The 115,343-nt window shown below is 72.3% G+C and carries 94 protein-coding genes, 3 pseudogenes and 1 riboswitch (1 of these 98 only partly in view); of the genes and pseudogenes, 53 read left to right on the top strand and 44 right to left on the bottom strand.

Annotated elements, in window-relative coordinates:
- The 10 genes from OG344_RS31105 to OG344_RS31060 form a co-directional block, all read left to right on the top strand.
- On the top strand, positions 1-896 hold the 3' portion of the coding sequence (locus OG344_RS31105; protein WP_405086143.1) for an aldo/keto reductase. The gene continues 25 nt to the left of window position 1, outside the view; the window shows 896 of its 921 coding nt (coding positions 26-921); its start codon lies beyond the left edge, outside the window; the stop codon is at positions 894-896.
- The gene (larA, locus tag OG344_RS31100) at positions 886-2,142 is read left to right on the top strand and encodes a nickel-dependent lactate racemase (protein ID WP_405086142.1); all 1,257 of its coding nucleotides are present in this window, start codon (positions 886-888) and stop codon (positions 2,140-2,142) included. The genes OG344_RS31105 and larA overlap by 11 nt, the downstream gene beginning before the upstream one ends.
- Before the next feature lie 2 nt (positions 2,143-2,144).
- On the top strand, positions 2,145-2,567 hold the full coding sequence (locus tag OG344_RS31095; protein ID WP_327046768.1) for an RbsD/FucU family protein: 423 nt from the start codon (positions 2,145-2,147) through the stop codon (positions 2,565-2,567).
- Positions 2,568-2,583: 16 nt separating this feature from the next.
- Positions 2,584-3,279 (top strand): nickel pincer cofactor biosynthesis protein LarB, encoded by a 696-nt coding sequence (larB, locus tag OG344_RS31090; RefSeq protein WP_327046767.1) that lies wholly within the window; start codon positions 2,584-2,586, stop codon positions 3,277-3,279.
- The gene (larC, locus tag OG344_RS31085) at positions 3,279-4,412 is read left to right on the top strand and encodes a nickel pincer cofactor biosynthesis protein LarC (protein WP_405086141.1); all 1,134 of its coding nucleotides are present in this window, start codon (positions 3,279-3,281) and stop codon (positions 4,410-4,412) included. The genes larB and larC overlap by 1 nt, the downstream gene beginning before the upstream one ends.
- Positions 4,409-5,341: an amidohydrolase family protein gene (locus OG344_RS31080; RefSeq protein WP_405086140.1), complete on the top strand. Its 933-nt coding sequence runs from the start codon at positions 4,409-4,411 to the stop codon at positions 5,339-5,341. The genes larC and OG344_RS31080 overlap by 4 nt, the downstream gene beginning before the upstream one ends.
- A gap of 388 nt (positions 5,342-5,729) precedes the next feature.
- A complete protein-coding gene (locus OG344_RS31075) occupies positions 5,730-6,854 on the top strand; it encodes a sugar ABC transporter substrate-binding protein (protein WP_405086139.1) in 1,125 nt (374 codons plus the stop codon).
- Between the two features lie 178 nt (positions 6,855-7,032).
- On the top strand, positions 7,033-7,809 hold the full coding sequence (locus OG344_RS31070; protein WP_327046763.1) for an ATP-binding cassette domain-containing protein: 777 nt from the start codon (positions 7,033-7,035) through the stop codon (positions 7,807-7,809).
- Complete coding sequence (locus OG344_RS31065) at positions 7,806-9,050, top strand: sugar ABC transporter permease (protein ID WP_405086138.1); 1,245 nt, start codon at positions 7,806-7,808, stop codon at positions 9,048-9,050. Before OG344_RS31070 ends, OG344_RS31065 begins: the two co-directional genes overlap by 4 nt.
- 84 nt (positions 9,051-9,134) lie before the next feature.
- Complete coding sequence (locus OG344_RS31060) at positions 9,135-10,340, top strand: ROK family protein (RefSeq protein WP_405089207.1); 1,206 nt, start codon at positions 9,135-9,137, stop codon at positions 10,338-10,340.
- A gap of 40 nt (positions 10,341-10,380) precedes the next feature.
- Here OG344_RS31060 and OG344_RS31055 read toward each other — a convergent pair whose 3' ends face one another.
- Positions 10,381-11,187, bottom strand: coding sequence for a neutral zinc metallopeptidase (locus OG344_RS31055; RefSeq protein ID WP_405086137.1), 807 nt, complete (start codon positions 11,185-11,187; stop codon positions 10,381-10,383).
- A gap of 236 nt (positions 11,188-11,423) precedes the next feature.
- Between OG344_RS31055 and dxs the strand changes: the two genes are divergently transcribed.
- Both dxs and OG344_RS31045 read left to right on the top strand, forming a co-directional pair.
- Positions 11,424-13,337 (top strand): 1-deoxy-D-xylulose-5-phosphate synthase, encoded by a 1,914-nt coding sequence (gene dxs / locus OG344_RS31050; protein ID WP_405086136.1) that lies wholly within the window; start codon positions 11,424-11,426, stop codon positions 13,335-13,337.
- A 63-nt stretch (positions 13,338-13,400) separates the two neighbouring features.
- Positions 13,401-14,888: an amino acid permease gene (locus OG344_RS31045; RefSeq protein WP_405086135.1), complete on the top strand. Its 1,488-nt coding sequence runs from the start codon at positions 13,401-13,403 to the stop codon at positions 14,886-14,888.
- On the opposite strand, the gene OG344_RS31040 is transcribed toward OG344_RS31045, so the two are convergent.
- Positions 14,851-15,474, bottom strand: coding sequence for a LysE family translocator (locus OG344_RS31040; RefSeq protein ID WP_327046758.1), 624 nt, complete (start codon positions 15,472-15,474; stop codon positions 14,851-14,853). The two genes, OG344_RS31045 and OG344_RS31040, sit on opposite strands and share 38 nt — an antisense overlap.
- A 79-nt stretch (positions 15,475-15,553) precedes the next feature.
- Entirely contained in the window at positions 15,554-18,253 is a 2,700-nt protein-coding gene (locus OG344_RS31035; RefSeq protein WP_405086134.1) for an RICIN domain-containing protein, read from the bottom strand.
- A 621-nt stretch (positions 18,254-18,874) separates the two neighbouring features.
- Here OG344_RS31035 and OG344_RS31030 point away from each other — a divergent pair.
- The 8 genes and pseudogenes from OG344_RS31030 (at position 18,875) to OG344_RS30995 (ending at position 30,696) form a co-directional block, all read left to right on the top strand.
- Positions 18,875-21,094: an alpha/beta hydrolase gene (locus OG344_RS31030; protein WP_405086133.1), complete on the top strand. Its 2,220-nt coding sequence runs from the start codon at positions 18,875-18,877 to the stop codon at positions 21,092-21,094.
- A gap of 147 nt (positions 21,095-21,241) precedes the next feature.
- On the top strand, positions 21,242-22,189 hold the full coding sequence (gene speB, locus OG344_RS31025; RefSeq protein WP_327046756.1) for an agmatinase: 948 nt from the start codon (positions 21,242-21,244) through the stop codon (positions 22,187-22,189).
- Positions 22,190-22,202: 13 nt separating this feature from the next.
- A pseudogene (locus tag OG344_RS31020) lies at positions 22,203-23,075 on the top strand (N,N-dimethylformamidase beta subunit family domain-containing protein); the annotation flags it as partial.
- Positions 23,036-23,650: a N,N-dimethylformamidase beta subunit family domain-containing protein gene (locus OG344_RS31015; protein ID WP_405086132.1), complete on the top strand. Its 615-nt coding sequence runs from the start codon at positions 23,036-23,038 to the stop codon at positions 23,648-23,650. The pseudogene OG344_RS31020 and the gene OG344_RS31015, both read left to right, overlap by 40 nt.
- Positions 23,536-23,928: pseudogene (locus OG344_RS31010) on the top strand (cupin domain-containing protein); the annotation flags it as partial. The gene OG344_RS31015 and the pseudogene OG344_RS31010, both read left to right, overlap by 115 nt.
- Positions 23,882-25,237 (top strand): annotated as a pseudogene (locus tag OG344_RS31005) (APC family permease); the annotation flags it as partial. The pseudogenes OG344_RS31010 and OG344_RS31005, both read left to right, overlap by 47 nt.
- Positions 25,230-27,794: a CehA/McbA family metallohydrolase gene (locus tag OG344_RS31000; RefSeq protein WP_405086131.1), complete on the top strand. Its 2,565-nt coding sequence runs from the start codon at positions 25,230-25,232 to the stop codon at positions 27,792-27,794. The pseudogene OG344_RS31005 and the gene OG344_RS31000, both read left to right, overlap by 8 nt.
- 598 nt (positions 27,795-28,392) lie before the next feature.
- Positions 28,393-30,696, top strand: a complete 2,304-nt coding sequence (locus OG344_RS30995; protein WP_405086130.1) for a DUF222 domain-containing protein — start codon at positions 28,393-28,395, stop codon at positions 30,694-30,696.
- An 18-nt stretch (positions 30,697-30,714) separates the two neighbouring features.
- Here OG344_RS30995 and OG344_RS30990 read toward each other — a convergent pair whose 3' ends face one another.
- The 4 genes from OG344_RS30990 to OG344_RS30975 form a co-directional block, all read right to left on the bottom strand.
- Positions 30,715-32,871: a 3-hydroxyacyl-CoA dehydrogenase NAD-binding domain-containing protein gene (locus OG344_RS30990; protein ID WP_405086129.1), complete on the bottom strand. Its 2,157-nt coding sequence runs from the start codon at positions 32,869-32,871 to the stop codon at positions 30,715-30,717.
- Positions 32,868-34,091: a thiolase family protein gene (locus OG344_RS30985; protein WP_405086128.1), complete on the bottom strand. Its 1,224-nt coding sequence runs from the start codon at positions 34,089-34,091 to the stop codon at positions 32,868-32,870. Before OG344_RS30985 ends, OG344_RS30990 begins: the two co-directional genes overlap by 4 nt.
- Positions 34,092-34,179: 88 nt before the next feature.
- Positions 34,180-35,403 (bottom strand): HRDC domain-containing protein, encoded by a 1,224-nt coding sequence (locus OG344_RS30980; RefSeq protein WP_405086127.1) that lies wholly within the window; start codon positions 35,401-35,403, stop codon positions 34,180-34,182.
- Positions 35,404-35,406: 3 nt separating this feature from the next.
- On the bottom strand, positions 35,407-36,033 hold the full coding sequence (locus tag OG344_RS30975; RefSeq protein WP_405086126.1) for a DUF3000 domain-containing protein: 627 nt from the start codon (positions 36,031-36,033) through the stop codon (positions 35,407-35,409).
- Positions 36,034-36,501: 468 nt separating this feature from the next.
- Here OG344_RS30975 and hemE point away from each other — a divergent pair, with 468 nt between their 5' ends.
- Complete coding sequence (hemE, locus tag OG344_RS30970; RefSeq protein WP_405086125.1) at positions 36,502-37,539, top strand: uroporphyrinogen decarboxylase; 1,038 nt, start codon at positions 36,502-36,504, stop codon at positions 37,537-37,539.
- A gap of 3 nt (positions 37,540-37,542) precedes the next feature.
- On the opposite strand, the gene OG344_RS30965 is transcribed toward hemE, so the two are convergent.
- From OG344_RS30965 to OG344_RS30950, 4 genes are all read right to left on the bottom strand, one after another.
- Positions 37,543-38,583, bottom strand: coding sequence for a DUF4349 domain-containing protein (locus OG344_RS30965; RefSeq protein ID WP_405086124.1), 1,041 nt, complete (start codon positions 38,581-38,583; stop codon positions 37,543-37,545).
- Positions 38,584-38,679: 96 nt separating this feature from the next.
- Positions 38,680-39,315, bottom strand: a complete 636-nt coding sequence (locus OG344_RS30960) for a hypothetical protein (protein WP_405086123.1) — start codon at positions 39,313-39,315, stop codon at positions 38,680-38,682.
- A gap of 110 nt (positions 39,316-39,425) precedes the next feature.
- Positions 39,426-42,803, bottom strand: a complete 3,378-nt coding sequence (locus tag OG344_RS30955; RefSeq protein ID WP_405086122.1) for an OmpL47-type beta-barrel domain-containing protein — start codon at positions 42,801-42,803, stop codon at positions 39,426-39,428.
- Positions 42,804-42,918: 115 nt separating this feature from the next.
- The gene (locus tag OG344_RS30950) at positions 42,919-43,080 is read right to left on the bottom strand and encodes a hypothetical protein (protein ID WP_405086121.1); all 162 of its coding nucleotides are present in this window, start codon (positions 43,078-43,080) and stop codon (positions 42,919-42,921) included.
- A gap of 405 nt (positions 43,081-43,485) precedes the next feature.
- Here OG344_RS30950 and OG344_RS30945 point away from each other — a divergent pair, with 405 nt between their 5' ends.
- The 7 genes from OG344_RS30945 to OG344_RS30915 are packed head-to-tail and all read left to right on the top strand — an operon-like array spanning position 43,486 to position 50,192.
- Entirely contained in the window at positions 43,486-44,688 is a 1,203-nt protein-coding gene (locus OG344_RS30945; protein ID WP_405086120.1) for an inositol-3-phosphate synthase, read from the top strand.
- On the top strand, positions 44,685-45,554 hold the full coding sequence (locus tag OG344_RS30940; RefSeq protein ID WP_405086119.1) for an SCO3242 family prenyltransferase: 870 nt from the start codon (positions 44,685-44,687) through the stop codon (positions 45,552-45,554). The genes OG344_RS30945 and OG344_RS30940 overlap by 4 nt, the downstream gene beginning before the upstream one ends.
- On the top strand, positions 45,551-46,417 hold the full coding sequence (locus OG344_RS30935) for a sugar phosphate isomerase/epimerase family protein (RefSeq protein ID WP_405086118.1): 867 nt from the start codon (positions 45,551-45,553) through the stop codon (positions 46,415-46,417). The genes OG344_RS30940 and OG344_RS30935 overlap by 4 nt, the downstream gene beginning before the upstream one ends.
- Positions 46,383-46,886 carry an EboA domain-containing protein gene (locus OG344_RS30930; protein WP_405086117.1) on the top strand — a complete coding sequence of 168 codons (504 nt, stop codon included), beginning with the start codon at positions 46,383-46,385 and terminating at the stop codon, positions 46,884-46,886. Before OG344_RS30935 ends, OG344_RS30930 begins: the two co-directional genes overlap by 35 nt.
- A gap of 5 nt (positions 46,887-46,891) precedes the next feature.
- Positions 46,892-47,734: a TatD family hydrolase gene (locus OG344_RS30925; RefSeq protein ID WP_405086116.1), complete on the top strand. Its 843-nt coding sequence runs from the start codon at positions 46,892-46,894 to the stop codon at positions 47,732-47,734.
- A 2-nt stretch (positions 47,735-47,736) separates the two neighbouring features.
- Positions 47,737-48,867, top strand: coding sequence for a metabolite traffic protein EboE (gene eboE / locus OG344_RS30920; protein ID WP_405086115.1), 1,131 nt, complete (start codon positions 47,737-47,739; stop codon positions 48,865-48,867).
- Positions 48,867-50,192 carry an alkaline phosphatase family protein gene (locus OG344_RS30915; protein ID WP_327046735.1) on the top strand — a complete coding sequence of 442 codons (1,326 nt, stop codon included), beginning with the start codon at positions 48,867-48,869 and terminating at the stop codon, positions 50,190-50,192. Before eboE ends, OG344_RS30915 begins: the two co-directional genes overlap by 1 nt.
- An 86-nt stretch (positions 50,193-50,278) precedes the next feature.
- On the opposite strand, the gene OG344_RS30910 is transcribed toward OG344_RS30915, so the two are convergent.
- Positions 50,279-51,469: an ROK family protein gene (locus OG344_RS30910; RefSeq protein ID WP_405086114.1), complete on the bottom strand. Its 1,191-nt coding sequence runs from the start codon at positions 51,467-51,469 to the stop codon at positions 50,279-50,281.
- A gap of 230 nt (positions 51,470-51,699) precedes the next feature.
- Here OG344_RS30910 and hemG point away from each other — a divergent pair, with 230 nt between their 5' ends.
- The 3 genes from hemG (at position 51,700) to OG344_RS30895 (ending at position 54,612) form a co-directional block, all read left to right on the top strand.
- The gene (gene hemG / locus OG344_RS30905; RefSeq protein ID WP_405086113.1) at positions 51,700-53,148 is read left to right on the top strand and encodes a protoporphyrinogen oxidase; all 1,449 of its coding nucleotides are present in this window, start codon (positions 51,700-51,702) and stop codon (positions 53,146-53,148) included.
- A 29-nt stretch (positions 53,149-53,177) separates the two neighbouring features.
- Positions 53,178-53,879, top strand: a complete 702-nt coding sequence (gene hemQ / locus OG344_RS30900) for a hydrogen peroxide-dependent heme synthase (RefSeq protein WP_327046732.1) — start codon at positions 53,178-53,180, stop codon at positions 53,877-53,879.
- 139 nt (positions 53,880-54,018) lie between these two features.
- Positions 54,019-54,612, top strand: coding sequence for a hypothetical protein (locus OG344_RS30895; protein ID WP_405086112.1), 594 nt, complete (start codon positions 54,019-54,021; stop codon positions 54,610-54,612).
- A 47-nt stretch (positions 54,613-54,659) separates the two neighbouring features.
- On the opposite strand, the gene msrB is transcribed toward OG344_RS30895, so the two are convergent.
- Complete coding sequence (gene msrB, locus OG344_RS30890) at positions 54,660-55,061, bottom strand: peptide-methionine (R)-S-oxide reductase MsrB (RefSeq protein ID WP_327046730.1); 402 nt, start codon at positions 55,059-55,061, stop codon at positions 54,660-54,662.
- A gap of 95 nt (positions 55,062-55,156) precedes the next feature.
- Between msrB and ligD the strand changes: the two genes are divergently transcribed.
- Entirely contained in the window at positions 55,157-56,167 is a 1,011-nt protein-coding gene (ligD, locus tag OG344_RS30885) for a non-homologous end-joining DNA ligase (protein ID WP_405086111.1), read from the top strand.
- A 16-nt stretch (positions 56,168-56,183) separates the two neighbouring features.
- Here ligD and OG344_RS30880 read toward each other — a convergent pair whose 3' ends face one another.
- Both OG344_RS30880 and OG344_RS30875 read right to left on the bottom strand, forming a co-directional pair.
- Positions 56,184-57,587 (bottom strand): glutamate decarboxylase, encoded by a 1,404-nt coding sequence (locus tag OG344_RS30880; protein ID WP_405086110.1) that lies wholly within the window; start codon positions 57,585-57,587, stop codon positions 56,184-56,186.
- 96 nt (positions 57,588-57,683) lie between these two features.
- Complete coding sequence (locus OG344_RS30875; RefSeq protein WP_405086109.1) at positions 57,684-58,571, bottom strand: class II glutamine amidotransferase; 888 nt, start codon at positions 58,569-58,571, stop codon at positions 57,684-57,686.
- Between the two features lie 164 nt (positions 58,572-58,735).
- Between OG344_RS30875 and OG344_RS30870 the strand changes: the two genes are divergently transcribed.
- Both OG344_RS30870 and OG344_RS30865 read left to right on the top strand, forming a co-directional pair.
- Positions 58,736-59,473, top strand: a complete 738-nt coding sequence (locus OG344_RS30870; protein WP_405086108.1) for a pyrimidine reductase family protein — start codon at positions 58,736-58,738, stop codon at positions 59,471-59,473.
- 16 nt (positions 59,474-59,489) lie between these two features.
- Positions 59,490-60,578, top strand: coding sequence for an ATP-dependent DNA ligase (locus tag OG344_RS30865; protein ID WP_405089206.1), 1,089 nt, complete (start codon positions 59,490-59,492; stop codon positions 60,576-60,578).
- Between the two features lie 93 nt (positions 60,579-60,671).
- Here the strand turns inward: OG344_RS30865 and OG344_RS30860 are convergent, their stop codons facing one another.
- The 10 genes from OG344_RS30860 to OG344_RS30815 all read right to left on the bottom strand — a co-directional run bounded on the left by OG344_RS30860 (position 60,672) and on the right by OG344_RS30815 (position 72,056).
- Positions 60,672-60,980, bottom strand: coding sequence for an AzlD domain-containing protein (locus OG344_RS30860; protein WP_327046725.1), 309 nt, complete (start codon positions 60,978-60,980; stop codon positions 60,672-60,674).
- Entirely contained in the window at positions 60,980-61,891 is a 912-nt protein-coding gene (locus OG344_RS30855; protein ID WP_405086107.1) for an AzlC family ABC transporter permease, read from the bottom strand. Before OG344_RS30855 ends, OG344_RS30860 begins: the two co-directional genes overlap by 1 nt.
- Positions 61,888-64,035: a glycogen debranching protein GlgX gene (glgX, locus tag OG344_RS30850; RefSeq protein WP_405086106.1), complete on the bottom strand. Its 2,148-nt coding sequence runs from the start codon at positions 64,033-64,035 to the stop codon at positions 61,888-61,890. The genes OG344_RS30855 and glgX overlap by 4 nt, the downstream gene beginning before the upstream one ends.
- Before the next feature lie 116 nt (positions 64,036-64,151).
- On the bottom strand, positions 64,152-64,580 hold the full coding sequence (locus OG344_RS30845) for an OsmC family protein (RefSeq protein WP_327046722.1): 429 nt from the start codon (positions 64,578-64,580) through the stop codon (positions 64,152-64,154).
- 87 nt (positions 64,581-64,667) lie between these two features.
- On the bottom strand, positions 64,668-65,468 hold the full coding sequence (locus OG344_RS30840; RefSeq protein WP_405086105.1) for an ABC transporter ATP-binding protein: 801 nt from the start codon (positions 65,466-65,468) through the stop codon (positions 64,668-64,670).
- Positions 65,465-66,310, bottom strand: a complete 846-nt coding sequence (locus OG344_RS30835) for an ABC transporter permease (RefSeq protein WP_405086104.1) — start codon at positions 66,308-66,310, stop codon at positions 65,465-65,467. Before OG344_RS30835 ends, OG344_RS30840 begins: the two co-directional genes overlap by 4 nt.
- A gap of 29 nt (positions 66,311-66,339) precedes the next feature.
- Positions 66,340-67,350, bottom strand: coding sequence for an ABC transporter substrate-binding protein (locus tag OG344_RS30830; RefSeq protein WP_405086103.1), 1,011 nt, complete (start codon positions 67,348-67,350; stop codon positions 66,340-66,342).
- Positions 67,347-68,474: an agmatinase family protein gene (locus OG344_RS30825; RefSeq protein WP_405086102.1), complete on the bottom strand. Its 1,128-nt coding sequence runs from the start codon at positions 68,472-68,474 to the stop codon at positions 67,347-67,349. The genes OG344_RS30830 and OG344_RS30825 overlap by 4 nt, the downstream gene beginning before the upstream one ends.
- Before the next feature lie 115 nt (positions 68,475-68,589).
- A riboswitch (guanidine-I (ykkC/yxkD leader) is annotated at positions 68,590-68,682 on the bottom strand.
- 86 nt (positions 68,683-68,768) lie between these two features.
- Positions 68,769-70,391: an isovaleryl-CoA dehydrogenase gene (locus tag OG344_RS30820; RefSeq protein WP_405086101.1), complete on the bottom strand. Its 1,623-nt coding sequence runs from the start codon at positions 70,389-70,391 to the stop codon at positions 68,769-68,771.
- Between the two features lie 105 nt (positions 70,392-70,496).
- The gene (locus tag OG344_RS30815; protein WP_405086100.1) at positions 70,497-72,056 is read right to left on the bottom strand and encodes an ankyrin repeat domain-containing protein; all 1,560 of its coding nucleotides are present in this window, start codon (positions 72,054-72,056) and stop codon (positions 70,497-70,499) included.
- A 95-nt stretch (positions 72,057-72,151) separates the two neighbouring features.
- On the opposite strand from OG344_RS30815, the gene OG344_RS30810 reads away from it, so the two are divergent.
- Positions 72,152-72,919, top strand: coding sequence for a DUF1707 domain-containing protein (locus OG344_RS30810; protein WP_405086099.1), 768 nt, complete (start codon positions 72,152-72,154; stop codon positions 72,917-72,919).
- Positions 72,920-73,079: 160 nt separating this feature from the next.
- On the opposite strand, the gene OG344_RS30805 is transcribed toward OG344_RS30810, so the two are convergent.
- The 6 genes from OG344_RS30805 to OG344_RS30780 all read right to left on the bottom strand — a co-directional run bounded on the left by OG344_RS30805 (position 73,080) and on the right by OG344_RS30780 (position 76,902).
- Complete coding sequence (locus tag OG344_RS30805) at positions 73,080-73,826, bottom strand: sirohydrochlorin chelatase (RefSeq protein ID WP_405086098.1); 747 nt, start codon at positions 73,824-73,826, stop codon at positions 73,080-73,082.
- On the bottom strand, positions 73,823-74,551 hold the full coding sequence (locus OG344_RS30800) for a phosphoadenylyl-sulfate reductase (protein WP_405086097.1): 729 nt from the start codon (positions 74,549-74,551) through the stop codon (positions 73,823-73,825). Before OG344_RS30800 ends, OG344_RS30805 begins: the two co-directional genes overlap by 4 nt.
- Before the next feature lie 62 nt (positions 74,552-74,613).
- Positions 74,614-74,766: an Insertion element protein gene (locus OG344_RS30795; RefSeq protein ID WP_327046712.1), complete on the bottom strand. Its 153-nt coding sequence runs from the start codon at positions 74,764-74,766 to the stop codon at positions 74,614-74,616.
- Positions 74,763-76,445, bottom strand: coding sequence for a nitrite/sulfite reductase (locus OG344_RS30790; RefSeq protein WP_405086096.1), 1,683 nt, complete (start codon positions 76,443-76,445; stop codon positions 74,763-74,765). Before OG344_RS30790 ends, OG344_RS30795 begins: the two co-directional genes overlap by 4 nt.
- A gap of 154 nt (positions 76,446-76,599) precedes the next feature.
- Entirely contained in the window at positions 76,600-76,683 is an 84-nt protein-coding gene (locus OG344_RS30785; RefSeq protein WP_357054749.1) for a putative leader peptide, read from the bottom strand.
- 84 nt (positions 76,684-76,767) lie between these two features.
- Positions 76,768-76,902, bottom strand: coding sequence for a hypothetical protein (locus OG344_RS30780; protein ID WP_405086095.1), 135 nt, complete (start codon positions 76,900-76,902; stop codon positions 76,768-76,770).
- A gap of 190 nt (positions 76,903-77,092) precedes the next feature.
- Between OG344_RS30780 and OG344_RS30775 the strand changes: the two genes are divergently transcribed.
- The 3 genes from OG344_RS30775 to rsgA all read left to right on the top strand — a co-directional run bounded on the left by OG344_RS30775 (position 77,093) and on the right by rsgA (position 80,907).
- Complete coding sequence (locus OG344_RS30775; protein WP_405086094.1) at positions 77,093-78,061, top strand: YihY/virulence factor BrkB family protein; 969 nt, start codon at positions 77,093-77,095, stop codon at positions 78,059-78,061.
- Positions 78,062-78,267: 206 nt separating this feature from the next.
- Complete coding sequence (glyA, locus tag OG344_RS30770; RefSeq protein ID WP_405086093.1) at positions 78,268-79,527, top strand: serine hydroxymethyltransferase; 1,260 nt, start codon at positions 78,268-78,270, stop codon at positions 79,525-79,527.
- A 252-nt stretch (positions 79,528-79,779) separates the two neighbouring features.
- Complete coding sequence (rsgA, locus tag OG344_RS30765) at positions 79,780-80,907, top strand: ribosome small subunit-dependent GTPase A (protein WP_405086092.1); 1,128 nt, start codon at positions 79,780-79,782, stop codon at positions 80,905-80,907.
- A 187-nt stretch (positions 80,908-81,094) separates the two neighbouring features.
- Here the strand turns inward: rsgA and OG344_RS30760 are convergent, their stop codons facing one another.
- From OG344_RS30760 to OG344_RS30750, 3 genes are all read right to left on the bottom strand, one after another.
- Positions 81,095-81,409 carry a WhiB family transcriptional regulator gene (locus tag OG344_RS30760; RefSeq protein WP_076434697.1) on the bottom strand — a complete coding sequence of 105 codons (315 nt, stop codon included), beginning with the start codon at positions 81,407-81,409 and terminating at the stop codon, positions 81,095-81,097.
- A 115-nt stretch (positions 81,410-81,524) separates the two neighbouring features.
- Positions 81,525-82,430, bottom strand: a complete 906-nt coding sequence (locus OG344_RS30755; RefSeq protein ID WP_327046707.1) for a sucrase ferredoxin — start codon at positions 82,428-82,430, stop codon at positions 81,525-81,527.
- A 121-nt stretch (positions 82,431-82,551) separates the two neighbouring features.
- Complete coding sequence (locus tag OG344_RS30750) at positions 82,552-84,060, bottom strand: glycerol-3-phosphate dehydrogenase/oxidase (RefSeq protein WP_405086091.1); 1,509 nt, start codon at positions 84,058-84,060, stop codon at positions 82,552-82,554.
- 57 nt (positions 84,061-84,117) lie between these two features.
- Here OG344_RS30750 and OG344_RS30745 point away from each other — a divergent pair, with 57 nt between their 5' ends.
- From OG344_RS30745 to OG344_RS30735, 3 genes are read left to right on the top strand one after another with little or no spacing between them, the layout of a single operon-like run.
- Positions 84,118-85,746 (top strand): FAD-binding oxidoreductase, encoded by a 1,629-nt coding sequence (locus OG344_RS30745; protein WP_405086090.1) that lies wholly within the window; start codon positions 84,118-84,120, stop codon positions 85,744-85,746.
- A gap of 27 nt (positions 85,747-85,773) precedes the next feature.
- Positions 85,774-87,273, top strand: coding sequence for a metallophosphoesterase family protein (locus OG344_RS30740; RefSeq protein ID WP_405086089.1), 1,500 nt, complete (start codon positions 85,774-85,776; stop codon positions 87,271-87,273).
- A gap of 34 nt (positions 87,274-87,307) precedes the next feature.
- Positions 87,308-88,933 (top strand): bifunctional 3'-5' exonuclease/DNA polymerase, encoded by a 1,626-nt coding sequence (locus tag OG344_RS30735; RefSeq protein ID WP_405086088.1) that lies wholly within the window; start codon positions 87,308-87,310, stop codon positions 88,931-88,933.
- Positions 88,934-88,997: 64 nt separating this feature from the next.
- Here the strand turns inward: OG344_RS30735 and OG344_RS30730 are convergent, their stop codons facing one another.
- The 4 genes from OG344_RS30730 to OG344_RS30715 form a co-directional block, all read right to left on the bottom strand.
- On the bottom strand, positions 88,998-91,118 hold the full coding sequence (locus OG344_RS30730; protein WP_405086087.1) for a protein kinase domain-containing protein: 2,121 nt from the start codon (positions 91,116-91,118) through the stop codon (positions 88,998-89,000).
- A gap of 152 nt (positions 91,119-91,270) precedes the next feature.
- Entirely contained in the window at positions 91,271-92,656 is a 1,386-nt protein-coding gene (locus tag OG344_RS30725; protein WP_405086086.1) for a DUF1116 domain-containing protein, read from the bottom strand.
- Positions 92,657-92,714: 58 nt separating this feature from the next.
- Positions 92,715-94,121 carry an FdrA family protein gene (locus OG344_RS30720; RefSeq protein ID WP_405086085.1) on the bottom strand — a complete coding sequence of 469 codons (1,407 nt, stop codon included), beginning with the start codon at positions 94,119-94,121 and terminating at the stop codon, positions 92,715-92,717.
- Positions 94,118-95,062, bottom strand: a complete 945-nt coding sequence (locus OG344_RS30715; protein ID WP_405086084.1) for a DUF2877 domain-containing protein — start codon at positions 95,060-95,062, stop codon at positions 94,118-94,120. Before OG344_RS30715 ends, OG344_RS30720 begins: the two co-directional genes overlap by 4 nt.
- Before the next feature lie 196 nt (positions 95,063-95,258).
- Between OG344_RS30715 and OG344_RS30710 the strand changes: the two genes are divergently transcribed.
- The 6 genes from OG344_RS30710 to cutA all read left to right on the top strand — a co-directional run bounded on the left by OG344_RS30710 (position 95,259) and on the right by cutA (position 102,435).
- Positions 95,259-96,851: a PucR family transcriptional regulator gene (locus OG344_RS30710; RefSeq protein WP_405089205.1), complete on the top strand. Its 1,593-nt coding sequence runs from the start codon at positions 95,259-95,261 to the stop codon at positions 96,849-96,851.
- A gap of 17 nt (positions 96,852-96,868) precedes the next feature.
- Positions 96,869-97,084 (top strand): RNA-binding S4 domain-containing protein, encoded by a 216-nt coding sequence (locus OG344_RS30705; protein ID WP_405086083.1) that lies wholly within the window; start codon positions 96,869-96,871, stop codon positions 97,082-97,084.
- 169 nt (positions 97,085-97,253) lie between these two features.
- Positions 97,254-98,636 carry a uracil-xanthine permease family protein gene (locus tag OG344_RS30700; RefSeq protein WP_405086082.1) on the top strand — a complete coding sequence of 461 codons (1,383 nt, stop codon included), beginning with the start codon at positions 97,254-97,256 and terminating at the stop codon, positions 98,634-98,636.
- Between the two features lie 24 nt (positions 98,637-98,660).
- Positions 98,661-99,536 carry an FAD binding domain-containing protein gene (locus OG344_RS30695; RefSeq protein ID WP_405086081.1) on the top strand — a complete coding sequence of 292 codons (876 nt, stop codon included), beginning with the start codon at positions 98,661-98,663 and terminating at the stop codon, positions 99,534-99,536.
- Complete coding sequence (locus tag OG344_RS30690) at positions 99,533-100,054, top strand: (2Fe-2S)-binding protein (protein WP_405086080.1); 522 nt, start codon at positions 99,533-99,535, stop codon at positions 100,052-100,054. Before OG344_RS30695 ends, OG344_RS30690 begins: the two co-directional genes overlap by 4 nt.
- Positions 100,051-102,435: an aerobic carbon-monoxide dehydrogenase large subunit gene (gene cutA, locus OG344_RS30685; protein WP_405086079.1), complete on the top strand. Its 2,385-nt coding sequence runs from the start codon at positions 100,051-100,053 to the stop codon at positions 102,433-102,435. The genes OG344_RS30690 and cutA overlap by 4 nt, the downstream gene beginning before the upstream one ends.
- A gap of 6 nt (positions 102,436-102,441) precedes the next feature.
- Here cutA and OG344_RS30680 read toward each other — a convergent pair whose 3' ends face one another.
- The 5 genes from OG344_RS30680 to OG344_RS30660 form a co-directional block, all read right to left on the bottom strand.
- On the bottom strand, positions 102,442-102,834 hold the full coding sequence (locus tag OG344_RS30680; RefSeq protein WP_405086078.1) for a type II toxin-antitoxin system VapC family toxin: 393 nt from the start codon (positions 102,832-102,834) through the stop codon (positions 102,442-102,444).
- On the bottom strand, positions 102,831-103,091 hold the full coding sequence (locus OG344_RS30675; RefSeq protein ID WP_405086077.1) for a type II toxin-antitoxin system VapB family antitoxin: 261 nt from the start codon (positions 103,089-103,091) through the stop codon (positions 102,831-102,833). Before OG344_RS30675 ends, OG344_RS30680 begins: the two co-directional genes overlap by 4 nt.
- Before the next feature lie 58 nt (positions 103,092-103,149).
- Complete coding sequence (gene cydB, locus OG344_RS30670) at positions 103,150-104,061, bottom strand: cytochrome d ubiquinol oxidase subunit II (protein ID WP_405086076.1); 912 nt, start codon at positions 104,059-104,061, stop codon at positions 103,150-103,152.
- Positions 104,062-104,072: 11 nt separating this feature from the next.
- Complete coding sequence (locus OG344_RS30665) at positions 104,073-105,596, bottom strand: cytochrome ubiquinol oxidase subunit I (protein ID WP_405086075.1); 1,524 nt, start codon at positions 105,594-105,596, stop codon at positions 104,073-104,075.
- 421 nt (positions 105,597-106,017) lie between these two features.
- A complete protein-coding gene (locus tag OG344_RS30660) occupies positions 106,018-107,082 on the bottom strand; it encodes an alkene reductase (RefSeq protein ID WP_405086074.1) in 1,065 nt (354 codons plus the stop codon).
- 113 nt (positions 107,083-107,195) lie between these two features.
- On the opposite strand from OG344_RS30660, the gene OG344_RS30655 reads away from it, so the two are divergent.
- The 5 genes from OG344_RS30655 to OG344_RS30635 all read left to right on the top strand — a co-directional run bounded on the left by OG344_RS30655 (position 107,196) and on the right by OG344_RS30635 (position 113,309).
- The gene (locus OG344_RS30655; RefSeq protein WP_405086073.1) at positions 107,196-107,786 is read left to right on the top strand and encodes a MarR family winged helix-turn-helix transcriptional regulator; all 591 of its coding nucleotides are present in this window, start codon (positions 107,196-107,198) and stop codon (positions 107,784-107,786) included.
- Between the two features lie 65 nt (positions 107,787-107,851).
- Positions 107,852-108,598: a carbon monoxide dehydrogenase subunit G gene (locus tag OG344_RS30650; protein ID WP_405086072.1), complete on the top strand. Its 747-nt coding sequence runs from the start codon at positions 107,852-107,854 to the stop codon at positions 108,596-108,598.
- Positions 108,599-108,650: 52 nt separating this feature from the next.
- Positions 108,651-109,328 (top strand): DsbA family protein, encoded by a 678-nt coding sequence (locus tag OG344_RS30645; protein WP_405086071.1) that lies wholly within the window; start codon positions 108,651-108,653, stop codon positions 109,326-109,328.
- 116 nt (positions 109,329-109,444) lie between these two features.
- Positions 109,445-111,487, top strand: coding sequence for a hydantoinase/oxoprolinase family protein (locus tag OG344_RS30640; protein WP_405086070.1), 2,043 nt, complete (start codon positions 109,445-109,447; stop codon positions 111,485-111,487).
- Positions 111,477-113,309: a hydantoinase B/oxoprolinase family protein gene (locus OG344_RS30635; RefSeq protein WP_405086069.1), complete on the top strand. Its 1,833-nt coding sequence runs from the start codon at positions 111,477-111,479 to the stop codon at positions 113,307-113,309. Before OG344_RS30640 ends, OG344_RS30635 begins: the two co-directional genes overlap by 11 nt.
- Here the strand turns inward: OG344_RS30635 and OG344_RS30630 are convergent.
- On the bottom strand, positions 113,258-113,719 hold the full coding sequence (locus OG344_RS30630) for an ATP-binding protein (protein WP_405086068.1): 462 nt from the start codon (positions 113,717-113,719) through the stop codon (positions 113,258-113,260). The two genes, OG344_RS30635 and OG344_RS30630, sit on opposite strands and share 52 nt — an antisense overlap.
- Before the next feature lie 252 nt (positions 113,720-113,971).
- On the opposite strand from OG344_RS30630, the gene OG344_RS30625 reads away from it, so the two are divergent.
- Positions 113,972-115,324, top strand: a complete 1,353-nt coding sequence (locus OG344_RS30625) for a hypothetical protein (protein ID WP_405086067.1) — start codon at positions 113,972-113,974, stop codon at positions 115,322-115,324.
- The last annotated feature ends 19 nt before the right edge of the window (positions 115,325-115,343 follow it).

Raw genomic sequence — 115,343 nt, 5'->3', positions numbered from 1 at the left:
GGCTCGGCACCGCGCCGCTGGGCGGCCTGTTCGCGCAGGTGGACGAGGAGCAGGCCGAGCGGACGCTGGCCGCCGCGTGGGAGGCGGGCGTCCGCTACTTCGACACCGCGCCGCACTACGGCACCGGCCTCGCCGAGGAGCGCCTCGGGCGCTTCCTGCGCGGCCTTCCCGGCGGGGCGGGGGAGGCGGTCGTCTCCACCAAGGTCGGCCGCGTCCTGGTGCCCGGCGAGGGCGAGGAGGACGGCTTCCCCGGCCGCACGCAGTACGTGCGGGTGCGGGACTACAGCCGCGACGGCGTGCTGCGCTCGCTGGAGGACAGTATGCGGCGCACCGGGCTCGCCCACTTCGGCATGGTGTTCATTCACGACCCCGACGAGCACTGGGAGCAGGCCGCGGGGGAGGCGTTCCCGGCCCTGGCCGAGCTGCGCGACCAGGGCGTCGTCGGGGCGATCGGCGCCGGGATGAACCAGACCGCGATGCTGACCCGGTTCGTCCGGGAGACCGGCGTCGACGTGGTCCTCGTGGCCGGGCGCCACACCCTGCTCGACCGGTCGGCGGAGGAGGAGCTGCTGCCCGAGTGCGCGCGGCGCGGTGTCTCCGTCGTCGTGGGCGGGGTGTTCAACAGCGGTGTCCTGGCCGGCGGCGGCACCTACGACTACGCCGCCGCCCCGCCCGAGGTGCTCGACCGGGCGCGCGAGATGGCCCGCGTCTGCGCGTCGTACGGCGTGCCGCTGCCCGCGGCGGCGCTGCGGTTCCCGCACCGGCATCCGGCGGTGACCAACGTCCTGATCGGCGCGCGCACCGCGGAGGAGATCACCGAGGACCTGGAGCTGGCGGCGGCGGACATCCCCGACGCGCTCTGGGACGATCTCGAAGGCCTGGGCCATGCGGGTTGACCTCGCCTACGGCGCCGACGGCCTGACCGTCGACCTTCCCGACGACCGGACCACCGTGATCACGCCGGTGGCCCGGCCGGTCGTCCCGGACGAGGCCGCCGAGCTGCGGCGGGCCCTGCGCGAACCCGTCGCGGGACCACCGCTGCGCGAGCGGGTGCGCCCCGGCCAGACGGTGGCGATCTCCGCCTGCGACGGGACCCGGCCCCAGCCCAGGCACCTGATGATCCCCGCGATCCTGGACGAGCTGGACGGGATCGCCGACCCCGGCGACGTGGTGATCCTGGTCGCCACCGGCACGCACCGCGGCAACACCCCCGCAGAACTGCGCGCGATGTTCGGCGACGAGGTCGTGGACGCCGTACGGATCGTCAACCACGACGCGCGCGACGCGTCGTCGCTGCGGTGGATGGGCCGGCACGGCAAGGACGTGCCGGTCTGGCTGAACCGCGAGTGGACCGACGCCGACGTGCGGATCACGACGGGGTTCGTGGAGCCGCACTTCTTCGCCGGGTTCTCCGGCGGCCCCAAGCTGGTCGCGCCGGGCCTCGCCGCCCTGGAGACCGTGCTCACCCTGCACGACGCGGCCCGCATCGGCGACCCCCGCGCGACCTGGGGGGTCATCGAGGGCAACCCCGTCCACGACGACGTCCGCGCGATCGCCGCGGCGACCGGCGTCACCTTCGCCCTCGACGTCGTGCTGAACCGGGAGCAGAGGATCGTCCGGGCGTTCGGCGGCGACCTCGCCCCGATGCACGCCGCCGCCACGGCCGCGGCCCGCGCCGCCGCGATGCGGCCGGTCGCCGAGCCGTTCGACGTGGTGGTCACCACCAACGCCGGCTTCCCGCTGGACCAGAACCTCTACCAGTCGGTGAAGGGCATGAGCGCCGCCGCCCAGGTCGTCCGCCCCGGCGGGACGATCATCTGCGCGGCCGAGTGCCGGGACGGGTTCCCCGACCACGGCTCCTACCGCGAGGTGCTCACCTCGGCGGCCTCGCCCGACGCCTTGTTCGAGGAGATCTCCCGCCGCACCGAGACCATCCCCGACCAGTGGCAGGTGCAGATCCAGGCGCGCATCCAGCGGCGGGCCCGGGTGATCATGCACACGGCATATCTCGGTGACGCCGACCTGGCCGCCGCCCATCTGGAGCGGACCGAGGACGTCGCCGCCACCGTGCGGGCCCTGCCGGGGCGGGTGTGCGTGCTGCCGGAGGGGCCGATGACCATCCCCTACCTCGCGGGAGAGTGAGCGTGCTCCGCTATCCCCTGATCCACCCGCCGCTGCTGGCCGCGCTCGCGGCGACCGGGCACGGCTCGCGCGTGCTGCTCGCCGACGCGAACTACGCGCACGCCACCAACGTGCGGGCCGGCGCCCCGGTGATCCACCTCAACCTGCGGCCCGGGCTGGTCCGCGTGGACGACGTCCTGGAACTCCTGGTGGACGCCGTACCGCTGGAGGCCGTGCACGCGATGCGGCCCGACGAGGGCGGCGAGCCCGGCGTGTTCGCCCGCTACCGCGAACTGCTCGGCCCGGGCCTGCCGCTCCAGGTCCTGCCCAGGTTCGGCTTCTACGAGGCCGCGAAGGAGCCCGACGTCGCGTTCGCGGTGGCGACCGGCGACGACCGGCTCTACGCCAACCTCCTGCTGACCATCGGGTACGTCGTACCGGCATGAGCGAGGCGTACCAGGCATGAGTGAGGCACTCGACCTCGGCTACGCCCGCGTGGACCTCGGCCGCGAGGCGCGGCAGGGGCTGCCCGAGATCGTGTACGGCCCGGGCAAGCGGGTGGGCGAGATCGCCGGTATCGTCACCGCGCTGCTCGCCCGGAACACCGGCCCGGTCCTGGTGACGCGGGTCGAGCCCGGCCCGGCCGCCGAGGTGCGCGAGCGCGTCCCCGGCGGCGCGTACGACACCGGCGCCCGGCTGCTGGTCTGGCGGCCCGCGCCGCCGGACCGGCAGCCGGTCGCGCACACCGTGGCCGTCGTCACGGCGGGCACGGCGGACGGCCCGGTCGCGGCCGAGGCGGCGGCCGTCGCCGCCGCGCTGGGCCTGCGCACGACTCTGATCAGGGACGTCGGGGTGGCCGGGCTGCACCGGGTGCTCGCCGCGGCCGGCGACCTGCGCGCGGCCGACAGCGTGATCGTCGTCGCCGGCATGGAGGGCGCGCTCGCCAGCGTCGTCGGCGGGCTCGTCGAGACGCCGGTGATCGCGGTGCCCACCTCGACCGGGTACGGCGCCGCGCTGGAGGGCGTGACGGCCCTGCTGGCCATGCTCACCTCCTGCGCCGCCGGGCTGACCGTGGTGAACATCGACTCCGGCTTCGGCGCCGCCCTCGCCGCCTACCGCCTCACCCGGAGGGCGTCCCGGGCGGGGGAGGAGGCCTGATGATCCTCTACCTGAACCCGTTCACCGGGCTCGCGGGCGACATGCTGCTCGGCGCGCTGCTCGACGCCGGAGCCTCGCTCGACGCCGTACGGCGGGCGGTCGCCGCGACCGGCCTGACCGGCTGGCGGCTCGACGCCGAGCGGGTGCGCACCGGCGCGCTGACCGCCACCCGGGCGCTGGTGACGGTGGACGACGACGCCACCGAGCGCCGCGCCGCCGAACTGCTCGCGATGGCGGCCCGCTGCGGGCTGCCGGTCGCGGAGGCCGCGCTGACCGCGATCGCCGAGGTCGAGGCCGGGCTGCACGGCGAGCCGGTCGCCGAGGTGCACCTGCACGAGCTCGGCGGGCACGACACGCTGGTCGACATCGTCGGCTGCGCGGCGGCGCTGCGCGACCTCGGCGTGACGCGCGTGCACTGCGCGCCGCTGCCCCTGGGCGCCGGAGTCGTCCACACGCGGCACGGCGTGCTGCCCGTCCCGGCCCCCGCCACGCTCGCCCTGCTGAAGGGGGCGCGGGTGCGGGGCGGGGAGGCGGCGGAGGCGGTCACCCCGACCGGGGCGGCCCTGCTGCGCGCCGCGGGCACGACGTACGGCCCGGCTCCGGAGATGGCGCTGCGCGCCACGGGGTACGGCGCGGGCGGGCGCGTGCTGCCCGACCGGCCCAACGTCACGGTCGCCATGCTCGGTGCGCCCGTGGCCGAGCCGGAACCGGTGGCCGGGCCCGACCGCCAGGTCGTCCTGTCGACGAACCTCGACGACGTGACGGGCGAGGTGCTCGGGCACGTCGTCGAGCGCGCCCTGGCGGCGGGCGCGGCCGACGCGTGGGTCACCCCCGCCGTGATGAAGAAGGGCCGCCCCGCGCACGTCCTGCACGTGCTGACGCCCCCCGAACTGGCCGGCGAGCTGCAGGATCTGGTCTTCGCCGAGACCGGCAGCCTGGGCCTGCGGCGCAGCGTGGTCGAGAAGGTCGCGCTGCCCCGGCACTTCGCGACCGTGCGCCTGCACGGCCGGGACGTGCGGATGAAGCACGGGCCGTGGGGGGTCAAGCCCGAGTACGACGACCTCGCCGCGCTGGCCGAGGCCACCGGCAAACCGCTGAGAGAACTGGCACGAGAGGCCTACGACGCACTGTGACCGCTTCTGAGACAGCTCCTGAGACAGCTCCTGAGACAACTGCGACCGCTTCCGGGACCGCCTCCGGGACGTCCGCCGTACGGATCGACGCCCACCACCACCTGTGGGACCTGTCCCGGCGCCCGCAGACGTGGCTGGAGCCCCCGCAGGTGGCCCCGATCCACCGCGACTTCACCGTCGCCGACTACGAATCGGCCGCGGCCGGGGCGGGCGTCGGCCGGTCCGTGCTCGTCCAGGTCCTGCCCGACGCCGAGGAGACGCGCGAGTTCCTGGCGCTGGCGGCGGGGTCGCGGACCATCGCCGGGGTGGTGGGATGGGCCGACCTGACCCGGCCCGATCTCGCCGCCGAACTCGCCGCCCTGGCCGCCTCGCCCGGCGGCGGCCTGCTGCGCGGGATCCGCCACCTGGTGCAGGGCGAAGCCGACCCGCGCTGGCTCGCCAGGGACGACGTGCGCGCGGGGCTGCGGGAGGTGGCGGCGGCCGGGCTCGTCTACGACCTGCTCGTCGTGCCGCACCAGCTGCCCGCCGCGATCGAGACCGTGCGCGCCCTGCCGGAGCTGAGCTTCGTCCTGGACCACCTGGCGAAACCGCCGGTCGCGACCGGAGAGATCGAGCCCTGGGCGGGGCTCGTCCGCGAGCTCGCCGCCGAGCCCAACGTGACGGCCAAGCTCTCCGGCCTCATCACCGAGGCGGTCTGGGACGACTGGGACGCCGCCGCCCTGCGGCCGTACGTCGGCGTGGCGCTCGACGCGTTCGGCCCGGGCCGCCTGATGTTCGGCTCGGACTGGCCGGTCTGCCTGCTCGCGGGCTCCCTTTCCCGCTGGTCCGACACCGTTTCGGCGCTGCTCGCGGACGCCGGTCTGCCGGCCGCCGAGCGCGAGGCCGTCTTCCGGGGTACGGCGACCCGGGTCTACGGGCTGAAGGACTGATCACCTCCCTGCCCTTCCGGCCGGTCGGCGGCGGCCCCGCCATCGCCCCGAAGGTCCTCGGCATCCGCTGACCTGGCGTACGCCGAAAACCGGCGTCCGTCCGCCCGGCATCGGCCGGGCGGACGGACGCCTTCGTGTGTTGATCCCACGTTTCTTGATTGTTACCGCGGGCAACAAACGTTACCGTCCTGTGTCTTTCACCACCTGTGCTTTGGGCTTACGTTGTCTCAAACAACATTCCCTGGAGCGGTGAACGCCGTGACCCGGCCACTGCCGTACCGGGTGGCCGGAGCGCCTCGACCCCGAAGGATCTGCGAAGACGTCGGGACGGCGCGGGCTCGGCCACACCCCCTCATAGACCCCCAGTCAGAGAAAGGACCCACGCATCATGCGCAAGGGGATCCTCAGCATCGGCGCCGCGGCCGCGGCGCTCACCCTCGGTCTCACCGCCTGCGGGGGCGAGAACGGTGACACCTCCGCCGACAGCGGCTCCAGCGCCGCGCCCTCCGCCGCGGGCGACGCCAAGGCCGGCAAGATCGGCGTCATCCTCCCGGACAGCAAGTCCTCCGCCCGGTGGGAGACCGCCGACCGCAAGTACCTGGAGGAGGCGTTCAAGACGGCGGGTGTCGAGTACGACATCCAGAACGCGCAGGGCGACAAGTCCGCCTTCCAGACGATCGCCGACCAGATGATCACCAACGGCGCGACCGTCCTGATGATCGTCAACCTCGACAGCGGCACCGGCAAGGCCGTGCTCGACAAGGCCAAGTCGCAGGGCGTCGCCACGATCGACTACGACCGCCTCACGCTGGGCGGCAGCGCGGCCTACTACGTGTCGTTCGACAACAACAAGGTCGGCCAGCTGCAGGGCGAGGGCCTGGTCAAGTGCCTGACCGACAAGAAGGCCGACAAGCCGATCATCGCGGAGCTGAACGGCTCGCCGACCGACAACAACGCCACGCTGTTCAAGGAGGGCTACGACAGCGTCCTCAAGCCGAAGTACGACTCGGGCGACTACAAGAAGGGCCCGGACCAGTCGGTTCCGGACTGGGACAACACCCAGGCCGGCACGATCTTCGAGCAGATGCTGACCCAGGAGCCGAAGATCGCGGGTGTCCTCTCCGCCAACGACGGCCTCGGCAACGCCGCGATCTCGGTGCTGAAGAAGCAGAACCTGAACGGCAAGGTCCCGGTCACCGGCCAGGACGCGACCGTGCAGGGCCTGCAGAACATCCTCGCCGGCGACCAGTGCATGACGGTCTACAAGGCCATCAAGAAGGAGGCCGACGCCGCCTCCGAGCTGGCCATCGGCCTCGCCAAGGGTGAGCAGCCCTCGGTGAGCGGCTCCGTCAAGGACCCGGAGGGCAACCGGGACGTCCCGTCGGTGCTGCTGGACCCGCAGGCCATCTACTTCGACAACGTCAAGGACGTCGTCAACGACGGCTTCGTGACCAAGGACGAGCTGTGCACCGGCGACTTCGCCGACAAGTGCAAAGAGGCCGGCATCAGCTAATCGACCCCACCCACCGGGTGCGTACGGCGACGCGAACCCCTGAGGGGTGACCAGCTGAGCCGCGACGAGCACCGTGCGGGGCGCCCCCACTCCGGGGCGCCCCGCACCGCCCGGAGCGACGAGAGGCGGCCCGGGGGACGGCGCCGTACCGGCCCATCGATCTACGGAGAAGCCCATCGTGTCCCAGGGACCGATCCTGGAACTGCGCGGCATCAACAAGAGCTTCGGCCCCGTGCAGGTCCTTCACGACGTCGCCTTCTCGGTCCATCCGGGAGAGGTGACCGCACTGGTCGGCGACAACGGCGCCGGCAAGTCCACGCTGGTCAAGTGCATCGGCGGAATCTACCCGATCGACTCGGGCGAGTACCTCTTCGAGGGCGAGCGGGTCCAGGTGAGCGGGCCCAGGGACGCCGCCGATCTCGGCGTCGAGATCGTCTACCAGGACCTCGCCCTCTGCGACAACCTCGACATCGTGCAGAACATGTTCCTGGGCCGCGAGCGCAAGAGCGGGCTGGTCCTGGACGAGGACACGATGGAGGAGATGGCGGCCAAGACCCTGGCCGGGCTCTCCGTGCGCACCGTGAAGTCGCTGCGCCAGCACGTCTCCAGCCTCTCCGGCGGCCAGCGGCAGACGGTGGCGATCGCCAAGGCCGTGCTGTGGAACAGCAAGGTCGTCATCCTCGACGAGCCGACGGCCGCCCTCGGCGTGGCGCAGACCGCCCAGGTGCTGGAGCTGGTCCGCCGCCTGGCCGACAGGGGCCTCGCCGTGGTGCTCATCTCGCACAACATGAACGACGTCTTCGCCGTGTCCGACCGGATCGCGGCGCTCTACTTGGGACGGATGGCGGCCCAGGTGAAGGCCTCCGAGGTGACCCACTCGCAGGTCGTGGAACTCATCACCTCCGGGCGCAGCGGGGAGCTCGGCATCGGGAACGGCATCGGAGCGGCATCATGACAACCGAAACGCTCCCCAAGCAGGAGAACGCCGACTCCGCGCTCGGCTCGCACGTCAGGGGCTACATCGAGCGGGTGCGCGGCGGTGAGCTGGGCGCGCTCCCCGCCGTCTTCGGTCTCATCATCCTGTGCGTGGTCTTCGCGGTCCTGCGGCCGTCGTTCCTGTCCGCGCTGAACTTCGCCAACCTGTTCACCCAGGGCGCGGCGGTCGCCGTCATCGCCATGGGCCTGATCTTCGTGCTGCTCCTCGGCGAGATCGACCTGTCCGCCGGCTTCGCGAGCGGCGTCTGCGCGGCGGTGCTCGCCGTGCTGCTGACCTTCCAGGGCTGGCCCTGGTACCTCGCGGTCCTCACCGCGATGGTCACCGGCGCGGTCATCGGCCTGGTCCTTGGGTCGCTGGTGGCCAAGCTCGGCATCCCGTCCTTCGTGGTCACCCTGGCCGCGTTCCTCGCCTTCCAGGGCGTCGTGCTGCTGCTGGTGAAGAACGGCACCAACATCTCGATCCGGGACGAGACGATCCTCGCCGTCGCCAACAAGAACGTGCCGCCGGCCGCCGGCTGGATCGCCACCGCCGTGGGCGTCGCCGCCTATGCCGCCGTCCAGTTCGTGCAGGCGCGCCGCCGGGCCGCGCGCGGCCTGGTCGCCGCGCCCATGGCGGTGATCGCCGCCCGCGTCGCGGCGCTCGCCGTCATCGCGGGCGCCGCGGTGTACATGCTGAACCTGGAGCGCAGCCGTACGGCCATCGTGTCGCTCAAGGGCGTGCCGATCGTCGTGCCGCTGATCGTGATCCTGCTGATCGTCTGGACCTTCGTGCTGCGGCGCACGGCGTACGGCCGGCACATCTACGCCGTCGGCGGCAACGCCGAGGCCGCCCGCCGGGCCGGCATCAACGTGGACCGCATCCGCATCTCCGCCTTCGTCATCTGCTCCTTCATGGCGTCGATCGGCGGCATCATCGCGGCGTCCCGGGCCAACTCGGTCGATCCCAACACGGGCGGCAGCAACGTGCTGCTGTTCGCGGTGGGCGCGGCCGTCATCGGCGGCACCAGCCTCTTCGGCGGCAAGGGCCGGGCGCTCGACGCGGTGCTCGGCGGCGCGGTGGTCGCGGTCATCGAGAACGGCATGGGCCTCATGGGCTACAGCGCGGGCGTCAAGTTCGTCGTGACCGGCTCGGTGCTCCTGCTGGCCGCGGGCGTGGACGCGCTGTCGCGCAAGCGCTCGGCGGCGACCGGCCGCGGTTAGGGCGGGCTCCGCTCTCCGATCCATCCCCAGAGGCCTTCCGGGCCTCTAACCACCCCCCCACGGAAGTCCGAGGCCGTTCCGATGATGCGCGCAGGTCCCTCACAGGAGGAGATCCGCAAGCACAACCTCGGGACGCTGCTGCGGCACGTCCACGTGGGAGGGCCGACCTCGCGGGCCGAGCTGACCTCGCTGATGGGGCTCAACCGCAGCACCATCATGGCGCTGACGGCCGACCTCACGGCGGCCGGGCTCGTCCGGGAGGAGCTGCCCAGGGACACCGGAAGGGCGGGGCGGCCGTCCCTGGTCGTCCGCCCGGAGACGGCCCGCGTCTACGTGCTCGCCTTCGACGTGGGCGTGGACCGGCTGGCCGCCGCCCGCATCGGCCTCGGCGGCGTGGTCCTCGACCGGCGGGAGACCAGGCGGGAGCGCGGGCCGTTCGACCTGGCGCAGGTCGCGGGCACCCTGGCGGGCTTCGCCCGGCAGATGCGGCGCAGGACGCGGGAGGACACGGTCTGCGTCGGCGCGGCGGCGGGGGTCTCCGGCGTCGTCCGCCGTTCCGACGGCGTGGTCAGGCTCGGGCCGAACATCGGCGCGGAGGAGACACCGCTGCGGGAGGAGCTGACCCGGCGCCTCGCGATCGGCATGCCGGTGGCGGTGGGCAACGAGGCGAACCTCGGCGCGCTCGCCGAGCACACCCGCGGGATCGGGACCGGCTGCCGCGACCTGGTCTACCTGCACGGCGACGTGGGCATCGGCGGCGGCATCATCGTGAACGGCCAGCTTCTCGGCGGGCACGACGGGTACGGCGGCGAGGTGGGCCACATGGTGGTCAACCCCGACGGCCGCCGGTGCGGCTGCGGCTCCCGCGGCTGCCTGGAGGCCGAGGTGGGGGAGCCCGCCCTGATGGAGCACGCCGGCCGGTACGGCGAGATGATCGGCAGGGACGCGGTCCGGGCCGTGGTCGACGCGGCCGACCGGGGCGACGTGCGGGCCCAGGAGGCCCTCGCCCACGTGGGCACCTGGCTCGGCATCGGCGTCGCCAACCTCGTGAACGTCTTCAATCCCGAGATGGTCGTCTTCGGCGGCATCCTCAGGGAGATCTATCTCGGCTCGGCGGCCCAGGTGCGCAGCCGGATCGCCACCGGGACGCTGTCGGCGGCACGGGAGCGGCTGCGGCTGCGCACCACGGCGCTGGGCGACGACGCGACGCTGATGGGGGCCGCCGAGCTGGCCTTCACGCAGGTGCTCGCCGACCCCCTTGAGGCGCTGTCCCGCCTCGGCCCCGCCTGAGGCGGGGGCCGTCGGGCGGGGACTGGTCGGGCGGGGACTGTCAGGCGGTCGTGCGGGCGGGGGCGCTGAAGGTGTCGCACGCCTTCGGGCCGTTGCCGTACCAGCCGCGCTTGAGCCAGTAGCGGATGCTGCGGGCCTTGCCGTGCGCGGCGTCGCCGGTGATCCAGTCGAGCTGCTCCTCGAAGTCGAACTCCTCACGGCCGAGGGAGTGCCACACGCTGCCGATGAAGGCGCCGGAGAAGCACTCGGCCTGGAGTTCGACGCGGCGGGTGAGGTCGTAGGCCCGCTTCTTGCTCACCGTGCGGTAGCGCCGGTAGACCTCCGGCAGGATGCCGGCGCGGTCCTGCGCGTAGTGGCCGTACTCGTGGGCGATGACCGTGAACAGGTTGAACTCGCTGGGGTCGGACAGCTGCGACTTGTACAGCAGGATCCACATGGTGTCGTTCTTGGGGCAGTACATGCCCGCGGCGTAGCCCGCCGGGTACTTGCCGCAGCCCGTCGGCACGCTCTTGGTGATGTAGCGCACCTTCGGCGGGGAGAACCTCAGCCCGGCCTGCCGGAACTCCTCGGTCCACGACTGGTTGAGGCAGTCGAGCAGGTGGTCGAGGTAGACCCGGTAGGTGTCCAGGTCGTCGGGGCGGCGGGACAGCTCCGAGCACTCGGGGAAGTCGAACTCGCCCGTCTTGTACAGGGGATTGGCCGTCAGCGCGGCCTGGCCCCTCGGCATGGGCCGGGCGGCCCTGCCCGGAGACGCGCCCGCCGGGCCGGCGAGGGAGAGGACGGTGGCCGCCGCCGTGGCCACCGTCGTGGCGGCGACGGCGGCAGCGCGGAGGCTTATGCGAATCATGAGTGGGCATCCCCAGCGGACAGAGAAACAGGGTCACAGAAGGTGGCGAGGGGCTCGAACGCCTCAAAGCGGACCCCCCGCGAGATCATGAGAGTAGGGCAGGAGGCGGCGACGGGTAAAGCGGAATAGATGTCGTTACGGAGAAGGTCTGTGGAGGTTCAGTGCGACCCCTGGTAACACCCGGCCTCCGTCGAACTAGACTCGATCCGTTCGATGGTGAGCGGGAAGGATGTACGGTGGGGATTCTGGAGACGATCAAGGACCCGCTCGATGTGAAGCACCTCGAGGCCGGGCAGTTGCCCGCGCTGGCGGAGGAGATTCGCGACGTGCTGGTCTCCACGGTCGCGAAGACCGCCGGCCACCTCGGCCCCAACCTCGGGGTGGTCGAGCTGACCATCGCCCTCCACCGGGTCTTCGACTCGCCCCGCGACCCCATCCTGTTCGACACCGGCCACCAGTCGTACGTGCACAAGCTGCTGACCGGCCGGGCCGGGCGGTTCGGCACCCTGCGTCAGGAGGGCGGCCTGTCGGGGTATCCCAGCCGGGCCGAGTCCGAGCACGACTTCATCGAGAACTCCCACGCCTCCACCGTCCTGTCGTACGCCGACGGGCTCGCCAAGGCGTTCGTGCTGGGCGGCGAGACCGACCGCACGGTGGTGGCGCTGATCGGCGACGGCGCGCTGACCGGCGGGATGGCCTGGGAGGCGCTGAACAACATCGCCGGGCGCAGGGACCTGCCGCTGATCATCGTGGTCAACGACAACGGCCGCTCCTACTCGCCGACGATCGGCGGCCTCGCCTCGCACCTGTCGTCCCTGCGGATGACCCAGGGGTACGAGCACCTGCTGGAGCTCGTGAAGAACAACCTCGGCCGGGTCCCGGTGGTCGGCACGCCGCTGTACGACACGCTGCACGGCATGAAGAAGGGCCTGAAGGACATCCTGACCCCGCAGGTCATGTTCGAGGACCTCGGGCTGAAATACGTCGGCCCGATCGACGGCCACGACGAGGGCGCCGTGGAGGCGGCCCTGCGCCGCGCCCGGGCCTTCCGCGGGCCCGTCATCGTGCACGTGCTCACCCGCAAGGGGAACGGCTACGCGCACGCGGAGAACCACGACGAGGACTGCTTCCATTCGCCGCAGCCGTTCGACGTGGAGACCGGCGAGGAGCGGCCCCGGCCGCACAGCTGGACGAACGTGTTCGGCGACGAGATGGTGAAGATCGGCGCGGAGCGCAAGGACGTCGTCGCGATCACCGCGGCGATGCTTCACCCCACCGGCCTGGCGGCGTTCGCCGAGGCGTACCCGGACCGGATCTACGACGTGGGCATCGCCGAGCAGCACGCCCTGACCAGCGCCGCCGGGCTCGCGTTCGGCGGTCTCCACCCGGTGGTCGCGGTCTACGCGACCTTCCTCAACCGGGCCTTCGACCAGCTTCTGATGGACGTGGCGCTGCACCGGCAGCCGGTCACGGTCGTGCTCGACCGGGCCGGGGTGACCGGCGACGACGGGCCGAGCCACAACGGCATGTGGGACCTGTCGATCCTCCAGCTCGTCCCCGGGCTGTCGGTCGCCGCCCCCCGCGACGGCGCGCGGCTGCGCGAACTGCTCGCCGAGGCGGTCAGGATCGAGGACGGCCCGACGGTGGTCCGCTTCCCCAAGGGCGCGCTGCCCGCCGACGTCGACGCGGTCGGCAAGCTCGGCGAGATGGACGTGCTGCGCGCCGGGGACGCCGACGTGCTGCTCGTCGCGGTCGGCTCCATGGCGGAGATCTGCCTGGAGGCCGCGACCCTGCTCGACGCGCAGGGCATCTCGGCCGCGGTGGTCGACCCGCGCTGGGTGAAGCCGCTCGACAAGGCCCTCGTGCTGGCCGCCTCCGCCCACCGGCTGGTCGCGGTGGTGGAGGACAACGGCCGCGTCGGCGGCGTGGGCGACGCGGTGGCGCGCCTGCTGCGCGACGCCGACGTGGACGTGCCGGTGCGGACCTACGGCATCCCGCAGCGGTTCCTCGACCACGCCAAGCGGGCCAAGATCCTTTCCGACGTCGGCCTGACCGGGCAGGACCTCGCCCGCCAGATCACCGAGGCCGTCGCGCGGCGCTCGCAGGTGATGGAGAGCCGCCCGGCGCGGCTGGTACATCCGACTGACTGATCACCATGCGTAATACCGGTTCGACCGGGAAGTCTGCAGGTCATCGACGTGAGGAGCCTGCGGATGAACGTTTTCCGGACGAAACCGGTAGAACAGTCCATCGAGGATGCCGAAGGCGGCGAGCACCGGCTGAGGCGCACGCTGAGCGCCCTCGACCTGACGGTCTTCGGCGTCGGCGTCATCGTGGGCACCGGGATCTTCGTGCTGACCGGCGTCGCGGCACGCAACACGGCCGGCCCGGCCGTCGCGATCTCCTTCGTGGTCGCCGGGGTCGTGTGCGCGCTCGCGGCCCTGTGCTACGCCGAGTTCGCCGCCACGGTCCCGGTCGCCGGATCGGCCTACACGTACGCGTACGCCACGATCGGCGAGTTCCCGGCCTGGATCATCGGCTGGGACCTGATGCTGGAGCTCGCGCTCGGCGCGGCGGTGGTCGCCTCGGGCTGGTCGGGCTACTTCGCCTCGCTGCTGAAGAACTTCGGCGTCGCCCTGCCGCCGTCCATCGCCGGTGACCACGCCGTCTTCAACATCCCGGCGGCCGTGATCGTGCTCCTGCTGACCGGGGTGCTGGTGGCCGGGATCAAGACGTCGATCAGGTTCAACGGCGCCATGGTGGCGATCAAGCTGGCCGTGGTGCTGCTCGTGATCATCGCCGGTCTCTTCTCGGTCAAGGGAGGCAACTACCAGCCGTTCGTCCCGCCGTCGCACCAGCTCCCTCCCGGCAGCGGGCTGAAGGCGCCCCTCATCCAGGTGCTGTTCGGCGTGCAGCCGGTCGCCTACGGAGTCTTCGGCGTCTTCACCGCCGCGGCGCTGGTGTTCTTCGCCTACATCGGCTTCGACGTCGTGGCGACCGCCGCCGAGGAGACCCGCCGCCCGCAGCGCGACCTGCCGATCGGGATCATCGTCTCCCTCGTCGTCTGCACGATCCTCTACGTGGTGGTCTCGCTCGTGGTCGTCGGCATGCAGCGCTACTCCGAGCTCAGCGAGTCGGCCCCGCTCGCCGACGCGTTCCGGTCGGTGGGCCGGCCCTGGGTGGCGACCGTGATCAGCGTCGGGGCCATCGCCGGGCTCACCACGGTCGTGATGACCCTCATGCTCGGCCAGAGCCGGGTGCTGTTCGCGATGTGCCGCGACAGCCTGCTGCCCCGCTCCCTCGCCCGGGTCCACCCGAGGTTCCGCACGCCGTACCGGATCACCGTCGTCATCGGCGTGGTGACCGCGCTGCTCGCGGCGCTGATCCCGCTCAGCGCGATCGCCGAGCTGGTGAACATCGGCACGCTGTTCGCGTTCGTGATCGTCGCGGTGGCGGTGGTGATCCTGCGCAGGACCCGGCCCGACCTGTCGCGCTCCTTCCGCACGCCGCTGGTGCCGCTGGTGCCGATCGTCTCGGTGCTGGCCTCGGCCTACCTGATGCTCAACCTGCCGGTGGAGACCTGGATCCGCTTCTTCGTCTGGATGGTGGTGGGCGCGGTGGTCTACTTCCTGTACGGATACCGGCGGAGCCGGGTGGCGAAGCTCAGGAGTAAGCCCGGGGAGCCAGCCCTCGGGCGATGAGCACGACGCCGACGGCGGCGAGCAGCGCGCCGCTCGCGCCGAGCAGCAGGCGGTAGCCGCGGGGGGTCAGCCGGTGCCTGCCGGCCCCCACGGCCCCCGCCAGCGCCACCTTGGAACCCACCAGGACCAGGTAGAAGGCCCCGGTGAAGCCCAGCGCGTACGCCGGGGCCCGGTCCCAGGCCGCGACGAACACCGGCGAGCCCACCGCGATCCAGAACAGCCAGGGGTGCGGGTTGAGCAGGTTCACCACCACCCCGCGCAGGATCTCCCGCGCCGAGGACGGCGCGTCCTCGCCGGGCCGCGGCGGCAGCGCCGTACGGGCCTCGCGCAGCGTCTGCACGCCCAGATAGACCACGTAGAGGCCGCCGCACACCGACAGCACGCGCAGCAGCGCCTCCGGCAGCGCCCCGACGGCCGTCACGGCGAGCAGCACCACGGGCAGGTCCGACAGCAGCGGCACGCAGGCCAGGCGCACGCCCGCGCGGAACCCGCCGCGCAGGCTGGCCGTGATGACGAGCGTCAGCAGCGCTCCGGGCATGACGCCCGCCCCCAGCCCCAGGCTGAGCCCCATGAGCAGTTCCGGCACCGGACCTCCCGTTTCGTCCGCACGAGAGGCTATCGCCGCGCCGCACCCGCCTTCGTCGGCCGGGCCGCCCCAGGTGGTCTCAGGCCGGGACCAACTGCCATTGCTGGTTGGCGCCGCCGTTGGCGCTCCACTGCACGACCTGGGCGCCGTCGGAGGTCGACGCGCCGTACACGTCCGCCAGCAGCCCGCTGCTGTAGCTGACGATCGTGTAGTAGCCGTCGCCGGTGGACCGCAGGTACCACAGCTGGTTGGCGCCGCCGTTGGCGGTCCACTGCTGCAGTTGCAGCCCTTCGGTCGTGCTGCTGCCGTTGACGTCGAGGACCTTGCCGGTGGGGACGTAGCGCAGGGTGTACGCGCCGCCCTGACCGCTGGTGACGGTCCACGCGGCGGAGCCGGACTGCTGCACGGCCTTGGCGCCGTCCGCGGACGAGTTACCGGCCACGGCGAGCGGCTTGCCGCTGTTGCGGTTGACGATGCGGTAGGTCGCGCCCGACACCGGGCCGCTCGAACCGGACCCGAGATTGAAGTACTCGACCGCGTCGCTGAACGTCGTGGCACCCGACTTGGTGGTCGTCAGCACCAGGTACACCCGCGAGCCGCTCGCCGGTGTGGTGAAGGTGACCGGCTGGGTGACCCGCGAGCCGAGCGGGATGTTCAGCGTGGTCTGCCCCGACGCGATCACAGTGCCGTCGGGCCGGTCGAGCCGTGCAGACCAGGAGAATCCGACGGAGGTGCCGCGCAGGTCGTCGTTGAAGACGGTGATGTTGCGGGTCACGGAGGCGTTGGAGGCGTAGGTGTTCACGGCCTGCGGCAGCGGGAAGGTGCCGTTGCCGTCGGAGGCTCCGGACGCCGACCAGTAGGGCAGGTCGATCGCCGCGACCGGATTGAACGCCGCTTGGACGCGCTGGATCTGGGGGTTGCTCCAAGGATCGGACAGGTTGTCCGCACCGTAGAGCGGATGACCGCCCTCCTCCGGCACGAAGTCCGTGGAACGCACCCCGGGCACGAAACCGGCCCACGCGGACAGCAGCGTGTACGGACGCAGGTCGGCGGCGTCCTTGCCACGTTTGGCGGCCGTCGCCGTGGCGAACCACATGAAGCCCTGCTTGGTGTTGCACTTGTTCCAGACGTACTCGCCCTCACCATCGGGACGGCCGGTCACGGTGGCCACCCGTTCCCCGTACTGCCCGACGCCGTCGAGGTAGTGGGCGAAGACCGCGAAGTTGCCGTACCTCATGTTCGGGTACCGGCTGGGTGCGTCGGCACCGGGCGCGGCGTCGAGGCTGACCGGGCGGGTGCCGTCGTTGCCGTTCATCGCCGCGTAGAGATCCTGCTCGAACTGCTCGGAATCATTGCCGAAGGTCGGTTCGTTGGCCTGGCTCCAGCGGATGACGGCGGGATGATTGCGGTCCCGCAATGTGAGTGCGCGGGCGTGGGCCACCATGTTGTCGTGCCCGGCGGCGAAGTCCTGCGCGCTGCCGCGGATGCCGGTCTCGTCGATGACCATCAGGCCCATCTCGTCGGCCACGTCGAGCATGTACGGGCTGGCCGGCTCCTGGTGGATGCGCACCACGTTGTAGTTGAGCCGCTGGTAGTTGTCCACGGCCTGCGGCCAGCCGCCGTTGCTCGCCGAAGGCGGGAGGAAGCCGGGCAGCGTGTCGTAGGCGTCGCCCTTGCCTCCGTTGTCGACCCGGTCGTAGTCCGCACCCTGCAGATTGTCACCGCGGAAGTTCACCCGGACGCCGTTGACGTAGTAGTACTCGCCGTTCTGGGTGGTCTCCCGGAACCCGAACCGGTACGTCGCGTCACTGGTGCGGCCGTCGTCGGTCGCCGCGCGAACCTTCAGCCGGTGGAGCTGGGCTCGATACCCCGACTGGTAGGGGACGTTCGGCCACCAGTAAGAGGTGCTGCCGAGGTTCCACGCGACGGAATCGACCGTGACCTTGGCCGTCGACCTCGCCCCCACGGTCACGGTACGGGACGGCAGCGCCGGATAACTGAACGTCCCGCCGCCCTCCGACGACAGCTCGCCGGTCACCGTCACCGTCCGGGCGCTGCTCGAGGTGTTGGTCACCCACACGTCGTAGCCGAGGGTCTGATTCGCCACCGACGTGCGGATGAACGTGTCACTGACGTACACGGCCGGGTACACCCGCAGGAACGCGGAGCGGAAGATGCCCTGCGGGACCGCCTCGGACCAGTCGGCGGCCACGGGCACGATGTACTTGCCGTTCGCCGGGTTCTTCAGCGCGCCGCGGCCCTTCACGTCAACGGTGATCGTATGAGTGGTGCCCGGGGCGGCGTAGGCGCTGATGTCGAACTTCGACGGAGTGAAGGCCGTGGTCTGCGTCGCGACCACGCGGCCGTCCACCGACAGGGTCGCCTGGTGGTTCACGGCGCCGAACTCGATCCACGTCGACTGCGGCTGCCCCGAGTCCGGCACCGTCACCGTACGCGAGTACACCGCTTGGGACACATCGGTGAAACCCTGCTTGTACCAGCCGCCTCCGGGCACCTTGATCGACGTCGTCGACCGGCCCGCCGGAGTGAAACTCCACGTCCCGGCCAGATCGACCGAGGCGACCGCGGCATTGCCCGCGGTGAAGCCGTCGACGTCCCCAGCGGCGGCGGCAACCGTCGCGGTGGACTCCGACGATGCGGACCGCTGTGCCGCCACAGCCGGCTGGGCCCCGATCAACGCGACCAGCAAGGCGGCCACCACAGCCGGCCATTTGCTCATCGGCCGCCGGGCGCGATGAGGAAGATCGCTCCGATTCATGCGTAATCCTTTCGGGTGCATCTCTTGTGCGATACGCGTCTCTCAGAACCGGCGGTTCGATGGGGGCACGCTGTCTCCCGGCAATGGGCGCGTATCGGTTCGACGACAGGGCCGGACATCAGGCGTAAGCCCCGGGGTCCCTCCTGTCAAGACTCACGGGTTCCGCGGAGATGGGATGACTTCGGTCGTCTGGTCCCCTCCAGCCCGATTGGCCTCAGATGACCTCGACCCCGTCATGTAACTTTCAGGCCGCTTCAGATGACTCGCACATAGGATGTATCAGTGGTTCCGAGACTCGAGAACCGGAAGCGCATGCGGCGGGAATACCCAGACAGCGTCGGGCTTCGCGCAGTTGAGCGAATCGATTCGATGCCATCGGGTGGCGAAGCCTGGCCGAACGTGCGGAACCCGGCCTGCTGAGGGGCCGAAACGGTCTTGTGCCCCCATGACTTATCAATTACCTTGACTCGGTGGAATGGCAATCAGTAACGCTTGTGGCCAAAAGAGCGTGAATGCGCTCGTGGCGACGGAGGTCCAGGCGCGGTATCCATGGTGCTTTCCACCGACCTGTCAGGTCGGTTGGTCAGACCGGCCGCTGCCGACCATCAGGGGAGTTTCGGTATGACGTTATTCCATCACGGCAGCGTGCTCCCCAGGGGGCCGCGCCGGCTCTCGGCGGCGATCGCCGCCGGAGTCATGGCGATCGCGGCGGTTCTGGTCGCGCCCCTTCTCGCGCCGGGGCCGGCGGTGGCGGACACGCCGTGGCTGAACGTTTCGGATGACGGCTACCTGTCGATCAGCATCCCGGCGGTCTCCATCGAGGCCAAGGTGGGCCAGGTGTCGGAGGTGGCCGTCGAGGGGAACTTCGGCCCCTCCTCGGCGTGGGCGGAGTACGGCCTGACCCGCCGGGGCGACGTCTGGTGGGGGGCCCTCGGCCCGCTCAAGCCGGGGCTGTACTACTACCAGGTCACGGGTGACATCACCAAGGGTCTCAAGGATCCGACGAACGTCACCAGGGTGGCTTCTCATCCGCTGTGGAGCACCTTCATCGTTCCGGGCGACTCGGCGCGCCTACTGGCGGACGCGCCGCAGGGACGGGGCGGCGAGGTCGGGACCCTGACCTACCAGGCCGGGAAGCAGAAGCGGTCGGCGCTGGTGTGGACCCCGCCCGGCTACTCGGCCAAGGGCCGTACGCCGTATCCGGTGCTGTACCTGCGGTCCGGCGACGGGCAGAGCGCCACCGACTGGCTCGACCTCGGCCGTGCCCGGCAGATCCTCGACAACCTGTCGGCCCGGGGCTCCATCGAGCCGATGGTCGTCGTGATCACCGATGGGTCGGATGGCGACAAAGAATTGAAGGACCTGCGGAAGGCGGTCGCGGACGGCTACCGCGTCCAGCACGGCCGGGAGCACCAGGCGATCGCCGGTGTGGCCGAGGGCGGGACGCGGGCGCTGCGTGCCGCTCTGACCAAGCCGGTCGACTTCGCCTACGCGGGCTCCTTCTCCGGTCTTCTGCCGGATCTTCAGGCGGATCTTCAGGCGGAGCTTCTGCCAGGCGGCGGACGGCCGGACGCGAAGGCGATCAACCGCGACCTCAGGCTGCTGCGTCTGTACACCGGGAACCTGACCGATCCCGCCTACAACGCCACCGTCCGCCTCACGAAGGCGCTGGACCGCGCCGGTGTCAGGTACGAGTTCGACGGGGTCGGTCCCGACGCCGGAGCCAACTGGACCGCCTGGCAGGGGAACCTGATCGACTTCCTGCCGCGGCTGTTCCGCACGGTGAAGGATCACGGCCCGAGCGCCGGTCACGGGCGGTTGAAGGGCGAGTTCCACCCGCCCGCGCCCGGCACGACGCCGACGCCGTTCCTGAGCGAGGGCGGCTTCGTCACCTTCGAGACCACGACGGGCTTCACGGACGCCAAGCACGTCACGGTGTGGGCGAACGACGCTCCGGGCGGAAGCTGGCTGCGCGTTCCGATGTCCCGTGACGGCGACCGGTGGCGGGTGACCGTGGGCCCGCTGGACCCCTGGTTCTACTACTACCAGTGGATCGTGGACGGGGTCTCGGCCAAGGACACGTCGAACCCGGCGAAGGTGACCTCCGAGCCCAACTGGAGCCACTTCCTCATCCCGGGCGAGAGGTCACGTCTCCTGTCGGACGTGCCCGCCGGCCGGGGCGGAAAGGTCGAGAGCCTGACCTACCCGAGCACCGTGGCGAACCAGGACCGGACCGCGCTGGTGTGGACCCCACCCGGATACGACCCCGGCCGGGGGGAGCCGTATCCCGTCCTCTATCTCCAGCACGGCAGCGGCCAGAGCTACACGGACTGGATCGAGATGGGACGCGCCAAGCAGATCCTCGACCACGAGTTCCAGGACGGGAAACTGGTGCCGATGGTGGTCGTGATGGGCAACGGCAACGTGCCCGACTTCACCAAGGAGCTTCTCGACAACATCGTCCCGGCGGCCCGCGCCCGCTACAACGTCTCCGGCGACCCGTCGCGGCAGGCCCTCGCCGGTCTCTCGATGGGCGGCGTGCAGACGCTCGGGGTGCTCAAGGCGTACCCGGGCCGGTTCGCCTACGTCGCGGCGTTCTCGGCCTGGTTCGGCAGCGGCGACGGCGTCGACGCGGAGGCGGTCAACAGGGGAACGAAGATGCTGCGCCTGTACGTCGGCGACCAGACCGACTTCGTGCAGCCGTTCTTCCTGTCGTCCCTGCCCGTCCTGGACGGCCTCGGCATCCGCTACGAGTACGACGGGGTGACCCCCGGGCCGCATGGCTGGGACGTGTGGCAGAAGAACCTCATCGACCTGGCGCCGCGTCTGTTCAAACGCTGATCCTTGGCGACGATGGTTTGTGGCCGTCCACAAACCATCGTCAATCTTCCGTCGCCACACCAATTGCCGGTCCTTTCGCTCCTGCTGCAGACTTGCCGATCCATAGCCCCTGACCTGGGGCTTCGCAGCGGAGTGAAAGGATCGGGTATGACCGTGCCCCGGGGGCCCGCCGACTCGTCCAGGGTCCCGCGATTCGCCGGACCGGCCACCTTCGCGCGGCTGCCGCGCCTGGACGAGGTCGGGCACGCCGACGTCGCGGTGGTGGGCGTGCCGTTCGACAGCGGGGTCTCCTACCGCCCCGGTGCCCGGTTCGGCCCCTCGGCCGTCCGCGAGGCCAGCCGGCTGCTCCGGCCGTACCACCCGGGCCTGGACGTCTCGCCGTTCGCGGCGATGCAGGTGGCCGACGCGGGGGACATCGCGTGCAACCCGTTCGACATCCGCGAGGCCGTCGAGACGATCGACGAGGCGGCGTCCGGGCTCATGGAGGGCGGCACCCGGCTCGTCACGGTCGGCGGCGACCACACGATCGCGCTGCCGCTGCTGCGCGCCGCCGCCCGGCGGCACGGCCCGGTCGCGCTGCTGCACTTCGACGCCCACCTCGACACCTGGGACACCTATTTCGGGGCCGAGTACACGCACGGCACGCCGTTCCGGCGGGCGGTCGAGGAGGGCATCCTCGACACCGAGGCGGTCTGCCACGTCGGCACCCGCGGCCCGCTGTACGGCAAGAAGGACCTGGAGGACGACCGGCGCCTCGGCTTCGGCATCGTGACCAGCGCCGACGTGATGCGCCGGGGCGTGGACGAGGTGGCCGGCGCGCTGCGGGAGCGCATCGGCGGCCGCCCGCTCTACGTCTCGGTCGACATCGACGTGCTCGACCCGGCGCACGCCCCCGGCACCGGCACCCCGGAGGCCGGGGGTCTGACCAGCCGGGAACTGCTGGAGATCCTGCGCGGCCTGACCGGGTGCGACATCGTCGGCGCGGACGTGGTCGAGGTCTCCCCGGCCTACGACCACGCCGAGATCACCTCGGTCGCGGCCTCCCATGTGGCGTACGACCTGATCAGCCTGCTCGCACTCAAGGAGGAGCGGTGAGGTACGCGACGGGCTGGAGCCCCAGGTGGTGTGGTCGCGGCGCGGGCTGTCGGCCGGCCGGTACGAGGCGCCCGCCGACGCACACGCCGCCGGCTGCGACTGGCCGGTGGCGCTGGAGCTGGAGATCACCGGCGACTGGCGGAGCGGCTTCCACATCGTCACCGTGCGCGCGGTCACGCCGTCCGGCGAGCTGTGGGAGCGCGAGCACTTCTTCGTCGTCAAGGCCCCGGCCGAGCGGCGTGCCCGCGCCGCGCTCGTGCTGACCACAAGCACGATGCTGGCCTACAACGACTGGGGCGGCGCCAACCACTACCGCGGCCTGGGCGACGACCCGCGTTCCGACAACGGCTCGCCCCTGGCCTCGACGCGGCGTCCGATCGCCCGGGGGATGATCCGCAAGCCCGCGGGCGCGCCGCGGGAGGCCAACCCGGGCACGCTGCCGATGCACGGCGCTCCCCGCTATCCGTCGTACGAGTGGGCGCGCCTGTTCGGCTACAGCCGCCACCACGCCGACTCCTTCTGGGCGACGTACGAGCGGCACTTCGCGGTGTGGGCCGAGCGCCACGGGTACGAGATCGACTACCTGACCCAGCACGACCTGCACTTTGACCCCCACGCGCTGGACGGATACTCCTGCGTCGTCGTGGTGGGACACGACGAGTACTGGTCGTGGCGGATGCGCGACACGGTCGACGCGTTCGTCGACGCGGGCGGCAACCTGGCCAGGTTGGGTGGCAACTACCAGTGGCAGGTGCGGCTCAGCGACGACGGGAGCACGCAGTACTGCTACCGGCTGCCGTCGCTGGACCCCGAGGCCGCCGCGACACCGCACCTCGCCACCACGGTGTGGGAGGCGAAGTCCGTCGGCCGGCCGGGCGCCACCACCATCGGGCTCAACGGCCTCGGCGGGATCTACAACCGCTACGGGGTCGCCACCCCCCCCGCTCGTCCGGAGGCTTCACGGTCTACCGGCCGCACCACTGGGCCCTGGAGGGGACCGACCTCTACTACGGCGACCTGCTCGGCGGGCCCCCGTCGTTCCTCGCGGCCTTCGAGCTCGACTCGGTCGAGTACACGTTCCGGCGCGGGCTGCCGTACCCGACGTTCGAGGACGGCGCCCCGGAGACGCTGGAGATCCTGGCCCTCGCGCCGGCCGTACGCGGGGAGGAGGACCGCTTCGGCGGCCGGGTGCCGATCGGCGGGCCGGAGGAGGAGGTCTACAACTACAACGCGGACCTCGGCGACGACCTGCCCGGCTACGTGCACGAGGGGGAGATGCGGGGCGCCGGGATGATCGCCGCGTTCACCCGCGGGGACGGCGAGGTCTTCAACGGCGGCACCACCGAGTGGTCACACGTGCTCAGCTTCGGCGAACCCTTCGTCGAGCGCATCACGCACAACGTTCTGCGCCGCTTCGGCCTGCGCAGCCATTTCGAGAACCCCGAGGGAGTCGCATCGTGAACGACCGGCAGATTCAGGCGGGCATCGACGCCGTCCGGGTCATATCCGCCGGGAACGGCGAGCGTTTCGTGCCCCCGCTGAGCGACTACCATGTGCTGTCCGCCGAGTGGACGGAGGCGGAGTTCCGCGTCTTCGGCGGCACCGCGAGCGCGTTCACCGGCGGTTACTGGACGGGCGAGCCCGGCTCCGTACGGTTCGACTCCTGGCCCTACGACGAGATCTGCTTCATCCTCAAGGGCCGCGTCGCCGTACAGGACGACTCCGGCCGGCGCAGGGAGTTCCGGGGTGGTCATGACGCTGTTCGCCGTCGGTTTCATGACCATGAGCCGGTACGTCCGCAACGCCGGGGCCTTCTACGCCACCGTCTCGCGCGGCCTGGGCAAGCCGGCGGGGTCGGGCGCGGCCATGCTCGCCGTCGTCGCCTACAACGCCCTGCAGATCAGCACGTACGGCGCGCTCGGCGTCTACGCGACCGAGACGTTCGCGAACTACTTCCACCGCGACGTGCCGTGGTGGGTGTTCGCGATCGTCGGCCTGGTCTTCGTGGGATGGCTCGGATACCGGGGCATCCACACCAGCGCCCGGATCCTCGGGGCGCTGCTGGTGCTGGAGACCGTCGTGCTCGTCGTGCTGGCGGTCTACGTCCTGGTGAAGGGCGGCGCCGGGGACTGGTCCGCCGAGTCGTTCGCCCCCACGAGGGTGTTCGATCCGGGCAACGGGGCGATGTTCGCCCTGGTCGCCGGGGCCTTCATGGGCTTCGAGGCCACCGCGATCTTCAGCGAGGAGGCGCGGGGCGGCATCCGGACGGTCCGCCGGGCGACCTACATCGCGGTCGGGTTCATCGCCGTCTTCTACGCCTTCATCACCTGGGTCGTCGTGATGGCGTACGGCGTCGACAAGATCGCGGCCGCGGCCGAGGCCGACCCGGTCAACCTCGTCGTCGCCGTCTTCGACAGGTATGTGCCCGCCCCGATCACCGAGGTGATGCACATCCTGCTGCTGACCAGCGCCTTCGCCGCGCTGCTCGCGCTGCACAACGCGGCGAACCGCTACTTCTACGCGATGGGACGGGAGGGGCTGCTGCCCCGCCCGCTGGGCCGTACCCACCCGCGGACCAAGGCCCCGTGGACGGCCGGGGTCGTGCAGACCGTGCTGGCGGCCGCGGCGATCGTCGTGTTCGCGGTCTTCGGGATCGACCCCTACCTGGGGCTGCTGCTGTGGGGCAGTGCCCTCGGGTTCCTCGGGATCATCTGCCTGTGGGCGCTGTGCTCCCTGGCGATCACCCGCTTCCTGCGCCGGGAGGCGCCCGAGGCCGGGATCTTCCGTACCACGATCGCGCCCGGGCTCAGCTTCGCCGCCCTGGCCGTGGTGCTCTTCCTCGTCCTGAGCAACCTGCCGCTGCTGACCGGCGCCGGTACGGCCACGAACGTCCTGATCGTCGGTCTGGGCGTGGCCGCCGTCGTGGCCGGCGTGGCCAGGGCGCTCTACCTGCGGGCCCGCGCGCCCCGGCTCTACGCCGGGCTGGCCCAGACGTCCGTCGACGAGCCGCCCGCCGGGCGGAGGGAGCCTGTCACCGGAAATGCCTGATCACGACACCTCACCCGCGGGCCGGGACTACCGCCCGCTCGATCTCGCCGGTGTGTTCAACGTGCCCCGTTCGGTCCTCGACGACGGCGACTCCTATCCGCTCGGGGCACGCACGCTCTACGGCCTGCCGTTCCTCTTCGGCGACGACCTCTCCAGTGACGACCTCTCCGGCGGCGAACGGGACGCCGAGGCGGCCCTGCTCCGTGTGGGCGGCCCGGATCCGGCGACCGTCACCATCCCGGTCGGCCGCGCGTTCACCTGGATGGTGGTCGCCCACGCCCTGGAGTCCCCGGACCTGTTCGACGGGCAGGCGGTCGGCGAGACCTGCGGGCACTACACCCTCGTCTACGACGACGGGAGCACCGAGCGGCTGCCGGTGCGCCGGCGCTTCGAGATCGGGCCCACGCCGCGACTGTGGAGCGACCGCGCGATCCCGCTCGACTGGGGACAGACCCCGTTCCTGGCCGTCCCCGACGCCCAGCACCGGCTGATGCCGCGCACCCACGGGCGCTTCGACGCCGCCGGGGCCCGGTTCGTCGACATCGACGACCCGCAGGCGCGATCGCCGTACGTCCTGCCCTATCGGTTCTACCTGTGGCCCTGCCGCAACCCCCGGCCCGGCCGGACGGTCCGCGCCCTGGAGATCCGGTCGGCGGGCCCGGCCATCCTCGTCGGCGCGGTGACCATCAGCGACCTCGACGAGGACCCCTTCGGGCGTACGGTCTGGCGCGACGTCCTGCTCGACCTGGACCCCTCGGCGGGACCGATCGCGGAGGACCTCGCGGTGACCGTCGACCGGGGCTCGGCGACCTACGTCTACTCCCGTACGGCCGGTGCCGCCGAAGGCACACCGGCCTGGGGGACGCCCGTGGAGGAGCACCACCAGGGCTACGTACGCGTCGCGGCCACTCCCTCGGCGCGGCTGACGCTCACCCGCGGGGAGAATGTGATCAGCACCTGCGGGTGGGGCGAACTGCTCGCCGCCGGGCGGCGCGGCGACGGAGGGGTCACCTGGCGGGTCCCCGACGCGGGGCGGGCCTGGGTGCGCACCACGGTCAGGGACGCGGCCACGGGCGAGCCGATCCCGTGCCGGATCCACTTCCGGTCCGCCGACGGCGTGCCCTACCCGCCCCACGGTCATCATGGGCACATCAACGCCGACGGCAACACCTGGAACCTCGACATCGGCGGGGACGTCCGCCTCGGCACCACGACGTACTCCTACGTCGACGGCACCTGCGAGGGCTGGCTGCCTCTGGGGGAGGTCACGGTCGAGGCGGCTCGCGGGTTCGAGTACGAGCCGCTGCACACCACGGTCACCATCCGGCCGGACCAGGCCGAACTCGATCTGACGCTGACCAGGGTGACCGACCTGGCCGCCGAGGGCTGGTACAGCGGCGACACCCACGTGCACTTCGTCTCGACCCTCGGCGCGGAGCTGGAGGCCCGCGGCGAGGACGTACGGGTGACCAACCTGCTGCTCAGCCAGTGGGGGCACCTGTTCACCGGCACCGAGGAGTTCACCGGCCGCCCGCACACCTCCCACGACGGGCACACGCACGTGTTCGCCGGCCAGGAGAACCGCAGCGGCATGCTCGGCCACATCAACCTGCTCGGCCTGCGCCGCCCGATCATGCCGTGGTGCACCGGCGGAGCCGAGGAGTCGGAACTCGGCGGCGGCCTGGAGACCACGCTGTCCCACTGGGCCGACGAATGCCACGAGCAGGGCGGCACCGTCGTGCTGGCGCACTTCCCCGTGCCCAACGGCGAGGCCGCCGCGCTGCTCGCCACCGGCCGGCTCGACGCCGTCGAGATGATCGCGTACGACCCGTACAACATCCAGGAGTACTACCGCTACCTCAACGCGGGTTACCGGATCACCCTGGTGGGCGGCACCGACAAGATGAGCAGCGAGGTGCCGATCGGCCTCATCCGCACGTACGCGCAGGTGCCCGCCGAGGAGGAGTTCGACTACTGGAGCTGGTGCCGGGCCGTCCGGCGGGGAGCCGCCTTCGCGACCAGCGGCCCGCTCCTGTGGCTCGGCGTCGACGGCCGTCAGCCGGGCGAGGAGACCCGCGTGCCCGCGAACGGCGCCGTCCGCGTCGACGCCCGCGTCGAGTCGATCTTCGACGTCGACCGGCTGGAGATCGTGGTCAACGGCCACGTCGTCGCCGAGCGCAGGACCGAGACCCCCGGCCGCACGCTGGACCTGACCGCGGACGTGCCCCTGACCTGGGACAGCTGGATCGCCGCCCGATGCTACGGGCCGGGCGCCGGAGTCGCCCGCCACCACGACGTGTGGGCCAGGCCGATCATGGCGCACACGTCGCCGGTCTACGTGCGCACGGGCGAGGAGTACGCCCGGTCCGACGCGGCCACGATCGACCACATGCTGAACCTCGTCGACGGCTCGCTCGCGTACATCGACGAGCGCAGCAGGCGCCTGTGGCCCGGCCGGGTCTGCCATCGGCACGGGCAGGAGGACCACCTGGCCTTCCTGCGGGCCCCCTTCCTGCAGGCACGTGACCTGCTGCTGGAGCGCCAGGCGGCCATCTGAGAGCGCGCGCCGTCTCGCCCGGGAACCGCCAGGGAGCGGATCTTGGGCGAGCGGTCACCTCACGGTCCCCGGGGCGGACGACTGCGGGCCGTCGTCCGACTTGAGGGGTGGGTCACCCCACCCCCGGAAACGGTAGAGCGGCTTCTCCCGCAGCAGTTCCAACGCCAAGGCCCGCCGAGGGCACTTGAGAGGTGTCCTCTTGATCTGGTTGACGGAAGCCTGAAGAACTCCCATCAACCCAGGTCGGAGGGCACCTCATCCTCATTTCAGGGCATTTGGCTCAGATTCGGCTCGGTGGATCCAGGCGCTGAGTATGGATGGTCGCTATATCGCCATAAGAGGTGACGTTCTGGGAGCCTCACAGACCCGCCGCGTCCGGTGACGGGAAATCCCGTGGCCGGAGAGGTGAGCCGCCCGTTTGTCCACTGATCATGGCATCTCGCGCGAACAGATGCGGTTCGAGCAGATACGGCATGCGTCGCATTCTGGGCAATCAGGAATCCGCCTGTGGCTCCAACAAATCCCGGCGCATGGGTGTTCATGCCTGGCGAGTGTGGAATGATTCATACAAGATTTCGAATTCGTTGGGGGAGGCGTGATGGATCTTTTCGACACCGGCTCCAGTCACCTGCCTCATTCGAACGATGATAGCGATGGCGACTGGTGGGAGCGGCTCACTGCCAACTCGCCCCTCTGGTCTTCTGAGGGTGCGCTTGCCCGTGAATATGTGCCGATCGTCGAGCCCCGGGCGCGGGAGCATGCGAGCCGGTTCGATGCCTCGGCGGAATCGCCTGACTCTGCCCGTGCATTCACGACTCGTGGTGATACCGCGTCCGGTGCCGAATCCACCCACGATGAGACCGCGAGTGATGCTTCCTGTGGCGCCGGAGGTGCCGACAGCAGTGATCCCGTCGGCGCTTCCAGCGGTGCTGTCGGTGCTTCCGGTGGTGCTTCTGCTGGTGGTGCGTGTGGTGCGGGGTCGTCGTCGTGGGTGGTGGTGGCGGCGGTTGTCGAGGCGGCTCGGGTGGTGGCGTTGGTGCCGGTACCCGGGGACGCGGGTGTGTGTCTGGCCGAGGCGGAGGAGTTGCTTGCGGTCCGTGATCGGATCACGTCGGCGTTGGCGGCCCGGGTGGGTCGTGTCCATCGGGCGGGGGAGGCGAAGAGCCATGGGCATGCGTCCACGAAGTTGTGGTTGCGGTCCGCTGGGGGGATGACGCCTGCGGGGGCGGGCCGGTTGGTGACGATGGGCACGGAGCTGCACCGTCTTGCTGAGGCGCGTCGCCTGTTCGCGGAGGGTGGCCTGGCCGAGGGGGTCGTGGAGGCGATCTGCACGGCCACCGCGGGGTTGACCGATGAGCAGGCGGCGACGGCTGAGCGGATTCTGTTGGAGTTGGCGAACTCGGCGGGTGCGGCGGAGGTGGCGAAGGCGGGGCGGTATCTGCGGGCGGTGCTGGATCCCGACGGGCATGAGAAGGACGAGCAGGCGGATTTCGATCGCCGGTTCTTTAGGGTGCGCCGGCGGAGGGGCGGCGGTGTGGAGGGGGAGTTCTACCTGCCGGTGGAGGCGGCCGCGCGGTTGCAGCACATGCTGGAGGTCTACGCCAAGCCGAAGGCCGAAGGTGATGACCGCCCATTGAGTGTGCGGAACGCGGATGCGTTGATTGCGTTCCTGGAGAACAAGATCGCGACTGAGCTTCTGGTGCTGGTCAACGCCGAGTCCCTTCCCGACGATCCCCCAGGCGCCGGCCCCGCGGACGACCCCACCACGGACGACCCCACCACAGACGTCGACCTCGCAGGGGTCGGCACCACAGCCGACCAGCCGTCCGGCACGGTCCCCTCAGGCGACAGTGATCGCCCCAACAACCCGGACACCGCCGCGAGCGATCCCGGCAGCGAGCACTTCGCCAGCGACACGCCCGTCACTCATGGCGAGCACCTGGACACTTTCCACTCTCCGGCCGCTCCCTGCGGCGAACCCCGGGCCGAAGATGGGCCGGTGGGTGAGAGCGCGCACCGCGAGAGCGACACGGCGAAATGTGATGGTGAGCGGTTCGGGAGCGATGCGCCGATGGGCGGCGATGAGCACCGGGCCAGCGGCTTCGCCGGCGAGAACCCCGCCACGGAGGCTCCTGCTTCCGACGGGGAGCGCGCCGCTCCCAGCCGCTCTGCCGCCACCGCTGCCGGGTCCGACGATCCCTACGTGCCCGACATGCCAAGACCCCCAGCGCAGGGAGGCGACACCCGGCCGGGAGACGACCCCTCGCCGGAAGCTGACGCCTGGCCGGCGATGGGAGCCGACGCTCCGCCGGGTGCGGAATACGACGGCGACTCCCCGCTGGGAGGCGGTGCCTGGCGGGGAGGCGACGCTTGGCCTGGCGGTGGCGCCTGGCCGGGAGATGATGCCTGGGCGGGGGTGGGAGCCGACGCGCCGCCGGGAAGCAGTCCGCCGGGAGCGGGCGGCAATGCGCCGCCCGGGGTGTGGATGCGGAGGTTGCCGGGGCTGATCCTGGCGACCGGGCACCTGCTGCCCGTCTCCAGCGTGCAGCGGCTGGCCCGCACCAGCAGCCTGGTGAGGATCGTGATGAACGCCGCCGGGCAGGTCCTGGACATGGGCCGCAAGGTCAGGTTGGCCACCCCGGCCCAGCGCCGGGCCGTCTTCGCCCGGTACGCCACCTGCTGGGTCGACGGCTGCCCCCTGCCCGCCACCATGTGCCAGATCGATCATTGCGACAACTGGTGCAGCGGCGGGCTGACCGACCTCAAGCTGCTCGGGCCGGCCTGCCAGTTCCACAACCGCGACCGCTACCGCCACCCCACCCGCTACACCCCCCGGAAGATCGGAGACGACCGCTGGGCCTTCACCTACCGCAACCCCCGCACCCCCCGGCGACGCGTGTAGAGGCGAAGGCCGGCAGGGTCAGGCCGGCCCGGTCACTTTGGCACTGAGGCGACGCCGGGTTGGCACTGAGGCGACGCCCGGCTCCAGGAAGCGGGAGCCGGTGACCTCCTCGGAGATGCCCGTACGGTCCAGGTACGGCGTGATCCCGCCTATGTGGAACGGCCAGCCGGCGCCGAGGAGCATGCACAGGTCGATGTCCTGCGGCGCGGCGACCACGCCCTCGTCGAGCATCAGCCCGATCTCCTGGGCGAGGGCCCGCAGCGCGCGCAGCCGCACGTCGTCCGTGGTCGAGGGGGACGTGGTCGAGGGGGACGTGCCGCCCTCGAACAGCGCCCGCACCTCCGGGTCGACCTGGAAGTCGGGGCCGTAGAGGCCCGGCTTGCCCGCGGCGACCAGCTTGGCGAGGTTCTCCGACACGCCGAAGCGGTCCGGGAACGCCCCGTGCATGGTCTCGGCCACGTGCAGCGCGACGGCCGGGCCGACGAGCTGGAGCAGTGTGAACGGCGTCATCGGCAGGCCGAGCGAGTCGAGCGCGTGGTCGGCGACCTCAAGCGGGGTGCCCTCGTCGGCCGCCGCCGTGACCTCGCCCATGAAGCGGGTCAGCAGCCGGTTGACGACGAACGCGGGCGCGTCCTTGACCAGCACGCACGACTTTTTCAGCGCCTTGCCGACCGCGAAGGCCGTCGCGAGCGTCGCGTCGTCGGTGGAGGCGCCCCGGACGATCTCCAGTAGCGGCAGCACGGCGACCGGGTTGAAGAAGTGGAAGCCCACCACCCGTTCGGGATGGCGCAGATTCGCCGCCATGGCGGTGACCGACAGCGAGGAGGTGTTGGTCGCGAGCACGCAGGTCTCCGAGACGACCTCCTCCACCTCGGCGAACACCTTCTGCTTCACGGCGAGGTCCTCGAACACCGCCTCGATCACGAAGTCGGCGTCGGCGAAGGCGTCCTTGGTCAGCGACCCGGTCACCAGGCCCTTGAGCCGGTTGGCCCGGTCGGCGGAGACCCGGCCCTTGGCCAGCAGTTTGTCCACCTCGCCGTGTACGTACCCGACGCCCTTGTCGAGGCGGGCCTGGTCCAGGTCGGTCAGCACGACCGGGACCTCCAGGCGGCGGGCGAACAGCAGCGCGAGCTGCGAGGCCATCAGCCCGGCGCCGACCACGCCGACCTTGGTCACCGGGCGGGCGAGCGACCTGTCGGGCGCGCCGGCCGGGCGCTTGGCCCGCCGCTGCACCAGGTCGAAGGCGTACAGCCCGGCGCGGAGTTCGTCGCTCATGAGCAGGTCGGCGAGGGCCTCGTCCTCGGCGGCGAACCCCTCGTCGCGCGACGCCGTGCGGGCCAGGGCGACCAGGTCGAGCGCCCGGTACGGCGCGGGGGAGGCACCCCGCAGCTTGAGATCGACGAGGGTCCTGGCCTGGTCGATCACCGGCGCCCAGTCGCCGGCGGTATGGTCGGGGCGCTCCACGGTCACCTCGCCGCGCAGCACCTGGGCCGCCCATCGCAGCGACTCCTCCAGGAAGTCGGCGGGCTCGAACATCGCGTCGGCGATCCCGAGGGCGTACGCGTCGGGGCCCTTGATCATGCGGTTCTGCGACAGCGGGTTCTCGATGATCAGCTTGAGCGCCTTCTCCGGGCCGATCAGCCGGGGGAGGAGCTGGGTGCCGCCCCATCCGGGCACCAGGCCGAGGAAGCACTCCGGCAGCGCGATCGCCGGAACCCCCGACGACACGGTGCGATAGGCGCAGTGCAGGGCGATCTCCAGCCCGCCGCCCATCGCCGCGCCGTTGACGAACGCGAACGACGGCACGCCCAGCTCGCCCAGGCGGCGGAACACGTGGTGGCCGAGCGCCCCGATCGCGACGGCCTCCTCCCGGGAGGAGACCTCCGCCGCGCCCTTGAGGTCGGCGCCGACCGCGAAGATGAACGGCTTGCCCACGAGGCCGACCGCCGCGACGTCGGTGCGCGCGGCGATGGCGTCGAGCGCGTCGTCCAGGGCGAGCAGGCCGTGCGGGCCGAAAGTGTTCGGCTTGGTGTGGTCGTGCCCGTTGTCGAGGGTGACCAGCGCCATCGTGCCCGCGCCGTACGGAAGCTCGACGTCGCGCACGAGGGCCTTGGTCACGACCTCGTCGGCGTTCCCGCCCTCCAGGAGGGCCTTCCAGTTCTCGATCGTGCTCATGCGAGGTTCTCCCAGATGACCGTGCCGCCCATGCCCATGCCGACGCACATCGTGGTGATCCCGTACCGGACGTCGGGACGCTCGGCGAACTCGCGCGAGAGCTGGATCATCAGCCGCACGCCCGACGACGCGAGCGGGTGGCCGAACGCGATCGCGCCGCCGTACGGGTTGACCCGCGGGTCGTCGTCGGCGATGCCGAAGTGCTCCAGGAAGGCCAGCACCTGCACGGCGAACGCCTCGTTGATCTCGAACAGCCCGATGTCATCGATGGACAGCCCGGCCAGGCGCAGCGCGCGCTCCGTGGAGGGGATCGGCCCGACGCCCATCACCTCGGGGTCGACGCCGGCGAAGGCGTACGACACGAGGCGCATGCGCGGGGTCAGGCCCAGTTCCTCGGCCACCTCCTGGGCGGCCACGACGCAGCCGGTCGCGCCGTCGTTGAGACCGGAGGAGTTGCCCGCGGTGACCCTCCCATGCGAGCGGAAGGGCGTCTTCAGGCCGCGGATGCCCTCCAGTGTGGTGCCGGGGCGCGGTCCCTCGTCCACCGTGGCGAGCCCCCAGCCCTCGGCGGCCCTGCGGGTGGCCACCGGCACCAGGTCGCGCTGGATCCAGCCGTCGGCGTACGCCTTGGCGACCTTCTCCTGGGAGGCGACGGCGAAGGCGTCGGCGCGCTCCTTGCCGATCGACGGATAGCGGTCGTGCAGGTTCTCCGCGGTCATGCCCATGACCAGCGCCGATCCGTCGACCAGCCGCTCGGACAGGAACCGGGGGTTGGGGTCGACGCCCTCGCCCATGGGATGGTGGCCCATGTGCTCGACGCCGCCCGCGATGGCCACGTCGTACGCGCCGAAGGAGATGCCGCCCGCGACCGTGGTCACGGCGGTCATCGCACCGGCGCACATGCGGTCGACAGCGTAGCCGGGGACCGACTTCGGCAGCCCGGCGAGCACCGCCGCGGACCTGCCGATGGTCAGGCCCTGGTCGCCGATCTGGGTGGTGGCCGCGATGGCGACCTCGTCCACTCGCTCCGGCGGGAGGCCGGGGTTGCGCCGCATCAGCTCACGGATGACGCGGACTACCAGGTCGTCGGCACGCGTCTCGGCGTACAGGCCCTTCGGGCCCGCCTTGCCGAAAGGCGTCCGAACGCCGTCGACGAAGACGACTTCACGGGACGCAGGCACGGGTTCGCTCCTACTTGTCGGTAGCTGCCGGAGTCCCATGCTACTCGCGAGTAACCCAAAAGGGGATCAGCGGGGCCCACCTCGCCGGCGAGCCCCGCCGGGAGGCGGATTCCGCAGGTGGCGTCCGTCAGACCTCGCCCCTGATCTCCAGTCGTTCGAGCGCCTTGGTCAGCGGGTGGACGGTCAGGCCGATCTGCCACTCCCGGGCGCCCAGCGCGCGCAGCCGCTCGGCCACCGACTCCTCCGTGACCGGAGCGGGCGGCTCCCACGTGAGGCGGCGTACGGCGTCGGGCTGGAGCAGGTTCTCTGTCGGCATGCGGTGCTCGTCGGCCAGCGCGGCGACGACGGCCCGCGCCGCCGCGAGCCGCTTGGCCGCGGCGGGGTCGCGGTCGGCCCAGCGGTTGGCCGGGGGAGGGCCGTCCCCGGGCCCCACGGGCTGCGGCAGCGCCGGCTCGGGCATCGTGCGGGCCCGGTTCACCGCGGCGAGCCAGTCGTTCAGGTGGCGCCGGGCGCTGCGCCCGACGAAGGGCGTGATCTCGGTGAGCGACTTGGTCGTCCGCGGCTGGTCGAGCGCGGCCTGCACGATCGCCGAGTCGGGCAGCACCCGGCCCGGGGCGAGGTCGGCCTCCCGCGCGATCTCGTCGCGCAGCGTCCACAGCTCCCGCACCACGGCGAGCCCGCGCAGCGAGCGGACCCGGTGGATGCCGGAGGTGCGCCGCCACGGATCGGTGCGCGGCGGATGGGCGGGGGCGGCGAGGATCGTGGCGAACTCCTCCAGCGCCCACTCCAGCTTGCCCGACCCGGTCAGCTCGTCGTGCAGGAAGTCGCGCAGTTCGACCAGCACCTCCACGTCGAGCGCGGCGTACCGCAGCCAGTCCTCCGGCAGCGGGCGGGTCGACCAGTCCGCGGCCGAGTGCCCCTTCTCCAGCCGAAGCCCGAGGACCAGCTCGACCATGGTGCCGAGGCCCACCCGCTCGTAGCCGAGCAGCCGTCCGGCCAGCTCGGTGTCGAACAGCCGCCGCGGCCGGAAGCCGAGCTCCGCGAGGCAGGGCAGGTCCTGGTTCGCGGCGTGCAGGACGATCTCGGCCTCCCGCAGCGCCTCGTCCAGCGCCGACAGGTCGGGGCAGGCGACGGGGTCGATCAACGCGCTGCCCGCGCCGGCCCGGCGCAGCTGCACCAGGTAGGCGCGGCCGCTGTAGCGGTAGCCGGAGGCGCGTTCGGCGTCGACGGCCACGGGTCCCGTGCCCCGCGCGAAGGCCTCCACGGCGGCCCTCAGCGCGGCGGGGTCCTCGATGACGGCCGGGATTCCCTCGCGCGGCTCCAACAGCGGCTGGATTACGGGTTCTGACACTGGCTACGGGACCTTCGGGTCATCTCTGCGGGGGTCTTCTCGGCGGGGGTCTTCTCGGCGGGCGGGACGCGGGTGCAGCGTCGCGACGTCGGGGGGCAACGGGGGGATGCCCGCCGCCAGGCACATCAGATCGCACCATGCGGCAGCGTGGGGCGACATGTCCTCGTCGAGCGGCGACCACGAGGCCCGCAGCTCGATCTCGGTGGTGACGGGGTCGTCCGCCTTGCCGCCGAACCCCTCCGAGACCGCCCGGGTGACAGTGCCGCTGACCGCCGCGTACCGCGCGCCGTGCGCGTCGAGCGCCTCGGTGAGCCAGCTCCAGGCCACCGGCCCGAGCAGCGGGTCCGTGGTCATCTCGGGCTCCACGTCGGCGCGTACGTAGGCGACCAGGCGGAACTGCCCCTCCCAGCCGCGCTGGCCCTCGGGGTCGAACAACAGGATCAGGCGGCCGACGGCGAGTTCGTCGTCGTCGCGGTAGACGGAGGCCCCGACGGCCCCGGAGTACGGCGCGAGCCGCTGGGGCGCCGGGATGTCCTCCAGCTCGATCTCCGGCCGGACCCCGGCGGGGCGCAGCGTCTCCAGCGCGCGCCGGAAGGCGGCGGGAGGCGCCGGCGGCTCACCGAGGGTCATGACGGAAGAGTAGGTCGGATTCGGGAGAGCGCGAAGCAGGGGGGTGGCTGTGGGGGACATGAGAAGTCGTCAAGCCGTCGCCGCCGCTCGCGTCCTCGGGCGCCCGCCTCCCCGGCGGCAGGCAGGTCGCTCGGCACCGTGATCAGTGCGGTGTTCGGGGGAACTCCACATCGAAGTCATCGCTCCGGGGCCTCTCGTCGGATCCACGGTCGTGGCGGTCGCTCGGGACTGATCCGACGTTGGCACGTCCCGCCGACATTTCCCCGCATCGCACTCGGCGTGTCTCGAAAGTGGTATTGGAATCGATGCCGGATGGCCGATTGACGAACACATTGCCGAGCGGTGAGGCGACTCACAGGAGGGGTTGGGGTTCACCTTACGGGATCGGCGGAGTTTTACGCGTCCTCCGGGAACTCCAGGTGGTGGGTCCCGGCCCTGGGCGGCCCCCGGGCATGGCAGGCTGGTGCCGTGAAACCCCAGCTCGCCGAATCCGTCTTCGTCCGCGCCTGCCGGCGCGAGGCCGTCCCGCACACGCCCGTCTGGTACATGCGACAGGCCGGGCGCTCACTGCCCGAGTACCGGAGGGTGCGCGCGGGCGTCGAGATGCTCACCGCCTGCGCGACGCCCGACCTGGTGGTGGAGATCACCATGCAGCCGGTCCGCAGGTACGGCACCGACGCGGCGATCTTCTTCAGCGACATCGTGGTCCCGCTCAAGGCGATCGGCGTCGACCTGGACATCAAGCCGGGCGTCGGCCCGGTGGTCGAGACCCCCATCCGCGACAAGGCGGGCATCGACACCCTCCGGCCGCTGGAGCCGGACGACGTGCCGTACGTCACGGAGGCGGTCGGCGCGCTGACCGGAGAGCTGGGCGGAATCCCGCTGATCGGCTTCGCCGGCGGGCCGTTCACGCTCGCGTCGTACCTCATCGAGGGCGGCCCGTCCAAGAACCACGACCGCACCAAGGCCATGATGTACGGCGAGCCCGAGCTGTGGCACTCCCTGATGGAGCGGCTCGGCGCGATCACGCTCGCCTTCCTGCGCGTGCAGGCCCTGGCCGGGGCGTCGGCCGTCCAGCTCTTCGACTCGTGGGTGGGCGCGGTCGCGCCGCAGGACTACCGCACGTACGTGCTGCCGCACACCAGCCGGATCTTCGCCGGGCTCGCGGACCTCGGGCTGCCGCGCATCCACTTCGGCGTCGGCACCGGCGAGCTGCTCGGCCTGATGGGCGAGGCCGGCGCCGACGTGGTGGGCGTCGACTGGCGGGTGCCGCTCGACGAGGCCGCGCTCCGGGTGGGCGCGGGTAAGGCGCTGCAGGGCAACCTCGACCCGGCGATCCTGCTGGCTCCGTGGGAGGTCGCCGAGAGCCGGGCCAGGGACGTGCTCGAACGCGGGCGGGTGGCCGAGGGGCACGTGTTCAACCTCGGCCACGGCGTGCTCCCCTCGACCGATCCCGACCAGCTCGCCCGGCTCACCGACCTCGTCCACGAGGAGTCGGCCCGCTGACCGCTACTCCGGCTCGTCGCCGGGCGCCTGCCCGGGTCCGGGGGCGTACACCGGTGTCCGGACCGGCGGGCCCGGCGCGGCGGGTGCGGGCGGCCTCCGGCGGCGGGTCCGGCGCGCGATCTCCCGGCCGGCCAGCCACAGCGCGGCGGCCACGGCGAGCCAGGGCAGCAGCACGCCCACCACGGTCAGCGTCACCCCGGTCGCCGTGGACAGGGCGTTCCATCCGGCCCGCAGCCCGGCGAGGAAGCCCGGCGCGTCCTCGTTCTTCTTCGCCGGCGGGGAGGGGGAGGCGCCCGGCCGCGGGAACAGGGTGAGCGTCACCGTGCCCATGCCGGTCTGCCCCTGCAGGGCCTTCTGCCTGGCCTGCAGCGACTCCAGTTCGGCCTCGCGGCCGGAGATCTCCCGTTCGATCTCCATGATCTCGCCGATCTTGTCGGCCTTCGACAGCAGCGTGCGGAACTGGCCGAGCGCGGCCTCGGCCGACTTCACCCGGCTGGCGACGTCGGCGACCTCCTCGGTCACGTCCTCGGTGTTCTGCCGCATCGACTTGCGGACGCCGAGATCACGGCCGAGCTGTGCCAGCACGCCGGCGTAGCGGTCCGGGGGCACCTTGAACACGATCACCCACTGGCCGCCGCCGGAGGAGCGCTCGTCGCCGGCGTAGAAGTCGCTGCGTTCCTGGGCGACGTATCCGCCCGCGCCGCTCACGACCTCCTTGGCGTGGTCGGCCGCCACCGTGACGTCCTTGGCCTCGACGACGAGCTCCGACGTGTAGACGATGGAGCGGTCGGCCTGGCCCAGCTTGAGGTCGCCCTGCTTGCCGTTCCCGCCGGCCGCGGCCTTCGCGTCCTGTGCCGGCCCCTCTGCCGAGCTCTCCGCCGATCCACCCGCCGATCCCGCGCCGGGGGCCTGCTCCTGCATGGCGGGCGCCGGTGCGGCGGCGTCGTTCGCCGCGCCGCTCGACGAGTCGTCGCCGCCGGAACACCCAGTCAACAGAAAGGCGACGGCCGCCAGGGCCGCCGCACCGTACCGGATTCGACTCATGCTAGGTACATCGGTTCACCCGTACGGACAGTTCGACGCCGGCGATCACGATGGCATCACGATGCCTCTGGTCATCGCCGGCGTCTCACCGCTGGTTCAGGACTGGTTGAACAGTGACAGGGTCAGGGTGGAGTGGTACTCGCCGGCGGCGACGTCGACCGGGGTGCGCAGGGCGAGCTCGGCGTTGACCTGGGAGGTGCCGATCTCGTCGGTGGAGTTCGCGATCGACGCGAGCAGTTCCTGGCCCGCCAGACCCACGGCGGGCGCTTCGGTGCCGTCGGAGATGACACTGGAGACGGGCTCACCGGCCGAGACCGCCCCGGTGGAGGAGTCGCTCAGCAGGCGCGGCTTCCATCCCAGGTACTCCGGGCCGATGGGCGGTGCGGAGTCGCCGGTCGCGGTGAACTTGCTGGACTGGCCGACGACCGCCCAGAACTCGCCCGCGGGGATCTCCTCGGGCAGGCGGGTGTCGGTCACCGTGACCGTCGGCAGGGTGCCGGTGAACTGACGGGCGGACGCGTCGGAGCCGTCCTCGGTGAGGGACACTCCGTTGTTGTCGGCCACGGTCATCGACAGCTGACCGGGAGTGCGGATGGGCTCGATGTTCACCGACACGTCGATGCCGTCGCCGTCGCCGGTGCCGGGGTCCGCCAGCGCGGGACCGGCCACACCGGCCAGCGACAGGCCGAGCACCGACGTGGCGATTATCCGGGTGGTCCTGTTGATCTTCATGTGATCGCTCCGTTTATGGGGGGCGGGGCCGGCCGGCTGGCTGGCCGGCCGGCCCCGGTTGTGCTGTGGCGGCGTCCTCGTCGTGTGGACCGTGGTCACCGCCGGTGCGGTCAGCCGCAGGTGATCGCGTTGTAGGAGGCGTCGTAGGACGAGGTGACCTGCTTGCCGCCGATCGTCGCGGTTCCCCTCACGGTCACCTTGCCCGCGTCGATCTGCCCGGCCCGGGTGTTGAAGGACTGGTAGGCCTGCTTGCCCGGAGCCACGTCGGCCACCGTCTTGGAACCGTACGGAGTGGTCAGCGCCACGGTCGCCGGCACGTCACCGTTGTTGACGGCCGTGACCGCCAGATACGCGGAGGTGCCGATGCAGCGGGACGTGGCGGTGATGGTCAGCTCGACCTGCGGCGAGGACGGCATGGAGATCGTCAGCGTGAGCGTCTTGGCCTCCTCGACGTTCCCGGCCTTGTCGGTCGAGCGGTAGGCCAGCGTGTGCGAGCCGTCGCCCGTGACGTTCAGCGGCTCGGTGTAGGCGGTCCAGTCGCCGCCGTCGAGGCGGTACTCGGTCTTGTCGACCTCGCTGCCCTTGTCCTTGTCGACGGCCTTCAGCGTGACCGAGACCGGACCGGTGAACGAGCCGCCCTCCGGCTGCGCCGGGTCGGTCGTCGCGGTCGTCACCGGCGCGGTCTTGTCGATCTTCACTGTGACGGTGCCGATCTGGGAGACGTTGCCGGCGCTGTCGGTCGCGCGGTAGCGGACCTCCGTGACGCCCTCGGTGCTCAGGGTCACCGCGTTGTTCGCGTTCTGCCAGGTGGCGCCGCCGTTGACCGAGTACTGCCGGCTCGCGACCGTGCCGTTGTCGGTCGCGGTGACCGTCAGCGTCACGTTGCCCTTGTACCAGCCGTTGCCACCGGTCGGCTGGGCCGGGTTGAGCGTGGCCGTCACGGTCGGCGGGGTCTTGTCGGCGACGCCGTCGCCCACGAAGGTGAACGCGTCCACGTCCACGCCGCCGGTGGAGGTGACGTAGAGCTTTCCGCTGCCCGAGGGGGCGTTCTTCAGGTCGGTGGTCACCGTCTGCCAGCCGGACCCGGCCGGGATGCCGACCGTCGCGAACGGGTTCGCCGTCGGCGAGTTCCAGCGCAGCGACAGGGTGCCCGCGCCGCTGGCCACGGTCTTCATCGAGGTGATGCCGGCGAAGTTGACCGGGTCGTAGGCGATGTGGTCACCGGCGTCGAACGAGGTGATCTTCGAGAGGCCGGAGGCCGTCGCGTCCTGGGTCCTGGTCACGCCCTGGAGTTCGTCCGCGTGCTCGGCCTGCATGAGCTTGGGGTTGAGGATGAGCGCCGCGTCACTCGTCGCGGGCGGGATGTCGCCGTGGCCGTTGTCCTTGTAGCTCACCACGACCACGCCGAAGATGTTCTCGGTCACGCCGTGCTCGGGCGCGTCCGCCGGGGTCGCCCAGGTCACGGTGCAGCCTGTGCCGGTGGTGATCGGGTGGGCGTGCGTGTCGTGGCCGAGGCCGAACGTCCACTGGACCCGGCTGCAGGTCGGGTTGTCGCCGTCCTCCTTGTCGGTGACCTTGACCGTGAGCGGCACGCCGTCGCCCCAGTCGATGAAGCCGCCGTCGCCGGGGGTGGTGATGCTCACCTGGGGCGCGGTGTTGCCCACGGTGATCTCGATGCTCGTCAGCCCGAACTTGCCCTGCGCGTCGGTGACCCGGAGCCTGGCGATGTACTGGCCGGGCTTGTCGTAGGTGTGGGTCGCCGTCACGCCCTGGGCGTCGAAGGTGCCGTCGCCGTCGAAGTCCCACTCGTAGGTCAGTTCGCCGGGCTCGGTGTCGGTGGACTTGGCGCCGCTGAACTGGACGGTGAGCGGCGCGTCGCTGCTCGAGTTCCGGTCGACGGTGATCTTCGCCTGAGGAGCCTTGTTGCCGGGCGAGTAGTCGATGCGGTACAGCCCCGCCTCGGGGTTCTCCCGGAAGAAGCTGCTGCCGTACTCGAGCACGTACAGCGAGCCGTCGGGGCCGAACTCCAGGTCCATCGGGCCGTCGGTGATGGGCTGCGCCGCCGCCTTGAGTTCGCTGTTCGGCAGGAAGTGCTCGATGTTGGTGACCGGGCCGTCCGGTCCCGCGGCGGTGAAGGCCGCGAGGTAGTCCTGGGAGAACTCACCGAAGAAGTACTTCTTGTCCCAGTAGGCCGGGAGCTTGGTCTGCGAGGGGTTGTCCGGGTCGTAGTGGTAGACCGGTCCGCCCATCGGGCCCTGGCCGTTCTGCTTCGGGTCGAACTCGGTCAGCCCGGACCACTCCGCCGGCTGGTCGCCGGCGCGGTCGCCGTAGTAGAGGGTCGAGGGGAATCCGGGCGGAAGCTGCTCCAGGCCGGTGTTCCACCGGGAGGTGTTCTTCGGCCCCCCGGCGCAGTCGAACCACTCGCGCGGCTTGGAGGTCGCGTAGTCCCAGTTGTTGTAGTTGAAGTTGTGGCCCGTGCAGTACGGCCAGCCCGCGTTCACCGGCTTGTTGAGCGGGACCATGTTCCACTCGACGTAGCCCATCGGCCCGCGGTTGGGGTCGGCGGCGCCGGCGTCCGGTCCGTAGTCGCCCCACGCCACCGTGCCGTTGATCGAGTCGACGTCCATGCGGAACGGGTTCCGCACGCCCATGATGAAGATCTCGGGCCTGGTCTTGGCCGTGCCCTTAGGGAACAGGTTGCCGTCGGGGACCGTGTAGGAGCCGTCCTCCTGCACCTTGATCCGCAGGATCTTGCCCCGCAGGTCGTTGCTGTTGCCCGCGCCGCGGCGGGAGTCGAAGCCCGGGTTCATGCCGGGGGCGTCGTTGTTGGGCGCCATGCCGTTGGCGCCGGGGGCGCTGGCCGGGGTGTTGTCACCGGTAGCCAGGTAGAAATTGCCCTGTGCGTCCCAGTCGAAGTCTCCCGCGACGTGGCAGCACTGCCCGCGGTTGGTCTCGACCTTGATGACGACCTGCTCGGTGGACAGGTCGAGCTTGTCGCCGGTCCACTTGAACCGGGAGATCTGGTTGTAGCCCTTCCACTGGTTCCAGTAGGACTCGTCCGCGCCCGCGGGCAGGGAGTTGGGCGACGAGCCGGCCGGGGTCTCCGCCGGGTACGGCGCGGTCATCTTCCGGGGCGCGTAGTAGACGTAGACCCACTTGTTGAGCTCGAAGTCTGGGTCGACGCCGATCGTCTGGAGCCCGTCTTCGGAGTTGTTGTAGACGTCGATCGTGTTGACGATCCTGGTGACGCCGGTGGCGGGGTCGGTCAGCCGGACGGCGCCGTTGCGGGCGGTGTGCAGGACACGGCCGTCCGGCAGGACCGCCATGTCGATCGGCTCGCCGACGTTCTTGGTGAGGGTGACCTTCTCGTAGTTCTCCCAGTGCAGGGCGGGTTCGTCCTGCGCCTGGGCGGGTGCGGCGGTGAACGCCGCGAACGGGAGTGTCAGTGCTGCGGCGAGACCACCGAGCAGGATGCGAGTACGCTTCAAATCCGCTGCGCCTCTTCTCTTCTTGGGGGGTGGCAAGGCAACGGCGGGCCGCCACGAGTGCCGCTGCGAACGAACACGTGGCGGTCCGCCGATACTCGTCGGCTGATGAGGATCGTCAGCCGCGAAGCTTGGCGATGTCGTTGTGGCCGAGCGCCGCGTGCTGGAGCGGCTGGCCCGGGTTGCCGTCGGGCGCGGCGTAGTTCTTGGCGAACTCCACCTGCGCGTAGCCGATCAGGAAGTTGCCGGCGGTCTCCAGCTCTTCTTCGCCCGCACTCATCTGTCTTACCGACTCCATCTGCGTGAGACCACCTGGACCCGCGATCTGTGCGCCGCTCCTCGTGGAGCGGATCGGAGGTCAGGTGGTGCGGAGCACTTGACGATCAAGTTACGCCTCTTTTGCTCGCCGTGGAAGAAGTTTCGTCATGATCCTTTTAACTTTCTTCCGTCGGAGGACAAAGTCTGTCGGGGGTGGTCGTGCGACCAGGGATTTCGGGGTGGAGCGCGAGGGGCGGCCGGGGTGGCGGACGATCTTCCGCACGATCTTCCGCACATCGCCGCATCGCAGGTAGATGAACTTTGTGTAGCAAGGTGGAAACTTTTGCTTGTGCGTGGCAAAAGATCCCAATTAGTATCCGAATGTTCCGGGGTCATCCTTCATACCCGAGTTGACGGGAGAGTCATAGTGCCCATCGGTGTCTGGCTGGTCGGCGCCCGGGGGTCCGTCGCGACCACGGCAGTGGTCGGAGCGGCGGCGGTACGGGCGGGAGCCGCCCTGCCCACGGGTTGCGTCATCGAGGCCGCCGGCTTCCCCGGCGACTTCCCGCCCCTGGCCGACCTGGTGTTCGGCGGCCACGACGTGGTCGGTACGCCGCTGCGTAAGAGGGCCGAACTGCTCGCCCAGGCGGGCGTGCTTCCTCCCGCCCTGACGACTCTGCTCTCGGCGGACATCGACGCCGCCGAGGCCGAGATCCGGCACGGCTACGTGCCCGGCGTGGAGACCCAGGCGGAGGCCGCGCGCCGCCTCGCCGGCGACATCGCGGACTTCCGCGAGCGGCACGGCCTCTCCCGCGTGGTCGTGGTGGACGTGTCCTCCACCGAGCCGCCGGCCGAGGTGCCGTACGCCCGGCTCGCCGACCTGGAGGAGGCCCTCGAGTCCGGGGCGGACGCGCTGCCGCCCAGCTCCCTCTACGCCTACGCGGCCTTCCTGACCGGCAGCGGTTACGTGGCGTTCACGCCGTCCGCCGGCCCGACGCCGCCCGCGCTGGACGAGCTGGCGCGGCGCAACGGCGCGCCGTACGCGGGACGCGACGGCAAGACGGGGGAGACGCTGATCAAGAGCGCGCTCGCGCCGATGTTCGCCGGCCGCGCGCTGCGGGTCCGCTCGTGGTCGGGGCTCAACCTGCTCGGCGGCGGCGACGGCGCCACGCTGGCCGACCCCGCGGCCCGGGCGAGCAAGTCGGCGAGCAAGGCGCGCGCCGTCCCCGCGATCGTGGGCGAGGACGTCGAGGGCCTGACGCACATCGACTACGTCTCCGACCTGGGGGAGTGGAAGACCGCCTGGGACCACATCACGTTCGAGGGGTTCCTCGGCGTGCGGATGACCATGCAGTTCACCTGGCAGGGGTGCGACTCGACGCTGGCCGCCCCGCTCATCCTCGACCTCGTCCGCCTCGTCGCGCGGGCGCAGGAGGCCGGGCACAGCGGCGTGCTGCCCGAGCTCGGCTACTTCTTCAAGGACCCGCTGGGCGGCGCCGGGCACGACCTGCCCGCCCAGTACGCCCGGCTGGTCGAGTTCGCCCGGTCACTCGCGGGTGAGGCCGTGACGGACGAGGCTGTGACGGACGAGGCTGTGACGGACGAGACACCGACGGGCGACCGGCCATGAGGGCCTGGCTGGAGCTGGTCCGCGCGCCCGCCGCGCTGTCCGTCCCCGGCGACACGCTCGCGGGGGCGGCCGCGGCGGGGCGGGCCGCCCGGCCCGGCCTCGCCGCCGCCTCGGTGCTGCTCTACTGGGCCGGCATGGCGCTGAACGACTGGTCCGACCGCGAGCTCGACGCGGTGGAGCGGCCGGAGCGGCCGATCCCCTCCGGCCGGATCAGCCCGGCGGGGGCGCTCGGGGTCGCCGCCGCGCTGACCGGCGCCGGGGTGGCCGCCGCCGGGATCTTCGGCGGCCGACGCGGGCTGGTGATCGCGGGCCTGCTCGCGGGCTCCGTGTGGGCCTACGACCTCAAGCTCAAGCACACGCCGGCGGGCCCGGCAGCGATGGCGGCCTGCCGCGTGTTCGACGTCCTGCTCGGCGCGGGCCCCGGCACCCGGGCCGCGGCCCCCATGGCCCTGGCCGTCGGCGCGCACACGTACGGGATCACCCTGCTGGGCACCGCCGAGGTCGACGGCGCCGCCCCGTCGACGATCGTCGGCGCGATGGCCGCCACCGGCGCGACCGCCGCGCTGGCCGCCGTCGCCTGCCTCGGCGGCGAGAGCGGCGGCAAGAGCGGCGGCGGGACCGCGGAACGCCTCGCCGCCGCCGGGCTGATCGCCGGGTATCTCGCCACGGCCGGGCGCGCCCAGGTGGCGCTGTGCACCGACCCCGACCCCCAGCACGTACGGCAGGCCGTGCGGATGAGCATCCTCGGCCTGATCCCGCTGCAGGCGGCGGCCGTCGCCGGGCGGGGCAGGCTCGCCCAGGCGGCCGCGCTGCTCGCGGCGCTGCCCGCCGGCCGGTGGCTGTCGGCGAAGGTGGCCACGTCGTGAGCGTCCCCCTGAACAGCGTCCCCGTGAATTGGGCGTACTGCACCAACGGCTTCCGCGACCACCCGCTCGATGAGGCGCTGCGCGTCCTCGCGGGCCTCGGCTACAGCGGCGCGGCGATCACTCTCGACCACGGGCACCTCACCCCCGACGCGCCGCCCGCCGAGGTGGACCGGATCGCGGCGCTGGCGCGGCGGCTCGGCCTCGCCCTGACCGTCGAGACCGGGGGCAGGTACACGCTCGACTCCCGGCGCAAGCACTTCCCGACGTTGCTGCACAGCGAGGGGGAGGCGCGGGCGGACCTGATCCGCCGCGCCATGCGGATCGCGGCCGACCTCGGCGCCCCGGTGGTGCACTTCTGGAGCGGCATCCGGCCGCCGGAGGTGCCCGAGGCGGAGGCGTGGGACCGGCTCGCCCGGCACTGCGAGCGCCTGCTCTCCGAGGCGGACCGGGTGGGCGTCACGCTCGGGTTCGAGCCGGAGCCGGGGATGCTCGTGCAGGACCTCGCCGGGTACGAACGGCTGCGCGGCCTGCTCGGCGGGCACCCCCGCTTCGGCCTCACCCTCGACATCGGGCACTGCCGCTGCCTGGAGCCGTACGACGTGCCCGAGTGCGTCGAGCGGGCCAGGCCCTATCTGGTCCACGTGCAGATCGAGGACATGCGGCGGGGCGTGCACGAACACCTCGAGTTCGGCGAGGGCGAGATCGACTTCCCGCCCGCGCTCGCCGCCCTCGACGGCTTCGGCGGCCTCGTGGCCGTCGAGCTCGCGCGGCACAGCCACGCGGCGCCCGATGTGGCGAGAAGGTCGATCGAATTCCTGAGGAGGGCACATGACCTGGCTGGCGCGGGCCGTAGCCGACGTTGAGCGCGACCCGGAGACCGTCCGCGCGCTGTTCCCGAGGGCCGCGCGGGACGGCGGCCCCGGCGCCCGCGCCGAGCTGCTGAGAGCGCTCGCGAAGGCCGGGCAGGAGCCGGCGGAGGCCGTCACGAGGCTCTACTGGCAGGGTGACGCCGCCGAGCGGCTGGACATCCTGCGGGCGCTCCCGGACCTCGATCTGGGCCCGGCCGCCCTGCCGCTCGTGCACGACGCCCTGCGTACCAACGACACCCGGCTGGTCGCCGCCGCGCTCGGCCCGTACGGCTCGGCCTGGCTGGACGACCACGCCTTCCGGCAGGGTGTGCTCAAGTGCGTCTTCATGTCCGTTCCGCTCGCGTCGGTCGAGGGCCTCGACCGGCGCTTCGACGAGGAGCTGCGGCGGATGCTCGCGGACTTCGCCGCCGAGCGCCGCGCGGCCGGACGTCCCGTTCCCCCCGACGTTCTCGAGAGGCTCTGATTCTGATGCGGATCTTCGATCCCCACGTCCACATGACGTCCCGCACGACCGACGACTACGAGCGCATGTACGCCGCCGGGGTCCGGGCGATCGTGGAGCCGGCCTTCTGGCTGGGCCAGCCGCGCACCAACGTCGGGAGCTTCCTCGACTACTTCGACGCGCTGCTGGGCTGGGAGCCCTACCGGGCCGCGCAGTACGGCATCCGCCACTACTGCACGCTCGCGCTCAACCCCAAGGAGGCCAACGACCCGCGGTGCCTCGGCGTGCTGGACGAGCTGTCCCGCTACCTGCTGAAGGACTCGGTCGTCGCGGTCGGCGAGACGGGCTACGACTCCATGACGCAGGAGGAGGAGCGCGTCTTCGAGGCCCAGCTCGCGCTGGCCGAGGAGCACGGCCTGCCGGTGCTCGTGCACACGCCGCACCGCGACAAGGCCGCGGGCACCCGCCGCACGCTCGACGTGGTCAAGGCGGTCGACCCGGGGAAGGTGCTCGTCGACCACCTCAACGAGCTGACCGTCGGCATGGTCCACGAGGCCGGCTGCTGGATGGGCTTCTCGATCTACCCCGACACCAAGATGGACCCGGACCGCATGGTCGCGATCCTCAAGGAGTACGGCACCGAGCGGATGATCGTGAACTCGGCCGCCGACTGGGGGCGCAGCGACGTGCTGAAGACCCGCGAAGTCGGCGAGGCCATGCTGGCCGCCGGGTTCACCGACGACGACGTGGACCAGGTGCTGTGGCGCAACCCGGTGGCCTTCTACGGCCAGAGCGGGCGCCTGGTTCTGGACGACGTCGAGTCCGGCGGCGACTACGAGGGCAACACGATCCTGCGCGGGACGCGCTGACCATGCGCCTGCGTCATCCCGCCGGTCCCGTCGTCCACCTGGCCTACTGCACCAACGTCCACCCCGCCGAGGACCTCGCGGGGATCCACGAGCAGCTCACCGGGGTCGCCGCGCGGGTGCGCGCGCTGACCGGCGCCGGGCGGCTCGGCCTCGGCCTGTGGCTGTCGCGGCGCGCCGCCCGCGCGCTCCGCGACGACCCCGCCGAGCTCGCCCGGCTGCGCGCCCGGCTGGACGAGCAGGGGTTGGAGGTCGTCACTCTCAACGGCTTCCCGTACGGAGGCTTCCACGACGAGGTCGTGAAGCTCCGGGTCTACCGGCCCGACTGGGCGGAGCCGGAGCGGCTCGCCTACACCCTCGACCTCGCCGAGATCCTCACCGCGCTGCTGCCGGACGACGTGACCGAGGGCTCGATCTCGACCCTGCCCCTCGCCTGGCGCACCGGCTGGACGCCGGCCAAGGCCGCGGCCGTCAACGCCAACCTGGCCGTGCTCGCCCGGGGCCTGCGGGCCCTGGCGGAGCGCACCGGCAAGACGATCCGGGTCGGCTTCGAGCCCGAGCCGGGCTGCGTCGTGGAGACCACCCCCCAGGCGGTGGCGCTGCTCGCCGGCGCCGACCTCGACTACCTCGGCGTCTGCCTGGACGCCTGCCATCTGGCCGTCGGCCTGGAGGAGGCCGCCGACGCGGCGGCTCTGGGGCTCCCGGTCGTCAAGCTCCAGGTCTCGTCCGCGGTGGAGACGCCGCCGGGCGGTCAGCACGCGCTGGCGGCGTACGTGGAGGAGCGCTACCTCCACCAGACCAGGTGCGCGGCGGGCTACACCGACGACCTGCCCGAGGCGCTGGCCGGGGAGCTTCCCGCGGACCTGCCGTGGCGGACGCACTTCCACATGCCCCTGCACGCCGCGCCCCCGCCGCCGCTCACCACCACCTCCTCCTATCTGGAGGACCTGCTGCGGCTGCTGGTGACCCCCACGTCCCCCCAGGGGGACCTCGCCGCCCCCCTCACCCGGCACCTCGAGGTCGAGACCTACACCTGGAGCGTGCTGCCCGGACAGGTGGACATCGCCGAGGGCATCGCCGCCGAGCTGGACTGGACCCGGCGGCGGCTCGCCGCCCTCGGACTTAAGGAGATCTGATGGCGCCCGTCGTCGTCGTCAACGTCGTCGGCCTGACCCCGCGCCTGCTCGCGCACATGCCGAACGTCGCCAAGGTGGGGGCCGCGGCCACCCTGAAGCCCGTGCTGCCCGCGGTGACCTGCACGATGCAGGCCACCCTGCTGACCGGGGCCATGCCGCGCGACCACGGCATCGTGGCCAACGGCTGGTACTTCCGCGACCTCGGCGAGGTCTTCCTGTGGCGGCAGCACAACCGGCTGATCCAGAGCGAGCAGCTGTGGGACGCGGTGCCCGGGATGCGTACGGCCAACGTCTGCTGGTGGTACGCCATGGGCGGCTCCAGCGACTTCATCGTCACCCCCCGGCCCGTCTACTACGCGGACGGCAAGAAGGACCAGGACTGCTACACCCGTCCGCCGTCGCTGCACGACGACCTCGTGGCCGAGCTCGGGGACTTCCCGCTCTTCTCTTATTGGGGGGCGAACGCCAACATCGCCTCGTCCAAGTGGATCATCGCGGCGGCCCGCCGCATCCTCACCCGGGAACGGCCGGACCTGCTGATGGTCTACGTGCCGCACCTCGACTACGACCTGCAGCGGTTCGGCCCGGACGCGCCGCAGGCCGTCGCGGCGGCCCGTGAGGTCGACGCCGCCCTCGCGCCCCTGCTGGCGGAGGACGCCACCTTCGTCGTGGTGTCGGAGTACGGCATCACCAACGCGTCCCGGCCGGTGGACGTGAACCGCGCGCTGCGCCGGGCCGGGCTGCTGGAGGTCTACACCCAGGACGGGATGGAGTATCTCGACCCCTGGGCCTCCCGGGCCTTCGCCGTGTCCGACCACCAGATCGCGCACCTCTACGTGCGCGACCCCGCCGACCTGCCCCGCGTCCGCGACATCGTGGCCGAGCTGCCCGGCGTGGACGAGGTCCTCGGCCAGGAGGGCAAGGCGAGGTACGGCCTCGACCACGACCGGGCCGGCGATCTCGTCGCCGTGGCCGACCCGGACGCCTGGTTCACGTACTACTACTGGCTGTCCGACGACCGCGCGCCGGACTTCGCGAAGCTCGTGGAGATCCACCGCAAGCCCGGATACGATCCGGCCGAGCTGTTCATGGACCCGGACGACCCGTTCGTGAAGCTCCGCGCCGGCGCGGCGCTGGCCCGCAAGAAGCTGGGCTTCCGCTACATGATGTCGGTGGTGCCCCTCGACCCGGCGCCGGTGCGGGGCAGTCACGGCCGCCTGCCCGACACGGCGGCGGACGGGCCGGTGCTGCTGGGCCCGTTCGAGGGCGACTCCTACGCCGCGACGGAGTTCAAGGGCCTGCTGACGCAGCTCCTCAAGGGCTGAGAAACGCCTGTGGTGTGACTGTGGTGGAGTGACCGCGGTACGGCCGCCGCCCCGGAACCGGGGCGGCGGTCTCCGCTGGGGGAGGCTCACTCCGCCGTGAACAGGTGATCGCTGATCAGGCGGGCCGCCCCGACGATTCCGGCGGTCCCGCCGAGCTCCGACAGGACGATGGGCAGGTTGCCGGTCGCCAGCGGCAGGGAGCGCTGGTAGACGACGCTGCGGACCTCCGCGAGCAACGCGTGGCCGAGGCCCGCCACCCCGCCTCCGATGATCACCAGGCCGGGGTTGAAGAAGCTCACCAGTGAGGCGAGCACGAGCCCCACGTGCCGGCCGCCCTCGCGGACCATCCGCACGGCGGCGGCGTCGCCCGAGCCGGCCGCCGCGCCCACGTCCTCGGCGGTGAGCGCGCCCTCGTGCGCGAGCCGGTCGGCGAGGAAGGCGGACTCGCCGGAGCGGGCGGCGGCCAGGGCGTCGCGGGCCAGCGCCGCGCCGCCGAAGTACGCCTCCAGACAGCCGGTGTTGCCGCAGGTGCACAGGGGGCCGTCCTCGTCCACCCGGATGTGGCCGATGTCGCCCGCGCTGCCGGTCACCCCGCGGTAGATCTCGCCGTCCACCACGATGCCGCAGCCGATGCCCGTCCCGATCTTGACGAGCAGGAAGTCGTCGACGGACCTCGCGAGACCCGCGTGCAGCTCGCCGAGCGCCATGATGTTCACGTCGTTGTCCACCAGCACCGGACAGCCGAACTCGCGGGTCAGCGACTCCCGTACGGGGAAGCGGTCCCACCCGGGCATGATCGGGGGCGAGACCGGCGTCCTGTCGCGGAAGCTGACCGGGCCGGGCACGCCGAGGCCGATGCCGTGGATCGCTCCGTGCGTCTCGGCCGTCTCGCCGGTCAGCAGCTTGCCGACGAGCTCCATCGTCTGGTCGAGCACCGCCTCGGGGCCCTCCCGCACGTCGGCCGGCTTCGACAGGTGGCCGAGCACCTCCAGCTCGCCGTTGGTCAAGCCGACGTCGATGGAGGTGGCGCCGATGTCGACGCCGACGAAACGCAGATCCGAGGAGAGGCGGACGATGCCCGAGCGCCGTCCGCCCCGGGACGCCGCGAGGCCTCCGGACTCCACGAGGCCCAGTTGCGTGAGCCGGTCGAGTTCGAGGGCGAGCTTCGACGCGGACAGACGCACCACCTCCCCGAGCTCGGCGCGCGAGCGCGCGCCGTCCTGACGCAGGAGGCGCAGGAGCCGGGCCTGGTGCGGATTCTCGGGGCGAACCGTCATTCGCTTCACGCCGCTCTTCGGGGTCGGGGAAATTTCGGACCGGGCAAACTTCGGAGCCGGGGAAATCGGTTGCAGGGGCTGACTGACTCTACTTCTGCTCTGGCCCTCTCAACTTTATTACAGGACTGTCTGACTTTTAGCCTTGTATGTGAAAAGTTTCTATGAATCTTGCCCATGTGGCGGCCAGGCCAGTGCGGGCTCGGGGCGTACGGGCCGGTAGCTTTGCCCCCATGGGCAGGACGATGGGCAGGACAGCTGACGGGACAGCGGGTCGTCATGTGGTCGTCGTGGGCGCCGGCATCGCGGGCCTGGCCGCGGCGCTGCACCTGAACCGGGCCGAGGCGGGGCTGCGGATCACCGTGCTGGAGGCCGCGCCGAGGATCGGCGGCAAGCTGCACTCCTCGCCCGTCGCGGGAGTGGAGGTCGACGCCGGCGCCGAGTCGATGTTGGCGCGGCGGCCCGAGGGCCGGGAACTGGCCCGGCTCGCCGGCCTCGGCGACGACCTGGCAGGCCCGGGCACGACCCGGGCGGCGGTCCTGTCGCGAGGGTCCCTGCGCCCGCTGCCCAGGCAGCAGGTCATGGGCGTGCCGGCCGACGTGGTCGCGCTCGCCCGCTCGGGCATCCTGTCGCCCGCCGGGCTCGCCCGGGTGCCGCTCGACCAGTTCCTGCCGCCCACGCTCGTGACCGGCGACGTCTCCGTCGCGGCGTACGTGCGCGCCCGGATGGGGAGCGAGGTCGTCGAGCGGCTGGTCGAGCCGCTGCTCGGCGGCGTCTACGCCGGGCGGGCCGAGTCGCTGTCGCTCGACGCGACCATGCCGCGCGTCGCCGCCGCCGCCCGCACCGAGCGGTCCCTGCTGCAGGCCGCGAGGAGCATGCTCGCCGAGGCCCCGGCGGACGCCGGGCCGGTCTTCACGACGCTCAAGAGCGGCATGGGCGCGTTGCCGGCCGCCGTGGCCAAGGAGTCCGGCGCGCAGGTCCGGACCGGCGTCACCGTACGCGACCTTCTCCGCACGCCGGACGGCTGGCGGCTGGTCACCGGCCCCACCCGCGACGAGGAGACGATCGACGCCGACGCCGTCGTCCTCGCGGTCCCGGCGCGGCCCGCCTCCCGGCTGCTGCGGCGCGAGGTGCCGGGGGCGGCGGCGGAGCTGGCCGCGATCGAGTACGCCGGGATGGCGATCGTCACCCTCGCCTATCCTCTGACGGCCTTCCCCGAGCCGCCGGCCGGCAGCGGTTACCTGGTCCCGCCGGTGGAGGGCCGGCCGGTCAAGGCCGCGACGTTCAGCAGCGTCAAGTGGCCCCACCTCGCCGAGGCCGCCCCGGACGTGGTGATCGTCCGGTGCTCGCTCGGCCGGCTGGGGGAGGAGGCCGTGCTCCAGCGCGACGACGCCGAGCTGACGGCCCTGGCGGCGGACGAGATGGCCGAGGTGACGGGCGTGCGCGGGCTGCCGCTCGACACCCGGGTGACCCGCTGGGGCGGCGCGCTCCCGCAGTACGAGGTCGGCCACCTCGACCGGGTGGCCCGGGTGCGGGCCGCGATCGCCGGGCAGCCCGGCCTGGCCGTGTGCGGCGCCGCGTACGACGGCGTCGGCGTCCCGGCCTGCGTCGCCACCGCCCGCACGGCCGCCCGGCTCGTGCTCGACCACCTGCGGGCGGAGCGGGCGGCCCCGGGGGCCTGACCACCTCGCCGTACGGGCAGAATGGAGCCATGACGGAGCCCGCCCCGCGCCCCAAGGCACGCGATCTCAACCTGGTCATCCGCTACACGATGTGGTCGGTCTTCCGGCTGCGCGACCGGCTCCCCGACGCCCGTGAGGGCGTCGCCGAGGAGGTCGACGAGCTGCTCGCCCAGGCGGCGGGCAAGGACGTGACGACGCGCGGCTGCTACGACGTGGCGGGGTTCCGCGCCGACGCGGACTTCATGTTCTGGTGGCACGCCCCCTCCCCGGAGGACCTCCAGGAGACCTACGCCCGCTTCCGCCGTACGGCGCTCGGCCGCGCGAGCGAGCCGGTCTGGTCGGCGATGGCCCTGCACCGGCCCGCGGAGTTCAACAAGTCCCACGTCCCGGCGTTCCTCGCCGACGAGGAGCCCCGCGGCTTCGTCTGCGTCTACCCCTTCGTCCGGTCCCTGGAGTGGTACCTGCTGGAGGACGCCGAGCGCCGCGGGATGCTCGCCGAGCACGGGAAGATGGCCCGCGACTACCCGGACGTGCGGGCCAACACGGTCGCCTGCTTCGCGCTCAACGACTACGAGTGGATGCTGGCCTTCGAAGCCGACGAACTGCACCGCATCGTCGACCTGATGCGCCACCTGCGGGGAGCCGAGGCGAGGCGGCACACCAGGATCGAGATCCCCTTCTACACCGGCACCCGCAAGCCGGTGGGCGAACTCGTCGCCGCGTTGCCCTGAGACATCCGGGCGGGCCCTTTCGGGATGGCACTTCGGGCGAGCACTTCGGGCGAGCACTGGGCGAAACGCCCGAAAGGGACTTGGCGGCGGCTGGACTTTGCCATACTGTGACGAGGGATCTACGTCTAGGTGAGGCAGAGTGTCAAGCGGGCTGGCACGTTCCAGGGGGCGCCGCCGTAAGAGGCGGACCCGTTCACACGTCGTCGAACTGTCGCTCGGAGCGGCCGCCTTCGCCGTCGGGGCGTTCGCGATCGCCGGGCCGCTGTCGCACCCGGACGCGGCTCCGGCGAACCCGGCCGCCGCGCCCGCGCCGCACGCCTCCCCGGCCGGTGAGCTGACCGTCGCCAGCGTCGACACCGGGAAGAAGGCGGACGGCGCGCAGAAGAAGAAGGCGTCGGCGAAGAAGGCGTCGGGACCGTCCAAGTACACCGACGAGAAGGCGGACGCCTACTTCCGCAGCCGGTGGAACGACAAGACGGCCAAGAAGGTCAAGGACATCCGCACCACCGGCCGCTACCTGCGCATCTACACGAGCCTCCCGGAGAACGCCGACAACTCCAAGGCCGCGATCACCCTGTGCAAGCGAGGCCTGGAGTACCTGGCCGAGCGCGGGGAGGTCAACCCCGTGGTGTTCGTCCAGTCCAGGTTCGGCGAGAACGGCAATCCCGTCCTCGCCAACATCCTCGGCCCGGACGACGACGACTGCCGGGTCACCTACCCGAAGCCGCACTGAGCCCCACTGAGCCCCACTGAGCCGCACTGAGCCCCGCTGAGCCGGCCTTATCCGGCCGGTCGCAGGGTCAGGCTGACGGAGTTGATGCAGTACCGGTCGTCGGTCGGCGTGGGATAACCCTCGCCGTGGAACACGTGCCCGAGGTGCGAGTCGCACCGCGCGCAGCGCACCTCGACCCGGCGCGTCCCGAGGGAGTCGTCCTCGTGCAGCGTCACGGCCTCCGACTCCGACGGCTCGAAGAACGACGGCCAGCCGCAGTGCGACTCGAACTTGGCCTCCGACCGGAACAGCTCCGCCCCGCAGGCGCGGCAGGAGTAGACGCCGACGGTCTTGGTGCCGACGTACTCGCCGGTGTAGGGGCGCTCGGTCCCCGCCTGCCGGAGGACGCGGAACTCCTCCGGGGAAAGTCGCGCCCGCCACTCGGCGTCGCTCTTGACGACCTTTTCCATGCTCACCACCCTGTGTCCGGTGGCCCCTCGCGGGGATTACGAAGTGAGGAACCATCAGACCGTCCAGGATCTTCCCCGGGGGTAGGGTCGCCTACATGGCTTCGCCGTACATCGAGATCGAGGTGGGTGACCGGGTCGTCAAGGTCACGAACCCCGACAAGGTCTACTTCCCGGCGATCGGCGCGACCAAGCGCGATCTGGTGGCGTACTACGTCAGCGTCGGTGAGGGCGCGCTGCGCGCCCTGCGGGAGCGGCCGACCTACCTCAAGCGGCACCCGGACGGCGTCGGCTCCGAGGCGATCTACCAGAAGCGGATGCCCCGGCACCCCGACTGGATCGAGACCGTCACCGTGCGCTTCCCCAGCGGGCGCACGGCCGACGCCTTCTGCCCGACCGAGGTGGCGGCCATCGCCTGGTGCGCCAACCTCGGCACGATCGACTTCCACCCGTGGCACGCCCGCCGCGCCGACCTCGACCATCCCGACGAGCTGCGCGTCGACATCGACCCGCAGCCCGGCACGTCGTTCGAGCAGGCCCGTACGGTCGCCTTCACGGTGAAGGAGGTCCTCGACGAGCTCGGCATGCGAGGGTTCCCGAAGACCTCCGGCAGCCGCGGCGTCCACGTCAACGTGCGCATAGAGCCGCGCTGGACCTTCACGGAGGTGCGGCACGCCGCCATCGCCTTCGCCCGGGAGGTGGAGCGGCGCACGGATCTCGCGACGACCGCCTGGTGGAAGGAGGAGCGGGGGGAGAAGGTCTTCATCGACTACAACCAGAACGCCCGCGACCGGACGGTGGCGTCCGCCTACTCGGTGCGCGCCCGGCCCGACGGCCGGGTCTCCGCCCCGGTGACCTGGGCCGAACTGGAGGACTGCGATCCGGGCGCCTTCGACCTGAGGACGATGCCGGAGCGCTTCGCCGCGCTGGGCGACGTGCAGCGGGAGATCGACGACCATGCCTTCGGCATCGGCACGCTCCTGGAGTGGTATGAGGCCGACGAGCGGGGCGACCTGCCGTATCCGCCGAACTATCCGAAGATGCCCGGCGAGCCCAAGCGGGTGCAGCCGTCCAAGGCCCGGCCGTCCGGTGACGCCGCCGGTGACTGAGCCCGCCGCCGGCGGATCAGTGGTGGAAGCTCGTCGCGTCGTCCGGGCCGAATATGGGCGCGGACTGCCGTTGCAGCCAGGGCAGCAGGCCGCGAAGGTCGTCCACCAGCCGGTCGGCCAGATCGAGCGAGAACCCGTTGCGGCACACCACCCTCAGCACGTGCAGGTCCTCCCGGTCGGGCGGGAAGGCGTAGGCCGGCACCAGCCAGCCCCACTCCCGCAACCGCCGGGAGACGTCGTAGACGTTGAACCGGGTGACGTCGTGGCCGGTGGTGAAGGCGAACACCGGTAGCTGGTCGCCCCGGGTGAGGAGCCGGAAACAGCCGAGATCCTCGATCCGCCCGGCGAGATGGGTCGCCACCCGCCGGAGCGCCCCCTGCACCTCGCTGAAGCCCGCGTGACCGAGCCGGAGGAAGTTGTAGTACTGCGCGACGACCTGCGATCCGGACCGGGAGAAGTTGAGGGTGAACGTCGCCACGTCTCCGCCGAGATAGTCCACGTGCTCCACCAGGTCGCCGGGGAGCGCGTCCCGGTCCCGCCACAGGATCCACCCGAGTCCCGGGTAGACCATCCCGTACTTGTGGCCCGAGACGTTGATGGACGCGACCCGCGGCAGGCGGAAGTCCCACACCAGGTCCGGATCGAGGAAGGGGGCGATCATCCCGCCCGACGCGGCGTCCACGTGCACGAGCACGGACCACCCCGTGCGTTCCTCCAGCGCGTCGAGCGCCGCGCAGACGTCGGCGACCGGCTCGTAGCTTCCGTCCATCGTGGAGCCCAGGACGGTGACGACGCCGATGGTGTTCTCGTCGCACCGTTCGGCGGCCTCCTCCGCGCCCAGGTGGAACCGGTCGCCCCTCATGGGGACCAGGCGGGGCTCCACCTCCCAGTAGTTGCAGAACTTCTTCCAGCACACCTGGACGTTGACGCCCATGACCAGGTTGGGCCGCGCCCCGGCGGCGCGGCGGCCGGCGTCGCGCCGCGTCCAGCGGCGCTTGAGCGCCATCCCGCCGAGCATGCAGGCCTCGCTGGAGCCGACGGTGGAGGTTCCGACCGAGGCGTCGGGGTCGGGGGCGTTCCACAGGTGGCCGAGCATCGGAACGCAGCGCCGCTCAAGCTCCGCGGTCGCGGGATACTCGTCCCTGTCGACGAGGTTCCTGTCGGAGATGCCGGCCATGAGCGCGTGCGCCTCCGGCTCCATCCAGGTGGTCACGAACGTCGCGAGGTTCAGCCGCGGGTTGCCGTCCAGCATCAGCTCGTCGCGGATGAGCCGGGACACGGTGGCGGGCGCCGCGGGCCCGTCCGGCAGCCGGTGCCGGGGAGGAACCGTCGTGATCCCGGAGGCGGGGTCGGCCGCCCCGAACAACGGATTGACCCATACCGGCCGTCGCCCGGCCTGTCCGCCGTCGCGTGAAGCCACCGTCCGCTCCTCTCCGCCGACCCCCGGAACGAGTCTGGCAGCCGGCGGCTACAGACCGGGCAGACGGTGGTCAAAGCCGCGGTACATGCGTCTCCGTCACTCCGGTGTCACCGGGTTGAAGGGGTGCATCTCGAAGAAATCCGGTTTGACGATCGTGTACGTCGACTCCGGAACCTCCAGCCACAGCCCCGGCAGATCGCGCAGGGGCTCGGACACGACGACCCGCGCGTCGTCCGAGAGCTCCACGGACTCGAAGACCTCCGGATGCAGGCGCCGGAGAGTCTGCGTGTCCGCGCTGTGGAACAGCGATCGCGAACGATGGTCGCTGGAGTAGCGGAAGGACCACACGTGCTCGCCGTTCGACGTGGCCAGCGACATCTGGAGCGGGTGCTCCACGCCGTGCCCGCGCGCCGTCCGCTCCACGAGACCGGCCATCCGCGCCACCGCCCCCGGCGGGTCCTCCCGCAGCCCCAGCGTGAGCGCCAGGAAGAACAGGACCTCCGAGTCCGTGGACCCCTCGATGGACGCGAACAGATCCGGGGCGACGGCCATGACGAGATCCCGTTTCATGCGGCCGAACTCGCAGATCGCGCCGTTGTGCATCCACAGCCACGGGCCGTACCTGAACGGATGGCAGTTCGTCTGCTGTATCGCCGTTCCCGAGGACGCCCGCACGTGCGCCATGAAGAGCGGCGACCGGACATGCCGGGCGAGTTCGCGCAGGTTGCGGTCGCCCCACGCGGGCTTGGTGTCCTTGAACACCGCGGGTGCCGCGCCACCGTCCCCGTCCCCGTGGTGGCCGTCCCCGTGGTGCCCGTCCCCGTGGTGGCCGGCACTGTAGTAACCGACGCCGAACCCGTCGCCGTTCACCGTCTCCTGGCCGTACCTGGAATGGAGACTCTGGTCGATCAGTGAGTTCTCCGGCTCGTAGAGCAGTTTGTCCAGAGTGATCGGCGAGCCGGAGTAGGCCAGCCAGCGGCACATGTCCCCTGTCCCTCCCGTCGCATCGGCTCGTCCGGCGTCCCGGGTCCCGCCCGGCACCGGCGACGACGCCTCCCCCGATGTGCCGTTCCCGCGCTGCCGGTCCGTACGCGTGGCGAGGCCGGGCCGGTGCGGTGTTGTCGGTGCGGTGTGCGAGTGTGGGAACCGTGCGCCGCATCCATCCCCACGCCGAGGACGATCCCGACATCGCCGCGGCCTACGCCTACCCGCGTGACCACTGGCTGCGCCTCAACATGGTGGCGAGCGCCGACGGCGCGGCCTGGGTCGAGGGCCACTCGGAGGGCCTGTCCGGCCGGGCCGACAAACGGATCTTCGGGCTGCTGCGCGGCCTGGCCGACGTGGTGCTCGCCGGCGCCGCCACCGTCCGCACGGAGGGCTACCGTCCGGCCCGTCCGCGCGAGTCGTGGCGGGCGCCGCGCGCGGGCCGCCCGCCCGTGCCGCCGATCGCCGTCGTCACCCGTCTGCTCGACCTCGATCTCGGCGGCCCGCTGTTCACCGAGGCCGAGCCGTACGCCCGGACCATCGTGATCACGACCGAGGCGGCGCCCAAGGAGCGCCGGGAGGAGGCCGCGGACAAGGCCGTCCTGATCGTCGCCGGCGACGACCGGGTCGATCTCGCGACCGCGGTGGACGAGCTGCGCGGTCTCGGGCTCGGCCGGATCCTGTGCGAGGGCGGGCCGCGGATCAACGCGCAGCTCGCCGCCGCCGGGCTCGTCGACGAGCTGGCGCTGACGGTGAGCCCGCTGCTCGCCGGGGGCGACGCCGCGCGCATACTGGACGGCGTCGCCTCGCGCACGCCGCTGACCCTCGCCCAGGTGCTGGAGGAGGACGGCTTCCTCTTCTGCCGATACCTCAGGGAGGCGCATGATGAAGCCGCCGGTTGAGCCGCGGATCCCCGACCTGGACCTGCCGGTGGTGCCGCCGGTCGCGCCGATGCTCGCCAAGGCCGTCAAGAAGCTGCCCGAGCAGGACGGCACGCTCTACTACGAGCCCAAGTGGGACGGCTTCCGCTGCATCGTCTTCCGCGACGGCGACGAGGTCTTCCTGGGCAGCAGGAACGAGCGGCCCTTCACGCGCTACTTCCCGGAGCTGGTCGAGGCCGTCAGGAAGGAGCTGCCGCCCCGGTGCGTGGTGGACGGCGAGATCGTGCTCATCAGGGGCCAGTCGCTCGACTTCGACGCGCTCCAGCAGCGCATCCACCCGGCGCAGTCCCGGGTGCGGCTGCTGGCCGAGAGCACGCCCGCCTCCTTCTTCGCCTTCGACCTGCTCGCCGTCGGCGGGGAGGACCTGATGGAGACGCCGTTCTCGGCGCGGCGGGCCCGGCTGGAGGAGGCGCTGGCGGGGGCGGGCCGGTCGGTGCGGCTCACCCCGGTCACCCGGGACGAGGGCCGGGCCGCCGAGTGGTTCGACGCGTTCGAGGGCGCCGGGCTCGACGGCATCGTGGTCAAGCCGGGAGACCAGCCGTACACGCCGGACAAGCGGGTGATGTTCAAGGTCAAGCACGAACGGACGGCCGACTGCGTCGTCGCGGGCTACCGCGAGCACAAGTCGGGGCCGGTCGTCGGGTCGCTGCTGCTCGGGCTGTACTCCGCCGACGGCCGCCTGCACCACGTGGGGGTGGCCGCCTCCTTCCCGATGAAGAGGCGCGAGGAGCTGGTCGGGGAGCTCGCGCCGTACCGGCTGGAGGACCTGAGCGAGCACCCCTGGGGACACTGGGCCGAGGTGGCACAGAGCGGTGGGCAGGGTGGCGCGCAGGGCCAGCGCCTGCCGGGCGCCGTCTCGCGGTGGAACGCCAAGAAGGACCTGTCGTTCATCCCGCTGCGGCCCGAGCGGGTGATCGAGGTCGCCTACGACCACATGGAGGGCGACCGGTTCCGGCACACCGCCCAGTTCCGGCGCTGGCGCACCGACCGCACGCCCGAGTCCTGCACCTACGACCAGCTCGAACGCCCGGTGAGCTACGACCTCGACGAGATCCTCGCCCGCTGAGCCGCCCCAGCGTCCGCAGACCGGCAGGCCTTGGCGGGGTTTGGCGGGGCTCGGCAGCACCGTTCAGCACGTGTCAGCACGGTTGAGCACAGCTCAGCCGGTCAGGGCGCGCACGGCAGCGGTGACGACGACGGCCGCGGCGACGGTCACGAGGAAGGGCGCGCGCAGCAGCAGGGCGACGGCCGCCGCGGCGAGGCCGGCCGCCCGGGCGTCGACGACGAGCGTGCGGCCGTCGGCGAAGGTCTGCAGGGCGATCAGCGCGGCCAGCGCCGCGACCGGCACCAGCGCGGCGAGCCTGCGCACGAGCGGCCGCTCCAGCACCGCCGCCGGGACCGACAGCCCGAGGAGCTTGACCGCGTAGCACCCGGCGGCGGTGACCGCGATCGCGATCCAGGCCCCCATCACGCCTCCTCCGTCCGTGCCGCCGAAGTCCGTGCCGCCGAAGTTCGTGCCGCCGAAGTCCGCTCGCGCCGTGCGGCGGAGCGGGACCGGAGCGCGGCGACGGCGAGGACGGCGGGCGCGGCGAGCACGGCCACCAGCACCGGGACGCCCGCGGGCAGGAACGGCACGCAGGCCAGCGCCAGCAGGGCGGCCAGCACCGCCACCGCCACCTCATGCCGGAGGACGGTGGCCCGGGCCGGCCGGGCCGTCGCCGGGCCCGCCTCACCCTGGCCCCGAGCCGGGGCGGCGCCGGCCCCCGCCGTGGGAGTGGCGGAGGAGCGGTCCCGGCGCACGGGCCGCAGCATGGGCAGGAGGAGGGCGAGGAAGACGGCCGGACCGGCCACGTCGAGTCCCCAGGCCGCCGGGTCGCCCAGGGCCTCGGCGCCCAGCGCGCCGAGGAGGGTCGTGATGTTCCACCCGGCGTACAGGGTCACGCCCGTGACGGTGAAGCCGAGCCGGGCGAGACGCCGGTCGGGCTGGGCCAGGGCCACGGCTGAGGTCTCGTCGATCACCCACTGGGCGGCGAGCGGGCGGACCGCCGCGGGGAGGCCGAGCATCTCGGAGAGACGCAGGCCGTAGAAGGCGTTGCGGACGCCCAGCAGCAGCGCCCCCGCCGCGGCGGCGAGCGGGGCTCCGCCGGCGCCAAGCGCGCCCACCAGCGCGAACTGGGACGCCCCCGTGAAGACCAGCAGCGACAGCACGCAGGTCTGGGCGAGCGTCATCCCGGCCCCCGCCGCCGTCACGCCGAACGCGAACCCGGAGAGGCCGACCGCCGCGCCGACCCCCAGGGCGTCCCGTACGACCGCCGCCCGGGGCTTCGGCGGCAGGCCGGTGTGCGGAGGTCGTGGGGGGTGCGGTGGTGCCGGGGTCACCCGAGCGAGGGTAGCGGGCGGCTCGGGCCGCCAGCGCACACGAGGACGCGCATGGACCGGTCGGTGACGCTGACCTTGGACCCGGCGGCCAGTGTCTCCGCCGCGTCCGGGTCCTCCGGCGGGTCCTCGTCGGCGGTGTCGAGCACGGGACGCCAGGCCGCGCCCAGCTCCGGGCCGGGGAGGGCGAAGGTCAGGCTCTCGTGGTGCGCGTTGATCAGCAGCAGGAAGGTCGCGTCGGTGATCCGCTCGCCCCGCGGCCCGGGCTCGCTGATCGCGTCGCCGTTGACGTAGACGCCGAGCGACTTGGCGTATCCGGTCTGCCAGTCGGCGTCGGTCATCTCGGTGCCCGACGGCGTGAGCCAGACGATGTCCCTGCTGTCGTCTCCCACCGTGCGGCCCAGGAAGAACCTGCGCCGCCGGAAGACGGGATGGGCCCGCCGTAACGCGCCCAGGCGGCGGACGAACTCCAGCAGGCCGGGTTCCTTCCCGACCTGGGACCAGTCGATCCAGGACGTCTCGTTGTCCTGGCAGTAGGCGTTGTTGTTGCCCTGCTGGGTGCGGCCGAACTCGTCGCCCGCCAGCAGCATCGGCACGCCCTGGGACACGAAGAGGGTGGTGAGGAGGTTGCGCCGCTGGCGCCGCCGCAGCCGGTTGATCGCCGGGTCGTCGACCGGACCCTCGGCGCCGCAGTTCCACGACCGGTTGTCGTCCGTGCCGTCGCGGTTGCCCTCGCCGTTGGCCTCGTTGTGCTTGTGGTCGTATGACACGAGGTCGTTGAGCGTGAACCCGTCGTGGGCGGTGACGAAGTTGATCGAGGCCACCGGACGGCGGCCGCTGGTCGCGTACAGGTCGCTCGACCCGGCGAGGCGCGAGGCGAACTCGGGCAGGGTCCGGGAGTCGCCCCGCCAGAAGTCCCGTACGGAGTCGCGGTACTTGCCGTTCCACTCGGTCCACAGGGGTGGGAAGTTGCCGACCTGGTAGCCGCCGGGACCGACGTCCCACGGCTCGGCGATGAGCTTGACCTGGGAGATCACCGGGTCCTGCTGGATGAGGTCGAAGAACGCGCTGAGCCGGTCGACGTCGTGCAGTTCGCGCGCCAGCGCGGCGGCGAGGTCGAAGCGGAAGCCGTCCACGTGCATGTCGAGCACCCAGTAACGCAGCGAGTCCATGATCAGCTGGAGCGCGTGCGGCGAGCGGACGTTCAACGAGTTGCCGCATCCGGTGTAGTCGAGGTAGTAGCGGCGGTCCTCCTCGCGCAGCCGGTAGTAGGCGACGTTGTCGATGCCCCGGAACCCGAGCGTGGGGCCCATGTGGTCGCCCTCGGCCGTGTGGTTGTAGACCACGTCGAGGATCACCTCGATCCCCGCGCCGTGCAGGGCCCGGACCATCGCCTTGAACTCCTGGACCTGCTGGCCGCGCTGCCCGGCGCAGGCGTACGCGTTGTGCGGCGCCATGAAGGCGATGGTGTTGTAGCCCCAGTAGTTGGTCAGCCCCCGGGCGACCAGGAAGTGCTCGGGCACGAACTGGTGGACGGGCATGAGCTCGACCGCCGTCACGCCGAGCGACCGCAGATGGTCGATCACGGCCGGGTGCGCGAGCCCGGCGTAGGTGCCCCGCTGCTCCTCCGGCACGGCGGGGTGGCGCATGGTGAGCCCGCGCACGTGCGCCTCGTAGATCACCGTCTCGTGGTACGGCGTGCGGGGCGGCCGGTCGTTGCCCCACTCGAAGAACGGGTTGACCACCACGTTCTTCGGCATGTGCGGCCCGGAGTCCTCCACGTTCAGCCGGGCGGGGTCGGCGAAGTGGTAGGAGAACAGCGACTCGTTCCACCGCACCGAGCCCTCGATCGCCTTCGCGTACGGATCGAGCAGCAGCTTGGCCGGGTTGCACCGGTGGCCGTGGTCGGGCCGGTGGGGGCCGTGCACGCGGAGGCCGTACCGCTGGCCGGGCATGATCCCCGGCAGGTAGCCGTGCCAGACGAAGCCGTCGACCTCCGGCAGGTCGACGCGGGTCTCCGCGCCGTCGTCGTCGAACAGACACAACTCGACCCGCTCGGCCACCTCCGAGAACACCGAGAAATTGGTGCCCACGCCGTCCCAGGTGGCGCCGAGCGGATACGGCTCTCCAGGCCAAACCTCGCGCATGTAACCTCATTCTCCACTGCCCGGACGATTCGTGCACCTGGGGCGGTACCCCTGCTCCCGGTCCGCGCACGCGGAGGCCCCCGCCGGACCGGTCCGGCGGGGGCCCCGCAGGTGGTTCAGCCCACGAGTTCGGCGTTCAGGGTGATCGTCGTGCCGGCCAGCGCCTTGCTCACCGGGCAGTTCGCCTTCGCGGTCTCCGCCGCCTGCTGGAAGTCCTCGGCCGACAGGCCGGACACCTGGGCCCGTACGGAGAGCACGATGCCGGTGATGCCCTCCCCGGGCTGGAAGGTCACGTCCGCCCGGGTCTCGACCGACTGCGGCGGGGTGCCCGCCTGGGCCAGGCCGTGGGACAGGGCCATCGAGAAGCACGAGGAGTGGGCGGCCGCGATGAGCTCCTCCGGGCTCGTCTTGCCGTTCGCCTGCTCGGCCCGGGAGGGCCAGGAGACGTCGAAGGTGCCGACGCCGGAGGTGTCGAGCGAGACGGTGCCCGAACCGTCGAGCAGGGCGCCCTTCCACTGCGTCGTCGCGGTACGAGTGGTCGCCATGGCGACATCCCTTCACTAGCGAGTCTTAATCCATCAGCAGCGACCTTAACGCCACCCGCGCCGCCGGTCGTCCCGCGACCCTCCCGATCACGCCGGCGCGGCGGCGAGCCGCGCCTGGTGGGCGCGGTGCTCGGCCCGGACCAGGTCCTCGACCTCCGCCCTGATCCGCAGGAACTCCGCGGAGCGCCTGATCGCCGGCGGGCGGGGTTCCGGCAGGCCGATGACGATCTCCCGGCTGATCCGGCCGGGATCGCTGGACAGCACGACGACCCGGCGGGCGAGAAACACGGCCTCCTCCGTGTCGTGGGTCACCATGACGACCGTCGGGCGTTCCCCGGCCCGCGTCACGTCCTGCCAGACCTGCCGTACGAACAGCTGCATGTCCTCCCTGGTCTGCACGTCGAGCGCGCCGAACGGCTCGTCGAGCAGCAGCACGCGCGGCGCGCAGGCCAGCGCGCGGGCGATCGCCACCCGCTGCTGCTGCCCGCCCGACAGGCCGCCCGGCAGGGCCCCGGCCAGATGACCGAGGCCCACCTCGTCGAGCAGCCACCGCACCCGCTCCCGCCGGGCGGCGCGCGGCAGGCCGAGCGCCTCCAGGCCGAACGCGACGTTGCGGGCCACGGTCCGCCACGGGTACAGCGAGGCGGTCTGGAACACCAGCCCACGGTCCGGACCGGGGCCCGCGACCTCCCGGCCGTCCAGCAGCACCCGGCCGGCCGTGGGCGGGACGAGGCCCGCGACCATTCCCAGCAGGGTCGACTTGCCCGAGCCGCTCGCCCCCACCACGCAGACGAAGTCGCCCGGTGCCACGGACAGGTCCACGTCCTGGAGCACCGGCCGCCCCGGGACGAACTCCTTACTCACCCCTTCCAGCCGGAGACCCGTCATCGGGCCCACCTCCCCACCCGGGCGCGCAGCAGGCGCAGCGTGACGTCGATGGCCAGGCCGATCAGCCCGATGACCACGAGGATCGCGAAGATGCGGTCGGTCTGCAGGAACCGCTGGGCCCGGGTGATCCGGTAGCCGAGGCCGGAGGTCGCCGCGACCAGTTCGGCGACGACCACGAAGTTCCACGCCGCGGCGGCGTTGACCCGCATCGCGTCGATGATCCCCGGCAGCGCGTACGGGAACACCACCCGGGCGGCCACCCGCGGCCGGGACGCCCCGAGGGTCGCCGACACCTCCAGCAACCGGTGCGGCACCCGCCGTACGGCGTCGGCGGTCATGAGCGTGTTGAAGAACACCACGCCGAGGACGAGCAGCGCCACCTTCGACGCCTCGCCGATGCCCAGCCAGATGATCAGCAGCGGGATGAAGGCCGACGCGGGCAGGTAGCGCAGGATGCCGACGGCCGGTTCGAGCAGCGGCTGCGCCCAGCCGAGCGTCCCCATCGCGAACCCCAGCGGCACCGAGATCAGGACGGCCAGGCCGAAGCCCGCCGCGATCCGGCCGAGGCTCGCCGCGAGGTCGGCGGCGAGCTCGCCCCCGGCCGCCATGTCCAGGCCGGCCGCCCAGACCGCCGACGGGGACGGCAGGAACGCGGGGTCCACCCGGCCGCTCGCGCTGACCGCCTGCCAGACCGCCAGCGGCACGAGGATCGACAGGCACCGCAGCAGCCACGCCGTACGCGCGGAGACCGAGGTCCTGAGCGGCCTGGTCGTGCGCGGCCTCGTACGGCGCGGCACGGGCCCTTCCGCCGCCGGGGCCGTCTCGATGTCCTCTCTCGGCATGTCCTGTCTCGGCATCGCTTCGGCCGCGGTCACGGCTGCACCGCGCGGACGAACCGGGGCGCGAACAGTCCCTCCAGCGGAGGCGCCTTGTCCACCAGCTTCGACGCGACCAGGAACTCCGCGATCTCCTTGGCGCGGCCGTCCAGCTCGCCGGAGAACGCCGTCCGGTTGCGCTCCAGTGTGAAGATCGTCGTGCCCTTGTCGTACGACTCGTAGTCGGACACGCTCACCCCCGCCCGCTTCGCCATGATCTGCAGGGACTCCGGCCGGTGCTCGCCGATCCAGGTGAGCGCGTCGAACCAGGCCGACACGAGCCCCTGCACGGCCTTCGGGTCGCGGGAGACGAGGTCACGGGTCACCACCAGATGGTCGGGGATCGCCCCGGGGAAGTCGGCCGACGTCGCGATGGCCCGGCTGCCCTTCCGCTTGAGCGCGGTCGTGGTGAAGGGGGCGAAGACGCCGACGGCGTCGACCTGCCCGGCGACGAAGGCCGCGGCGGCCGCGTCGGTCGGCATGGGCCGGAACCGCACGTCCGCCTCGGTGAGACCGGCCTTCCGCAGCGCGAGCAGGAGCAGATAGTGGTCGACGGTGCCCTGCTCGGCGGCGACGGTCCTGCCCTTGAGGTCGGACAGTGACGAGACGCCCGGCCCGGCGATGATCTGGTCGTTGCCGCTGGAGTTGTCGTTGACCAGCACGACGCTCTGCTTCGCCCCGCCCGCCACGGACGCCAGCGTGTCGTTGAGCGTCTGGCTGTTGGCGTCGATCGTCCCGGTGGCCAGCGCGTTGAGCGAGTCGGTGTAGCTGTCGAAATACTTGAGCTCGACGTCCACGCCGTTCTTGCGGAACAGGCCCTGCTCCCCCGCGACCTGCCAGGGGAACCAGCCCGGCCAGGCGCTGAAGCCCAGGGTGATCGCCCCGCCCGCCGGGGCGGCGGCCTCCCGTTCCCCGGGGGAGGCGCAGCCCGCGAGCAGGAGCAGGAGCAGGGTCAGGAGCAGGGTCAGGAGCAGGGCCGGTACGGCGGCGAGGTGTCGGCGCGTCATCGGACCGCCTCCTTCTTCCTCTTCGGCAGGTGTCCCGAGCGCACCAGGCACCCGAGGGTGTCGCAGACCACCCGGGTGGCGATGAGCGAGGTGATCTCGGCGTTGTCGTACGGCGGCGAGCACTCCACCACCTCGATCCCGGCGAGCGGCCGGGCGTCGGCGATGAGCTGGATGAACCTGAGCACCTCGCGGGGGAGGAACCCGCCGGGCTCGGGCCAGCCGGTTCCGGGCACGAAGGCCGCGTCGAGGCAGTCGACGTCGAAGGACAGCCAGACGGCCTCCGCGCCGTCCCAGGCGACCTCCAGGGCCCGCTCGGCGGCGGCCTCGATGCCCATCTCGACGCAGTCGGTCACCGTCATGATCGTGGTGCCCCGCTCGCGGCCCACCTTCACGCCGGGGCGGGGCGCCTGCCAGCCGCCGATGCCGATCTGCACGAGGTTCTTCGGCGGCACGTTCGGGATGTCGGTGGCGTGGAACCAGGGGGTGGTGTGCATCCGCTCGTCGAGGTCGGTCTCCTGGGTGTCGACGTGGCGGTCGAAGTGGATGATGCCGACGTTTCCCCGCACATGTTCGGCCACCCCGCGCACGGTCGGGTAGCCGATCGAGTGGTCCCCGCCGAGGATCACCGGGAAGGCGCCGCTCTCGAAGACGTGCGCGACGCCCTTGCTGATCTGGTCAAAGGTCTTCTCGATGTTGCCCGGGATCGTGAAGATGTCGCCCAGGTCGCAGATCGTGATCGACTCGCGGAGGTCGACGCCGAGCTCGAAGCTGTACGGGCCGTACAGCGCGGAGATCTTGCGGATGCCCTGCGGCCCGAAGCGGGTGCCCGAGCGGTAGGTGGTGCCCCCGTCGAAGGGCGCGCCGAGCACCGCCACGTCGTACTCCCCGCAGCGCCGCACGTCCTCGACGTACGGCGCCTTGAGGAAGGTGTTGATCCCGGCGAAGTGCGGCAGTTCGCCGCGCGAGAAGGTGGGGATGGTGCGGTCGACGATCGAGTCGGCGCCCTGCAGGCCGAGTTCGAGCCCGCGGGCGATCTCCCGCTCGTGCATGGTGGTGGGGATCTCGGCCTCACGCTCGACGGCGCGACGGGCTTCGGGACCGTAGTGGGAATGGAGGTGGCCCACGGCACTCCTCAGGGGACGGCTGGTCCACCGCCGCCCGGCGGGCGGCGGGCTTCGCGACCCGCGGCGTCTCCCCGGTCCCGGCCGCGCCGTTGACCGGGGAGACGCCGAAGTCGCAGCCTCCCGGGCTTTTGTCCCGCCGTGGAACGGCTCCGCGCCGAGCCGCCTGCACCTCTCGGACCAGCCGAACGGAACCCTAGGTGCGCCTCACCGGGGTGAGCCGGTGAGTCCCCTTCATGACAGCGGCGGCCTGTTTCCGCCGGGTTTCCGTTTCGTAGCCGTCCCGTGACCCCCTGCTCACGCGGGCGCCGCGCGGTCCAGGATCGGCTCCAGGTCGAGGCCGGACGGAAGCGTGCCGAAGGCGCGGCCCCAGTCCCCGCCGAGGCGGGAGGCGCAGAACGCGTCGGCCACCGGCGCCGGGGCGTGCCGCACGAGCAGGGACGCCTGCAGGACCAGCGTCATCTCCTCGGCCACCCGGCGGGCGTCGGCCTCCCCGGCGGAGGCGAGCGTCTTGAGCAGCCGTTCGGCGGCGTCGTCCACGCGGCGGTCCCCGGCGCGGGCGACCTCGGCGAAGAACGCCTCCACCGCCTCCGGCTCCCGGGCGAGCACCCGCATCAGGTCGAGGGCGGCGACGTTGCCCGAGCCCTCCCAGATGCCGTTCAGCGGGGACTCCCGGAACAGGCGGGGCAGCTGCGACTCCTCGACGTACCCGTTGCCGCCCAGGCACTCCAGCGCCTCGGCGGCGTGGACCGGCGCGCGCTTGCAGATCCAGTACTTGGCGGAGGCGAGGGCGGCCCGGCGGAACAGGCCCTCGGCGGCGTCGCCCGCCACCGCCCGGTCGGTCGCCCCGGCCAGGCGGGTCATCAGCGTGGTCGCCGCCTCCGACTCCAGCGCGAGGTCGGCGAGCACGGCGCGCATCAGCGGCTGGTCGGCCAGCGGCCGGCCGAACGCGCTCCGGTGGCGGGCGTGGTGCAGGGCCTGCGCCAGGCCCTGCCGCATGCCGGCGGCCGAGCCGATCACGCAGTCGAGCCTGGTCATGTTGACCATCTCGATGATCGTCCGGACGCCCCGGCCCTCCTCGCCGACGAGGAAGGCCGTCGCGCCGTCGTACTCGACCTCCGCGGAGGCGTTGGACCGGTTGCCGAGCTTGTCCTTCAGCCGCATAAGGCGTATCGCGTTGCGGGTGCCGTCGGGCAGCACGCGGGGGAGCAGGAAGCACGACAGCCCGCGCGGGGCCTGGGCCAGCACCAGGAACGCGTCGCACATCGGGGCGGAGTTGAACCACTTGTGCCCGGTCAGGGCGAAACTCCCGTCGCCCAGGGGTTCGGCCCGGGTGGTGCCGGCCCGCACGTCGGAGCCGCCCTGCTTCTCGGTCATGGCCATCCCCGCCAGCACCCCCCGCTTCTCCAGCGGCGGGCGCAGCCCGAAGTCGTACGTGCGGGAGGCCAGCAGGGGCTCCCACTCCGCCCGCAGCGACGGCGAGTGCCGCAGCGCGGCCACCGCGGCGTACGTCATGGAGATCGGGCAGCCGTGCCCGGCCTCCACCTGGGACCAGACGAAGAACTTGGCGGCCCTGGCGACGTGCGCGCCCGGCCGGGCCGAGGTCCAGGGGGAGGCGTGCAGCCCGTTGCCGACCGCGACCGACATCAGCTCGTGCCAGGCGGGGTGGAACTCGACCTCGTCGATCCGGTTGCCGTACCGGTCGTGGGTGCGCAGGACGGGCGGGTGCTCGTTGGCCAGCCGCCCCCACTCCTGCGCCTTCTCCGAACCGGCCAGCAGGCCGAGCCGGCGCAGCTCCCCGGTCGCCCAGTCCGCCCCCTCCCTGGCGAGCCCCTCCAGCAGCGCCTGGTCGGCCGAGACGTCGTGCCCGGTCAGCGGGGGCGGCTGGTTGGTCACGTCGTGAGTCGCGTCGCGGTTCACAGGGTCCTCCTCGGATGATGCCGGGTCCTCGGCGCCGGGAACCGGGCGAGGCCGGACCTCCATCTCAGCACCCGGGCGCGCCGGGACAAACACCCGCCGCCGCGCTCAGGCGCCGGAGATGTCCAGGCCCAGTTCCTGGGCCGCCTCGAGCGCGAGGTCGCGGGCGTAGCCCTGGCCGGCGCCCGCCTCGCACAGCACCCGGTGGACGCCGTCGAACGCCCGCCTGTCGCCGCGCGCGGCGAGGCCGCGGGCCGCCTCGGCCACGGTCGTCACGTCGCGGTCGGCCAGCCGTGCGGCCAGCGCCTCCCTGATCCGGGCGGTGTCGGCCGGCAGGCCGGCGAGGCCCATGGTCGCCCAGTCGCGCACCTCGTCGTCCCCGCACCCGGTCAGCCGGATCAGGGCCGCGAGGCCGTCCTCGTCGCCGGGCGGCAGGACCGCGGCGAGTGCGACCGGGTCGTTGACAGTGGGCTCGCGCCCCGGGCCGCCGACGATCGCCAGCACCTCGGGGAGGGCCCGCTCGTCGGCCCGGTGGCCGAACGCGGCGAGCAGCGCCTCGACCACCGCGGGCTCGGTCTCCCGGCGGGCCAGGTCGCGCAGGATGCCGAGGACCTCGTCCCGCCGGTCGTCGTGTTCCGTGTCGAGGCCGAACCGGGCGAGGACGTCGACGCCGAACTCCCGCCGCGCCGGGTCGTCGCTCTCGCACATTCGCGTCACCGCCCGGAACGTCTCCTCGTCGTGGCGCCCCCACAGCGCGTGGACGGCCGCCCACCACGTCTCGTCGTCCTCGTCCAGATCGCGGTAGGGCAGGACGCGGCGGAGCAGCACCTCGGGCGGCGGCCGGAGGCCGAGCGCCGCCTCCAGGACCGTGGTGGCGGCGGCGTGCCCGTACTGGCGGGCCACGGAACAGGTCACAGAGCAGGCACCGGCGCCGGCGCGGGCCTCGACGGTGACCCGCCGGGTGCCGTCCGGCGCGGCGGAGTGCGCCACCAGCACGGTGTGCCCGCCGCCCAGCCGCGCGGCGGTGTCGTCCCGGAGGGCCTTCTCCAGATCGGCCTCCTCCGGATCCGCCGCCGCCAGACGGCCGGCGATCTCCAGCGGGGTCGCGCCGTCCCAGCCGGGCGCGGCCGGATCCGCACCGTGCTCCAGCAGCGACCAGACGATCCCGTACGCCCCGAACAGGGCGGCCAGCGTCAGCGGCGTGTCGCCGTCCTCGTCGGTTAGATCGGGGTCGGCCCCGGCGTCGAGCAGGACGTCGGCCGACTCGAGGTTGCCGTTGGCCGCCGCCCAGAGCAGGGCCGTCCAGCTGCCCTCCTCCGCCGCGTCGGGGTCGGCGCCCCCGTCCAGCAGCGCCTGCACGGTCTCGGCGTGATCCCAGCAGGCCGCGGCGCACAGCGGCAGCCCCTCCTCGGGTCCGCCGCTCGGCCGGTCGGGGTCCGCGCCGTGGTCCAGGAGCAGCCGGACGATCTCGTGGTGCCCTCCGGCGGAGGCGAGGTAGAGCGGCGTCGTCCCCTGGGCGGGGTCGACAGCGGAGGACACGGGGGAGGGCACAGCGGAGGGCACAGCGGAGGGCACGGCGGGGGACGCGCCGGCCTCCGGGTGCAGCATCTCCGCCACCCGCGCGGCGTCCCCCTCCGAGATCGCCTCCAGCAACCTGCTGCGGGTCACGTCTCCATGCTCACACAGCCCCTTCCGGAGGACCCCGCAGGGATCGTCCCCAGGGAGGATGGGGAGCGGGGCCGGTCGGGGTTACGGTGGAGGGCGTGAACGATCCGGGTGGCATGCGGGCGTCCGACGCCGAGCGCGAGTCCGTGGTGGAACAGCTTCGAGTGGCGTCCGCCGAGGGGCGGCTGACGCTGGCCGAGCTGACCGAGCGGACCGAGGCCGCCTACCTGGCCCAGACGCACGGCGAGCTCGCCCAGATCATCGCCGACCTGCCGGGCGGCGCCCCGGCTCCGGCCCCGCCGCCCGCGGCTCCGGCCGCCCCGCAGGGCAGGACGCGCAAGTGGATCGTGGCGGTGCTGGGCGATACCAAGAGGACCGGCTCCTGGCGGATCGACGACGGCATCGGCGCGGCGTGCGTGCTGGGCGACGTGACCCTCGACCTGCGGGAGGCCGAGGTGCGCGGGCGTGAGGTGGACGTCGTCGCCGCCTGCGTGCTGGGCGACGTGAAGATCATCGTGCCGGACGGCGTCGACGTGGAGCTCTCCGGCGTCACCATCCTGGGCGACAAGAAGGTCCAGGTGGTCGAGGCACCCGCCGGGCAGGCCGCACCCGTCGTCAGGGTCCGGGCGTACGTCCTGCTGGGCGACGTGAAGATCATCGGGGACTCCCGGGCGCGGCCGATCAAGCGTGGCCGGCAGGCCTGGAGCGAGTGGTGGCAGGAGCGCCGCGCCTCCCTCACCGAGGGGGACGAGTTCCCCGAGCACGGCCTGCGCGGCATGCACGGCCTGCCCGGCCTGCACGACATGCACGGGTTCCGTCCGCCTCGCCCGCCCCGGCTCCGCGACCGCCGGCGCGACTCCCGCTGAACGGCTCCCGATCGCGCGGCCGTACGCCGCGGGGAAACCGGATCGCCGTCTGCGTGCGGGGATCCCACCGTGGTGGGGTCCGCCGGATGGCCGGAGAGCTGGAGATGGCTGGACCCGAGCACCGGCGGTTAGGCGGGCCGGTGGTTAGGCGGGCTGGCGGTCAGGCCGCCTCGCGGGCGGCGCGTACGGCCTGGGCGTGGCGTTCGAGCAGGAGCGTGACCAGTTCGGGGGCGGCGCCGAGGACGCCGGCCACGGCGTGCGCCCCGGCGTCCAGGGCGTCGCGCCGCACGGCGTCGGCGAAGTGGCCGGGAGCCAGCAGGTACGGCGCGACGACGACCCTCGGCGCGCCCGCCCGCCTAAGCCGTTCGACCTCCTCGCGGGGCCGGGGCACGGCGGCGGAGGCGTAGGCGGCGGTCACGGACCACCAGGGCCGCGCACGCGCCCACGCGCGGGCGACGGCGGCGATCGTCGCGTTCGCCCGGCGGTCGCCGGATCCGGCCGAGACCAGCACCACGGCGGTGCCGGTGTCGCCGGTCTCCACCCCGGCCTCGGCGAGGCGGCGTTCGAGGGCCCGGACCAGCAGCGGGTGCGGGCCGAGCGTGGGGCCGCAGACGGCCCTCAGGCGCGGCGTGCGGGCCGACGCCTCCCGCAGGGCCGCCGGGATGTCCACCCGGCTGTGATAGGCGGCGGTGAGCAGGAGGGGGAGCACGACGGCCTCGTCCAGGCCCGACAGCGCCCGCGGCAGCGACGGCGTGGCGTGGTCGAGGTAGGCGGCGCGGACGTCGAGGCCGGGCCGGGCCCGCCGTACGCCGTCGAGCAGGGCCTCCACCGTCGCGGCGGCGCGCGGGTCGCGGGACCCGTGCGCCACCGCGATCAGCGGCGCGTTCCGGTGGGGAGCACTCGTCACAGGTGGATGCCGCACTCGATCTTGCCGAGGCCGGACCAGCGCCCGCTGCGCGGGTCCTCGCCCGGCGCCACGCGGCGGGTGCAGGGGGCGCAGCCGATCGACGGGTAGTCGTCGTAGTGCAACGGGTTGATCAGCACGCCGTTGTCGGCGATGTAGTTGTCGACGTCTTCCTGGGTCCACCGGGCGATGGGGTTGACCTTCACCATCTGCCGCTTGGCGTCCCACTCCACGACCTTGGTGGTCGCCCGGGTGGGCGACTCGTCGCGGCGGATGCCCGACACCCAGGCGAGGTACGGCTCCAGCGCCCGGTTCAGCGGCTCCACCTTCCGCAGGTAGCAGCACAGGTCGGGGTTGCGCCCGTACAGGCGCGGGCCGAGGTCGCGGTCCTGCTCCTCGACCGTCCTGGACGGCTTCACGTTGATCACGTTGACCTGGTAGACCGTCTCTACCGCGTCGCGGGTGCCGATGGTCTCGGCGAAGTGGTAGCCGGTGTCGATGAACAACACGTCGACGCCCGGCTTCACCCTGCTGACCAGGTCGATCAGCAGGGCGTCGCTCATCGACGAGGTGAGACAGAGGCGGTCGCCGAACGTGGCCGCGGCCCACCGGATGATCTCCCGGGCGGGGGCGTCCTCAAGGAAGCGCGCCGCGGACTCCACGATTCCCTGGAGGTCCAGCGTCGCCCGCTGCCGCTCCAGGCCCGCCTCTATCTCTGCCACCGACATCGTTACTCCTCACACGTCGTTCACTGGTTCATCGGATGATCGGACGAGAAGCCTTCGGACAATCACGAACGCACGCCGAGACCGAGGAATTTCACCCGGAAGGCACGGGCGCAGGCCCGGCAGTACCATCCGTGGCTCTCCTCCTCGGTCACGTAGGGCTCCAGGTCCTCGTCGCCGCAGTACGGGCAGTAGAACGGCGCCGCCCGCTCGCTCATTTGAGGTCGGTTTCGTCGGCGCGCTGGACCCAGGCGGCGAAGGTCTCGCCCTCGTTCCGCTGCTTCTCGAAGTTGCGGACGACCCGCTCGACGTAGTCGGGCAGCTCCTCCGCCGTGGCCTTGAGCCCGCGCACCTTGCGGCCGAAGGCCGGGTTGAGCCCGATCGAGCCGCCCAGGTGCACCTGGAAGCCCTCGACCTGCTCGCCCGCGTCGTTGACCACGAGCTGGCCCTTGAGGCCGATGTCGGCCACCTGGATGCGGGCGCAGGAGTTCGGGCAGCCGTTGACGTTGATCGTCAGCGGCTCGGCGAAGTCGGGCAGGCGCCGCTCCAGCTCGTCGATGAGGGCCGACGCGGTGGCCTTGGTCTCGACGATCGCCAGCTTGCAGTACTCGATGCCGGTGCAGGCCATCGTCTGGCGGCGGAACGTGGACGGGTTGACCTGGAGGTCGGCGGCCTCCAGCTCGGCGACGATCGACTCCACCCGGTCGGGGGCGACGTCGAGGATCACCATCTTCTGCTCGACCGTCGTACGGACCCGGGTGGACCCGTGCCGCTCGGCGATGCCGGCGATGCGGTGCAGCGTGTCGCCGTCCAGCCGGCCCACCCGGGGGGCGAAGCCGACGTAGAAGTTGCCGTCCCGCTGGGGGTGGACCCCGACGTGGTCGCGGCGCCCGCCGCGCGGCTCCTCCGGAGCCGGGCCGTCGGGCAGGGCGTGGTTCAGATACTCGTTCTCCAGGATCTGGCGGAACTTCTCGGCGCCCCAGTCGCTGACCAGGAACTTGATCCGCGCCCGGTGGCGCAGCCGGCGGTAGCCGTAGTCGCGGAAGACGCCGCAGACCCCGGCCCACACCTCGTGGACCTGGTCGGGCCGGACGAACACGCCGAGCCGCTTGGCGAACATCGGGTTGGTCGACAGGCCGCCGCCGACCCAGACGTCGAAGCCCCGCTCGCCCTGCTCGTTCACGACGCCGACGAACGCCACGTCGTTGATCTCGTGGACGGTGCAGTGGGCGGTGCAGCCGCTGATCGCCGTCTTGAACTTGCGCGGCAGGTTGGAGAACGCCTTCTCGCCGATGTACCGGTCGTAGATCTCGTGGATCTGCGGCGTGCCGTCGATCACCTCGCCGGCGTCGATCCCGGCCAGGGGACAGCCGAGGATGACGCGGGGGGTGTCGCCGCACGCCTCCATGGTGGACAGGCCGACCGCCTCCAGCCGCCGCCAGATGTCCGGGACCGACTCGATCTCGATCCAGTGGAGCTGGATGTTCTGCCGGTCGGTGACGTCGGCGGTGCCCCGGCCGTAGTCGTTGGAGATGTCGGCGATCGCGCGCAGCTGCTCCAGGCTCAGCTGCCCGCCGTCGATGCGGACCCGCAGCATGAAGTAGCGGTCGTCGAGCTCCTCGTCCGGCAGGATCGCGGTCTTGCCGCCGTCGATGCCCGGCTTGCGCTGGGTGTAGAGACCGAACCAGCGGAAGCGGCCGCGCAGGTCGGCGGGGTCGATCGAGTCGAACCCGCCCTTCGAGTAGATGTCGATGATCCGCTGACGGACGTTGAGCCCGTCGTCGTTCTTCTTGTTCTCCTCGTTCTTGTTCAGTGGCTCACGGTAACCGAGAGCCCACTGACCTTCGCCGCGCGGGCGTCTGTGGTGGCGGTTCGCCGGGCGGGCCGGGGTGCTCATGGGCACACGTCCTTCTCCGAGGCTCGGGTCGAGATCGGTCTTCGGCGGACACCGGCGCAGGCGGCCTCTCACCTCGCCGGCGGCATGCGCGGCCGAGTGTGAGGGCATGAGGAAACGACGCCTGGCCGAGCGCCCGGATAACGGAGGGCGACGGTCAGCCGGCGTCGATACAGATCGCGCTACGGACGCGCAGGAGATCGACGTGGCGTCGCACGACGAGCAACGGGTCCGCTGGCATGTCCCAAACGATACCTCTGAGATCCTGGATGTCCAAGTTCGTGTCCAGGATGCGGGATTGTAACGGCATAATGACAGCAGGTTGTCAGCCCTTGCGGACCCAGTTCTCCGGCGACTCCGCCTCGCGGTCCTGCTCGGACGGCTCCTTGTGCTGGCAGTCGCACCAGGACCCGCCACGGCACTCCTCGTGCCTGTGTTCCCCGCACGCCCGGCAGATCATGTCTTCAGTGTTCCCCTCCCATGACACCCGCATGACACCCGGACGGCACCCGGACGGCACCCGAACAGACCCGGATGAGAGACGCGGGGGGTGGGGACCCCTATTCTGGGCGGCGACGATCCGCTCGCAGGTCACGTGATAATCGCCGCGCCGGCGGGTAGAGCCCAGTTCTCATGACCGGTTGGGTGCCATGACCTCCACGGACGCGCGGGCGCGCAGGCCGCGGCGCATCACGCGCAAGAGTATGGCGATCGCCCGCGCGCGCCTGAGCTGGGTACGCGAGACGAACATCTGGGCGCTGGTCAAGGCGACCACGATGGCGGGGGTCAACTACCGGGTGACCGGCCTGGCGGGCGAGGCGGCGTTCTTCGCCCTGTTGTCGCTGCCGCCGTTCGTGCTGGGGCTGCTCGGGGTCATGGGCCACCTGAGCGGGCTACTCGGCGACGCCGCCGTCGCCGAGATCAGGGGCTGGGTCGTGGACCAGTCCGAGCTGCTGTTCACGCACAACACGGTGGAGCGGGTCGTGCAGCCGCTGCTGTCCGACGTGCTGAGCGGCGGCCAGGTCTCGCTGATCTCCGTCGGGTTCCTGCTGTCGCTGTGGTCGGGCTCGCGGGCCCTGTTCGTGTACGTCGACCTCATCTCCATCGCGTACGGGCTGGGGGAGACCCGGGGGATCATCCGCACCCGCGTCCTGTCGTTCGGCCTCTACGTCGCCGCGCTGCTGATGGGGCTGGTGGTCATGCCGGTCCTGGTGATCGGCCCCACGCTCATGTCCAACGCCCTGCCCAGGTACGCCGCGCTGGTGACGGTCCTCTACTGGCCCGTGCTCGTCGTCGGCTCGGTGCTGATGCTCACGCTGCTCTACCACGTGAGCGTGCCGCACCGCACGCGCTGGTGGCGCGAGACGCCGGGGGCCGTCCTCGCGCTGGTGATCTGGATCGTGTGCGCGGCGTTCCTGCGCGAGGTGCTGGCCGCCTGGTTCACCCCGCTGTCGATCTACGGCTCGCTCGCGGCGCCCATCGCCGTGCTGCTGTGGCTCTACATCACCGCGCTCGCCGTGCTCATCGGGGCGACCCTGAACGCGGAGATCGACCGGCTGTGGCCGCTCGGCGGGGCCTCCCGGCAGGAGCATCATCACCGCAAGTCCGGCAAGGCCTGATCGGTCCGCGGGTTCGGCCTGTTTCCCGGCCTGCCGATCGCGACGGAGTGAGGAACCGCCGCGTCCCGATAAAGTGGGGAGGGTCGCGACTGGCGCTGACGTGCCCGGCAGGGGAGCGTCGCTAGGTGGGGCACCACCGGGGAGCGAATCAGCGGAGGCCGTGCGCCTGGGTCGCCGCCGCTGTCGACGTGGAAGAGGATTGCGCCATGGCTGAGCACTCGCTGGACGTCGTCGATCCCGAGATCGCCGAACTGATCAGGGCGGAGGAGCGGCGGCAGGCCGACACCGTCAAGCTGATCGCGTCCGAGAACTACGTGTCCAGGGCCGTCCTGGAGGCGACCGGGACCGTTCTCACCAACAAGTACTCCGAGGGCTACCCGGGCAAGCGCTACTACGAGGGCCAGCAGGTCATCGACAAGATCGAGACACTGGCCGTCGAGCGGGCGAAGTCGGTCTTCGGGGTGAACCACGCCAACGTCCAGCCGTACTCGGGCTCGCCCGCGAACCTCGCCGTCTACCTCGCGTTCCTGAACCCGGGCGAGACCGTGCTCGGCATGGGCCTGCCGTTCGGCGGCCACCTCACCCACGGCTGGTCGGTGTCGGCCACCGGCAAGTGGTTCAACTCCGTGAAGTACGGCGTGCGCCGCGACACGGGCCGGATCGACATGGACGAGGTGCGCGCCCTGGCGCTGGAGCACCGGCCCAAGCTGATCTTCTGCGGCGGCACCGCGATCCCGCGCACGATCGACTTCCCGGCCTTCGCCGAGATCGCCAGGGAGGTCGGCGCCGTGCTGGCGGCCGACATCGCCCACATCGCGGGCCTCGTCGCGGGCGGCGCCCACCCCTCGCCGGTCGGGCACGCGGACGTGATCTCCACGACCACCCACAAGACCCTGCGCGGCCCGCGCGGCGCGATGCTCATGGCGAACTCCGACGAGGTCGCCACCGCGCTCAACAAGGCCGTCTTCCCCGGCCTCCAGGGCGGCCCGCACAACCACACCACCGCCGCCATCGCCGTCGCCCTGCACGAGGCCGCCCGGCCGGAGTTCAAGGCGTACGCCGCGCAGATCGTGCGGAACGCCCAGGCGCTCGCCGACGAACTGCTGAACCGCGGCTTCGACCTCGTCTCCGGCGGCACCGACAACCACCTGATCCTGATGGACCTCACGTCCAAGGGCGTCGGGGGCAAGCCGGCGGCGCAGGCGCTCGACCGGGCGGGCCTGGAGACCAACTACAACACCGTGCCGTTCGACCCGCGCAAGCCGTTCGACCCGTCGGGCATCCGGATCGGCACCCCGTCGGTCACGTCGCGCGGGATGGGCGAGGCCGAGATGCGGCAGATCGCCGCGTGGATGGACGAGGTCGTCACCGCCGTGGCCAAGGGCGACGCGGAGGACGTCATCGCGCGGGTGCACGGCGAGGTCACCGAGCTGACGGGCCGGTTCCCGGCTCCCGGCCTGTCCTGACCACCGCCTTTCCCGGCCACTGCCTTTTGGACACTGGAAAAAACGGGTTGCGGGAGACGGTGGCGGTGCTGCTACCGTTCCCGCATCCGACGCCGCTCGTGCGTCATGAGGGTGGCCGCCGCCGGCGGCCGCACACCGGGGAGGTGAGGACCATGCGGGTCTTTCTGACGACCATGCCGTCCGTCATCTCCCGGGTGTCCGCATAACCCTCTCCGCTGAGACACCCGGTTTTCTCGAAGGGTGTCCACAGCAATGTCGTACGATCTTTCGCTTCTCGGCTGGCACGACGACCTCGCCGAGTCGCTTCCCGACCTGCCCGGCGGGGCCGTGCCCGGCCGGGTGGCGCGGGTCGACCGCGGCGCCGCCGAGGTCGTCGCCGCCGGCGGGACCTGCCACGCGCGCCTGTCCGCCCGCCTGCGCAGGGCCGCGGCGGCCGACCCGCTCGCGCTCCCGTGCGTGGGGGACTGGGTCGCGCTCACCCTCCTCGACCTGTCCTCGTCAGACGGGGGCCGGCACGAACTGGCGGAGGTGCTGCCCCGCCGTACGGCCTTCGTCCGGGGCGGCGTGAGCCGCGACTCGCGCGGCGGCCTGTCCGGCGACGGCCAGGGGCAGGTGCTGGCCGCGAACGTCGACGTGGTGTTCGTGGCCGAGCCGTCCATGCACGCCGACGACTTCGCCGATCTCGGCAGGATCGAGCGCCTCGTGGCGCTGGCCTGGGAGAGCGGCGCCCGGCCGGTCGTGCTCGTCACCAAGGCCGACCTGTTCGCCGAGCTGCAGGACCGGGTGCTCGGCGACCTGCTCGCCGACGTCGAGGCGGCGGTGCCCGGGGTGGAGGTCCACCCGGTCTGCTCGCTCACCGGCGACGGCGTGGACCTGGTGCGGTCCCATCTCGGCGCGTCCGGCACCGCGGTGATCCTCGGTCCCTCGGGCGCGGGCAAGTCCACGCTCGTCAACGCCCTCGCCGGCGCGGAGGTGATGGAGACCCAGCGGGTCAGGGCCGCCGACGGGCGGGGCCGGCACACGACCGTCCACCGGCAGCTCATCCCGCTGCCCGGCGGCGGGCTCGTCATCGACACCCCCGGCATCCGCCGGGTGGGACTGTACGAGACGAGCGAGGGCGTGGACCTGGTCTTCGCCGAGATCGACGAACTGGCCGGCGGCTGCCGGTTCTCCGACTGCGGGCACGAGCGGGAGCCGGGCTGCGCCGTGCTCGCGGCGGTGGAGTCGGGCGAGCTGCCCGAGCGGCGGCTGGAGAGCTGGCGCCGGCTTCAGCGGGAGGCGGCCTGGATGGCGCGCCGCACCGACGCGCGGCTGCGCGCGGAGGAGACCCGGAAGTGGAAGGCGATCCACCGGCAGATGCGCGGTATGGGCCGCCCGTAGCGGCCCGCGCGATCAGGGGCCGGACACCAGAAGGGCGTTTCACGCCTGCCGTCTGTCCGGGGGGACAGGAGCGGGACGTGGAACGCCCTGTGGTGACACTGTGGTGACACGGTGATGAGGCTGCGGTGGAACTGCTGTGGAGTTGCGGTGAAACCGTGGTGACGCGTGTCGGGGAAGGGAAATCCGCTCAGGCGACGGCGCTGATGCCGGCGCTGGCGGCGCGGCGCATACGGCGGCGACGCTCGGAAGCGCGCTCGTCCTCGTTGAGACCGCCCCAGGTGCCGTACTTCTCGGGCCGCGAGAGCGCGTAGTCGAGGCACTCCGCGCGCACAGGACACTGAGCGCAGATGGCCTTGGCCTTGCGCTCCCGGATGTCGCGCTCGGGCTGACGCTCGCCGTCAGGACCGAAGAACAGCACCAGGTCCTCTCCCCGGCACGCGGCATCATCCTGCCAACCCCAGCTGGGGCGCGGGCGGGCGAGCTGCCGACGTACCTGAGACATGAGAAACCACCTTTGGTGAGAGGTATTTCAGTGTTTATGCCGCTTTGGACGCTTGTGGCATCCCTTGTGCCAACGCCGGGATGAGCCGTGGTGTTCCCGGCTTCTCGCGAAGCCCTCAGGTCGATACCGGCATGAGCGGACTCAGTTCGGCCAACCTGTAGGTCGGGATTCCGTCGGCGCAGGTCATCCCACACGGCGCCGAGAACACCGTGGGTTCGACCACGACCCGGAATCGCGACGTCCCACGCCCCGTCGTGCAGTGCACGACGCAGACGGTGGAGTCGCCGACCGACCGGGAGGATTCCACGGCCACCCCGCCGACCGAGATCTCGCCCGTATGCGCCCGGACGAAGTGCTCGGCGGCCTGCAGTGGCTCAGGGATACCCGCGCGTCCCCGGAAACGGTCGAGGACGACCTCGCCGTGCCGGTACGCGTTTGCCGCCGCGATCGCAGCAGCCTGAGACATGCTGCCGTAGTAAAGCCCGTGTGGCAAGCATACGAGGTTGGCGGCGTATCGATCGCCACCAACATGTGTGGTTTCCCACACTTCGCCGGGCAGGTTCTCGCTGAGGAACCGGGCCAGCGGCAGTCCGAGCCGAGCACAGCAGGCGTTGTGCCTGCCGTGGGTGCAGACCAGGAACATCGGCTCGTTCACCAGTATGCAGGACTCCGGAACCACTCCGTGCACGAGAGACCGCAGGTCAAGATCGTCCGGGCGCTCCGGGAAGGCCTCCGCGAGCCACGGGTCGTCCACCGCGGCGGCGGCCAGGTAGACGTGCAACCGGCCGCCCCGGGCCTCCCGGCGGCCGGGGCGGCGGATAAGCTGCGGCCGGATGCCGAGCGTGCGCGCGCGGGCGACCAGCGTGCGCACGTCGTCCGGCAGCCGGGACTCCTCGATCTCCGCGGCCCAGGGCCCCGCGTGCTCTATGAGCAGCCAGAACCGGCCCTTCTTGGTCGCGCTCGCCAGGACGGGAGCGTCTCCCGTGTGGCAGGCGGCGGGGTGCTCGCACCCGTTGGCCATCAGGTCCCGTCCCTCCGGTACGTTTCTTAGGTAAGACTAACCTTATCCAATGAGGTCAAGAGTCGAGTGACTTCCCCGGCGAATCAGGATCAAACACTTTCGCGGCGGGCCAGCGGCGGGGTCAGGCGTGCCGGAGGGCGGCCTCGGCGGCGGCCAGGGCGGCCGCCCGGTCCTCCGCCACCAGGCCGATCCTGGTCCGCCGGTCCAGCAGGTCGCCGGCGTCGAGCGCGCCCTCGTGGCGGACCGCCCAGACCAGATCGGCCAGGGTGATCCCCGCCGCCACCGGTTCGGCCAGCGCCGGGTCGCGCCGCATCAGGTCCAGCACCGCCCCGGCCTCCGCGCCGTACCGCTGGACGAGCCGCCGGGGGAGGCCGGGCCGCACCGGTCCGGCCCCGGCCAGCGGCAGCCGCGCCGTGCGGCTCGCGGGCGCGCCGGGGCAGGCGGCGTCGACCGCGTCCTCGGCCATCCGGCGGTAGGTGGTGAGCTTGCCGCCGACGACGGTGACCACGCCGTCCGGCGAGCACAGCACGGCGTGCCGGCGGGACAGGTCCGCGGTGGCCCCGCCCCCTCCGCCCGCCCCGCCCGGGCCGTCGACCAGCGGCCGCAGGCCGGCGAAGGCACCCGCCACCTGGTCGCGGCCGAGCGGCCGGTCGAGCACGCCGCCGAGGACCTCCAGCAGGAAGGCCACGTCGCTCTCGGGCGCCTCGGGGACGTCCGGCACCGGGCCGTCCAGCGGCTCGTCCGTCAGCCCCACGTAGACCCGCCCGTCGTCCTGGGGGAGCACCAGCGCGAAGCGGGCGCGCCCGCCCGGGATCGGCACGTGCAGCCCCGCGCGCAGCGCGCCCAGGGCTCCCGGCCGCAGCACGAGGTGGGTGCCCCGCGACGGCCGCAGCGCCACCGACGGCACCAGCCCGCCGGCCCACACGCCGGTCGCGTTGACCACCGCCCGCGCCCGGATGTCGAACTCCGCGCCGGTCAGTTCGTCGCGCAGCCGGGCGCCGTCCCCGGCGAGCGCCAGCGCCCGGCACCGGGTGAGCACCCGCGCGCCGTGCGCGGCGGCCGTACGGGCGATCGCGACGACCAGGCGGGCGTCGTCCGTCACCCGGCCGTCCCACGACAGGAGCGCGCCGCGCAGGCCGTGCGGGCGCAGGGACGGGGCGAGGGCGAGCGCCCGCGCGGCGGTCAGGCGGGACGGCCCGGGCAGCAGGCTCCTCGGCGTGCCCGCGGCGGCCCGCAGCGCGTCGCCCAGCCGGTAACCGGTCATCGCCGTCGCGGCCTCGCCCCGGCCGACGGCGGGCGTCAGCGGCAGCAGGTACGGGTGCGCGGCCACGAGGTGGGGGGCGGTGCGGCGGAGCAGGGCGCCCCGCTCCACGGCGCTTTCCCAGGCCACGCCGACCTGGCCGCTCGCGAGGTAGCGCAGCCCGCCGTGGACCAGCTTGGAACTCCACCGCGAGGTGCCGAAGGCCAGGTCGTGGGCGTCCACGGCGGCCACCGAGAGGCCCCGTGAGGCGGCGTCGAGCGCGGCCCCGGCCCCCGTGACGCCCAGGCCCACCACGAGCACGTCGACGACGGCCGCGCGCGTCTCGTCGAGTTCCCGGGCCCGCCGGGCGGCATTGAGTGACGATCGCATGACCCCGCCTCTATGGTCGCCTTACCCTTGAGTAACCTATCTGGAGGCGCACCGGTCATGGAATCCCCTCTCCTGCCCGCCGAACCCATGCTCTGGTCGGGCTGGGGTGACCCCGCCAGAGCCGCCGAGCTGCCCGCGCCGGTGCGCGACCTGCTCACGGAGCTTCTCGGCGTCCGCGCGCCCGCCACTCCGGCCGCGACGTTCGGCGAGGTGCGGCTGCCCCCGGTGGCCCTGCCGCCGCCCGTCCTCGCCGCGCTGGCGGCCGTGACCGGGGAGGAGCACGTGCGGGCCGACGACGACGCCCGCATCCGGCACACCCGGGGCAAGTCCACGCCCGACCTGCTGCTGATGCGCGCGGGGGACGCCTCCGACGCGCCCGATGCCGTCGTGCTCCCCGGCTCGCACGAGGAGGTCGCCGAGGTGCTGCGCCTGTGCGCGGAGCACCAGGTGGCCGTGGTGCCGTTCGGCGGGGGCACGTCGGTGGTCGGCGGCCTCACCGCCGCGCGCAGCGGCTTCACGGGAGTGGTCGCCCTCGACCTCGGCAGGCTCGCCCGCCTGCGGTCCGTCGACCCCGTCTCGATGACCGCCGTCCTGGAGCCGGGCCTGCGCGCGCCGCAGGCGGAGCGGCTGCTCGCCGGGCACGGGCTGACGCTCGGGCACTTCCCCCAGTCGTACGAGTACGCGACGCTCGGCGGGTTCGCGGCGGCCAGGTCCAGCGGGCAGGCCTCGGCCGGATACGGCAGGTTCGACGACATGGTCGTGGGCATGACCGTGGCGACGCCGCGCGGCACGCTGGAGATCGGCCGGGCTCCCAAGTCGGCCGCCGGGCCCGACCTGCGCCAGGTGTTCCTGGGCTCGGAGGGCGCCTTCGGGGTGATCACCTCGCTGCGGCTGCGGGTCCACCGGGCCCCGGCCGTCCGGGCGTACGAGGGCTGGCGGTTCGAGACCTTCGCGGCGGGGACGGCGGCGCTGCGGAGGCTCGCGCAGGAGGGGACGCCGCCGGCCGCGCTGCCCACCGTGCTGCGCCTGTCCGACGAGACCGAGACGATGGCCGGGCTGGCGAAGCCCACGGATCTCGGAGCGCCCGGAAGCGACTCGGGCTGCCTGGTCGTGGCGGGCTTCGAGGGGGCCCCGGGCGAGGTGGCCCACCGCCGGGAACACGCCGCCGCGCTGCTCGTGGAGGCCGGCGGCGTGTGTCTCGGCCCGGAGCCGGGGGACAAGTGGGCGCGGGGCCGGTTCTCGGCCCCCTACCTGCGCGACGCCCTGCTGGCCGCAGGGGCGACCGTGGAGACGCTGGAGACCGCCTGCTTCTGGTCGGACCTGCCGCGCCTGTACGACGCCGTACGGCTGGCCCTGCACGGCGCGCTGGGCTCGCCGTCGGGCGGGCCGCTGGTCATGTGCCACATCTCCCACGTGTACGCCACGGGGGCGTCGCTGTACTTCACGGTGGTGACGGCGCAGACCGGCGACCCGCTGGCACAGTGGGCGGCGGCCAAGCGCGCGGCCGGCGAGGCGATCGCCCGGGCGGGCGGCACGATCTCGCACCACCACGGCGTCGGCCGCGACCACCTGGAGGCGTACGCCGCGGAGATCGGCGACCTGGGCGGCGAGATCCTGCGCGGGATCAAGGAACGGCTCGATCCCGCCGGGATTCTCAACCCGGGTGTGCTGATCCCGGTGTACTGATCCCCGGAAAACGCCAAGATTGTCCCCATGGTCGATGTGGGCACGGCGGCGGCGCGGGGAAAGCAGGTATCGTCACGGGTTTCCGAGGCGGGAGCGGGCTGGGACTGCTCGCAGATCGGCACGTTCCAGGCGCTGCGCCCCAACCAGGACTCCTTCAGCTGGCTGAGCCCGGCGACCCTGTGGCGGTCGCGCAACGAGGTGATCGCCCAGCTGTTCGGCGATCCCTCCCCGAAGGTGCGCCGCCGCTGGGTGGCGGCCCAGCGCGACCGCGGCGCCGACCCCGACTTCCGGGTCGGGCTCGACCTGGGGGAGGAGTTCTCGTTCCTGCTGCTCGGCGACACCGGCGAGGGCGACGCCTCGCAGTACGCGGTGGTGCCCGGGCTGCTCAGGCTGGGTGAGGGTACGTCGTTCGCCGTCGTCGCCAGCGACGTGATCTACCCGACCGGCTCGGGCAACGAGTACTGCGACAAGTTCTTCCGGCCCTACAAGGACTACCCGGCCCCGATCTTCGCGATTCCCGGCAACCACGACTGGTACGACGGGCTCGGCGGCTTCATGCGGGTCTTCTGCGACGCCCGCCCCCTGTCCGCCGAACGGCGCGGCTTCCGCCTGTCGCCCGGCGGGCTGCGCGGGCTGTTGTGGAAAAAGCCGGAGACGATCGACGAGGACGCCCTGGCCGAGGCGAGGAAGATGCGTCCGAATCCCGGCCCGGCCCTGCCGGGGCCGTACTGGGTGATCGACACCGGCCGCCTGCTGCTGGTCGGCATCGACACCGGGATCAAGGGCACCCTCGACCGCGAGCAGGGCGAGTGGCTGCGCCGGGTCTCCGCGGACCCCCGGCCCAAGGTCCTGGTCACCGGCAAGCCGATCTACGTCAACAACGCCTACCACCCGTGTGAGATCGAGGGCGGCGGCACGGTGGACGACGTCGTCCGCGACCCGGCGAACAACTACGTGGCCGCCGTCGGCGGCGACGTCCACAACTACCAGCGCTATCCCGTACGGGTGGACGGCCGGCTCATCCAGTACGTCGTCTCCGGGGGCGGCGGGGCGTTCATGCACGCCACGCACACCATCCCGCGGGTGGACGTGGCAGGCGTCCACGAGGACGACTTCAAGTGCTATCCGCTGCGCGGCGACTCGCTGTCGTTCTACAGCCTCCTCTACAGCAGGCGGCTGCGGCTGCGCGGGCTCTACGTCACCCCGGAGGAGGGCCTCGCCCTGATGTCCCGTCAGATCGGGAACCTCCCGCCCCGGCCCACGCCCGGGGCGCCGGTCGGCACGCGGGTGAAGTGGGCGGCCCGGCTCCTCGGCGGCTGGCCGATGCCGTTCCGCCTGCCGGTCGGGCGGGTCTTCCACCGGTACATCTCGGAGCTGTCCGACTGGGACACCCCGCCCTTCTTCAAGAGCTTCCTGCACATGTCGGTCACCGGGGACACACTGCGGCTGCGCTGCTTCGCCGCCACCGGCTGCCTCCCCCAGGAGCAGGAGCCCCCGCTGGAGGACGAGGTCGAAATCTCCCTCTGACGGGATTGTCGGTGCGGGCTGGCACGCTGGGGGGATGCACGTCGTGGTCGCGGCCGGCGCCGAGGGGGGCGGGACGATCCGCCCTCTCGGCGGGACGGCGGCCCCGGTGCCCGACCTCGCCGCGGCCGTGCGGTCGCTGGAGGCCGCCGAGCGGCCCCGCTGGGTCTGGGCCGACGCGCACCGCGTCTACCCGGCCCTCCTGGCGGCCGGCGTACGGCTGTCGCGGTGCCACGATGTCGCGCTGACCGAGGGGCTGCTGCTGGGCGCCGGCGGCCGTCACGGGGAGCCCAGGCAGGCGCGGGCGGCCCACGCGCGCCTGCGCGGCCTTCCGGTGCCCGAGGACCCGCACGAGGCCGCGGAGGGGCACCAGCCGGGCGGCACGCAGGCGAGCCTCTTCGAGCCCGCGCCGGCCGAGGACCCCGCGTCCGAGGCCGCCATGGTCGCCGAGGTGGTCGAGGACCAGCTCCGCCGCGTCGCCCGCACGCCCGATCCCGGGCGGTTCCGCCTGCTCGTCGCCGCCGAGTCGGCCGGGGCGCTGGTCGCGGCCGAGATGCGGCACGACGGCATGCCGTGGCGCGAGGACGTCCACGACGAGTTGCTGACCGGCCTGCTCGGGCCGCGCCCCGCCCACGGCATGCGGCCCGCGAAGCTCCAGGCGCTGGCCGACGAGGTGGCGGCCGCCTTCGGGCAGCCGGTGAACCCCGACTCCCCGCAGCAGATCGTCCGGGCGTTCAAGGCGGCGGGGATCGAGGTCCCGTCGACCCGCTCGCACGTGCTCAAGGCGGTCGATCATCCGGCCGTCGCGCCGCTGCTCGCCTACAAGGAACTGGCCCGCCTGCACAGCGCCCACGGCTGGGCCTGGGCCGCGCAGTGGGTCGGCGGCGGCCGCCTGCGCCCCGAGTACGTCGTCGGCGGGGTGGTGAGCGGCCGGTGGGCCACCAGCGGCGGGGGCGCGCTGCAGATCCCCAAGGTGATGCGCCGGGTCGTGGTGGCCGACGACGGCTGGACCCTCGTGGTCGCCGACGCCGCCCAACTCGAACCCCGCGTGCTGGCGGCGCTGTCCGGCGACCGGGGGCTCGCGCGGGCGGCCGGGGAGATCGACCTGTACGCCGCGCTGGCCGGGGCCTTCGGCGGCGTGCGCGACTCGGCCAAGATCGCCATGCTGTCCGCGATGTACGGCGGGACCAGCGGCGACGCCTCCAAGCTGCTGCCCGTCATGCGGCGGCGCTTCCCGAAGGCGTACGCGTTCGTGGAGGACGCCGCCCGCGCGGGGGAGGAGGGGCGGATCGTCCGGTCGTGGCTCGGCCGCACCTGCCCGCCGCCGTCGGAGCGGTGGCGCCTCCTGGTGGCCGGGCCGGAGGGCGCGCGGGCGGCCCGGGACCGGGGGAGGTTCACCCGCAACTTCGTCGTGCAGGCGACGGCGGCCGAGTGGGCGCTGACGCTCCTCGCGGTGCTGCGCGGGCTGCTTCCGGACCCGGCGCGGCTGGTGTTCTTCCAGCACGACGAGGTGATGGTGCACTGCCCGCTCGGCCTGGCCGCCGAGGTCCGCGCGGCGGTCGGCCGGGCGGCGGACGAGGCGACCCGCCTGCTGTTCGGCGACACCCCGGTCCGCTTCCCGATGGAGGCGGCGGCGGTCGCCTGCTACGCCGACGCCAAGTAACGGAGCCGGTCACGCGGGCCGGTCACGCGGGCCGGTCATGCGGGCGATCGTGCGGGGACGCCGGTTACGCGGGGCGGAAGGTGTTCCAGAGGGCCTGCCGCACCGGCGCGGCGGCCTCGGTCCAGTCGAAGTCGGGCGAGGCGAACATGACCGCGAAGGCCCGGCCGTCCGCCTCCAGGTAGCGGATGACCGAGTGGACGGTGACCTGGCTGGAGTTGGTGTAGGTGTACTCCCAGTCGGCGGCGGGATAGTAGTAGTCCGCCGCCCGCAACTGGATCTGCGTGTAGTCCGGGTAGTCCTTGATGTTCAGGTTCTGCTCCGCGGCCCGCAGCGCCTCCAGGCCGCCGTCGGGGATCTTCTTGACGATGATGCTCTGCCCCGTGTCCTTGGGGCCGAGGAACCTGACGGTCCCGCTGTCGTCGGTCGTCGCCGTCCACGCCCGGGGCACAGCCATCGACACCCCGCCCTCGGTCATGAGGCGGTAACCCTCGGGCACGCGTACGGCGGGAAGGGAGCGCCCGGCCGCCTTCGCGCCGCCCGAGCCCGCCCCGGCCGCCCCGGTCGCCGGGCCGCGCGTCCCGGCCGCCGTCCCTCCCGGATCCTTGGAACCGCCCGGCAGCAGGACGAGCGCGATCGTGACGATCACCGCGAGCACGGCGACGCCCGCCACGAGGAGCAGCAGCCTGGCGCGGGGGTCGTGGTCCGTCCCTCGCTGGGTCTGCTCCTTGCGCCTGCGCCCCACCTGGGGACGGTGCGGGCCCGTGGCGTCGGCGCCCGGAGCGCGGCCGGACCTCCGGCCGTTCCGCGTGCTCGTCTCGGGCGGTCCGGAGTCAGGGGCGGAGCCCTGACTGGAGACCGGGCCGGAGACCGGGCCGGAGACCGGGCCGGAGCCGGCGTCACCGCCCAGATCGCCGGGCATGTCACCGGGCGCGGGGGTCGGCCACATGCCCTCCTTCGGCCGCTCCGGCGCGTACGACGACCCGGACGGCGACGACAGCGGGTCGAACGCCGGGGCCTGGCCGAAGGGCGTGGCGGGCCCGAAGGCGGCGAAAGGCTCGAAGGCGGCGAAAGGCTCGAAGGCGGGCTCGGCGGAGGGCCCCGGCGGCGTCCCGCCCGACGCGCCGCCCGACACGCCGTTCTGGGGGCCGCCCGAGAGACCGTTCTGGGCGAGCGGCACGCGGACCGGGCCCGAGGGCGTCTCGATGATGCGCGAGGGCAGCGGCCCGGAGGGGATGTCGAGCGGCGGCAGCAGCCCCGCCGGAGTGGAGTTCTGCGGGGTCGGCATCGACGAGGGCGTGCCCGCCCGTCCGGGCAGCACGGCGCCGTGGCTGTGCAGGATCCGTTCCAGCATCTCCGCGACCCGCGCCGCCGGGAGGCGGTCGGCCGGGTTCTTGCGGAGCAGGCCCTCGATGACCGGCAGCAGCGCGCCCGCCCGGCGGGGCCGGCCGGGCTCCTGCGTCAGCACGGCGCCGAGGACGGCGACCGCGTCGGGCCCCTCGTACGGCGGGCGGCCCTCCACGGCGGCGTACAGGGTGGCCCCGAAGGACCACAGGTCGGCGGCGTGGGTGATCGTGCGGCCCTGCAGGCGCTCCGGCGGGATGTAGGCGGGCGAGCCCATCAGCAGGCCGGTCTGGGTGATCGTGACGTCGCCCTCGATGGCGGCGATGCCGAAGTCGGTGAGCACCACCCGGTCGGCGGTGAGTAGCACGTTGCCGGGCTTCACGTCCCGGTGCAGGATGCCGGCGGCGTGGGCGTGGCGCAGGGCGTCGAGCACCCGGACGCCGATCTCGGCCGCCTGCACGACGGGCAGCGGCCCGCCCTGCCGCACGGCCTGTTCGAGGGACCACGCGCGGACCAGCTCCATGACGATCCACGGCCGCCCGTCCTCCTCGACCACGTCGTGGACGGTGACGATGCCGGGGTGGCTGAGGCGGGCCGCCGACCGCGCCTCGCGGAGCATGCGCCGGTGCGCCGACTGGGCGCCCGCCTGGTCGAGCCCGAACGGCATGAGCAGCTCCTTGACCGCGACGTCGCGGTCGAGCAGCACGTCGTGGGCGTGCCACACCATCCCCATGCCGCCGCGGCCCACGGGGGACAGCAGCCGGTAACGCCTCCCGACGAGACGGCCCTGCCCGTCGGGAACGCCGGCCGGGGGGCGCCCCGCGGGTCCCTGACCCTCTGGCATAGGGGGGACCATACCGAGCAGGCGATCGGTCGTCATAGAAAAGGTCCCCAATTCACGCTCGATCCGCAGGATCCCCCGTCCGGACCGTGCGAATTGCTCCGGATATCTGAGACTGACGACGATATTACGGTCTGATGACGGTCAAAGGGAATTCATGCGGCGGCCAGCGCGTCGAGGGCGGCCGTGAAGACCCCGGCCGGCGGGCTGACCAGCCCCGCCCCCACCTGCCCCGTCCCGGCGACGCGGCCCGCGATGCCGGTGTTCACGGCCGGCAGCACACCGGTCCTCGCCACGAGGGCGACGTCGATGCCGGCGGGCGTGCCCCGGAAGCCCAGCCCCGGGATCTGGTACGCCGGGTGCTCGGCCAGCGTGATCTCGTACATCGAGGTGGTGGCCGCGACCGCGTCGGCCACCTCGCCGCCGACGAACCTGACGATCGCAGGGGCCGCCGCCATCGCGAAGCCGCCGAGCCCGACGGTCTCGGTGATCGTGGAGTCGCCGATGTCGGGATTGGCGTCGTCCGGCCCGTATCCGCCGAGGTAGAGCCCGTCGGGCACCCCGGCCGGCCCGGTGAACCACCGGTCGCCGAGCCCCGACACCTGTATTCCGAAATCCGTTCCGTTGCGGGCCATCGCGACGACCAGGCTCGACCCCGGCACACCGCGCGCCGCGTCGGCGGCGGCTTTCGCCGCCGCCATTCCCGCGTTCAGGAAGAAATGATCGTTTCCATTGACGAAACGCAACACCTCCGCCGCGCGGCCCGGGGCGGCCTCCACGACTGCGGGGGCGATCTCCCGCAGCAGCAGGGACGTCGCCGCCCGGTTCCGGTTGTGCAGTTCGTCGCCCATCTGCAGGGCCTGCGCGACCAGCGTGCGCAGGTCGAGTGGCCCGCACCGCACCAGAGCCGCCGCGAGCACCGGCCCGAGCACCTCGCCCATCCAGCGCAGCCGCCCGACCACCTCGGGTCCGTACGCGCCGTACCGCAGGACCTTGCCCAGGCCCTCGTTGAGCGAGCAGTAGGCCGTGCCGCCGTGCTCGGCGTCGGCGACCTCCAGCATCCACATGGACGGGCTGACCACCCCCGCCATCGGGCCGACCGTGCGGTGGTGGTGGCAGGAGTCCAGGGTGATCCCCGCGCCGGAGGCGAGCCGCTCCGCCGCCTCCTCCGGGGTGGCGGCCAGACCCTCGAAGAGCATCGCGCCGATGAGCGCCCCCCGCATCGGCCCGGAGGCACGCTCCCAGGTGATCGGCGGACCGGCGTGGAAGAACGTCCCGGCCTCCAGGCCCAGCGCCTCGCGGGCCGGCCGTACGCCGGTGAGCATGGGCCGCGCGGACAACATCCTTTCCACGGCCGTCGCGTTGGCCCGCTCCCGCCGGGGGTCGGCGAGCACCCGGGCCAGGGACGCGGCGACGCCCGGGGCCGGCGGGCGCCAGTCGACCCGCCGCTGCGGCACGGCCTGCCGGTCCAGCGCCTCGGCGAGCACCTCGGCGCCCACGGTGATGACGCGCGGCTCGCCGTGCAGCATGGAGAGGGTCATCGGCTACCTCCGGTGAACCGGGTGGGACTGCCAGGGAGTGTCGGATAAATGCTGCCCGTCAGCCGTCCGCCAGGCGGCGGGCGTGCCGCGCCGCCGCCGCGTTGGAGGTGAAGACGGCCGCGCCGGCCTCGTTCAGGTTCGCTGCCTGGGCGCGTAGCCCCTGCGGGTCGCCCTCCGCGCCGACCAGCGCGACCACCACGTCCACCCCCCTGGCGACGGCGTCGCGGACCTCGGGCGCGAGCCAGGAGGACGGATCGGGGTCGGCGCCGTGCCCGAGCACCACGTCGAGCAGCACGACGCCCGAGGCGACGCCGCGCAGCGCCTCCCGGCGCAGCGACGGGTCGATCATGGGGTGGGCCCGCCCCCGCGTGTACGCGTCGTCCCCGAAGTCGGCGAACTCCGCCTCCGTGGTCGTGTCCGCGCCGGCGATCAGGGCCGCCTCGGCGCACAGCGTGCCGCCGGAGTAGAGCCCCCGCAGCGGACGCCGCCCCTCGCGGGCGGGCGCCTCGCCGGCGGGCCAGGACGGCCACTCGGGCACGTCCCGGCCGAGGGCGCGCAGCGCCTTCTCCGCGACGGCGGTCAGGTCGTCCTGTCCGGGCCCGAGCAACGCGGCGACGACCGGGGTGGCCAGGCCGAGGTCCCGTACGGCGCGGGCCGCCTCGGGGGCGGGCGGCTTGGAGACCAGCACGATCAGCTCGGTCGCCGGGTCCTCGTCCAGCGCGCGCAGGGCCTGCACGGCCGAGCGCCCGCCCACCTCGGCGGACAGGTCCCGGCCGCCCACGCCGAGCACGTGCGACACGCCGACGCCGGCGATGTCGAGCAGGCACGTCACCTGCTGGGCGCCGGTCCCCGAGGCGGCCACGACCCCCACCGGGCCCGGCCGCAGCACGTTGGCGAAGCCCAGACCCGCCCCGCCCACGACTGCGGTGCCGCAGTCGGGGCCCATGACGAGCACGCCCCTGGCCCGCGCCCGGTCCTTGAGCAGGATCTCCTGCTCGACCGGCACGTTGTCACTGAAGATCATGACGGAGAGCCCCGACTCGACGGCGTCCAGCGCCTCGGCGAAGGCGTGCTCGCCGGGCACGCTCACCAGCGCCACGGTCGCCTCCCACGACCGCGCGGCCGACCGGACGGTGCGGTGCGGCGCCTCGTCGCGAGTGCTCCCGCCCCCCGTCCCGCCCCCCGTCCCGCCCCCCGTCCCGGTCGTGGCGAGCTGCCGCTCCAGCTCGGCGGCGGCCTCGCCGAGATCGGTGGCCGCGGCCGCCCTGATCGCCACCAGCAGGTCGCCGGGCGTCGTGGGCGGGACCGCGAAGCCGAGGTCGCGGGCGAGGCCGGCGTTGAGATCCGTGCCCATCGCGACGACGGCCACGATCACCTCCGGCCGGGCGGTGAGCGCCTGGCTGACCCGCATCAGCGTCACCGAGTCGTGGTAGACGCCGGGGCGGACCTCGACGAGATCGGTCACGGCCGCTCCCGGCGGGCCGGGGCGCCCGTGACGGCGGGACCGGCGCCGATGAGGGACAGGACGGCGGACACGCCGATCTGGACGCCCCACGCCAGGTCGGCGCCGGAGGTGTGGCCGAGGCGGAGCAGGCGGTTGACGGCGGGTTCCAGCGGCTGGTGCCCGGCCGCGGCCCGCAGCACGCCGAGGACCTCCGGGCTCGCCTCGCCCCTGGCCGCGCAGTGCAGCAGGGTCGCGGAGATGGAGGTGGTCCTGGTGCGGGCGTCGAAGGTGACCGCGGCGGCGAGCCAGTCCGCCAGCCACACCGCGCGCGGGGCCCCGGCGGCCCGGCCGAGGTGGCGCAGCGCGACCAGCAGCCCCGCGAGCATGTCGTCGCCGCTCGGCGTGAGCCCGGGGCCGAGGCCGATGAGCTGCTCGGCCGCCGTGATGCTCTCCACCAGCGAGCCGCGCAGGCAGCCCCGCTCCAGCAGCGCCGGGGCCCCGGCCGGGTGCAGCCCCGGCCGCCGCGGCGTGGCCGCGCGGATCCCGGCCAGCGCCGTGGGGGCGGCCGCCAGCCGTGCGGGGTCGGCGGGGGCGAGCGCGGGAGCGGGGTCCCACCAGCGGCGGACGCCGACCGACAGCCCGCCGATCTCGATCGCGCCGTCGCCGACCCAGCCGTCGTCGCCGGCCGACACCCCGTCGAGGGACTCGCCGAGCAGCACCGCGTTGGGCAGGCGGACGCCCTCGCCCGTGACCACGGCGATGACGTGCGGCTCGCACTCGCTCCTGACCTCCAGGTAGAGCGCGAGCGGGAAGGCCGCGAGCACCCGGGCCGGGCGGCGGGGGAACTCCAGGGCGGGCCGTACGGCGACGCTCGCCGCGCCGCTCACGTAGGCCGGGGCCACCGGGGGGCGAGGGGCGGGCGCCGCCGCCCGCCGCCCCTTCTGGCGCGTGCCAACACTCACCGGGACCTCCCTCGCCAGTCGTTGCCGACGCTAAGGCCCGCCTTCCCCCCTCCGTACGGAGAAAGGTGCCAACAGTCGGCCGGATGCTTGGCTCTTCCTGACAGGACCGGCGTCGGGCAGAATCACCGTGAGACGTCCCGAGCACGTTCGACACTCCCCGGAGACGCCCTTGCGCGACGACCCGGCTCCGCCCGCGATGCGGCTGGCCAGCACCGGCACGATCCTGCACGGGGTGTCGGTGGGCGAGGTGCTCGGCGTGTCCACGCTCGCGGACGCCCGCCTGATCGCCGGCGGCGACGGGCTCGGCCGCATCGTGCAGCGCCTCAACGTGATGGAGGTGCCCGACATCCTCGCCTGGGTGAAGCCGCACGAACTGCTGCTCACCACGGGCTACCCGCTGCGCAACACCCCGCAGTCGCTCGACCGGCTCGTGACCGACCTGGACGAGCGGGGCCTCGCCGCCCTGGCGATCAAACTCGGGCGCTACCTGGACGAACTGCCGGGTGAGATGGTCGAGCAGGCCGACCGGCTGGGCTTCCCGCTGATCCTGCTGCCGGGCGACGTGGGGTTCGACGACATCCTCAACCAGGTGCTCACCGACATCCTCAACCGGCAGGCCGCGATCCTCGCCAGGACCGAGGAGGCCCACCGGGCGCTCGTGCAGATCGTGCTGGCCGGGGGCGGGATGCGGGAGATCACCGCCGAGGTGGCCGGGCTGCTCCGGGTGGCGGTGGGCGCGATCGACGCGTCCGGGCACTTCCTCGCGGCGGCCGGGGAGGCGCCCCAGGTGGCGCGGCTGCGGGAGGTCAACGCCGCCCCGGGGCGCGCGCCCGCCGTGCCGGGACGGCCGTCCGGGCAGCCCTCCGGGGACGGGCACCACGCGAGCGTGCCGATCGTCGCGGGCGGCCACCACCACGGGAGGATCGCGGCCTACAGCGTCCACGGCACGCTCACCCCGAGCGACGTGGGCATCCTGGAGCGCGCCGCGACCGTGGCCGCGCTGGTGATCACCAAGCAGGAGGCGGTCACCGCGGTCGAGAGCAAGTACCGCGCCGACTTCCTGCGGGACGTGCTGACCGGCCGGGGCGGGCTGCGGGTGGCCGAGAGGGCCCAGGCGTTCGGCTGGGACCTGGAGCGCCCGGTGAGCGTGATGGTGGCGGAGATCGACCCGGACGCCGAGGAGCGGCCCCTCCAGGACCGCATGTGCGCGGCCTGGCAGGCGTCGGTGCGCAAGCACGACCCGCGCGGCGCCGTGGCGAGCTTCTCGCACGAGGTCGTGGCGATCGTCGGGGCGTCCGCCGACCCCGCGCGGGTGGCGCGGGACGCGCTCGCGGGGATCTCCGACGGCACGTTCTCCACCGGGCTCAGCCGGGTCGCCTCCGGGGTGGACTCGCTGCCCGGCGCGTACAACCAGGCGCTGAAGGCCGCCCGGGTGGGCCGCCAGCTGCACGGGGCGGGCGCGGTCGCCCACTTCGACGAGCTGGGGGTCTACCGGCTGCTGTCGCTCGTCAGCGACACCGACGAGCTGCACTCCTTCGTACGGGAGACCCTGGGCCCGCTCGCGGCGGACGACGACGCCGAGAACGCCGACCTGCGCCGCACCCTGCAGGCGCTGCTGGAGACCAACCTCAACGTCGCCGAGACCGCGAGAAGGCTGCACTTCCACTACAACACCCTGCGCTACCGTATCGGCAAGCTGGAGCGCCTGCTCGGCAACTTCACCGAGGACGCGCACCTGCGGCTCAACCTCACCCTGGCCCTGCACGTGCTGCGCATGCGGGGCATCTGAGTCTTTAAGCTGGCGCCGTGAACGAGGCCATAACCTTCGAGCTCGACGGCGACCACATCCCGCTCTGCGATCTCCTCAAGTTCTGCCACATCGCCGACAGCGGCGGCGCGGCCAAACACCTAGTCGCCGAGGGCCTGGTCCGCGTCGACGGACAGGTGGAACTACGCAAGGCCTGCAAAATCAGGGCAGGCCAGGTCGTCACCGGCGCCGACTACACGATCCGCGTGGTGTAGGTCCGCATGGTGGAGGTCCGCGCGGTGTAGACGCTCCGGTGGCCGTCGTTTTGGCAGATCATGCCCATGTCTGTCGCGCACGCCGGTCCTAAAGTGCCCCAAACGGTCAAGAGAGTACGCGGGACGCCTGCGGGGTGGCCGAGCCCACGGCCCAGCTGGAGGGACGTACATGGCTTTCAGATGGACGGTGCACGGAGACGGCAGAGGGCTGGCACCCGGCGAAGTCGTCAAACCCGGTGAGAGGCTGAGCTGGCCGCGGATGGCCGGCATCGGCGCGCAGCACGTGATCGCCATGTTCGGCGCGACCTTCGTGTTCCCCCTCGTGATGGGGCTCGACCCGAACACCGCGGTGATGATGTCCGGCGTCGCGACGATCCTGTTCCTGCTGATCACCCGGGGCCGGATTCCCAGCTACCTCGGCACCTCGGCGTCGTTCGTCGGCGGCGTGGTGGCGGTGCGCGCGGCGTTCGGCGGCGACACCCCGGGCGCCGACCGGGTCGTCACCGGGGCGATCCTCGTCGCGGGTCTCGTGCTCGCGGTGTGCGGCGTGGTCGTCCACGTCCTCGGCGTGCAGGTCATCCACCGGATCTTCCCGCCGGTCGTGACCGGGGCGGTGGTCATGCTGATCGGGTTCGGCCTGGCGTACGTCGTGGCCGACGTGTACTGGCCGCAGGACCCGTGGATCGCACTGGTCACGATGGTCGCCACATTCGTGTTCATCGTGCTGTTCCGCGGCTTCCTCGGCCGGATCGGCGTGCTGCTCGGGCTGGTCTTCGGGTTCGTCCTGTCCTGGCTCGCCGACCGGGTGTTCGGGAACATCACCGCCTACAACGCGGGCGCCGGCGCGGTCGACACCCATCCCCGGGTGAACTTCCAGGCCGTCGCCGACGCCGGCTGGATCGGGCTGCCGCACTTCCACGCGCCGTCGTTCCAGGCGTCGGCCGTGCTGGTCGTGCTGCCCGCCGTGATCGCCCTGATCGCGGAGAACGTCGGCCACGTCAAGGCGGTCGGCCAGATGACCGGCGCCGACGTCGACCCCATGATGGGCCGGGCGATCGTCGCCGACGGCGTCGGCACCGCGGTCGCGACCGCCGTCGGCGGCTCGCCCACGACGACGTACGCCGAGAACATCGGCGTCATGGCCGCCACCCGGGTCTACTCGACGGCCGCCTACTACGTCGCCGCGGTCATCGCGATCCTGTTCGGCCTGTGCCCCAAGTTCGGCGCGCTGGTCGCCGCCACGCCCGGCGGCGTGCTCGGCGGCGTCACGGTCATCCTGTACGGCATGATCGGGCTGCTCGGCGCGAAGATCTGGGTGGAGAACCGGGTGGACTTCGCCGACCCGGTCAACATGGTCCCGGTCGGCGCGGGGATCATCCTCGCGATCGGGCCGGTCACCCACCAGATCACCGGGGACTTCTCGCTCGCCGGGATCGCGCTGGGCACGATCGTGGTACTCGCCGGCTATCACCTGCTCCGCGCCATCGCGGGCAGGCCCGCGAAGGAGGTCACAGGTGGGGAGATCGGGCTCGAACGCGACCCGGCCGTCTGATCGGCGCGTGGTCCGGACGACGCGGTGAAGCCGCCGCCGTTCGACTACCGCCGCCCGGCCACCCTCGGCGAGGCGCTCGGCGTCCTCGCCGAGGCGGGCCCCGGCGGGAAGGTCCTGGCGGGCGGCCAGAGCCTGATCCCGCTGCTCAACATGCGCCTCGCCGCGCCCGCGCGCGTCGTCGACGTCAACCGCGTGCCCGGCCTCGACGGGATCGAGGCCGGGCCGTCCGGCGTACGCGTCGGGGCCCTCGCCCGCCACGCCGCCGTCGAGCGCTCACCCGGGGCCGCGGCGGCCCAGCCGCTGCTGCGGCAGGCGCTGCGCCTGGTCGCCCACCCCGTGATCCGCAACCGGGGCACGGTGGTGGGCAGCCTCGTCCACGCCGACCCCGCCGCCGAGATGCCCGCCGTCCTCGCCCTGCTCGGCGGGTCCGTACGGCTGGCGAGCCTGGACGGGGAGCGGGAGGTGCCGGCCGCGGAGTTCTTCACCGGCCCGATGGAGTCGGCGGCGCGGCCCGGCGAACTGGCCGTGTCGGCGTTCTTCCCGGCACTGCCGGCGCGGTCGGGCACGGCCTTCCACGAGGTGGCCCGGCGGCACGGCGACTACGCGGTGGCCGGGGTCGCCGCCGCCGTCACCCTGGACGACGACCTCCGGATCTGCGCCGCCCGCGTCGCCTGCGTGAGCGTGGGACCGGTCCCGGTGGTCGCGGACGTGACCGCGGCCTGCGGCCCGCGCCCGGCGGCATCGGTGGCCTGGGACGCGGTGGCGGCCGCCGTGCGGGACCTGGTCGAGCCGGAGGGCGACATCCACGCGACGGCGGACTACCGCCGCCACCTCACGGGCGTGCTCGCCGTACGGGCGCTGCGGGACGCCGCCTCCGCGGCCCACGGGGAGGAATCATGAGCGAGACCCACCACCACGTGACGTTGACGGTCAACGGGGTCGTGCGGGAGACGACGGTGCCCGGGCGGCGGCTGCTGTCCGACTGCCTGCGCCACGACCTCGGCCTCACCGGCACCCACGTGGGCTGCGAGCACGGCGTCTGCGGCGCGTGCACGGTGCTGCTGGACGGCGAGCCGGTGCGGTCGTGCCTGACGTTCGCCGTCACCGTGGACGGCCACGAGATCACGACGGTGGAGGGGCTGGCCCGGGGCGGCGCGCTGTCGCCGGTCCAGCGGGCCTTCACCGAGTGCCACGCCCTGCAGTGCGGGTTCTGCACGCCGGGGTTCCTGTGCACGGTCACCGCGTTCCTGCGGGACAATCCGGCGCCGTCGGAGGAGGAGGCGCTGGAGGCCGTGGCGGGCAACCTGTGCCGGTGTACCGGCTACCAGAACATCCTCAAGGCGGTCCACCGCGCCGCCGAGATCCAGGCCGCCGAGCTTCAGGCCGCCGAGCTTCAGGACGGGGAGGGCGGGGCATGACGACCAGGCTGTTCGGCGAGCCGGTCCAGCGGCGCGAGGACCCCCGGCTGATCACCGGGCGGGGGCGTTTCCTCGACGACCTGGGCGCGGGCGCGCCGGCCGCCGCCTTCGTCAGGTCGCCGCACGCCCACGCGCGGATCCTCGACGTCGACGTGTCGGCCGCCCTCGACGTGGACGGCCTGGTCGCGATCTACACCTGGGAGGACCTGCCCGGCGCCCTGGCCGAGCCGCTGCCGCTGCTGATCCCGCACCCGGCGCTCACCCACGGCCGCACGGCGTACCCGCTGGCCCGGGAGATCGTGCGGCACGTCGGGGAGCCGGTCGTCATGGTCGTCGCCCGCGACCGCTACCTCGCCGAGGACGCCTGCGCGCTGATCCGGGTCGACTACGAGGTGCTCAAGCCGGTCGTGGGCCTGGAGGAGGCCGCCGGGGGCGCGCACCTGGTCCACGACGACGTGCCGGGCAACATCGGCGCGCACCTCGTGCAGGAGGTGCCCGGCCCCGGGGGCGAGACGGCGGGGGAGGCGGTCGACGCGGCCCCGCACCGGCTGGAGTTCCGCCTCGATGTGGAACGCAGCGCGTGCACGCCCCTGGAGGGGAAGGGCGTGTACGCCCGCTGGGACGCCGACGACGCGTCGCTGCGCGTCTACTCCTCCACGCAGACCTCCACCAGCGTGCGGATGGCGATCGCGGCCAAGCTGGGACTGCCGCTGCCCAAGGTGGAGGTCGTCGCGCCCGACGTCGGCGGCGGCTTCGGCGTCAAGATCGTCCATCCCTGGCCCGAGGAGATCCTCGTCCCCTGGGCGGCCCGGCTGCTGAACCGGGAGGTCAAGTGGACCGAGGACCGGCGCGAGCACTTCGTCTCCTCCTCCCACGAGCGCGGGCAGGTGCAGCACGTGCGGGTGGGCTTCGACGACGACGGCCGCCTCCTCGGCCTGGAGGTGGAGATCCTGCACGACCACGGCGCCTACACGCCGTACGGGATCATCGTGCCGATCATCACCTCGACCCAGCTGCTGGGGCCGTACAAGGTGGGCGCCTACCGGGTCGAGTTCTCCTCGGTCTACACCAACACCGTGCAGGTCACGCCGTACCGGGGCGCGGGCCGCCCGCAGGGCGTGTTCTGCATGGAGCGCACGATGGACAAGATCGCCGCCTATCTCGGCCGGGACCGTACGGAGGTCAGGGCGGCCAACTTCGTCCAGCCGGACGAGTTCCCCTACGACCAGGGCCTGACATTCCAGGACGGGCGCCCGCTGATCTACGACAGCGGCGACTACCCCGAGGCCCTGCGCATGCTCAAGGAGCTGATCGGCTGGGACTCCTTCCCGGAGGCGAAGGCGCGGGCGGCGGCCGAGGGCCGCAGCATCGGCATCGGCGTCGGCTGCTACGTCGAGGGCACCGGCGTCGGGCCGTACGAGGGCGGTCATGTGCAGATCACCTCCGACGGACGGGTGCACGTGTCGACCGGCCTCACCTCACAGGGGCAGGGCCACGAGACGGTGTTCGCGCAGATCGCGGCGACCGAGCTCGGCGTCCCTATCGAGAGGGTGTCGGTCGTCACCGGCGACACCCGGCGCTTCGGCTACGCGGTGGGCACCTTCGCCTCACGCGCGGCCGTGATGAGCGGCAACGCGATCGCGCTGGCCTGCCGGAAGGTCAGGGAAAAGGCGCTGCGGATCGCGGCCGAGGCGCTGGAGGCCGACCCGCGCGACCTGGAGATCACCGACGGGATGGTCCACGTGGCCGGCGCGCCGTCGGCGTCGATCCCGCTGGCGACCGTCGCCGTGCTGTCCAACCCGCTGCGGTACGCCTTCGACGAGGAGGCCAAGCGGGCCACCCAGTTCGCCGGGCCCGCCTCCGACGACCGGCCGCCGGTGGCGGAGGGGGAGGAGCCCGGCCTGGAGGGCCGCGACTACTATTCGCCGGTCAGGTCGACGTTCGCGGCCGGCATGCACGCCGCGATCGTGGAGACCGACCCGGACACCGCCGAGATCAGGATCCTGCGGTACGCCGTCGTGCACGACTGCGGCAGGCTGATCAACCCGATGATCGTCGAGGGGCAGATCCACGGCGGGGTCGCCCAGGGCGTCGGCGGCGCGCTGTACGAGAAGATGGTCTACGACGAGCACGGCCAGTTGCTGAACGCCTCGTTCATGGACTTCCTGATGCCGTACGCCACGGAGATTCCGCGCATCGAGACGGCCCACCTGGAGACGCCCTCGCCGCTCAACCCCCTGGGGATCAAGGGCGCCGGGGAGGCCGGGGTCATCCCGGTCTCCGCCGTCATCGCCGCCGCGATCGAGGACGCCGAGGGCATCCCCATCGACCGGATGCCCATCTCCCCCTCCGACCTCCACACCCTGCGGCGGTCCCCGTGATCGCTGTCAGAGTGCCGGTGTCACGTCCGTGTGGACGAAGTCGTCGCCCTTGAACAGCAGCGGTTCCTGACACTCTCTCGCGAGTGCGTAGGAGAAGCAGTCGCCGAAGTTCAGTCCCGCCTTGTGCCCGCTGCCCTTGCCATAATCCCAGTAGGCTCGGCGCGCAGTCCGAGCCTGGTCAGCTGTCACCGGCATGATCTGCACTCTTATCCGGAGGAGGAGGTCATCCAGCAGCCGTGAGGCGGCGGGGTCGCGGGCGCGCTCAACCACCGCCGCCAACTCCAGGTAGGTTCCCGCCGACATCCGTCGCGTCGGTGCGTCCCTGATCGCTCTGGCGAGGTCGACGGCGTCCGGCTCCCCTCTGAGGATCGCGACGATCGCGCTGGTGTCGATGATCACGTGGGGAGCCCGGTCTCAGGGTCGTAGAGAAATTCGCTGGACAGCTCAAGCCCGCCCGCTCGAGAGCGGATCTTCGCGGCAAGCGTGAGAATGTCGTCCGCCATCGTGGCGTCCTCAAGCTGCCGACGCTTCGAGAGCAGCCGCTCGTGCCGTTCCCGCAGGGCGGAGATGACGGCGGCGGTCTTGCTCTCACCGGTGAGGGCTCCGATCTCGGCGGCCAGGCGTTCGGCCTCGGGATTCTTGATGTTCAAGCTCAAGACCAACCCCTTTCTGCCCTGTGTACCTTCGGAGTCTACCCTTTCCGCCGTGCCCGAGTCAGGAGATCTCGGCGGTGAGGCGCTTGCGGAACACCCAGTAGGTCCAGGCCTGGTAGGCGAGGACGCCGGGCAGGGCGATCAGGCCGATCCAGGTGAGGAGCGTCAGCGTGTAGGGCGCGGAGGCCGCCTCGGCCAGGGTCAGGCCGGGCAGGGGCGCCGCCGACAGCACGCCGAAGACGGTGGCGGTGATCGCGGTGATCGCGGTGGCGGTCGCGGTGAAGGCCCAGCCCTCCCGGCGGCCCCACACCAGCGTCACCCCGGCCGCGAGCGCGGCGGCGGCGAGCAGGGCCGTCCCGAGCGTCCACAGCGGCCCCCTGCCGGGCACGGACGGCAGCGTGCTGAGCGCGACCGGCACCGCGCCCACCGCCGCCAGCAGGGCGGCGCGGCGGGCGCGGGCCCGCACCCCGCCGGTCGTCTTGAGCGCCACGAACACCGCGCCGTGCAGCACGGCCACCGACAGCGACAGGGCGCCGCCGAGCACGGTCGCGAGGGCCGTGCCGAACAGCAGGTTGCCGAAGATCGCGCCCCACAGGAACGCGGGCAGCACGCTGCCGGCGACGATCCCGGCGTCGCACAGGGCGACCTCGCGCCGGGAGTGGACCTTGCCGCGCCACTCCAGGCCGACGCCGCGCACGATCAGGCCCGTGACCACCAGGAAGACCGGCAGGTAGAAGCCGCTCAGCAGACCGGAGTACCACGCGGGGAAGGCGGCGAACATCGCCCCGATCGCGGTGATCAGCCAGACCTCGTTGCCGTCCCACACCGGGCCGATGGTGCCGAGCACCTGCCTGCGGTCCGCCTCCGAGCGCGACAGCAGTGGCAGCAATGCGCCCACGCCGAAGTCGAACCCCTCCAGGACGAAGTAACCCGTCCAGAGGAAGGCGATCACGATGAACCAGAAGGTCGTCATCTCGTGGCTCCTCAGTACATGAGGGTCGGGGTGAGCCGGGTCTCCTCCGCCCGCGCCGGCGGGACCGCGCCGGGGGGCATGGTGGGGGGCGCGGAGGGAGGCAGGATGGCCGGGGCGGGCAGTTCGGGGCCGGCCTTGACGTGCCGCAGCAGCAGCGCGCCCTCGGCGAGCGCGAGCACGCCGTACAGGACCGTGAAGACGGCCAGGGTGATCGCGACCTCGCCGAGCGAGACGCCGGGCGACACGCTCGCGGCCGTCATGAGCTCGCCCTGCACGGTCCACGGCTGGCGGCCGATCTCGCTGAGCAGCCAGCCGGCGATGATCGCGGTGGCTGGCAGCGGGAGCGCCAGCACGCACAGGCGGGCGAACCAGGAGGGCAGGGGCTCGCCCAGGCCGCCATGCTGCCCGCCGCGCTGCCCGGCGCGCCGCCCGCGGCGCTTCCTGGTCAGCCACAGGCCGAGCACGGAAAGGCCGACTGTGACCATGCCGAAGTTGATCATCACGCGGAACGACCAGAAGACCACGGGCAGGTTCGGGGTGTAGTCGGCCGGGCCGAACGCCTGCTCGTACCTCGCCTGGATGTCGTCCACGCCCTGGACCGTCGCGGCGGGGTCGTGGGCGGCGAGCAGGCTGAGCAGGCCGGGCACCTCGACGCCGGGCGCGATCGAGAACGGCGCGCCGGCCGTGTCGTGCCGCAGGCCCTCCGCCGCGGCCAGCTTCATCGGCTGCTGCTCACGCAGGAGCTGACCGGACAGGTCGCCGGTGCCCGCGACCACGGCTCCCGCTATCGCGGTCATCACGAGCGCGGCGCGCAGGGCGGTCCGCCACATGTCCGGCAGGCGGCGCATCGGCGTGGTGGCGTCCTCGGCGGTGATCGTGTGGGCCCGGCGGCCGGGCAGCACGCCGAGGCCGCGCTCGCGCAGGACGCGGTAGCCGATGACCGCGATGACGAACCCGCCGGCCACGACGAACGAGGCGGCCACGACGTGCGGCACCTGGGCGAGCGCGGTCGAGTTGGTCAGCACGGCCCACAGGTCGGTCATCCGGGCCCGGCCGTCCACGACCTCGTAGCCGACCGGGTGCTTCATCCAGGCGTTGGCCGCGAGGATGAAGTAGGCCGACAGGTTGGAGCCGATCACCGCCGCCCACAGGCAGGCGAGGTGGACCCGCTTGGGCAGCCGGTCCCAGCCGAAGATCCACAGGCCGAGGAAGGTCGACTCCAGGAAGAAGGCGAGCAGCGCCTCCAGCGCCAGGGGCGCGCCGAACACGTCGCCGACGAAGGTCGAGTACTCGCTCCAGTTCATCCCGAACTGGAACTCCTGCACGATGCCGGTGACCACGCCCATGGCGAAGTTGATCAGGAAGAGCTTGCCGAAGAACCTGGTGAGCCGCAGGTAGTGTTCCCGGCCCGTACGGAGCCAGGCGGTCTGCAGGCCGGCCACGTAGACGCCGAGCCCGATCGTCAGGGGCACGAAGAGAAAGTGGTAGACGGTGGTCACCCCGAACTGCCACCGTGCCAGGTCAAGCGCGTCCATGTCGTCCTCACGCCGAGCTCTACGACTTGTAGTTCTATATTCAGTAGTACTACAGGCTGTAGAGCATTAGGGCCCCGCGAGGTGCGATCTTCGTCACAGCCGCGGGCGCGCCGAAGTGGCCCGGTTCGCGGTGCCGGATCCCCGTTCCTTGCAGTACGGACGATGCCTGCCGGGTGGTCCCGGTGAACAGGGACAGATGTCCCGTCCCGCCGGGGCGCCCGGCCGGGGCACGTGACCAAGAGTGGCCGGACGGCGGCACGGGCGGCGTCCGCCGCGCGGCGGATTCCCCCGTACGCCGCGCGGTTGACGCCGGAAGCCCCTCTCTCGACCGTCATGGGGAATATGCGTGGAAACAGCGAGGACCTCCGGTTCCGCGAACCGGAGGTCCTCGCGTGGTCCTTCCCGCGCTCCTGCTCGGAGGTCAGGCGCCGGCCGGGTGGAGGGCCAGCGTGGGGTAGTCGGTGTAGCCGCGGTGATCGCCGCCGAAGGCCGTGCTGAAGTCCGCCTCGTTCAGCGTCGCGCCGACGCGCAGGCGCAGCGGGAGGTCGGGGTTGGCCAGGAAGGACTTGCCCAGCGCGACGAGGTCGGCGCCCCAGCGCAGCCGGTCCGCGGCGGCGGACGCCGGGTCGGTTGCCGCGGGGTCGTTGACGATCAGGGTGTTCGGCCACAGGTCCCGGATGCGCGCGTCCAGCTCGGCGCCGCCGGTCGCCAGCAGGTGCAGGTAGACCAGGTCGAGGCCGGCGAGCGCGGACACCAGCGCGGGATAGACCTCGTGCGCGTCCTCCTCCACCAGCCCCTGGGCGCCGTTCAGGGGGGAGAGCCGGATCCCCACCCGGGACGGGCCGATCTCGTCCGCGACGGCCTTCGCGGTCTCCACGGCGAACCGGATCCGGCCCTCCACCGACCCGCCGTACCGGTCGTCGCGCAGGTTGGCGTTCTGCGACAGGAACTGGTGGATCAGGTAGCCGTTGGCGCCGTGCAGTTCGACGCCGTCGAACCCGGCGTCCACCGCGTGGCGGGCGGCGGCGGCGAAGTCGCCGGCCGTGGCCTCCACCTCGGCGGTGGACAGCTCCACGGGCACGGGCATGTCCTGCAGGCCGGACGGCGTGAAGATCTGCCCGCCGAGCCGTACGGCGGAGGGGGCGACCGGGAGGCGGCCCGTGTTGCCGGGGTGGCCCACCCCGCCCGCGTGCATGATCTGGGCCACGATCCGGCCGCCCGCCGCGTGGACGGCGTCGGTCACCTCCCGCCATCCGGCGACCTGCTCGTCGGTGTGCAGACCGGGGGTGTTCATGTAGCCCTGTCCCGCCGCGCTGGGCTGGACGCCCTCCGTGACGATCAGGCCGGCCGAGGCGCGCTGCGCGTAGTAGAGCGCGGTCAACGGTGAGGGGATCCCCGCCACATACGCGCGTGACCGCGTCATGGGCGCCATGACGAGACGGTTCGGCAGGCGGAGGGAACCGAGGTCGTGGGGCGTGAACAGCATGATCAAGCCCTTCCGGAATTACTTGGTCGGCCAACTTGGTCGGCCAATAGACAGTCCTACAACTTGGCCGACCAATATGCAAGCGGTAGGCTGATCGGCAAGGAGGCGGCGTGATGACGGAAGCACGGACGGACGGCGCGGGGGCGTGCGTAACGACGTCCGGGGCGGGGTCCGGGGCGACGTCCGGGGCGGGGTGCGGAGTGGCGCCCGGAGAGGACCCGGACAGCCTGAGCTGCCTCATGGCCCAGGCGGCCCTGGGGCACCGCGTCCTGCTCGCCGCGCTGCTCGCGGAGATCGGCCTCTATCCCGGTCAGGACCGGGTGCTCAACGCGTTGTGGGCCAACGGGCCCATGTCCCAGAACCGGCTCGCCGCGGCGGTGGGCATCGACATGTCCACGATGACCAAGAGCCTGCAACGGCTGGAGCGCGGTGGGTTCGTGAGCCGCGCGCCTTCCCCTGGCAACCGGCGGGTCAGCGTGGTGAGCACGACGCCGGAGGGTGACGCCCTGCGGCCCGAGGTCCGCCGGGTCGAGGAGGAGCTCCACCGGCGGCTGTCCGACGGCCTGACGCCGGAACAGGTCGAGACCCTCCGCGCCCTGCTGGGGGCGGTCCGCCGCAACGTCTGCCGCGAGACCGCGGCGTCCCCGCTTCCCGCGGCAGAGCTTCCCGCCGCGTTCACGGCCTCCCGGCAGCCGGCTGTGTGAAGTACGTCACCGCCGCGCCGTGGCCGGGCACATCTTGCCGTTCTCGCCGTACGGGTGATTTTCTGGTGTGCTTCGCATCGGAGGTGGCCATGAAGGTCTCGGGCAGCGCGCTGGTCGCGGCGGAGCGCAAGCGGGTCTGGGACGCCCTCCAGGACCCCGGCGTCCTGGTGCGGACGATCCCCGGCTGCGAGCGCCTGGAGACGGTCGGCGAGAACGTGTACGCGATGACGGTCACGGCGGGGGTCGCCTCGGTCAGGGGCGTCTATCAGGGTGAGGTGGCCCTGCGCGACCAGGAGGAGCCGGACCGGTTCACGCTCGGCGCGCGCGGCCAGGGCGCTCCCGGCACCGTCGAGGCCACCGTGGCCGTACGGCTGAGCGACGCCGAGGGCGGCACCCGGGTCGACTTCGACGCCGAGGCCGTCGTGGGCGGCATGATCGGCGGCGTGGGGCAGCGGATGCTCGCCTCGGTGGCCAAGAAGACCGCAGGAGAGTTCTTCTCCGCCGTCGAACGGCACCTGCTGTCCGCCTCCGCCGTTCCCGCCACGGTGTCCGAAGCCGTGTCCGAAGCCGTGTCCGAAGCCGTGCCGGAAGCCGTGTCCCGACCCGCTCCCGCCGTGGCCGAGGCCGTTCCGGCGGTGACGGTCGCGGCCCGGGACACGACGCCCCGGGTGTTCACCCGCGAGGCCCCGGCCGCGCCCCGCCAGGGCGTGCCGGCCTGGACGATGCTCGCGGCCTTCGGCACGGGCGCCGGGGTGGCCCTCGGCAGCGCCGTCATCGGCTGGCTCCTCGGCCGCAACTCCCGCCGCCGTTAGCTCGTGTCTGAGAAGGGGAATCGCCTGCAGGGCGCGCCGGTTGGGACATGTCGTGAAAGTCGAGATCTTCTCTGATGTCGTGTGTCCCTGGTGCTACATCGGGCACCACCGGCTCCAGCAGGCCGTACGCCTCTTCGAGGGGGACGTCGAGGTCGCGCACCGCCCCTTCCAACTCGACCCGGACGGCGTCTCCACCGGTGAGCCGCTGCTGCGCGCGCTGGAGCGCAAGTTCGGCGGCGCCGGGCAGGTGGCCCAGATGACCGCTCGCGTCGCGGGCGTGGCGGCCGAGGACGGGCTGGACCTCCGCTTCGACCGGGCGGTGCAGGCCGGCACCTTCGAGGCGCACCGGCTGATCTGGCTGGCCGAACGGGCCGGGCGCGGAGGGGCGATGGCAGAGCAGCTCTTCCGGGCCCACTTCACCGACGGCCTGAACGTGGGGGATTCCGGCACGCTGGCCGGGCTCGCCGCCGAGACCGGCGTCGAGGACACCGGGGAGGGCGCCGAGCAGGTGCGCGCCGAACTGGCCCGCGCCCGCGCGCTGGGCGTCCGCTCCGTCCCGCTCTTCCTGTTCGAGGAGAAGTACGCCGTCTCGGGCGCGCAGCCCGTCGAGACGCTCGTGGCCGCGCTGCGTGAGGTCGAGACCCGTACGGCCCGGGAGACAGCGGCCCAGGAGACGGCGACGCAGGAGAAGGCAGGCGCGGGATGTGACGACGGCGCCTGCGCGGTCTGAGTCCCCCAGGCGGTTCGGGTGGGCAGTTTGGGTAGGCAGGGTCTGACGACGGTGTCCGGATTCTTCGGCAGAGTGCGCCGGTTCTTCCCGGTGGCGGCGCTCGATAGACACTGAGCATGTCCATCCGCATCGGGGTAGACACCGGCGGCACCTTCACCGACGTCGTTCTCGTCGACGAGGAGTCCGGCCGCGTCGTCACGACCAAGACTCCCTCCACTCCTGCCAACCCGGCCGATGGTTTCATGGCAGGCGTGCACAAGGTGCTGGAGGCTCACGGGGGGTCCCGGGACCTCGATGCCGTCGCCGCCCTCGTCCACGGCACGACCGTCGCCACCAACCAGTTGCTGGAGGACCGCCCGGACGGCACCGCCCATCTGGGGTTCGTGACCACCGAGGGCTTCGAGTCCGTTCTGGAGATCGCCCGGCAGAGCGTGCCGGACGGCTACGGCAACTCCTACTTCTGGGTGAAACCGCCGCGGATCGTGCCCGTCCACCGGGTGCGTACGGTGGGCGGACGGCTCGACCACCTCGGCCGCGAGGTCCGGCCGTTCGACGAGGAGCAGGCCGCGGACGCCGCGCGGTGGTTCAGGGAGCGGGGCGTCACCGCGATCGGCGTGTGCCTCCTGCACTCCTACGCCAACCCCGCCCACGAGCGGCGGATGCGGGAGGTGCTGGAGCGCGAGCACCCGGAGGCCGTCGTGTCGCTGTCGAGCGACGTGCTGAGGGAGTACCGGGAGTACGAGCGGTCGGTCACCACGCTGGTGGACGCGGCGGTCAAGCCGATCATGCGGCGCTACATCGGGAACCTGTCCGAGCGGCTCGGCCGGCCCTTCTCGGTCATGAAGAGCAACGGCGGCGTGCTGTCGGCGGCCGAGGTGGTGCACCAGCCGATCACGACCGTCCTGTCCGGCCCGGCCGCGGGCGCGCTCGGCGCCGCCCTGGTCGCCGGCGCCGCCGGGCATCCGAGCGCGATCACCCTCGACGGCGGCGGCACCTCGACCGACGTGGCGGTGGTCGTAGACGGAGAGCCCTCGCTGACGACCGAGGGCAGGATCGGCCGCTATCCCTGCAAGATCCCGATGATCGACATCGTCACGGTCGGGGCGGGCGGCGGGTCGATCGCGTGGGTCTCCCCGGAGGGCACGCTGAAGGTGGGCCCCCGGTCCGCGGGCGCGGACCCCGGGCCGATCTGCTACGGCGGAGGCGGCGCCGAGGTGACGGTGACCGACGCGCACGTCTTCCTCGGCCGGGTGCCGCCGCACCTGCTCGGCGGGGAGATCCGCCTCGACGTCGCCGCCGCGCGGGCGGGCGTCGAGGCGCTCGCCGCCCGGCTCGGGCTGACCCCCGAGCGCTGCGCCACCGGGATCCTGGAGATCAGCGCGTTCAACCAGTCGAACGCGATCCGGCAGATCACCGTGCAGCGCGGGCTCGACGTGCGGGACTTCCCGCTGGTCGCGTTCGGCGGGTCCGGCCCGCTGCTGGCCTGCCGGCTGATCGACGTCCTCGGGCTGCCCGCCGCGATCATCCCGCCCGACCCGGGGAACGTGTCCGCGTTCGGCCTGCTCACGGTGGACGTGAAGAACGACCACGTCCGCACGTACGTCACCCGTGGGCCGTCGCCGCGGGTGCTCGGCGAGATCCTCGCGGATCTGGAGGCCGAGGCGGCGGACGCGCTCGGCCGCGAGGGCTTCGCCGAGCACGTGTACGCGCGCAGCGCCGACCTGCGCTACTACGGCCAGGCGTACGAGGTGCGGGTGGCCGCGCCGGACGGTCCCGTGGACGACGCCTGGCTCGCCGCGGTCGCCGGCCGGTTCCACGCCGAGCACGAGAGGCTCTACGGGTACGGCTACCGCGACGATCCCCGGCACGACGTCGAGTGGGTCAACCTCCGGGTGTCCGGCATCGGCCCCATCACCCGGCCGAAGCTCGCGCGCAGGCCGTACCAGCCGGACGAGCCGAGCCCGGTCGGCACCCGCGACGTGTACTACGAGCGGTGGGGCAGGACCGTCGTCTACCGCCGCGACGACCTCGGCGCGGGCGCCGTCGTCCGCGGCCCGGCCGTCGTCGAGGAGTACGGCTCGACCCTGCCGGTGCATCCCGGCTTCACGGCGACCATGGACGACTACGGCAACCTCGTGGTGGTGAGCGATGACCGGTAGGACCGCCGACCCCGTGCTCGTGGAGATCGTGGAGGGCACGCTCGCCTCGGTCGAGACGGAGGTGGAGACCGCGATCGCGCGGACCGCCCGCTCGCCGATGATCCGCGACGCGCACGACTTCCGGGCCGGCATCCACGACGCGCGGCTGCGCAAGCTGACCGGCCGTTCCTATTCGGCGCTGGTGCAGCCGGTCGTCCGCGACTTCCCGATCGAGACGATGCGGCCCGGCGACGTGTTCTTCCACAACGACGTCTACCTGTCCGAGGGCGGCATCGGCCACCTGCCCGATCTGTGCGTGACGGTGCCGGTCTTCCACGACGGCGAGGTCGTCGCGTTCGTCCAGGCGTTCGGCCACCACGACGACATCGGCGGTGCGGTGCCGGGATCGATGCCCTCGCACGCGCGCAGCGCGTTCGAGGAGGGCCTGATGGTCCCGCCGATCAGGCTCTGGGACCAGGGGGTGCCCAACCGCGCCGCCCTCACGATCATGACGCGCAACTCCCGCATGCCCGACGCACTGGCGGGGGACCTCGACGCCGAGTGCTCGGCCTGCCTCATGGGCGCCCGGCGTCTCGGCGAGCTGTTCGGCCGGTACGGCCGGGAGGCGGTCGAGGCCTGCTTCGACGCGATCATCTCCACGACGACCGAGACCTTCCGGCGGGAACTGCTGGCGAAGATTCCCGAGGGCGTCCACGTCTGGGAGGACTACGCCGAGCACGACGGCGTGGACGAGCCGCGCCTGCACACCCAGCGGATCACGCTGACCGTCGACCACTCCGCGGACACCCCGCTGACCATCGACTTCACCGGCACCTCGGCGCAGGCCAAGGGGCCGATCAACCACGCCGGCGACTACGCCGGCGGCGTCTTCCTGAAGAAGTGGCTGGCGCCGATCCTGCGCAACCTCGCCGACACCCCCGAGCGGATGGCCCAGCTCGACGTCAACGAGGGCGTCGTGCCGCTGATCAGGATGGTCTTCCCGGAGAAGGGCACCCTGCTCACGCCGATCTTCCCCGCGCCCACCAACGCCCGTACGTTCGTGATCCTCCGCCTGCTCGGCGTGCTGGCGGGCGTGCTGGCCAAGGCGACCGGCGGCCGGATGCCGGCCGACCAGGAGACGATCCGCTACACCGGCGTGTACGGCGAGTCGGACGACGGGCCGTACCTCATGCGCGAGGTGCTCGGCGGCGGGTCGGGCGGGCGCTGGTACGCCGACGGGGAGGACACCATCCACGTCGTGCCCGACAGCCGCAACATCCCCGCGGAGTTCGCCGAGGCACGCTGGCCGTTCCGGGTCGAGCGGCTGGGCCTGGCGGTGGACAGCGGCGGGCCGGGGGAGTTCCGCGGCGGCCTCGGCTACGACAAGCACATCCGGATGCTGCGGGACGCCTCGTTCATGTCGATCGCCGACCGCTCGATCCTGTCGTGCTGGGGCGTCAACGGCGGCCGGGCCGGCCGGCCCTTCCAGGTCACGGTCGACGGCGTGGAGATGGAGGGCCTGGTCGACGACTTCCCCGTACGCGCCGGGCAGGTCATCCGCATCCGTACGACCGGGGGAGGCGGCTGGGGCTCGCCGTACGACCGGCCGGCCGAGCGCGTCGCCGCCGACGTCCGCGACGGGAAGGTCTCCTTCGAGGGCGCGCGTGAGGACTACGGCGTCGTCCTGACCGGCACCCGCGACGACCTCGTCGTGGACGCCGAGGCGACGGCGCGCCTGCGGGAGCGGCTGCGGGAGACGACGCCCGCGGCCTTCTTCGACCGCGGGCCCGGCTATCCCCGGCTCTCCGGCGGCCTCCCGCACGCCGAGGTCGACATCGTGTGAGCGCCACCGGGAGCGAAGGCGAACCACACCACGCGGTGCGGACGCTCTTCGGAGAACCCCCACTGGTCGGCCAGGGCGCGCAGCAGCCGCAGCCCGTGCCCCGACTCAGGCGGCTCGCCGGAGGAGCGGGCGCGTACGCACGGACCCGCCTCCCCTCCCTCGTCGACGACCTCGACCTGCAGGCCGCCGTCCTCCTCGAAGAGGACCACGACGCCGACGGCGGCCGACCGCGTATGCACGATCGCGTTGGTCACCAGCTCTGAGACCAGCAGCACCGCGTCGTCCGCTCGCGGGTGATCCGCGACGAACTCGCGCACCCACCTCCTGACAGCGGCCACGGACGACCGTTCGGCCGGAAACACGGCCCGCCTCAGCTGCCGGACTCCCCGGAGGTCGCTGTCGTCGTTCATGCAGATCCTTCCCTTTCCGTGGGCAGGGCGGGTGAGGCGACGCGGCGAGCGTAGGAGAGCACAGGACGCCTCACAGCCGCGCCGCGGCGCCTCGCAGAGGCGTCCGTGTGCCGCCGGTGCGTCCCGGGTGCGCGGTCCGTGCGTCGTGAGGGCCGGAGGCGGCGGGAAACGAGGGCGGGAGACCGATCGATCGCCTAACGTGGAGCTCCGACTACGGAGGGTGGCAAACCCGGTGTGAGGAGTGGATGGCGCATGGAGGGCCGGGCGACGCTGCTGAGGACACTGCTGGAAAGGCGGCACCAGGAGACGCACCGGGCCTTCTGCGCGGAGTACGACAAGACGGCGCGTGAGATCGACACGAGACTCATCGGGTCGTCCCCGAGCAGGGAGGCGTTCGGCCGCTGGATGAAGGGCCACCTCAAGACCAAACCGCGGGCCGACCACTGTCGCGTGCTCGAACGCATGTTTCCGGGTCACACCGTTGCGGAACTGCTCGCCCCGTACGACGCTGGAGGATGCGACGCGGGTCGCGATCGACTGCGAGCAGGTCCCGGCGTGAGCGAGAGGCGCCCAGACACCCCGGAGGCGGCGACGAACCGACGCGATCTACTCCACCTCGGCGCGGCCGGGTTGACCGGTGGCCTGATCGACCACGCGTTGCGCGGCCCCGACCTGTTCGAGGAGATCCTCGACCTCCGGAGCATTGGCGAAGTCCGGCTCGATTTCCTCGAGGGTGAAGCCGAGCGATTGGGCCGGCGTGTGCCTCCGGCGGAAGTGCTGCCCGAGGCGCTGATGCACCTGTCGAGCGTGCGTGAGCTGCTCGCCCAAAGGCAGCCTGCCAAAATCCAGCAGAGACTGGCCCGGGTGGGAGCCAAGCTGTCGATAGTGATAGGCGAGATCCTCTTCTGCGCCGATCACTTCGTCCTCGCCCGCCGCTGGTATTCGGCGGCATCCCGGGCCGCCGAAGAAGCGGGCGATCGTTATATCGCAGACTTGGCCCTGGCCAGCGCGACCCTCATACCGACCTACTCGGCTCAACCACGCGCGGTACTCGCGATGGTCTCCCCGCGCCTTGAACAGGCGGGGGCGGCGACTCCCGCCGTCGCCTGGCTGTGGGGCCTCGCTGCTCTCGCCCACGCCTCCCTCGGTGAGAGGGCCGCGTTTGAACGTGCGATGTCCCGGTCGCGAGAGATACTCGGCCGCTGTGAGCTTGACGCGCTGCAACCGGGCATTCTCTCCTTCCAGCATGACAGGAGGGAGTTCTACGAGGTGCGTGGCCGAGCAGACCTGGGAGATCTGCGCGGTGCGGAGGTCGTGGTTCGGCACGTGAACGATGTCTATCGCGCCGACTCCAACGATTCGGCGCTGGTGCAGTTCGCCTACGCAAGTGCCCTCGCCGAAGCGGGCGAGGCCGAAGAAGCTTGCCGTCTCGCCCTGAAGGCGCTTCGTCAGACGCCCGGGAGACCCGGCATCACGGTTGTAGTTCGTGCGCACGAGTTCAACGCCCTACTCAACGCACCGGCCACGGTCAGTGGTGAGTGGCGAGATGCTCTGGCGGCCGTCCGCTCACCGGCTGCTACCGGCTTGTGGGCCTCCTCAGTATAGGAAGCACAATTGCCGCTCA

The sequence above is a fragment of the Microbispora sp. NBC_01389 genome, assembly GCF_045040095.1.
GTDB lineage: Bacteria > Actinomycetota > Actinomycetes > Streptosporangiales > Streptosporangiaceae > Microbispora.
This window is presented reverse-complemented; position numbering and strand designations above follow the sequence as displayed.

Coding starts and splice junctions, on each gene's coding strand:
- larA (WP_405086142.1), top strand. CDS start 886: ATGCGGGTTGACCTCGCCTACGGCGCCGACGGCCTGACCGTCGACCTT.
- larB (WP_327046767.1), top strand. CDS start 2,584: ATGAGTGAGGCACTCGACCTCGGCTACGCCCGCGTGGACCTCGGCCGC.
- larC (WP_405086141.1), top strand. CDS start 3,279: ATGATCCTCTACCTGAACCCGTTCACCGGGCTCGCGGGCGACATGCTG.
- OG344_RS31075 (WP_405086139.1), top strand. CDS start 5,730: ATGCGCAAGGGGATCCTCAGCATCGGCGCCGCGGCCGCGGCGCTCACC.
- OG344_RS31065 (WP_405086138.1), top strand. CDS start 7,806: ATGACAACCGAAACGCTCCCCAAGCAGGAGAACGCCGACTCCGCGCTC.
- OG344_RS31060 (WP_405089207.1), top strand. CDS start 9,135: ATGCGCGCAGGTCCCTCACAGGAGGAGATCCGCAAGCACAACCTCGGG.
- OG344_RS31055 (WP_405086137.1), bottom strand. CDS start 11,187: ATGATTCGCATAAGCCTCCGCGCTGCCGCCGTCGCCGCCACGACGGTG.
- OG344_RS31045 (WP_405086135.1), top strand. CDS start 13,401: ATGAACGTTTTCCGGACGAAACCGGTAGAACAGTCCATCGAGGATGCC.
- OG344_RS31035 (WP_405086134.1), bottom strand. CDS start 18,253: ATGAATCGGAGCGATCTTCCTCATCGCGCCCGGCGGCCGATGAGCAAA.
- OG344_RS31030 (WP_405086133.1), top strand. CDS start 18,875: ATGACGTTATTCCATCACGGCAGCGTGCTCCCCAGGGGGCCGCGCCGG.
- speB (WP_327046756.1), top strand. CDS start 21,242: ATGACCGTGCCCCGGGGGCCCGCCGACTCGTCCAGGGTCCCGCGATTC.
- OG344_RS31000 (WP_405086131.1), top strand. CDS start 25,230: ATGCCTGATCACGACACCTCACCCGCGGGCCGGGACTACCGCCCGCTC.
- OG344_RS30995 (WP_405086130.1), top strand. CDS start 28,393: ATGGATCTTTTCGACACCGGCTCCAGTCACCTGCCTCATTCGAACGAT.
- OG344_RS30990 (WP_405086129.1), bottom strand. CDS start 32,871: ATGAGCACGATCGAGAACTGGAAGGCCCTCCTGGAGGGCGGGAACGCC.
- OG344_RS30985 (WP_405086128.1), bottom strand. CDS start 34,091: ATGGGACTCCGGCAGCTACCGACAAGTAGGAGCGAACCCGTGCCTGCG.
- OG344_RS30975 (WP_405086126.1), bottom strand. CDS start 36,033: ATGACCCTCGGTGAGCCGCCGGCGCCTCCCGCCGCCTTCCGGCGCGCG.
- OG344_RS30965 (WP_405086124.1), bottom strand. CDS start 38,583: ATGAGTCGAATCCGGTACGGTGCGGCGGCCCTGGCGGCCGTCGCCTTT.
- OG344_RS30960 (WP_405086123.1), bottom strand. CDS start 39,315: ATGAAGATCAACAGGACCACCCGGATAATCGCCACGTCGGTGCTCGGC.
- OG344_RS30950 (WP_405086121.1), bottom strand. CDS start 43,080: ATGAGTGCGGGCGAAGAAGAGCTGGAGACCGCCGGCAACTTCCTGATC.
- OG344_RS30940 (WP_405086119.1), top strand. CDS start 44,685: ATGAGGGCCTGGCTGGAGCTGGTCCGCGCGCCCGCCGCGCTGTCCGTC.
- OG344_RS30930 (WP_405086117.1), top strand. CDS start 46,383: ATGACCTGGCTGGCGCGGGCCGTAGCCGACGTTGAGCGCGACCCGGAG.
- OG344_RS30925 (WP_405086116.1), top strand. CDS start 46,892: ATGCGGATCTTCGATCCCCACGTCCACATGACGTCCCGCACGACCGAC.
- eboE (WP_405086115.1), top strand. CDS start 47,737: ATGCGCCTGCGTCATCCCGCCGGTCCCGTCGTCCACCTGGCCTACTGC.
- OG344_RS30915 (WP_327046735.1), top strand. CDS start 48,867: ATGGCGCCCGTCGTCGTCGTCAACGTCGTCGGCCTGACCCCGCGCCTG.
- OG344_RS30910 (WP_405086114.1), bottom strand. CDS start 51,469: ATGACGGTTCGCCCCGAGAATCCGCACCAGGCCCGGCTCCTGCGCCTC.
- hemG (WP_405086113.1), top strand. CDS start 51,700: ATGGGCAGGACGATGGGCAGGACAGCTGACGGGACAGCGGGTCGTCAT.
- hemQ (WP_327046732.1), top strand. CDS start 53,178: ATGACGGAGCCCGCCCCGCGCCCCAAGGCACGCGATCTCAACCTGGTC.
- msrB (WP_327046730.1), bottom strand. CDS start 55,061: ATGGAAAAGGTCGTCAAGAGCGACGCCGAGTGGCGGGCGCGACTTTCC.
- ligD (WP_405086111.1), top strand. CDS start 55,157: ATGGCTTCGCCGTACATCGAGATCGAGGTGGGTGACCGGGTCGTCAAG.
- OG344_RS30875 (WP_405086109.1), bottom strand. CDS start 58,571: ATGTGCCGCTGGCTGGCCTACTCCGGCTCGCCGATCACTCTGGACAAA.
- OG344_RS30860 (WP_327046725.1), bottom strand. CDS start 60,980: ATGGGGGCCTGGATCGCGATCGCGGTCACCGCCGCCGGGTGCTACGCG.
- glgX (WP_405086106.1), bottom strand. CDS start 64,035: ATGCGCGAGGTTTGGCCTGGAGAGCCGTATCCGCTCGGCGCCACCTGG.
- OG344_RS30845 (WP_327046722.1), bottom strand. CDS start 64,580: ATGGCGACCACTCGTACCGCGACGACGCAGTGGAAGGGCGCCCTGCTC.
- OG344_RS30840 (WP_405086105.1), bottom strand. CDS start 65,468: ATGACGGGTCTCCGGCTGGAAGGGGTGAGTAAGGAGTTCGTCCCGGGG.
- OG344_RS30835 (WP_405086104.1), bottom strand. CDS start 66,310: ATGCCGAGAGAGGACATCGAGACGGCCCCGGCGGCGGAAGGGCCCGTG.
- OG344_RS30830 (WP_405086103.1), bottom strand. CDS start 67,350: ATGACGCGCCGACACCTCGCCGCCGTACCGGCCCTGCTCCTGACCCTG.
- OG344_RS30800 (WP_405086097.1), bottom strand. CDS start 74,551: ATGTCGGTGGCAGAGATAGAGGCGGGCCTGGAGCGGCAGCGGGCGACG.
- OG344_RS30795 (WP_327046712.1), bottom strand. CDS start 74,766: ATGAGCGAGCGGGCGGCGCCGTTCTACTGCCCGTACTGCGGCGACGAG.
- OG344_RS30790 (WP_405086096.1), bottom strand. CDS start 76,445: ATGAGCACCCCGGCCCGCCCGGCGAACCGCCACCACAGACGCCCGCGC.
- OG344_RS30785 (WP_357054749.1), bottom strand. CDS start 76,683: ATGCCAGCGGACCCGTTGCTCGTCGTGCGACGCCACGTCGATCTCCTG.
- OG344_RS30780 (WP_405086095.1), bottom strand. CDS start 76,902: ATGATCTGCCGGGCGTGCGGGGAACACAGGCACGAGGAGTGCCGTGGC.
- OG344_RS30775 (WP_405086094.1), top strand. CDS start 77,093: ATGACCTCCACGGACGCGCGGGCGCGCAGGCCGCGGCGCATCACGCGC.
- glyA (WP_405086093.1), top strand. CDS start 78,268: ATGGCTGAGCACTCGCTGGACGTCGTCGATCCCGAGATCGCCGAACTG.
- rsgA (WP_405086092.1), top strand. CDS start 79,780: ATGTCGTACGATCTTTCGCTTCTCGGCTGGCACGACGACCTCGCCGAG.
- OG344_RS30760 (WP_076434697.1), bottom strand. CDS start 81,409: ATGTCTCAGGTACGTCGGCAGCTCGCCCGCCCGCGCCCCAGCTGGGGT.
- OG344_RS30755 (WP_327046707.1), bottom strand. CDS start 82,430: ATGGCCAACGGGTGCGAGCACCCCGCCGCCTGCCACACGGGAGACGCT.
- OG344_RS30750 (WP_405086091.1), bottom strand. CDS start 84,060: ATGCGATCGTCACTCAATGCCGCCCGGCGGGCCCGGGAACTCGACGAG.
- OG344_RS30745 (WP_405086090.1), top strand. CDS start 84,118: ATGGAATCCCCTCTCCTGCCCGCCGAACCCATGCTCTGGTCGGGCTGG.
- OG344_RS30740 (WP_405086089.1), top strand. CDS start 85,774: ATGGTCGATGTGGGCACGGCGGCGGCGCGGGGAAAGCAGGTATCGTCA.
- OG344_RS30735 (WP_405086088.1), top strand. CDS start 87,308: ATGCACGTCGTGGTCGCGGCCGGCGCCGAGGGGGGCGGGACGATCCGC.
- OG344_RS30730 (WP_405086087.1), bottom strand. CDS start 91,118: ATGCCAGAGGGTCAGGGACCCGCGGGGCGCCCCCCGGCCGGCGTTCCC.
- OG344_RS30725 (WP_405086086.1), bottom strand. CDS start 92,656: ATGACCCTCTCCATGCTGCACGGCGAGCCGCGCGTCATCACCGTGGGC.
- OG344_RS30710 (WP_405089205.1), top strand. CDS start 95,259: ATGCGGCTGGCCAGCACCGGCACGATCCTGCACGGGGTGTCGGTGGGC.
- OG344_RS30700 (WP_405086082.1), top strand. CDS start 97,254: ATGGCTTTCAGATGGACGGTGCACGGAGACGGCAGAGGGCTGGCACCC.
- OG344_RS30690 (WP_405086080.1), top strand. CDS start 99,533: ATGAGCGAGACCCACCACCACGTGACGTTGACGGTCAACGGGGTCGTG.
- cutA (WP_405086079.1), top strand. CDS start 100,051: ATGACGACCAGGCTGTTCGGCGAGCCGGTCCAGCGGCGCGAGGACCCC.
- cydB (WP_405086076.1), bottom strand. CDS start 104,061: ATGACGACCTTCTGGTTCATCGTGATCGCCTTCCTCTGGACGGGTTAC.
- OG344_RS30665 (WP_405086075.1), bottom strand. CDS start 105,596: ATGGACGCGCTTGACCTGGCACGGTGGCAGTTCGGGGTGACCACCGTC.
- OG344_RS30660 (WP_405086074.1), bottom strand. CDS start 107,082: ATGCTGTTCACGCCCCACGACCTCGGTTCCCTCCGCCTGCCGAACCGT.
- OG344_RS30655 (WP_405086073.1), top strand. CDS start 107,196: ATGACGGAAGCACGGACGGACGGCGCGGGGGCGTGCGTAACGACGTCC.
- OG344_RS30640 (WP_405086070.1), top strand. CDS start 109,445: ATGTCCATCCGCATCGGGGTAGACACCGGCGGCACCTTCACCGACGTC.
- OG344_RS30635 (WP_405086069.1), top strand. CDS start 111,477: ATGACCGGTAGGACCGCCGACCCCGTGCTCGTGGAGATCGTGGAGGGC.
- OG344_RS30630 (WP_405086068.1), bottom strand. CDS start 113,719: ATGAACGACGACAGCGACCTCCGGGGAGTCCGGCAGCTGAGGCGGGCC.
- OG344_RS30625 (WP_405086067.1), top strand. CDS start 113,972: ATGGAGGGCCGGGCGACGCTGCTGAGGACACTGCTGGAAAGGCGGCAC.